Below are 107,384 nucleotides of genomic sequence, written 5' to 3' on the forward strand. Positions count from 1 at the left end.
AGCGGGGACAGACCCGGCGATTCGGCGATTCTCTACGAGAATCGCCGAATCGCCGGGTCTGTCCCCTTTCGCCGAATCGCCGGGTCTGTCCCCTCCGTCAGACCGCGGTCCAGCCGCCGTCGACGAGGAGGGTGTGGCCGGTGACGTAGCTCGAGGCGTCGGAGGCGAGGAAGAGGAGCGGGCCGACGAGCTCCTCGAGGCGGCCCGGGCGGCCCATCGGGGTGCGCGAGCGCACCCACTTGAGGGCGCGCTCGTCGCCGAACATGCGCTCCGTCATCTCGGTGGGGAACCAGGCCGGTGCGAGGGCGTTCACGCGCACGCCGCGCCGCGCCCACTGCGCCGCCAGCTCGCGCGTCAGGTTCACCACCCCGCCCTTCGACGCCGCGTAGCTCCCTTGCGGGATCTGCCCGACGCCGACGACGCCGAGGATCGACGCCACGTTCACGATCGAGCCGCGGCCCGCCGCGAGCATCTCGCGCCCGAAGCGCTGCGCGCAGCGGAAGCTGCCGACGAGGTTCACCTCGAGCGTCGCCCGGAAGGCCTCGACGGGCTCCTGCTCGGCCGGCAGCGGGTCGCCCAGCCCCGCGTTGTTGACGAGCACCTGGACCGGCCCGAGCCGCGCCGCCACCTCGCTGGCCAGGCGCTCGACCGACTCGTCGCAGGCGACGTCGCAGGCGAAGGCGTGCGCCTCCGCGCCGGCGGCGCGCAGCCGCGCGGCGAGCTCCTCGAGGCGGTCCGTCCGCCGGGCCGCCAGCGCGACGCGCGCCCCCGCGGCGGCCAGCCCCTCGGCGAGCGCGACACCGATCCCCGACGAGGCGCCCGTCACGACCGCGACGCGCCCGTCGAGGCGGAACGCCCGGGTCGGATCCGCTCCCACACCCGTCACGGGTCGAGCGGCGCCAGCCGCCGGTAGGCGGCGTCGTGGTAGACCAGCGGCTCGCGTTCGGGATCGAACTCCGCCGCCTCCACCTGGCCGACGTAGATCACGTGGTCGCCGGCGTCGTGGGCGGCGACGGTGCGGCAGTCGAGGACCGCCACGGTGCCGGGCAGCCACGGTGCGCCGCTCGGCCCGGTGCGGCAGGCGAGACCCTCGAAGCGCAGCTCCTCGTTGCCGGAGAGCGCAAACTGGGCCGAGAGCGCGAACTGGTCCGCCGCGAGCACGTTGACGGCGAAGACGCCGGCCCGGGCGACCACGGGCAGGGTCAGCGCCTGCTTGTCGGCGCAGAACAGCACGAGCGGGGGCTCGAGCGACACCGCGCTGAAGGAGGACACGGTCATCCCCGCCACGTGCTCGCCGGCCCGCGTGGTCACGACGGTGACCCCGCTCGCCCAGCGGCGCAGCAGCGTCCGGAACTGCTGCGGGTCGACCGGCAAGCCCCTAGGCCGCCTTCTCCATCGCCTCGGTGTAGCGGCCGTAGCGCGCTTCGCTGTTGAGGCGGGCCCGCTTGGCGAAGGCCTTCTGGCCCTCGGCGAGATTCTCCTGTTTCCCGCCCCAGGCCTTCAGCGCCGGCGCCTGCAGCGCTCGGCCGTACGAGAAGGAGAGCTGCCACGGGAAGCCGCCGATCCGGTTCATCTCGTTGAGATGCGCGGTGGCGAGCTCGTCGCTCTGGCCGCCCGAGAGGAATACGATCCCCGGCACGGCGGCCGGCACGACGCGCCGGAAGCAGCGGATCGTGCGCTCCGCCACCTCGCGCACGGAAGCCTGCGGCTTCGCCGCGTAGCCCGACAGCACCATGTTCGGCTTGAGCAGGATCTGCTCGAGCGGGACGCGGTGGCCGTAGAGGGCGTCGAAGACGAAGTGGAGCGTCCGCTCGGTCGCCGCGTCCGAGCGCGCGATCGAATGGTCGCCGTCCATCAGGATCTCGGGCTCCACGATCGGGACCAGGCCTTCCTCGACGCACAGCGCGGCGAAGCGCGCGAGCGCGTCGGCGTTGGCGACGAGGCAGGCGTCGCTCGGCTTGCCCTCGGCGATCTCGATCACCGCGCGCCACTTCGTGAAGCGCGCGCCCAGGCCCCGGTAGTCGACCAGCCGCTGGCGCAGCCCGTCGAGCCCCTCGGTGATCTTCTCGTCGGCGCTGAAGGGCAGCTTCTGGGTGCCCTTGTCGACCTTGATCCCCGGGATGATGCCGCGCTTCTCGAGCAGCTTCGGCAGCGGCGTGCCGTCGGAGGCCTTCTGGCGGATCGTCTCGTCGTAGAGGATCACGCCGCTGATGTGCTGCTCGCAGCCCGGGGTGGTGAAGAGCATCTCCCGGTAGTCGCGCCGGTTCTCCTCCGTCGACTCGACCCGGATCGAGTCGAAGCGCTTCTTGATCGTGCCCGTGCTCTCGTCGGCGGCGAGGATGCCCTTGCCGGGGGCGACCAGGGCCTGGGCGGTGGCTTCGAGCTCGTGACCTTCGGGGTGGCTCATCGGGTCCTCCGGGATGCGTCTCGCGGTAGGTGGCGGAAAGGGGCGAGAAGGTATCGCCCGCCGCCGGCGCCGTCATGGCGCCTCGCCCCGCAGTCGGATGCACGACGGGGGCGAGGCTCACGCCTCACCCCCGTCGGATCCGATCGGCTCCGCACCGCTTCGCCCGCGGCCGGGGCCTCCTGCCTCGGCTAGGGCTCCACCTTGCAGGCGGCGTTCTCGAGGATGTCCGGGTCGGGCTTGCCCGTCGCGTCGTCCATGAAGTCCGGCTGGTCCACCTTGTTGGCGAACTTGCCGTCCTTGTTCTCGGGATCGACGAGCCAGTACGCGATCACGGGCCGGTTGGTCTCGAGGTCGGTGAGCTGGGCCTTGCGGCCGTCCTTCGTGGCCACCGTGCCGGCCTTGTCCAGCACCGTTGCGGCCTGCTTCACCCGGAACTCGATCTCCTTCTTCGAGCTCCGGTCCTTGATCACCATCTTCGGTTCCGCGAGCGAGATCAGGCAGCCCTCGGTCTTCTTGCGCCCGCCTTGCGCCGAAGCGTCGTACGAGGCGAGGCCGACCACCGCCAGGGCCAGGACGGGGGCGAGCCAGCGCCGGGCATGCGAACGCCGAACGATGAGCGACATCCAGCAATCCTCCGTGGAGACGTCCGATTGCCGGCCCATCCCCGGCCGGCGGCCGCGATCCTACACGCTCTCGGACGCCGGTGGAAAGGGGCGATTCGGCGGTGACCCGTCGGGATCGACCCGCGCGAGCACGAGATCCATCACGTTGGTGCCGGTCGGACCCGTCCGGACCACGCCCCCGTCGGCGAGGAAGAAGGAATGGGAGTCGTGACGTGCCAGGGCGGCCTGCGCGTCGTGGCCCGCGGCCCGCGCCCGCGCTGTGGTCGTGCCGTCCACGCAGGCGCCCGCCGCGTCGGTCGGGCCGTCGCTGCCGTCGGTGCCGGCCGCGAGCAGGGTGACACCCTCGCAGCCCGCAAGCTCGAGCGCAGCGGCCAGGGCGAGCTCCTGGCTCCGGCCCCCGCGTCCGGCCGGCTCGCTCGCCGGGAGCGTGACGGTGGTCTCGCCGCCCGCGAGCAGCAGCGTCGGGGCGCGCGGGCGCAGGGAGGCTGCGAGCGCGGCGAGCCGGCGTCCCGCTTCGCGCGCTTCGCCGCGCAGCGCCTCCGGCAGCGGAACCACGGCGAGGCCGCGCTGCCGCGCGGCGGTGGTGGCGGCGGCGAGCGCCGTCGCGTTGCCCGCCAGCAGCGTCGTGCGCACGCGCTCGAAGCCCCCGGCACCGGGCTTCGGCGACTCGGGCCGCTCGCCGCGCACGCCGGCCTCGAGGTGCGCGCGAACGGCGGGCGGCAGCGCGGCCGCGAGCCCGCGTCCCGCGAGCACCGCGAGCGCGTCGGCGAAGCGCGTCGGGTCGGGCGAACACGGGCCCGAGCCGATCACGTCGAGGTGATCGCCCGGCACGTCCGAGATCGCGAGCACCTCGATGCGGCCCGCACGCGTGGCGCACGCGAGGCGGCCACCCGCCACCTCGACCAGGTGCTTGCGCACCGCGTTCACCTCGTCGATCGCCGCGCCCGACCCGAGCAGCACGCGGGTCACGGCGGCGAGGTCGGCGAGCGTGAGGCCGGGCAGCGGGCAGGCCAGCAGCGCCGAGGCGCCGCCCGAGAGCAGCACGACGAGCACGTCCTCGGGCTCGGTCGCCGCGGCCAGTGCGAGGAGCTCGTGCGCCGCGCTCTCGCTGCGCGCGTCGGGAACCGGGTGGCCCGCCTCGCGCACCGTCCAGCGCGCCGGCGGGAGCGCGCCGGCGGCACGCGCCGTCTCCGCGTGCCCGTCGCGGGTGACGAGCCAGCCGCGCGCGATCCGGGCCCCCGCAACCGCCTCGAGGCCCGCCGCCATCGCAGCTGCCGCCTTGCCCGCGGCCGCCACCACGAGTCGCGCGGGCTCCGGCACGCGCCGGCCGGCGATCGCCAGCGCGCCGTCCTGCTCGCACACCGCGTCGCGCACCAGGCGCTCGCCATGGACCGCGCCGAGCGCGGCGCGCAGCAGCGCCTCGAGCTCGGCGCGCGCGGCAGCGCTCACGGGGCGGGCGGAGCGCCGGGGGCGGTATCCGGGGGGTCTGGCGCGGCCGGTGGCCCGGGCCGCTCCCGGCCCGGCTCGGCGGAGCTCCCTGGGACCGGCGTCGCCGGCCCCTCGGGCTCCGGGGCCGCGAAGCCCTCCGGCACCCGCGCGTCGGGCCGGGTGCCCGGTCGCGGGACCAGCCGGATCTCGATCCGCCGGTTCTCTGCGCGCGCCTCGGGCGAATCACCGGGGACCAGCGGGTGGAACTCGCCGAGCGACACCGCAGCGAGTCGCTCCGGCGGCACGCCCGCCGCCGCCAGAGCGCGCACCACGCGGACCGCGCGGGCGGCGGCCAGGTCCCAGTTGGTCGGGTAGCGCGCGGCGAGCGCGCCCCGGATCGCGACGTCGTCGGTGTGGCCCTCCACGCGCACCTGGTAGTCCAGGTCCGCGAGCTGGGCACCGAGCCGGGCCAGCACCTGCTCGCCCTCGGGCGTGAGCTCCGCGGAGCCGGAGGCGAAGAGCGTCGCGGCGGGCAGCCGCGTGCGCAGGCCCTCGCGCAGGCGGTCGATCTGGATGCGCGCCGCGGCCAGGTCGGCCTCGAGGTCGCGTACCAGCCCCTCGTAGGTGGGCTGGAGCTCGTCGTAGCCGCGCGCCTTGGGACCCAGCTCGCGCTGCTGCTGCTCGAGGCGCTGGCGGGCCTCGTCGCGCTCCGCCCGCAGCGTGTCGTTCTCGGTGTAGAGCCGCTCGCGCTCGGCGTCCGCGCTCTCGCGCTCGGCCGCGAGGCGCTGGTTCAGCTCCGACACCGCCTGCTCGTGGGTCGCCGTGCTGACGCAGCCCGCGCCGAGGGCCGCCAGCGCAGCGAGGCCGACGGCAAAGCCCCTCATGCGCCGGCGGGCGCGAGGGTCTCTGCGAGCGCCTCGTCGATGGTGCCCACGTAGACCAGCTCGAGGCCCTCGAGCAGGTGCTTCGCGATCTCCTCGACGTCGCGCCGGTTGCGCTCCGGCAGGACCACGCGGCGGATCCCGGCGCGCTTGGCCGCCAGCACCTTCTCCTTGATGCCGCCCACCGGCAGCACCTTGCCGCGCAGGGTGATCTCACCGGTCATCGCGACGTCGTGGAGCGCGGTGCGGCCGGTCAGCAGCGAGGCGAGCGCCGTTACCATGGCGACACCCGCCGAGGGCCCGTCCTTCGGCACGGCCCCCGCTGGCACGTGGACGTGGATGTCGGAGCTCTCGAAGGTCGCGGGCTCGATGCCGAGATGCCCCGCCTGCGTGCGCAGCCACGAGCGGGCCGCCTCGACGGACTCGCGCATCACGTCGCCGAGCGAGCCGGTCAGCGCGAGCCGGCCCTGCCCCGGCATGCGCGTGGCCTCGATGAACAGGATGTCGCCGCCGGCCGGGGTCCAGGCCAGCCCCACGGCCACGCCCGGCCGGCCCGCCCGCTCCGCCAGCTCCGGCTCGAACTTCACCGGCCCGAGCAGGCCCGCGACGTCGCCGGGCGCAACCCGGATGGCGGCGGTCTCGCCCTCCTCGGCGATCCGCCGCGCCACCTTCCGGCACAGCGACGCGATCTCGCGCTCGAGGTTGCGCACGCCCGCCTCGCGCGTGTAGGAGCGGATCAGCACGCGCAGCGTCTCGTCGGGGATCTCGACCGCGTGTCCCTCGATGCCGTTCGCCTTGCGCTGGCGCGGCAGCAGGTAACGGCGCGCGATCTCGACCTTGTCCTCCTCGGTGTAGCCGGGGAGCTCGATCACCTCCATGCGGTCCGCGAGCGCGGCGGGGACCGGATCCATCCAGTTGGCGGTCGCGATGAAGAGCACCTGCGAGAGGTCGAAGGGGACCTCCAGGTAGTGGTCGCTGAAGGTCGCGTTCTGCTCGGGGTCGAGCACCTCGAGCAGCGCCGAGGACGGGTCGCCGCGGAAGTCCTGTCCGACCTTGTCGATCTCGTCGAGCAGGAACACCGGGTTGCGGGTCTTCGCCTTGCGCAGGCCCTGGACGATGCGGCCGGGAAGCGCGCCCACGTAGGTGCGGCGGTGGCCGCGGATCTCGGCCTCGTCGCGCACGCCGCCGAGCGAGATGCGCACGAACTCGCGGCCGAGCGCACGCGCGATCGAGCGCCCGAGCGAGGTCTTGCCCGTGCCGGGCGGGCCCGCGAAGCAGAGGATCGGGCCCTTCAGGTCGCGCTTGAGCGAGAGCACGGCGATGTACTCGAGGATGCGGTCCTTCACCTTCTCGAGGTCGTAGTGGTCCTCGTCGAGGATGCGCTGCGCCTCGCCGACGTCGAGCCGGTCCTCGGAGAGCTTCGACCAGGGCAGGTCCGCCATCCACTCGAGATAGGTGCGGATCACGCCGTGCTCCGCCGACGCCGCCGGCGTGTTGGTGAGCCGGTCGAGCTCGCGGGTCGCCTGCTTGAAGGCCTCCTCGGGCATCCCCGCGGCCTCGATGCGCTCGCGCAGGCGCTCGAGGTCGGCGCCCTCGTCGGGCGCCTCGCCGAGCTCCTTGCGGATCGCGTCGAGCTGCTGGCGCAGCATGTACTCGCGCTGCGTCTTGCCCATCTCGGTCTGGACCTTCTCGCGGATCTCGGTCTCGATCGTCTGGGCCTGCCGCGAGCGGGCCAGCTCGGTGAGGACGAGCCGCAGGCGCTCGCCCAGGTGGGCGCGCTCGAGCACCGCCTGCTTCTGCGCCACTTCGAGCTCGAGGTTCGAGGCCACCAGGTCGGCGAGCCGGCCCGGATGGTCGATGCTCGACGCCAGCACCTGGAGCTCGTCGGAGAGCCGCGGGCTCTCGGCGACGAGCTGCCCGAACTGCTGGGCCAGGTTTCGCTGGAGCGCCGTCAGCTCCACCGACGTGGGGTCGCCGGCCTCCTCGACGCGCACGACGCGCGCCCGCAGGAACGGATCGCGCGCGACGAACTCCTCGATCCGTGCCCGTGCGACGCCCTGCACCAGGAGCCGGTACGAGTCGTCCGGGAACTTCAGCATCTTCACGATGCGCAGGACGGTCGCCACCCGGTATACGTCGTCGGGCCCCGGGCTGCCCTCCACCGGGCGGCGCACGGCGGGCGCGATCAGCAGGCGCTCGGGCGTCACCAGGACGTGGTCGATCAGGCGCTTCGAACGCGCGGTGTTGACGAGCAGCGGGGAGAGCAGGAACGGGAAGAGCACGGTGTTCTTGAGCGGCAGCACGGGGAGCGTGTCGGGCAGCGACGTGAGGGCGCCCTCCTCGCCGCCCTCGGCGCCGACCCCGACCGGCACGGAGCTGGACGCCGCCACCGGGGCCTCCGGCTCGTCGCCTCCCGCTTCGCCCGTCCGCCAGTTCGCGATCGCGCTCAGGATGGGTTCTCCACGTCGATCCGCCGCCGGCTGGCGGAGCGCTTGGGCAGGGTCACGCGCAGGAAGCCGTCCTCGATCTGTGCCGAGACGCGCTCGCGGTCGAAGGGGATCGCGATCCGCAGCGCTCGCTCGAAGGGTCCGAAGGCGACCTCCATCTGGTGCACGCGCTGGGCGTCGGCGTCGACGCGCGGCTCGCGCCGGCCGCGGATCCGCAGCACGTCGCCGTCCACCGAGACCTGCACCTCCGCGGACGTGACGCCGGCCAGCTCGAGCCGGACCACGATCGCCCGTTCGGTCTCGTAGACGTCGGCGGGCGGCTGCCAGCGGTCGCGACCCAGCCGCTCGGCGACGGGCCGCAGCCACTCGCCGAACAGCCCCTCACCGAACGGATCCCGTTCTCGCCGCGCTGCCACGTCTCTTGCGATGCTCCGCGCCGCCCGCCTAGTTCGGGCGCTCGCCACCCTTCTCTTCGGTGTACTCGGCGTCGATCACGTCGCCGTCTCCCGAGCCGCCGCCGCCGCCGGCCGGAGCGGACGCGGGACCCGCGGCGCCGGCGCCATCGCCCGCGGTCTGGGCACGGTAGAGCAGCTCCGCGACGCCGTGCATCTCCTTCTCGACGCGCTGCCGGGCCGCGTCCATGCGGGCGGCGTCGTTGCTCTCGAGGTCCTTGCGCGCCTCCGCGAGCACACCCTCCGCGCGCACGCGCTCCGCTTCCGGCAGCTTGTCGCGGTTCTCGGCAAGGGTCTTGTCCGCCTGGTAGAGCAGCGAGTCGAGCTGGTTGTGCTTCTCGACCTGCTCGCGGCGCGCGTGATCCTCGCTCGCGTGCGCCTCGGCGTCCTTGACCATGCGGTCGATCTCGTCCTTCTGGAGGCCGCCCGACCCCTCGATGCGGATCGACTGCTCCTTGCCGCTCGCCTTGTCCTTGGCGCCGACCGCGAGGATACCGTTGGCGTCGATGTCGAAGGTGACCTCGATCTGCGGCATGCCGCGCGGCGCCGGCGGGATCCCGTCGAGGATGAAGCGCCCGAGCTCGCGGTTGTAGGCCGCCATCTCGCGCTCGCCCTGGAGCACCCGGATCTCGACCTGCGGCTGGTTGTCGGCGGCCGTCGAGAAGGTCTGGCTGCGCTTGGTCGGGATCGTGGTGTTCTTCTCGATCAGCTTGGTCATGACGCCGCCCAGCGTCTCGATGCCGAGCGAGAGCGGGGTCACGTCGAGGAGCAGCACGTCGCGCACCTCGCCGGCCAGCACGCCGCCCTGGATGGCGGCGCCGACGGCGACCACCTCGTCGGGGTTCACGCCCTTGTGCGGCTCCTTGCCGAAGAACTCCTTCACCTTCTGCTGCACGAGCGGCATGCGGGTCGAGCCGCCCACCAGCACCACCTCGTCGATCTCGGACGCCTTCAGGCCGGCGTCCTGGAGCGCGATGCGGCACGGCTCGAGCGAGCGCTCGACCAGGTCGCCGACCAGCTGCTCGAGCTTCGCCCGGGTCAGCTTCAGGTTCAGGTGCTTCGGGCCGTTCTGGTCCGCGGTGATGAAAGGCAGGTTCACGTCGGTCTGCTGCGCGGTCGAGAGCTCGATCTTCGCCTTCTCGGCCGCCTCGCGCAGGCGCTGCATCGCCATCGGGTCCTTCGAGAGGTCGATGCCCTGGTCCTTCTTGAACTCGCCGCTCAGGTACTCGATCACCCGCTGGTCCAGGTTGTCGCCACCCAGATGGGTGTCGCCATTGGTGGACTTCACCTCGACCACGTTCTCGCCCACCTCGAGGATCGAGATGTCGAAGGTCCCGCCACCGAAGTCGTAGACGGCGATCTTCTCGTCCTTCTGCTTGTCGAGGCCGTAGGCGAGCGCCGCGGCGGTCGGCTCGTTGATGATCCGGCGCACCCGCAGGCCGGCGATCTCGCCGGCGTCCTTCGTGGCCTGGCGCTGGGCGTCGTTGAAGTAGGCCGGCACCGTGATGACGGCGTCCGTCACCGTCTGCCCCAGGTAGGCCTCCGCCGAGGTCTTCAGCTTCTGGAGGATCCGCGCGGAGATCTCCTGGGGCGAGTACGCCTTGCCGTCGATCCGGATCGCGGCGCGGCCGTCGGGACCCTCGGCGACCTCGTAGGGCACGAGGCGGATCTCCTCCGGTACCTCCGCCTTGCGGCGGCCCATGAAGCGCTTGATCGAGTAGATCGTCCGGGTCGGGTTGGTCACCGCCTGGCGCTTGGCGGCGGCGCCAACCAGCCGCTCGTCGTCGCCGAACGCCACCACGGAGGGAGTCGTGCGGCCCCCTTCTTCGTTCGGGATCACGACCGGGCTGCCGGCTTCCATCACGGCGACGACGGAGTTCGTCGTGCCGAGATCGATGCCGATGACCTTGCCGGAGCCGCCGGCGGAAGACCCAGGGGACGCCATTACGCACACCTCCAACGGCCTCGTCGCGAGGGACGGGGGAAAAGCGGCTGCGAACCTTGGGCCGGCGCTCGCCCCTGTCAAACGGGATGCGCGCGGAGGCCATCGCCGATCCGCCCCTCCCCGCTGGGACAAGGGATCCGGGCGGGGGTCCGCGTCGCAGCCGCGGTGGTCTCATCAAGCCCGCGATTTCGCGGGCATTCCGTGAGGAACCACCGCGGGGGAAGCGGGTTATACTGCGCGGGCTTCCGGGGGGTCCGATCGGGCCGATGAGCCGGTTTTCGCCATGAACCGAGTCGTCGTCTGGGCGCTGAACGGGGCGCTCTTCGTCCTGTGCTGCCTCCTCACGGCCAGCCTCGTGAACGGCTGGGTGGGCGAGTGGCTCTCCGCGACCCCGGCCGGTCCGCCGCCCGCGCTGGCGGCACCGGCGGCGGCGCGCCGCGATTGGAGCGACCGCAAGACCATTCTCGACCGCAACCTCTTCCAGGTCTCCACCCTGCTGCCGGACGAGCCCGTCGCGGCCGAGCCGATCGGCGAGGACGAGGAGCTCGCCGCCACCCGGCTCCCCCTGAAGCTGCTCGGCACGGTGGCCTCGAACGACCCGAAGGCTGCGTGGGCGGCGGTCGAGGAGACCACCAAGCGCGAGCGGCTGGTGGTCCGCCCCCAGGATCGGCTGCTCGACAAGGCCACCGTCGTGCGGATCGAGCGCCGGCGGATCGTGCTCGAGAACGAGGGCAGGCGCGAGGAGCTGGCCCTCGACGAGGAGTCGGCCGGGGCCGGACCCCTGGTCCGGGCGCGCGCAGCGGCCCGGGAGGTTCCCGCGGTCGCCGACCTGCGCGACCGGATCCAGCAGACCGGCGACAGCAGCTTCCAGGTGCAGCGCGGCCAGGTCGAGGAAGCCATGCGCAACCCGGCCGAGCTGTTCTCGCAGGCCCGCATCCTGCCCAAGTACGAGAACGGGCAGATGACGGGCGTCCAGCTCAACTCGATCCAGCCCGGAAGCCTCTTCGAGGAGATCGGGATCCGCGACGGCGACGTGATCACGGAGGTGAACGGGATCGTCGTCTCGAGCCCGCAGGACAGCGCCGCCTTGCTGCGCGAGCTGACCGAGTCCAACGTCTTCGAGGTCAGCGTGCAGGGCGCCGACGGGCAGCCGCGCACGCTCAGCTACACGGTGCAGCCGTGACGGCCGCTGGGGGGAGTGCGACCTGATGCCCGGTTTCCACCGACGCGGCCCGGCGGCCGTGCTGCTCGCCGCGCTCCTGGCCGGCGGGGCCGCCGGCGCCCAGCCGAGCGATCCCGGCGCCCCCCTGGACGCGGCGGGCGACCGGACGGAGCTCACGCCCGAGGGCCTCGTCAACCTGGACTTCCAGGACGTCGAGATCGCCACCGTGATCGACACGATCGCGCGTCTCACGGGGCGCAACTTCGTGTACGACGACCGGGTGCGCGGGCGCGTCACCATCATCTCGCCGACGCCGATCCCGGTCGACCAGGCCTACACGGTCTTCGAGTCGGTGCTGCAGGTGAAGGGCTTCACGACCGTGGAGGCACCCGGCGGCGTCGTGAAGGTGATCCCGATCCGCGACGCCAAGGAGACCAGCGTCGACACCCGCGCCGGGCTGCAGGCGCCGGAGACCGACCGCTTCGTCACGCGCCTGATCCCGCTGCGCTACATCGACGCCGAGGCGATCGCCAACACGCTGAAGCCGCTGGTCTCGAAGGAAGCGGCGCTGATCGCCTACCCGGCCACCAATACGATCATCCTCACCGACTCGGCGGCCAACATCAACCGCATCCTGGAGATCCTCCAGGCGATCGACGTCGAGACCTACAAGGAGGAGCTGGCGATGATCCGCGTGCAGTACGCGGACGCCCAGGCCCTGGCCGAGCAGCTCTCCGAGGTGTTCGGCGGCGAGGTCTCCGCGGCGAGCAGCGCCCCGGGAGTGCCGGGCCGGATCCAGCCGCGGGTGCGGCGGACGCCGGTCCAGGCGCAGCAGCCCGAGGCCGGCGGCGGCGCGCAACGCGACCACGTCCGCATCATCACCGACGCCCGCACCAACGCGCTGATCATCCTGGCCGCCCGCTCCACCCTCGACGAGATGCGCGCCCTGATCCGCCGGCTCGACGTGCCGGTCGAGGGCCAGGGCCGGATCCAGGTCTACTACCTGAAGCACGCCAACGCCGAGGAGCTGGCGGACACCCTCAACAGCCTGCTCGGCGGCGGCACGACGGGCGGGGGCGCCGCCACCAACGTCGCAGCGGCTGCGGTCGGCATCCAGCCCCAGGCCCTGCGCGCGGTCTCCGAGATCGCGAACCTGGTGAGCAGCGTCACGGCCGACATCGGCACCAACGCGCTGGTGATCCAGGCCAGTCCGGAAGGCTTCGAGGCGCTGCGCAAGGTGATCGAGAAGCTCGACATCGAGCGCCCGCAGGTGCTGGTCGAGGCGCTGATCATGGAGGTCGGCGTCAACGACTCGAAGGACCTGGGGCTGAGCTGGGTCCTGCAGTTCGGAGGCCCCGACACCGCCTACACCATCACCCAGGCCGTCGATGCCATGACCGGCGGGCTGCTCGCGAATCCGGGTCGGAACCCGAAGGGCGACACCAACCCGCCGCCGATCGGGCCGAACAATGCCTTCACCGCTTCGGTCGCGATCGTAGACGGCGACAACTTCATCCAGGCGGTGCTCAACGCCACCGCCAGCGACGGCAACGTCAACATCATCTCGGCGCCCCACATCCTCACCTCCGACAACGAGGAGGCCGAGATCCTGGTCGGCGACAACATCCCGATCATCACCAACCGCGTGCAGTCGGCGCAGGGCATCACGACCGACCAGCCGGACTCGAGCCTTGCCACCTCGGTGAACGTCGAGCGCCAGGACATCGGCGTGACCCTGCGCGTCACGCCCCAGATCACCGAGGGCGAGAGCCTGCGCCTCGAGATCTTCCAGGAGATCACCGACATCAACCCGGCGATCCAGTCGGGGGTCGGCGACGTCAACCAGGTGGGGCCGGCGCTCTCGAACCGCCGGATCGAGAACGTGGTGGTGGCCGCCGATGGCAGCACGGTCGTGATCGGCGGCCTCGTGCGGGACAACTACAGCGACACCCAGAACAAGGTCCCCTGGCTCGGTGACATCCCCGTGCTCGGCTGGCTGTTCAAGAACCAGTCCTCGGATCTCCTCAAGACCAACCTGCTGGTCTTCATCACGCCGCACATCATCCGCAGCCCCGACGACCTCGAGAAGGCGTCGATCGGCAAGCGCGAGGAGTTCCGCAAGCGCTCCGAGCGGGCGCTCGGCCACGAGCTCGAGGAGCGCGAGGAGGTCCCGCTCGACGAGCCGATCGGGATCCTCGGCGAGATGGGGGACACCGAGGCCGGACCGGCCTCCGCGACGATCGGGATCCTCGAGGAGCGCTACCCGCTCGAGCGCATGCGCGAGATCGAGCGCAGCCAGGCCCAGGCACGCGAGGCGGAGAAGGCGGCGGCCGCGGGCCGCGCCCGCGGCGCCCGCTACCTGGTGCTCGCGGGCAGCTACGCCGACCCGAACGACGCCCGCGGCACCCTGATGGAGCTGATCGACGCGGGCTTCGACGGCTCGCTCGTGTCGAGCGGCCCCGCCGGCCGGGTCCGCTACGAGCTGCGCCTCGGACCCTACCAGGAGCTGGATCGGGCCGAACGCGCGGCCACCACGCTGCAGCGGGCCTACGGCCTGGCGGCGCAGATCGTGCTCGAGCGCCCGGAGGCTGCGCCGTGAGCGCGGCACTCGGCCCCGGCCCCGACGCCCTCTCGCTCGAGGCGCTGCTGCGGCGCACGACGGGCATCTCCCCGGAGCAGCTCGCGGCGGCCCGCGCGCGCGCCGAGGAGAGCGACCGCCGGCTGCTCGACGTGCTGCTCGAGGAGCGCATGGTCGATCCCGAGCGCGCGCTCGCCGCGATCGCCGAGGACGTCGGCCTGGCGGTGCGGCCCGCCATCGACGTGGCCGCCTGCGACCCGACGCTCGTCGACCGCGTGCCGATCGGCTTCGCCAAGCAGCACGCCATCCTGCCCCTCGGGCGCGGTCCCGACGGCACCGTGCGGGTGGCCGTCGCCGACCCCTTCGAGGCCGACTCGCTCGACGACCTGCGCCTGCTCTTCGAAGGCGTGGAAGTCGCGGCCGAGCTGGCCCCGCGGCGGGCGATCCTCGACGCCATCAACCAGGTCTACGACCGCGGTCCCGCCTCCGCCGAGGCGCTCGCCCTCGACGCCTCCGAGGACCTCTACGCGATCGCCGACGAGATCAGCCACGAGCCCCAGGACCTGCTCGACTCGGCCGACGACGCGCCGATCATCCGGCTCGTGAACTCGCTGCTCCAGCACGCCGTCAAGGAGCGCGCGAGCGACGTCCACCTCGAGCCCTTCGAGCGCGAGATCCGCGTGCGCTTCCGGATCGACGACATCCTCTACGAGCCGGTGCGCCCCCTGCCCCGCAGCCTGCAGGCCCCGATCGTCTCGCGCATCAAGATCATGGGCGGGCTCAACATCGCCGAGAAGCGCCTGCCCCAGGACGGCCGGATCCGGCTCAAGATCGCCGGCCGCGACTACGACGTGCGCCTCTCGACGCTGCCCGTGGCGCACGGTGAGCGGGTGGTGATGCGGCTCCTGCCGCGCACCAGCGAGATGCTGAACCTCGAGGCGCTCGGCTTCGACGAGGACCACCTGGCGGCGTGGCAGAAGCTGATCACGCGGCCCAACGGGATCATGCTCGTCACGGGGCCCACGGGCAGCGGCAAGACCACGACGCTCTACGGCGCTCTCTCGCGCATCAACACCCTCGACGTGAACATCATCACCGTCGAGGACCCGGTGGAGATCCAGCTGCCGGGGATCGGCCAGATCGAGGTGAACGCCAAGATCGGGCTCAGCTTCGCGAGCGGCCTGCGCTCGATCCTGCGCCAGGACCCCGACGTGGTGCTGGTCGGCGAGATCCGCGACCTCGAGACCGCCGAGATCGCGATCCAGGCCTCGCTCACCGGCCACCTGGTGTTCTCGACGCTCCACACCAACGACGCGCCGAGCGCGATCACCCGGCTCGTCGACATGGGGGTCGAGCGCTTCCTGGTGGCCTCCTCGCTGGTGGCGGTGCTGGCGCAGCGGCTCGTGCGCGTGCTGTGCACGGCCTGCCGCGAGCCCTACGAGCCGACGCCCGAGGAGCTGGCCGAGCTCGGCGTGCGCCCGCCGCCCCGCCCCATCACGGTGTACCGCCCGCAGTCCTGCGAGCGCTGCAACTTCACCGGCTACCGGGGGCGTCTCGGCATCTTCGAGCTGATGCTGATCGACGACCCGATCCGCGAGCTGATCGCGCAGAACGTCGACGCCAAGCGCATCAAGCGCCAGGCGGTCGCCAGCGGCATGCGCACCCTGCGCGTCGACGGCGCCCGCAAGGTCCTGCGCGGCATCACCTCGATCGCCGAAGTCCTCCGCGCCACCGAAGAGGAAACGGTCGTCGCCGAGGTCTAGACGCGCGGAGGCGACGGCGGGCGTCCGGCGCGGACGGCACGTCGAAGCGTCCGGAGACGCAGACAGGGCCGATCCAGCCGAGCGGCCACCCGAGGGCCAGGCGAAGCCCGCCCCCGCGGCGGCAGACAGCGAGCGGAGTCCACCAGGACGGAGTTCCCGAGCACGTGCCCGTTTTCGCGTACAAGGGCGTCACAGAGGGCGGTCGCGCCACGCGCGGCTTCGTCGACGCGGAGAGCGCGCGGGCCGCGCGCGCCAAGCTCAAGCGCGACGGCGTGTTCCTGACCGAGCTTGCCGAGAGCGCCGCCCCCGCTGCGGCCGCGGACGCCAGCACCCCCGCCGGTGCGCGTCCCGGGGTCTCCTTCTCGCTGGCGCGGCTGCGGCGCATCTCCGCGCTCGACCTCGCGCTGGCCACCCGCCAGCTCTCGACCCTGGTCGGCGCCGGCGTCCCGCTCGTGCAGGCCCTGTCGGCGCTCACCGAGCAGGTCGAGAACATGCGCCTCAAGGGCGTGATCGCGCGCGTGCGCGACCGCGTCAACGAGGGCTCGACGCTCGCCGACGCGATGGCCCAGGCGGGGCCCTTCGAGGACCTCTACGTCGGCATGGTCCGGGCCGGCGAGGCGGGTGGCGCGCTCGAGCAGGTGCTCGACCGGCTCGCCGACTACCTCGAGAGCCAGGTGCGGCTGCGCAACAAGGTCACCTCGATCCTGATCTACCCAACCGTGATGCTCGGCTTCGCGCTGGTGGTGGTGGCGGTCCTGGTCACCGTCGTCCTGCCGCAGATCACCGAGCTGCTGGCGAGCCTGGACCGGCCGCTGCCCTGGTTCACCAAGGCCATCATCTCGGGCTCGCACCTCGCGCGCACGTGGTGGTGGGCGATCGCCTTGCTGCTGATCGGCGGCGTGGCCGCCTTTCGTGCGGTGGCGCGCACCACGCGCGGCCGCGCGCAGCTCGACACGATCAAGCTGCGCCTGCCGGTCGTGGGCCGCACCGTCCGGCTCGTCGCGATCTCGCGCTTCACGCGCACGCTCTCGACGCTGCTCGCGGGCGGCATCCCGATCGTGCGCGCGCTCGACATCTCGAAGCACGTCGCCAACAACGTCGTGCTCGGCGCGGCGATCGACGCGGCCCGCGAGAGCGTGACCGAAGGCCAGTCGCTGGCCAGCCCGCTGCGCGCGAGCGGCGAGTTCCCGCCCGTCGTCGTGCACATGGTCGAGGTCGGCGAGCGGTCGGGCGAGCTCGAGGCGATGCTCGAGAAGGTCGCCCAGACCTACGAGGAGCAGGTGGAGACGTCGGTGTCCCGGCTCACCGCGCTGCTCGAGCCGCTGCTGATCCTGCTGATGGTCGGCATCGTGATCGTGATCATCGCCGCGACGCTCGTGCCGCTGCTCGACGTCACGTCGTCGCTCGGAACCTAGGAGGAAGGACATGGAACCCACGCGCCGCCGCGAGGACGGCTTCACCCTGATCGAGATCATGGCCGTGGTGCTGATCATCGGCCTGCTCGGCGGGATCGTCGGCGCCGCCATCTTCGGCCGCATCGACCAGGCCCGCGTGACCACGGCCCGCACCCAGATCAAGCAGATCGAAGCCGCGCTCGACTTCTATCGCATGGACAACGGCAAGTACCCGACCACCGACCAGGGCCTCGACGCGCTCGTGCACGCCCCGACCATCGAGCCGATCCCGAAGAACTACCGTCCCGAGGGCTACCTGTCGGGCGGCAAGGTGCCGACGGATCCCTGGGACAACCCCTACAAGTACCTCGCACCGGGCCAGAACAACGCCTACTCCTTCGACCTGTGGAGCGACGGCGCCGACGGCGCGCCGGGCGGCACGGGCACCGACGCCGACGTCGGCAACTGGGCCGAGGAAGGCCAGGGGTGAGGCCGGCCGCGCCGCGCGCCCGGCTCGCCGGCTTCACGCTGATCGAGCTGCTCGCCGTGCTGGCGATGTTCGCGCTGATCGCGGGGCTGATCCTGCCGCGCTTCTCGATCGGCGGGGAGCGCGAGGTGCGGCGCGAGGCGGAGGCGCTCGGCGAGGCGGTCGAGCTGGCGCGCCAGCGCGCGATCATGACTGCGCGCCCGCACGAGCTGGTGATCGACGTCGGGCGCGGCCTGCACTGGGTCGAGTGGGCGCCCCCTCCCCCGCCCGAGACCGAGGCCGTGGCGGCGCGTGCGGAGGAGCGTGCGGCCGGCTCGCGCAAGGTCGACATGACCCCGCCCGCGGCCGCCTCCGGCGAGCTCGTCTTCGAGCCGGTGCCGGGCGCCTTCGGCCGTGCCCACGTGCTCGGCGAGGACGTGGTGTTCGTGGCGGCCGCCTTTCCCGACACCACCTTCGACAGCGGCCTCGTCACGATCGCCTTCGACCCCGACGGCGCGGCCGATCCGGTGATCGTGTCGCTCGCCGAGCCCGGAGGCGCCCATCGCTTCGAGGTCGAGGTGCAGGCGCTGGCCGACGCCGTCGTGGTGGTCGATGCGACCCCCTGAGCGCACACGGGGCTTCACCCTGCTCGAGGTGATGGCGGCCTTCGCGCTGCTCGCGATCGCCTACACGACCCTCGGCGGCGCCGGCGCCCAGAGCCTCCAGAAGGAAGGCGAGGCCGCCCGCCGCCTCGACGCGTCGCTGCTCGCCGATCGCGTGCTCGAGGGGCTCGAGGCGGCCTTCGAGCAGGGCGCGGCGCCCCCGCTCGGGGAGGAGGAGCGCACCGAGGGGCTGTACACCGTCGCGATCCGGGTGGCGCCCTGGGAGCCCGTGATCGCGGAGCGCGAGCGCCCGCTCGCGGTCGAGCGCAGCGAGCGGCGCGAGCGCCGGCCGGGCGAGTCGATCCGCGACGACGAGGGCGCGTCGCTCGGGCCGAGCCTGCTCCACGGCGAGCGCGGCCAGCCCGGTCCCCTGCGCCGGGTGGACGTGGTGGTGAGCTGGGACGAGGGCTGGAGCCAGGCCCGGGTCGTGCGCACCACCTTCGGGCTCGACCCCGAGGCGGCGGCGGCCTCGCTGGAGGCGCTCGGCGCTGCTGCCGGCGCCGGGGCCGGCCAGGGCGGTCCGCCCGGCACCGACGCCTCCGGGCTCGGCGGCCGCATCGGGCGCGGCGGCGCCGATCGGAGGGCGCGATGAGCGTGCGCCGCCGCACCGGTGGCTTCACGCTGCTCGAGGTGATCGCGGTGGTCCTGCTCACCGGAATCCTGATCACCTTCACGACCAACTTCTACCTGGATCTCTCGGCCCAGAGCCGGGCGGCCGTCGAGCGGGCGCGCACCACCCGGCGCGCCGTGGTGCTGCTCGACCGGGTGGCCCGCGACCTCGGCTCCGCGATGCTCGTGAAGAAGCCCGCCGAGCGCGATCCCCTCGAGCACCCCTGGCTGTTCCTGGCCGAGGCCGACGACCCCGACCAGGGCGCCGGGCGCCTCAAGTTCTCGAGCCACGGCCATCGCCCGCGCAGCCCGCAGGCGGCCGAGTCCGACGTCGAGATGGTGGCCTGGATGCTGGCGCCGGGCCCGAGCGGGCGCGACTTCGAGCTGCGTCGCTGGAGCTCGCCCCACCTGCCGCCCGGCCGCGAGCTCGCCTTCCCCCCGCTCGAGGACGGCGACCCGGTGGCAGACGGGATCGCCGGTTTCGGCGTGTTCCTGATCGGCGAGGACGGCGAGCGGGTGGCGCGCTGGGACTCCTCCGCGATGACCGGCTCGAGCGAGCTCCCGCTCGCCGCCGAGATCCAGGTCTCGTTCTTCGCCGACGAGGAGAGCGACCTCGTCGCCGGCCCCTACGTGCGGCGCGTGTCCCTGCCCTTGCGCCCGCTCGACCTCGAGGCCCAGCTCGAGGCTGCCGGCGCGGGTGGACCTGGCAGCGTCGACACGGACGGCGACGGCGTCCCCGACGCGGAGGAGGACGAGGACGGCGACGGGATTCCCGACGGCGAGGACGACGACGCGAGCGGCGGCGACAGCGAGGGCACCAAGACCGCCCGTGCGTGTCTCCAGGCGAACCCGGGCCTGCAGGCCCTGCTGGACGGCCTCGACCCGGCGACGCAGGCGAGCGCGGCGAGCATGCTCGACCTGCCGATGAGCGACGTGGCCCCCATCCTCCAGGGCCTCGGCTTCCAGGTACCGCCGGAGTGCCTGTGAGCGCCCGCACCCGTCGCCGCACCTCCGGCGTCGTGCTCGTGCTGGTGCTCTTCTACGTGCTCCTCCTCGCGACCACGATCGCGACCCTCCAGCGCCGCGTCGCGATCGACGCCGGGATCGCCGTGAACCGCGACCGCGCCGCTGCCGCCGAGGCGCTGGCGCGCGGCGGCGTGCGCCTCGCGGAGACGCTCCTGCTCGAGGACCTGCGCCTCGACGCGGGCGAGCCGGCGCCCGACAGCCTGTGGGACGTGTGGGCGCGCGCCGGGCTCGAGCCGGTCTTCGTCGACGACGAGGGCGACCAGGCGCTGCGCGTCGAGATCGAGGACGCAGCCGCGCGGCTCGACCTGAACGCCCTGGCCGGCGCGGGCGGAATCGGTCTCGGGGAAGCTGGAGCCGAAGAGAAGGACGGTGCCGGGCGCGACCAGGCGCCCGCGCCGGCCGACACCCGGGAGGATCGCCCCCGCCCGCGCTCCGGGCTGGGGGGCGGCGCCAGCGGGATCGAGACGCGCCGGCTCTTCCTCGCGGGCTTCCTGACCCGGGTGATCGAGACCCTTCCCGAACGCCCGGCGCAGGCGGCCTACGATCCCGAGCAGCTCGCCGCGAACCTGCTCGACTGGGTGGACGAGGACGAGGTGCGCCAGGACGGCGGGCCCGAGGACGAGCCCTACCAGCAGCGCGAGCCGCCCTACCGCGCCCCCAACCGGCCGCTGCTCTCGCTCGACGAGCTGCGCCTGGTCGAGGGCTTCGACGGCACGCTGGTCGAGGCGCTGCGGCCCTACGCGACGGTGTACCCGCTGGCCGGCGGCGGCGGACTCAACCTCAACACGGCGCCGTCCTGGGTGCTGGCGCAGCTCACGCGCGGCTCGGACGTCTCCGGCATGCGGCCGGTCGAGGAGGAGGACGTGCGCCGGGTGCTCGACGCCCGCGACGAGGGCCTCGTGTGCAGCGCCACCGGCGAGGGCGCGGCGTGCACCCCGGTGCTCGAGCTCTTCGACGGCGAGACCATCAGCCCCCCGATGCTCGACCGCTCGAGCGTCTTCCTGGTGCGGGCCACGGCGCGCGTCGTCGACGTCGAGCGCCGGATCGAGGCCGTGATCGACCGCCGCGATCCCCAGGCGCTCCTGCGGCTGTCCTGGCGCGTCGAGTGAGGTATCCATCTTCCATGCTGGGACGGACCCTCGGCATCGACGTCGGCAGCCAGTCCATCAAGGTCGTGGAGCTGCGCCAGACCCTGCGCGGGATCGAGCTCGTGCGCGTGCAGTCGATCCCGGTCCCGCCGCCCGCCCCGCCCGACGCACCCCACGCACCCCACGCACCCGACGCGCCCGCCGCGATCGCCGGACCCGCCGCGGCCGCCGGGCCGCACGACTCCGCGGCGGCCCCGGAGCCCGCGTCCGGAGGCGAGCCGGCCGCCGCTCCGGCGCCCTTCCCGCCCGAGGTCGCGACCGCCCTGCGCGAGTGGGCCGCGGGCGAGTCGCTGACGGGCCCGCGCATCGTGTGCGCGATCCCGGGCGACCGCGTCGCGCGCCGGCGCATGGTGCTGCCCTTCCGCGACCGCAAGCGGATCGCCCAGGCGGTGCCCTTCGAGGTCGAGAGCGAGACCCCCTTCGACCTCGACGACGTGTTCGTCGACTGGGAGCTCGTCGGAGGCAGCGGCGCGAGCGCCGAGGTGGTCGCGACGGTCGTGCCGCGGGCCGAGGTCTCGCTGCGTCTCTCGGCGCTGCGCGACGCCGGGATCGCGCCGCGCGTGCTCGAGGTGGAGGGCCTCGCGCTCGCGAACCTGGCCGAGTGGATCGAGCTGCCGGGCACGCGCCTGCTCCTCGACCTGGGACACCGCCAGACGACGCTGTGCCTCACCGTCGGCGGTGCGCCCCGCTACGCGCGCACCCTCCCGATCGGCGGGCGCCACCTGACCGAGGCGCTGGCGGCCGACCTCGGCGTCCCGCTCGACGAAGCGGAGCGGCGCAAGCAGCGCGACGGCGTGATCGGCGGCGCGAGCCCGGCGGCGGCGCGCGTGCTCGAGCGGCTCGCGCGCGACCTCGTGCGCACGCTCGGCGGTCTCGAGCCCGTGCTCGGCGCGAGCGCCGACAAGGCGATCGACGGCATCGTGCTGCTCGGCGGCGGCGCGCGGCTCCAGCGCCTCGACACCTGGCTCGCCGAGCGCACCGGGATCCCGGCCGCACGGCTCGCGGTGGCGCCGGGCACGCCGGCCGGCGCGCTGCTCGCCGCCGGCGACCCGCTGCGGCTCGGGCCGGCGCTGGCGCTCGCGCTCCGCGGCACGCTCAAGGCGCGCACGCGCACGAACCTGATGCAGAAGGAGTTCGCGCCGCGCCTCGACCTCGGCCGCTGGAGCCGCGAGCTGCGCCCGACCGCCTTCTGGGCCGGGCTCGCGCTGCTGCTCGCGATCGTCGCCGGCGCCAACCAGATCGCCCTCGAGTCGCGCCGGGCCGGCCAGCTCGAGGCCGAGCTGGCCGGGATCTGGCAGCAGGCCGCCCCCGGCCGGCCGGTGCCGGCCGACGTCTCGCGCGCGCTCCTCGACACGTTGCGCCAGACCCAGCAGCGCGCCGAGCTGCTCGGCATCTACGGCGGCAACCTCTCGGCGCTCGACCTGCTCGGCGAGATCTCGAAGCTGGTGCCGGCGAACCTCGCCGTGATCTTCGAGGAGCTGTCGATCGACGGCCAGGTGGTGCGGATCCGCGGCCACACCGACAGCTTCGCCGCGGTGGACCAGCTCAAGGCCGCCCTCGCCGGCTTCCCGCACTTCTCGGACATCCGGGTCAGCGAGATCCAGGCCGACGCGACCCGCGGCGGCAACAACTTCAGCGTCACGATCAGCCTCGCCAAGGCGGGCGGGGCCCCCCCGTGACCCAGGAAGGCGTCTCCCCGTGACCGGCCTGCGCGAGCGCATCGCGGTGTGGATTGCGGGCCTGGCGCCGCGCGAGCGGCTGCTGCTCGGTGCCGCCGGCGCGATGCTGGCGGCCGCGATCGTCTGGCTCGCAGGGGTCCAGCCCCTGCTCGGCGCGGTGCAGGGTGCGGCGCTGCGGGTCGAGACGGCCGAGCGCAACCTCGAGGTGGCGCGCCGCGTGCAGGGCGAGCTGGCCGCGCTGCAGGCCAACCTGGCCTCGGTCGAGGCGCGCATCCGGCAGGGTCCGAAGGGCAACCTCTTCACGACCCTCGAGCAGCTCGCCGCCCAGTCCGCCGTCAAGGTGGAGTCAATGGAGCCCCAGGCGGCGCCGGCCAGCGACACCTATCGCGAGACCAAGGTGCAGGTGGCGCTCAAGCAGGTGACGCTCGCCCAGGTGGTGAACTTCCTGCACAAGATCGAGTCGGCGGAGCAGCCGCTCTCGGTGAAGAGCCTGCGCATCCGGACCCGCAGCGAGCAGAAGGGCGGCGCCAAGGTGGACCTGCTCGACGTGACCTTCACCGTCTCCTCCTTCGAGCCGACGACGTGAGCACCCCGGGCGCCGCCCCCTTTCCGCTGCTCCCGCGCGGGCGCGCCCGCCGGGTGCTCGCGATCGCGGCGGCCTACCTCGCGCTGACCCTCGGGTTCGTGATCGCCCGCTTCCCGGTGGACCGGCTGACCCCCCAGATCGCCGCGCTCGCGAGCGCCGCCACGGGCGCGCAGGTCGGGATCGGCGAGCTCGAGCTCGACCTGATCGCCCTGCTGCCGACGCTCCACGCGCGCGACGTCACGGTGACGACGGCCGGCGGCCAGCGGCTGCGCCTCGATCGCGTGCGCGCGCGCCCGGCCTGGTCGTTCTCGTGGCTGCGCGGAGACCCGGCCGCCGTGCTCTCGCTGCGCGCCGGTGCCGGGCGCGTCGACGGCGTGGTCCGGCTCGGCGGCGCGCCCGGCTTCGAGGGCGAGCTCGCCGACGTGGACCTGGCGCTCCTCCCGGCGGCGCTCTTCGGCGGGAGCGGCTTCGCGATCGACGGCAAGCTCGGCGGCACGGTCGACCTCCGGCTCGCCGAGGCGGGACCCGAGGGCACGCTCGCGCTCCGGGCCACGGACGGCTCGGTGTCGCTCCCGAACCTCCCGATCGGGGTGCCCTACCAGTCGATCGCGGCGCAGGCGACGCTCGGCGGCGACGAGCTCGCGCGCGTCGAGAAGCTCGTCGTCGACGGTCCGATGCTGGCCTTCGAGGCGAGCGGCACCGTGGGCCGCGGCCCGGCGCCGACGCTCGCGCCGCTCGCGCTGCGCGCCCACGTCGAGGTGCGCGAGCCGGCGCTGCGCGACCTCTTCGCCGGGAGCCCCGTCGCGCTCGGGCCCGACGGCAGCGCGGACCTCACGATCGGCGGCACGCTCGCGGCGCCCGATCTCGGCAGCGGGCGCCCCGCGCCGCGCCGGCCGTAGCCCGAGGGCCCGGCGGTGAGCGCCGAATCGCTCCAGAAGATCCTCCGGACCCTCGCCGACCCGACGCGGGTGCGGATCCTCTCGCTGCTCGAGCGCGAGGAGCTGGCCGTGCAGGAGCTGATGGAGGTGCTCGGGATGGCGCAGAGCCGGGTCTCGCGCCACCTCGGGATCCTGCGCGAGGCAGGGCTCCTGCGCGACCGCCGCGAGGGCACCTACGTCTTCTACCGCTTCGCGACGCCCGGCGACGGCGCCTGGCGCGACGCCTGGGCCCTCGCGCGCCGGGAGCTCTCGGGCGACCCGGCCGCGGAGCGCGACGCGGCGGCGCTCGCGCGCGTGCTCGAGGCGCGCGCGAGCCGCGCGCGCTCCTTCTTCGACGCGGTGGGGCCGGAGTGGGACGCGCTGCGCAAGGTCTTCCACGACGACGTGCTGCGCGCCCGTGCGCTCGCCCACCTCGCGCCGCCCGACTGGACCGTCGTGGACGTCGGCACCGGGACCGGGATCCTCGCGATCGAGCTCGCGCGGCTCGGGCTCGACGTGATCGCCGTAGACCACTCCCGGCGCATGCTCGACGCGGCGCGCGCGAAGCTTGCCGAGGAAGGCTTCACGCTCACGGGCGACGGCATCGCGGTGGGCGCGGAGGGAAGCGGCGCGGGGCGGGTCTCGCTCCGCGCCGGCGAGGCAGGCGCGCTGCCCCTCGGCGACGGCGAGGTGGACGCCGCCCTCGCCCACATGGTGCTCCACTACCTGCCGGCGCCAGCCGAGGCGCTGCGCGAGATGGCGCGGGTGGTGCGACCCGGCGGCGCGCTCGTGGTGGTCGACTTCGTCCGCCACGAGGCCGAGTGGATGCGCGAGGAGCTCGGCGTCCAGTGGCTCGGCTTCCCGCCCACCGAGGTGGCCGGCTGGCTGCACGAGATCGGCCTCGAGCGCATCCGGCTCGAAACCATCGCCGCCGGCTCCCCCACCCGCGAGCTCCCCGCGGCCTTCATCGCGGCAGCAAGGCGGCCGAAGGCCGCCGCGCAGTGAGCCGAAGGCGAACGAAGGTCATCCGGCAAGGCGGCCGAAGGCCGCCGCGCAGTGAGCCGGAGGCGAACGAAGCCCATCAGGTGGCGGCCGAAGGCCGCCGCGCAGTGAGCCGAAGGCGAACGAAGCCCATCCGGTGGCGGCCGAAGGCCGCCGCGCAGTGAGCCGGAGGCGAACGAAGCCCATCCGCATGGAGATCCCCCGGATCGAGGCCGTCGTCTTCGACGCGGCCGGCACCCTGATCCGGCCGGCCGAGCCGGTCGGCGAGACCTATGCCCGGGTCGCGCGCGCGCACGGGGTCGCGATCCCGGCCTGGCGGCTCGACGACGCGTTCCGCCGGGTGCTGGCCGCGGCCCCGCCGATGGTCTTCCCGGGCCTCCCGCCCGAGCAGGTGGCCGGGCGCGAGCGCGCCTGGTGGCGGGACCTGGTGCGCGCCGTCTTCCGGGCTGCGGACCAGATGCAGCGCTTCGGGGACTTCGAGGCCTGCTTCGCGGCGCTCTTCGCCCACTACGCCGAGCCGGCCGCCTGGCGTCCCCTCCCGGGCGCACGCGCGGCGCTCGACGCCCTCCGCGGCGAGGGGCGGCGCCTCGCCGTGGCCTCGAACTTCGACGGGCGCCTGCCCCGACTGCTCGCCGGCCTCGGCCTCGACGAGGGCCTCGAGGCCGTCCTCCTGCCCTCGGCGCTCGGTGCCGCGAAGCCGGATCCCGCCTTCTTCGCCGCGGTCGCGGCGCGCCTCGGGGTCGCGCCCGCCGCCGCCGCCTACGTCGGCGACGACCCCGAGCAGGACGTGGCCGCCGCCCGGCGCGCCGGCTTCCGGGCGATCGACGCGAGCGCGCTTGCTACCCTCGCCGCGCTTCCCGGACACCTCCACGCCCTCGAGGACCCTCCGCTCCGATGAGCGACCCGCACGCCCCGCGCCCGAAGCCAGCGCCCGCCGGCGCCGACGTGGCCTCCTTCTTCCACGAGCGCTTCGGCGTCGACGAGCACGCGCTCGGGCGCGTGCTCGGGAGCGCGCTCGAGCGCCGCGCCGACGGCGCCGACCTCTTCTTCGAGTACAGCACCCAGGACTCGGTGGCCCTCGAAGAGGGCATCGTGAAGAGCGGCAACCGCCACGTCGAGCAGGGCGTCGGCGTGCGGGTCGTGGCCGGCGAGCGCCAGGGCTACGCGCACTCGGACGAGATCACCGTCGAGAGCCTCGAGCTCGCGGCGGCGACGGCGCGGGCCATCTCGGAGACCGGCGGCACGAGCGCGCCGGTCGCGCTCCACCCGGCCGCGGGCTCCCGCGACCTGTATCCGGTCGCGACCGCTCCCACGGACGTGCCCGTCGCCGACAAGGTGCGCCTGCTCGGGGAGATCGACCGCTACGCCCGCGCGCGCGATCCCCGGATCGTGCAGGTGATGGCGAGCGTGGTCGCGGAGCAGCGGCGCGTGCTGGTGGTGAGCCATGACGGCGCGAGCGCCGGCGACCTGCGCCCGCTCGTGCGGCTCAACGTCCAGGTGATCGCGCAGGATCCGGGCGGGCGGCGGCGCGAGGTGGGCTACCACGGGATGGGCGGCCGCTACGAGCTCGAGCGCCTGCTCGATCCGGGGGCGTGGCAGCCGCTCGCCGACGAGGCGGTGCGCATCGCGCTGCTCAACCTCACCGCCGTCCCCTGCCCCGCCGGCACCATGGACGTGGTGCTCGGCCCGGGCTGGCCGGGGATCCTGCTCCACGAGGCGATCGGGCACGGGCTCGAGGGCGACTTCAACCGCAAGAAGACCAGCGCCTTCGCCGACCGTCTGGGCCAGCGCGTCGCGGCGCCCGGCGTCACCGTGGTGGACGACGGCACGCTTCCGGGCCGGCGCGGCTCGCTGAACGTCGACGACGAGGGAACGCCCAGCCAGCGCACCGTGCTGATCGAGGACGGCGTCCTGGTCGGCTACCTCCAGGACCGGCTCAACGCGCGCCTCATGGGCATGGCGCCCACCGGCAACGGCCGCCGCGAGAGCTACGCGCACCTGCCGATGCCGCGCATGACCAACACCTTCATGCTCGCCGGCCACGACGACCCGGAGGAGATCGTGCGCTCGGTGTCGCGCGGCCTCTACGCGGTGTCGTTCGGGGGCGGCCAGGTCGACATCACGAGCGGCAAGTTCGTGTTCAGCGCGAGCGAGGCCTACCGGATCGAGGACGGCCGGATCGGCGCGCCGGTGAAGGGCGCCACCCTGATCGGCAACGGCCCCGACGTCCTGACCCGCGTCTCCCGCGTCGGCCACGACCTGGCGCTCGACCAGGGTGTCGGCACCTGCGGCAAGGACGGCCAGTCGGTGCCGGTCGGGGTCGGCTTGCCGACGGTGCGCGTGGACGGGCTCACGGTCGGAGGCACGGAAGCGTGACGGCCGCCCTGCCGGCCGAGGAGGCCGTCGCGCGCGCCGTGCGCCGGGCGCTCGACGCCGGCGCCCACGCGGCGGACGCCGCGCTCGCCGAGAGCGACTCCTTCGAGGCGCGCGTGCGCGCGCGCGAGATCGACTTCGTGAAGCAGGCGCGCGAGCGCGTGCTCGGGATCCGCGCCTTCGTGGCCGGAGCGGGCGGGCTGCGCACGGCGCTCACCTCCACGAGCGACCTCTCGCCCGACACGATCGACCGGATGGCCCGGGAGACGGTCGCGCTGGCCCGCGCCACCGCGCCGGATCCCGCCGCCGGGCTGCCCGACGGCGGCTTCGCCGGGGATCGGCCGGAGCTCGCGCTCCTGGCGCCCGAGGACCGCCACGTCTCGGTGGAGGCACGCGTCGAGGAGGCGCGCCGCGCCGAGGCCGCGGCCCGGGCGCTCGACCCCCGGATCGTGAACTCGGAGGGCAGCCAGGTCGCGAGCGGCTTCCGGCGCACGGCCTATGCGAACAGCGCGGGCTTCGCCGGGAGCTACGAGTCGGCGAGCCACTCGCTCTTCTGCGAGCCCGTGGCGCGCCAGGGCGAGGCGATGCAGCGCGACTACTGGATGACGGCAGCCCGCCGGCTCGGCGCCCTCGAGGACGCCGGCGCGGTGGGACGCCGCGCCGCCGAGCGCGCGCTGCGCCGGCTCGGCGCGCGCCCGGTCGCGACCTGCGAGGTACCGGTGATCTTCGAGCCGATGGTCGCGCGGAGCCTCCTCGGCCAGCTCGCCGGCTGCGTCGCGGGCAGCGCGGTGTATCGGGACGCGACCTTCCTGAAGGACCGCATGGGCGAGCCGATCGCGAGCGAGCTCGTGACCGTGATCGACGACGGGCGCCTGCCGGGCGGACTCGGCTCGCGGCCCTTCGACGGCGAGGGGCTGCCGACCCGGCGCAACGTGCTGGTCGAGGGGGGGCGGCTGCGAAGCTGGCTCCTCGACGGCTACAGCGCCCGCAAGCTCGGCCTGCGCAGCACCGGCAACGCGGTGCGCGGGGCTGCGGGCGCGCCGGGCCCGGGGCCCACCAACCTGTGGCTCGAGCCCGGCAAGCTGCCGCCCGAGGAGATCGTCCGCCGCACGGGCCGCGGCCTGCTCGTCACCGAGCTCATCGGGATGGGCTTCAACCCGGTCACCGGCGACTACTCGCGGGGCGCCGCGGGCCTGTGGATCGAGGACGGCCGGCCCGTGCACGCGGTCGAGGAGGTCACGATCGCGGGCCACCTCGGGGACATGCTGGCGGCGATCGACCTGGTCGGGAGCGACCTCGTCTGGCTCGGCGCCATCGCCGCTCCCACCCTGCGGGTGGCGCGCATGACCGTCGCGGGACGATGAGCGCGCCGAACACCATGATCGGGCTCACCCTGCCCGAGGTCGACGTGTGGTCGGAGCGGGTCACGGTCGCGCTCGGGCGCAACCCGAGCCTCTTCACCGGCCCGGGCACCAACACCTACCTGGTCGGGACCGGACGCGCGCGGCTGCTGCTCGATCCCGGCCAGGGGGTCCACGGCTACCTCGAAGTGCTCGAGCGGGCGATGGCGCAGGCCGGCTGCGAGGCGATCCAGGAGATCGTCCTCACCCACGGACACGTGGACCACATCGGAGGCGTGGCCCAGGTGCTCGAGCGCTTCGGCCCGCTGCGGGTGTCGAAGCTCCCCTGGCCCGCCTTCGACCGCGCCTGCCCGGCCCCCCTGACGCCGATCGGCGACGGGTCGGTGCTGCGTACGGAGGGCGCCACCCTGCGCGCCGTACACACGCCGGGCCACGCGCCCGACCACCTCTGCTTCGTGCTCGAGGAGGAGCGCGCGCTCTTCTCCGGCGACAACGTGCTGGGCGTCGGCACCACCGTGATCCCGGACGACACGGGCGACCTCCTCGACTACCTGGCGTCCCTCGAGCGCCTGCTCGCGGAGGCGCCCGGCCGGATCTATCCCGCGCACGGCCCCTGCATCGAGGACGGCCCGGCGAAGCTGCGCCAGTACATCGCGCACCGCGGCGAGCGCGAGCGGCAGATCCTGGCCGCGCTCGGCCAGGGGCCGGCAGCGATCGCGACGCTGGTCGCGCGGGTCTACACCGACGTGCCCGTGGCGCTCCACGCGGTGGCGGCGCAGTCGGTGGCCGCGCACCTGCGCAAGCTCGAGCGCGAGGGGCGCGCGCGGCGCCACGACGACGCTCCGGCCCGCGAGGCCACCTGGAGCCTGCCCGGCGAGGCCGGAGGGCTGGCCCGACGATCCGGGGGGCCCACCCGATGATCCGGAGGGCCCGCCCGATGATCCGGAGGGCCCGCCCGGGGATCCGGAGGGCGGCCCGATGATCCGGCCGGCTCTGCGGCGGTGAGCCATCCGCTCCTCGTGCAGCTCGCGAGCGGCGACCCGGGCGATCGCGCGGCCGCCTGCCGCGCGATCGCGGGCGACCCGGCCGGCGCGCTCCTGGCGGAGCCCCTGATCGGCGCGCTCGGGGACCCGGAGCGCGGCGTCGCGCGGGCGGCGGGCGAGGCGCTCGTCGCGCTCGCCCGGCGCTCGGAGGGCGTGCTCCCGCTGCTGCGCGCGGCGCTCCGTCGCGGCGGAGCTCCCCGCGTGCCCGCTGCCCTCGCCCTGGCGCGCCTCGAGCCGCCCGACCCGGGGCTGCTGCCGGCGCTGGTCGACGGGCTCGGCGCGCGCGAGGGCGACGTGCGCTGGTCGGCGGCGCGCGTCCTCGTCGACATGGGGCGGCTCCACCCGCAGCTCGTCGGCGTCCTGATCGGCCTCGTGCGCAGCGCCGAGGACCCGGCCGCGCGCCGGATGGCCGCGTTCGCGCTGCGCGAGCTCGCACCGGATCATCCCGAGACCGCGCGCGCGCTGCTCGCTGCGACCGGCGACGACGACCCGCACGTGCGCCGTGCCGCGGTGACGGCGCTGGCGGGTCTCCTCGACCCGCCTCCCGAGGTGGGCGCGCGGCTCGACGCGCTGCGCGCCGACCCCGACCCGACGCTCGCGCGCCTGGCCACGCTCGCGTTCGAACGGATGCAGGATCGCAGGGAGGCGCGGTGATGAGCGATCGGCGCGGGGTGATCGTGACGGGAGGCACGGGCGCCCTCGGCCAGGCGGTGGTGGAGGCCTTCCTGGGCGCCGGCGACCGCGTCTGGGTGCCCTGGGTCCGGGCGCCCGAGGCGGAGCGGATGCGCGAGCGCTTCGCACGAGCGCTCGCCGGGGACCGGCTCGTGCTCCTCGAGGCCGACGTCGCCGACGAGGAGGGCGCGGGCGCACTGATCGCGCGGGCCGGCGCGCCGGCGGTCGTGGTCAACGGGGTGGGTGGCTTCGCGGCCGGCCTCCACCACGAGACTCCACTCGAAGTCTGGGACCGTATGTACCGGATGAACGTACGGACGGCCGCGGTCGTGACGCGCGCCGCCCTGCCCGGCCTCCTGGCCCGGGGCCAGGGTGCGATCGTGAACGTCGCGGCCCAGGCGGCGCTCGACGCGCCCGGCGGGATGGGCGCCTACGTCGCCTCCAAGGCTGCGCTCGCCGCGTGGACGCGCGCCCTCGCGCACGAGCTGCCGGCGGCGGTGCGCGTGAACGCGGTGCTGCCCACCACGATCGACACCCCGGCCAACCGCGCCGCCATGCCGGACGCCGACGTCTCGAGGTGGACGCGCCCGGAGCGGATCGCGGCGGTGATCGCCTGGCTCGCGAGCGACGCCGCCTCGGCGGTGCGCGGCGCGCTGGTGCCCGTGTGAGGGGCAGCGGCACGCCCCGAGCGAGGCTCGGCGCCCCCGCGCCCCTCGCCGCCGCCACGCTCGGGCCGATCCTCGCCGCGCTGGCGCTCGGCGCCGCCGCCGCGGCGCGCGCCGGCGAGGAGAGCCCGCTCTCGCCCCAGCTCGACATCGTGGTGCTCGCGCGCGAGGTGCTCGCGGTCTCCCCGGGCGGCGGCAACCCCCTCGGCGAACGGCTCGAGCGCGGCGAGCGCGTCCTCTACGCGAAGCAGCGCGGGCGCGTCGGCGTCGCCGTCACCGACCGCCGGCTCCTGGCCGTCACCGCGAGCTCGGGATCCTGGCAGCAGGCGCGCTACCGCAGCGGCGAGGCGCCGCCGGCCGACGTCGCGCTCGGCGACCGCGTGGCGCTGGTCGTGACGCCGCTGCGCGCAATCGGCTTCGACGGCAAGACCGGCAACCTGGTCGAGGCGAGCCTGGGGCCCCAGGAGCGCGTGCTCGACAGCGCCGTGGGACAGAACGTGGCCGCCCTGGTCAGCGACCGGCGCGCGCTCGGCGTCTCGGCGCAGCACGGCGGCTTCTTCGAGACGCGCATGCGTCTCGGGGAGGCGATCGTCGCCCTGCGCGCGCAGGCCGACACCGTGACGCTCCAGACCTCCGCGCGCCTGCTCGTCTTCGACGGCCCGAGCGGCTCCTGGGAGGAGCGGCGCCTCCCGATCCGCTGAGCCCCGCCGGCGCCGGCCGCGCGCCTCAGGGGCCGGTCTGGGCGCGGGCGTCCAGGAGCGCCTCGAGCTCGGCCCGCGGGAGGACGGCGCGCTCGAGGCAGATCTCGCGGATGGTGCGGCCGCTGCGGGCGGCCTCCTTCGCGATCTCCGCTGCGCGGTCGTAGCCGATCCGGGGCGCCAGGACGGTCGCCATCGCGAGGCTGCGCTCGACCCACTCGGCGGCGCGCTCGCGCTCGGCCTCGATGCCCTCGACGCAGCGCTCGGCGAAGAGCCGGCTCACCGCCGCCAGCAGGCGGATCGACTCGAGGAGGTTGCGGGCGAGGAGCGGGATCATCGTGTTCAGCTCGAGCTGGCCGGCAAGCCCGCCGAGCGCCACCGCCGCGTCGTTGCCGACCACCTGCGCCGCCACCTGGATCACCGACTCGCAGAGCACCGGGTTCACCTTGCCCGGCATGATCGAGGAGCCGGGCTGCACGGCCGGCAGGCGCAGCTCGCCGAGGCCGCAGCGCGGGCCCGAGGCGAGCAGGCGCAGGTCGTTCGCGATCTTGAAGAGCGCCACCGCCGCGCCGCGCAGCGCGCCGCTCGCGGCCACCGCGGCGTCGCGCGCCCCCTGCGCCTCGAAGTGGTCCTCCGCCTCGCGGAACGCGAGCCCGGTGTCGGCCGCGAGGCGCGCGATCGCGCGCTCGGCGAAGCCGGGCGGGCAGTTGATGCCGGTCCCCACCGCCGTGCCGCCCAGCGGCAGCTCCGCGAGCTCCTCGCCGGCCGCCGCGATCCGCGCCGCCGCCCGCTCCACCTGCCGCGCCCAGCCGCCGAACTCCTGCCCGAGCCGCACCGGGGTCGCGTCCATCCCGTGGGTCCGGCCGACCTTCACGACGTCGTCGAGCTCGTGCGCCTTCGCGCGCAGCGCCGCCGCGAGGCGCGCGAGCGCCGGCAGCAGGTCCTCGGCGATCGCGACGCGCGCGGCCACGTGCAGCGCGGTCGGGATCACGTCGTTCGAGGACTGGCTCGCGTTCACGTGGTCGTTCGGGTGGACCGGCGGCGCCGTCTCGGTGAGGAGCTGGCGGGCGCGCGTCGCGATCACCTCGTTGGCGTTCATGTTGGTCGAGGTGCCCGAGCCCGTCTGGAAGACGTCGACGACGAACTGCGCGTCCCAGCGGCCCGCCGCCACCTCGCGCGCGGCCGCCTCGATGGCGTGCGCGTGGGCGGCGTCGAGGACGCCGAGCGCACCGTTCGCCTCCGCCGCCGCGGCCTTCACGAGCCCGAGCGCCGCCACGAAGCGGCGCGGGAAGCGCTCCCCGCTCACCGGGAAGTTCAGGACCGCGCGCTGGGTGGAGGCGCCCCACAGCGCGTCGGCCGGGACCTCCATCGGTCCCATCGAGTCGTGTTCGATGCGGGTTCCCCGGACCATGGCGCTCCTTCCGTGGGCAAGGCTTGCGGGCGAGCTTGCCCGCGGCCGAGCAGGCTTCGCAACCGGCGGCCCCGCTCAGCGGCGGCGGAGGGGACGAAGGGGCCCGAGCTGCGGCGGGGGAACCTCCGCGGGCGTAGCGGCGAGCGCCGGGAAGAGCAGGCGCACGGTGGTCCCGCGGCCGGGCGCGCTCTCCACGACGAGGCCGCCGCCCTGGGCGCCGACCAGGCCCGCCACCTCGGCGAGCCCGAGGCCGCGCTCGGGCGACTTGGTGCTGAAGAAGGGGTCGAAGACCTGCGAGCGGGTGGCGGCGTCCATGCCGCAGCCGTCGTCACTCACCTCGAGCGCGACGCCGGGGCCCGCCCGCAGCGCGCCGGGCGGCTGCAGCGAGGCGAGCTGCGCCTCGTCGACGTCGAGCACGCGGGTGCGGACCTTCACGGTGCCGCCGCGCGGCGCGAGCGCGTCGGAGGCGTTGTGCACGAGCAGCGCGACGACGCGGCGCAGTTGGATCGCGTTCACGCGGGCGGGCGGCAGCCCCATCGGCAGGTCGAGGCTCAGCGAGACCCTGGGCTCGAGCCCCGCTTCGAGCCCCTGCGACAGCCCCATGACGAGCGCCGAGAGATTCGTGCTCGCCCCGACCGCGGGCCGGCGCCCGACGTAGCCGAGGAGCTGCTCGGTGAGGGCCGCCATCTGCAGACCCACGCGGCGCACCGGACCCGGCTCGAGCCGTTCCGTCCCGAGGCTCCGGCGCCGGGCCTCGTGGGGCGCCGGGCGCGCCTTCGGATCCGGCCGGCGCGCGCGGCGGGGGGTGCGGGCCAGGCTCTCGTCGACCTGGTCGAGCAGCTCGGTGGAGAGCCGGCTCAGGCGGTCGGCGACGCCCGCGGCGAGCCGCACCATGCCCTCGCGCCGGCGTGCCTCCTGCACCTGCTCCTCGAGGCGCCAGCGCTCCGCCTCGGCGCGCCGGCGCTCGCTCACGTCGCGCCCGACGAGCTGGATCGCCGGCTCGCCCTGGAACGACACCGCGGCGCCCGCGATCTCCACGTCGAGCACGCTGCCGTCGGGGCGCAGGATCTTCTCCTCGAGCAGGAGGGCCGGCCCCCCCGTCTCGAGCATCTTGCGCACGCGCTCGGCCACCACGGCGTGATAGTCGGGGTGCACGAAGTCGATCATCCGGCGGCCGAGGAGCTCCTCGGACGAGCTGGCGCCGAGCATCGCGACGGCGGCAGGATTCACGAAGCGGATGCACCCGCCCGCGTGCACCACGATCGGCTCGGGGCACGCCTCGACGAGCCGGCGGTAGCGCTCCTCGCTCTCGGCGAGCGCGGCGGCGGGCTCGGGGGCGGGCCGCAGCGCGACGCACCAGGCGGGGGCGCCCGCGCCCGCCGCGGGCGCGGCCTCGAGGCTGAGCCCGTCGATCACGAGCCGGAACGGGGCGCCCGCGGCGAGCGAGGCAGCGAAGCGCTCGCGGGCCGGGGCGTCGAGCCCGGGGAGCGCGGACGCGAGCGGGCGCGCGAGGAGCGCAGCGGGCGCGCGGCCGGACAACGCCTCGACGGCGCCGCTGCACCAGACCACGACGCCCTGCGCGTCGCAGCCGAGGAGCGCGAAGGAGCCCTCGGGCGGGCTGGGCATGAGGCGACCTCCACGGACGCGAGGGGAACGACGCGGGATCGCGATCACGGCGCGGGCGGGAGCTGCGAGCGGGCGAGCGGCAGGAGGACCCGAGGGTATCACCGCCGCGAAGCCGTCCGCTATCGTGCAGCCGTCCACACGAGGAACGCATGACCGCCTTCTCGCACCAGCCGCTCTTCGAGCTCCCGCACGACGACGAGGCGACGCCCTGGCGCCGGCTCACCGGCGACTTCGTCGGCCGCGCACGCTTCGAGGGCCACGAGCTGCTCACCGTCGCACCCGAGGGGCTCACGCTGCTCGCCGCCCAGGCGATCCGGGACGTCTCGCACCTGTTCCGGCCGGCGCACCTCGCCCAGGTGCGGGCGATCCTCGACGACCCGGAGGCCAGCGACAACGACCGCTTCGTCGCGCTCCAGATGCTGAAGAACGCCAACGTCGCGGCCGGCATGATCCTGCCCTCGTGCCAGGACACCGGCACCGCGATCGTGCTGGGCAAGAAGGGCCAGCGCGTCTGGACCACCGGTGACGACGAGGCCGCGCTCGCCCGTGGCATCCACGACACCTACACCACGACGAGCCTGCGCTACTCGCAGATGGCGCCGACCTCGATGTACGAAGAGGTCAACACGCGCACCAACCTGCCCGCCCAGATCGAGCTCTACGCCACCGAGGGCGACGAGTACCACTTCCTGTTCGTCACCAAGGGCGGCGGCTCCGCGAACAAGAGCCTGCTGTTCCAGGAGACGCGCGCGATCCTGAACCCCACCGCGCTGCTGCGCTTCCTCGAGGAGAAGATCCGCGGGCTCGGCACCGCGGCGTGTCCCCCCTACCATCTGGCGATCGTGATCGGCGGTACCTCCGCCGAGCTCACGCTCAAGACCGTGAAGCTCGCCTCGTGCCGCTACTACGACGCGCTCCCCACCAGCGGCAACGCAGCGGGCCGGGCGTTCCGCGACCTCGAGCTCGAGCAGCAGGTGCTGGCGCTCTCGCGCCGGCTCGGGATCGGCGCCCAGTTCGGGGGCAAGTACTTCTGCCACGACGTGCGCGTGATCCGGCTGCCGCGCCACGGCGCCTCGCTGCCGGTCGGGATCGGCGTCTCCTGCTCGGCCGACCGCCAGGCGCTCGCCAGGATCACGCACGAGGGCGTGTTCCTCGAGCAGCTCGAGACCAACCCGGCGCGCTTCCTGCCCGACGTGAGTGCGGGCGAGCTCCCGGGCGAGGTCGTGCGCATCGACCTCGACCAGCCGATGGCGGAGATCCGCCGCACGCTCTCCCGCCACCCGATCAAGACCCGGCTCGCGCTGAGCGGCACGATCGTGGTGGCGCGCGACATCGCGCACGCGAAGCTCAAGGAGCGCCTCGACCGCGGCGAGGAGCTGCCCGCCTACGTCCGCGACCACGTCGTCTACTACGCGGGGCCGGCCAAGACGCCGGAAGGCTACGCCTCGGGCTCCTTCGGGCCGACCACCGCGGGGCGCATGGACTCCTACGTCGACCTGTTCATGGAGCACGGCGGCAGCTTCGTGACGCTCGCCAAGGGCAACCGCTCGCGGCAGGTCACCGAGGCGTGCCGCAAGCACGGCGGCTTCTACCTGGGCTCGATCGGGGGCCCGGCCGCGGTGCTGGCGGTCGAGTCGATCAAGAAGGTCGAGGTCCTCGACTACCCCGAGCTCGGCATGGAAGCGGTCTGGAAGATCGAGGTCACCGACTTCCCGGCCTTCATCGTCGTCGACGACAAAGGCAACGACTTCTTCGCCCCGAACCGGTAGGGAACGGGGACAGACCCGGCGATCCGGCGATTCCCGGAGCTGAGCGCCGGCCACCAGCCGGTCGAATCGCCGGATCGCCGGGTCTGTCCCCGCCTCTTGCCGCGGGGTTACTGGATGCGGGTGCGGCCGGCGAAGCCGTCGTCGTAGCCGTGGAAGTGGTCGAGGGCGGTTTCGGGCCAGCGCCAGCAGTAGTACCCGGAGCCGTTGTCGAAGTCGACGAGCCAGACGCCCTTCGCCTCCGCGCCGAGCGCTTCGATCTCGCGCGCCCAGCGCGAGACCACGCCCTGGATGCGCTCGTCGATCGCGCGTCGCCCCTCCGCGCCGGCCTGCTCGCGCTCCCGGATCAGTCCGTCCGCCTGGACGACGGCGCGCTCGGTCCGAGCCCGCACGTCGGCCAGCACCGCCCGCGCCCCCTCCAGGCTCCAGCGCCGCTCCCCCGCCTGCTCCATCGCCGCGCCGTCCTCCGTGCGCCGAGCGTAGCCGCCGGCGCGGCCGGCGGCGCCGGTTGACGCCCGCGCGGGCGCCCGTTTCCCTTCGGGCGCGATGGAGACACCCCGCACCACCCGCCCGCGGAACGGGCCGCTGATCCTCGGCAGCGGCTCGCCGCGCCGGCGCGAGCTCCTGGGCCGCGCCGGGATCCGCTTCGAGGTGCAGCCCGCGGACATCGACGAGCGCGCGCGCCCGGGCGAGGCCCCGCGCGCGCTCGCGTCGCGGCTCGCGCGGGAGAAGGCGTCAGCCGTCGCGCGGCGGGTGGGTCCGGCGCCGGCGCGCCTCGTGCTCGGCGCCGACACGATCGTGGTCGTGGACGGCGCGATGCTCGGCAAGCCCGAGGACCCCGGCGACGCGGAGCGCCTCCTCGCCCGGCTGGTCGGGCGCGCGCACCAGGTGCTGACCGCCGTCGCGCTCGTCGAGAGCGCGGCGCTCACCGCCTGGAGCGCGCTCGTCGAGAGCCGCGTCTGGATGCGACCGGCCGGCGCCGCCGAGATCCGGCGTTACGTCGCGACCGGTGAGCCGCTCGACAAGGCCGGCGCCTACGCCGTGCAGGGCGAGGGCCGCCGCTTCATCGAGCGCATCGAGGGCAGCGAGACCAACGTGATCGGGCTGCCGATCGAGGAGACGCTCGCGCTGCTGCGCGAGGCCGGACACGATGGCCTCGCCTGAGCCCGAGCGCGACGAAGCGCCGGCGCTCGCCGCGCGGCTCGCCGCCCTGCGCGCGCGCATCGCCGCCGCCGCGGGCCGCGCCGGGCGCGACCCCGCCGCGGTGCGGGTGATCGGCGCGAGCAAGCGGCAGCCGGCCGCCCGGGTCGCGGCGGCGGCCCGGGCGGGGCTTCGCGACCTGGGCGAGAACTACGTTCAGGAAGCCTCGGCCAAGATCGCGAAGGTGCGGGAGATTCTCGGCGATGAAACCGCGGGCGCCCTGCGCTGGCACGGGATCGGCCACCTCCAGCGCAACAAGGCCCGGGAGGCGCTCGCCGCCTTCTCCTGCCTCCACACGCTCGACAGCCCCCGGCTGGCCGCCGAGCTCGAGCGCCAGGCCGCGGCGGCCGGGCGCGTGCTGCCCGTGCTCGTGCAGGTCAACGTCTCGCGCGAGCCGCAGAAGAGCGGCGCCCTGGAGGCGGAGCTCCCCGCCCTGCTCGCCGGGCTGGCGGCGCACCCGCACCTGCGCGTCACGGGCCTCATGGCGATGCCCGCTCCCACCGACGATCCCGAGGCCGCCCGCCCCGCCTTCGCCCGCCTGCGCGCGCTGCGCGACGAGCTGCGCGACGCTCCGGGTGGCGCGCAGCTCGTGGAGCTGTCGATGGGCATGTCGCACGACTTCGAGGTCGCCGTCGAGGAGGGGGCGACCTGGGTGCGGATCGGGACGGAGCTGTTCGGCCCGCGGCCGGCGTGACGGGAGGACGGGTGATGGGTGCGCTCGACGGACTGCGGATCGGCGCGATCGGCGCCGGCGCGATGGGCGAGGCGCTGCTCGGCGGCCTCGCGGCCGCCGGGGTGCCGGCCGCGAGGCTGCGCGCGACCGACCCCGACGCCGCCCGCCGCGACGCGCTCGCGCGCGGCCTCGGCATCACGACCGGTACCGACAACGGCGCCCTCGTGCGCGAGAGCGACGTCGTGCTGCTCGCCGTGAAGCCGGGCCTCGTCCCGCGCGTGCTCGGCGCGCTGCGCAAGGAGCCGGGCGCGGACCTCGCGCGGCCGCTCTGGGTCTCGATCGCCGCCGGCGTCTCGCTCGCGAAGCTCGCGGCCGAGCTTCCGGCCGGCACGCGCATCGTGCGCGCGATGCCCAACACGCCCGCGCTCGTGCGCGCGGGCGCCACCGCGTTCGCCGCCAACGCCGCCGCGACCTCCGCCGACCGCGCCGTCGCGCAGGCGCTCTTCGAGAGCGTCGGCGTCGTCTGGGAGGCACCCGACGAGGGCCTGCTCGACGCGGTGACCGGGCTCTCGGGGAGCGGCCCGGCCTACGTCTTCGTCTTCCTCGAGGCACTCGCCGACGCCGGCGTGCGCGCCGGCCTCCCGCGCGAGGCCGCGCACCGGCTGGCCTGCCAGACCGTGCTCGGCGCGGCGCGGCTCGCGCTCGAGAGCGGCCTGCATCCCGGGCAACTGAAGGACCGGGTCACCTCTCCCGGCGGCACCACGATCGCGGGCCTCGCCCGGCTCGAGGCCGGCGGCCTGCGCGCCGCGGTCCACGACGCCGTGGAGGCCGCCACCCGCCGCTCCCGTGAGCTCGGCGGCTGACGGGTCCCCCCCGCGTGCGGCTAAAGATCGCGCGCGGTTGGGCCGATCGCTTGCCGCAGGCCGAGAGGCTGGAGGGACCCGTGCGCCTGACCCCGCTCGACATCCAGAACCATCACTTCGCCCAGCGCCTGCGCGGCCTCGACCCCGAGGAGGTACAGGCCTTCCACCGGCTGGTGGCGGAGGACTTCGAGGACCTGATCCGCGAGGGCGAGCGGCTGCGCGAGCGGATCCGCGAGCTCGAGGCGCGCGTCGAGGAGATGGGAAGCCGCGAGGAGCTCCTGCGCCAGACGCTGCTCACCGCCCAGTCGGTGAGCGAGGACCTGCGCCGCACCGCCGCGAAGGAGGCCGAGGTGGTGCTCGCCGAGGCCGAGGTGCGGGCCGAGAAGCTGCTCGACGCCGCCCACCGGCGCGTCGCCAAGCTGGCCGAGGACATCCGCGAGATGCGCACGCTGCGCACCCGCCTCGGTGCCTCCGTGCGCGCCGCGATCGAGACCCACGTGGCGATCCTCGACGGCCTCGTCGAGGAGCTGCCCGACGACCCGATCCTCGACGGCAAGGTCGCGTTCCTGGCCCAGGCCACGAAGGCGCCGGGGCGCCGCAGCGGAGGCCCGGGCGGCGCGGCGGGGCCGGCCTCGGGGGCCCAGGAGGCTTGAGCGGCACGGGCGCAGACCTCGATCTGCGCCGGCTCGCCCGCGAAGCGCTGCCGCCCTCGGGCGGCGTCTCGTTCTGGATCCACGTGACCCCGCGCGCCGCGCGCGAGCGCGTCGGCGGCCTGCACGGCGGGGCGCTGCGCCTGGCGGTCCGGGAGCCGCCCGTGGAGGGAGCGGCCAACGACGCCTGCGCCCGCGCCCTCGCACGCGCGCTCGGCGTCGGGCGTGCGGCGGTCGGGCTCGACCCCTGCGCGAAGGGCCGGCGCAAGCGGGTGCGGGTGGCCGGCGACCCGGCCGCGCTCGAGGAGCGCCTGCGGGCACTCGCCGGGTTGGCGGGCACCGGGCCGGTGGGTTAGATCCCCGGCGCCCTGGATCCGCGGAGACGCCATGCCGATCTACGAGTACCTGTGCGAGAAGTGCGGCCACGAGTTCGAGCGCGAGCAGCGCATCACCGAGGACCCGGTGAAGACCTGCCCGAAGTGCCGCGCCCGCAAGGTCCGGCGCCTGATCTCGCGGACCGGCTTCGTGCTCAAGGGCGGCGGCTGGTACTCGGACCTCTACTCGAGCGCCAAGCCCGGCGCGAAGGAGGGCGAGGGCGCGGCGGCCGACGCGAAGGCCGACGCCAAGCCCGAGGCGAAGCCCGACGCCAAGGCGGACGCCAAGCCGGGGTCGAAGCCCTCGGGTGGCAAGAAGGGCGGCGGCAAGAAGGGCGCGAAGAGCGCCGCTTAGAAGACCCCCGGCGCTCGGTTATCCTGCGCGCCCGTGACGTCCTCCCGCTCCGCGGCCGCCACCGTCGTGGTGGACGGCATGGCGCTCGCCCGAGAGCTTCGCGCCGAGCTCGCGGCCGAGGTCGCGGCCCTGGTCGCGGCCGGCCACCGGCCGCCGTGTCTCGCCGTCGTCCTGGTCGGCGACGACCCGGCGAGCCTCTCCTACATCCGGGGCAAGCGGCGCGCGTGCGAGCGGGCGGGGATGGCGTCGCGCGAGCACGACCTGCCGGCGGGCGCGAGCGAGGCCGACGTGCTCGGCGTCGTCGCGGCGCTCAACCGCGACCCGGAGGTCGACGGCATCCTGGTGCAGCTCCCGCTGCCGAAGCCGCTGCGCGCCACCGCCGTCACCGAGGCGCTCGACCCCGACAAGGACGTGGACGGCCTGCACACCCGCAACGCCGGCCGGCTCCTGGCGGGCCTGCCCGGCCTGCGGCCCTGCACCCCGCTCGGGATCCTCGAGGTGCTCGACCGCCACGCGGTCCCGCTCGCCGGCGCGCGCGCGGTGGTGGTCGGGCGCAGCGCGCTGGTCGGGAAGCCCGTGGCGCTGCTCCTGCTCGAGCGACACGCGACGGTGACGCTCTGCCACTCGCGCACGCGCGACCTCGCCGCGCTGTGCCGCGAGGCCGACGTGCTGGTCGCCTGCGCCGGCAGCCCCCAGCTCGTGAAGGGCGACTGGATCCGCCCCGGTGCGGCCGTGATCGACATCGGCGTGAACGTCGGCGCCAACGGCGTGCAGGTAGGGGACGTGGACTTCGACGCGGCGCTCGGGGTCGCGCGCCTGCTCACGCCGTCGCGCGGCGGCGTCGGCCCGCTCACGATCACGATGCTGCTGCGCAACACCCTGGCGGCCTTCCGGGCGCGCACCGGCCCCGGCGCCGCGCCTTGAGCCTGCTCCGGACCCCGCTCTTCGAGCTCCACCGCCGGCTCGGCGCGCGGCTCGTGCCCTTCGCCGGCTTCGAGATGCCGGTGCAGTACGCGGGCATCCTCGCCGAGCACGCCGCGGTGCGCAGCGCCGCGGGCCTCTTCGACGTGTCGCACATGGGGCAGCTCCACCTGCGCGGGCCGGGAGCCGTGGCGGCGCTGGAGCGGCTCGTGAGCTGCCCGGTGGCGTCCCTGAAGCCGGGGCGCGTGCGCTACGGCCTGCTCTGCAACGAGGCGGGCGGGATCGTCGACGACGTCACCGTCTACCGCCTCGCCGGCGACGCCTTCATGCTGTGCGTGAACGCCGCCAACGTCGAGAAGGACTGGCGCTGGGTCGTGCGCCACGCGGGCGACGGGGTCAGCGCGGCGGACCGCAGCGCCGAGACCGCGCTCCTCGCGCTCCAGGGCCCCGCTGCAGCGGCCGTGCTGGCGCCCCTCTGCGACGTCGAGCCCGCCGGCGTCCGGCGCTTCGCCTTCGTCGAGGGGCGCGTCGCCGGCCGGCCGGCCCTCGTCTCGCGGACCGGCTACACCGGCTCCGACGGCTTCGAGCTCTACCTCGACGCCGGCGCCGGCGAAACGGTGTTCGAGGCGCTGCTCGAGGCGGGGCGCCCGCACGGGCTCGTGCCCGCCGGGCTCGGCGCCCGCGACACGCTGCGCCTCGAGGCCGCCCTGCCCCTCTACGGCCACGAGCTCGACGACACGACCTCGCCCCTCGAGGCCGGCCTCGAGCGCTTCGTGAAGCGCGGCGCGGGCGGCTTCCTCGGCGCCGAGGCGATCGAGCGGCGCGCCGCGGCCGGCCATCCGCGCGCGCTGGCCGGCTTCGTGCTCGACGGACGCGGCGTGGCGCGCGCCGGGCACGCGATCCTCCACGAGGGCCGTCCGGTGGGCCGCGTGACCTCCGGAGCGCCCTCTCCCACCCTCGGAAAACCGATCGGGCTCGGCTACGTTCCGCCCGCACTCGCCACCCCCGGAACGCTCGTCGAGATCGGGATCCGGGACCGCGGCGTGCCGGCGCGCATCGTGCGCACGCCGTTCCTCTCGAGCTGACAGGGGGGCCCCGTGGCCGACTACGAGATCCCCGCCGATCTCCGCTACACGCGCGAGGACGAGTGGGCGCGCGTGGAAGGCGAGCGCGTCACGATCGGCGTCACCGACTACGCGCAGCAGCAGCTCGGCGACATCGTGAACGTGGAGCTGCCGGCGGTGGGCACCGCGGTCGAACGCGGTGAGCCCTTCGGCGTGATCGAATCGGTGAAGGCCGTGAGCGACCTCTACGCGCCGGTGACGGGCGAGGTGGTGGAGGCGAACGCGGACCTCGCCAACCACCCCGAGCACGTGAACGAGGACTGCTACGGCGACGGCTGGATGCTCTCCATCCGGGTCGCCGACGCGGCGGAGATCGAGACCCTGATCTCCGCCGCCGAGTACCGCCGGCACGTCGAGGACCGCAGCACCGAGTGACCGGCGACCTCCCCCGCTACGTCCCGCACACGCCCGACGACGTCCGCGAGATGCTCGCCACGATCGGCGTGCCCGGGCTCGACGCCCTCTTCGCCTGCGTGCCGGAGAAGCTCCGGCTCGGCCGCGCGCTCGACCTGCCGCGGGCGGCGAGCGAGCAGGAGGTGGCAGGCGAGCTGGCCGCGCTGGCGGCGCGCAACGCCAGCGCCGAGACCCATCCGTGGTTCCTGGGCGCGGGCATCTACGCCCACTACGTGCCGGCCGCCGTCCACGCGCTCGCCTCGCGCGCGGAGTTCTACACCGCGTACACCCCCTACCAGCCCGAGATCAGCCAGGGCACGCTCCAGACCATCTTCGAGTGGCAGACGATGATCTGCGCGCTGAGCGGTCTCGACGTCGCGAACGCGTCGCTCTACGACGGCGCCTCGGCGGCCGCCGAGGCGGTCCTGCTCGCGCTGCGCGCGACGCGGCGCTCGCGCGTGGTCGTGGCCCACGGCCTGCACCCGCACTACGGCGAGGTCCTGAAGAGCTACCTGCGCGCGCTCGACACCCGCCTCGAGTGGCTGCCGTGCGCCCCCGACGGCCGCAGCGTACCCGTCGCGCCGGCGCTCGACGGCGACACCGCCTGCGTGGTCGTGCAGAGCCCGAGCTTCCTCGGCCCCGTCCAGGACCTGCGCGCGGCGGCCGAGGCCGCGCACGCATGCGGCGCCCTGCTGGTCGTGGTCGTGACCGAGCCGCTCTCGCTCGCGATGCTGCGCGCGCCGGGCGAGCTCGGCGCGGACGTCGTCTGCGGGGAGGCCCAGAGCTTCGGCGTGCCGGCGAGCTTCGGCGGCCCGGCGCTCGGCTTCCTGGCCACCCGCGAGCGCTTCCTGCGCCAGCTTCCGGGCCGGCTGTGCGGCGAGACGGTCGACAGCCGCGGCCGGCGCGGCTTCGTGCTGACCCTCGCCACGCGCGAGCAGCACATCCGGCGCGAGAAGGCGACCTCGAACATCTGCACCAACCAGGGCCTGTGCCTGCTCTACGCGACGATCTACCTGTCGCTGCTCGGCCGCCGCGGCCTGCGCAAGCTCGCGCGCCTCAACTACGCGAAGGCCGAGTACCTGAAGAGCCGCGTGCGCGCGACGCGCGGCCTCACGCTGCCGCTCGCGGCGCCGGGCTTCCACGAGGTCGTGGTCGGCGTGCCCGACACCGGCGCGGCCGCCCTCGCGCGCGCGCTCGAGGCCGGCATCGTGGGCGGGCTCGACCTCGCCCCCTACGAGCCCGGGCTCGGCCCGGCCCTGCTCGTGTGCACGACCGAGCTCGCGACCCGCGCGTCGATCGACCGGCTCGTCGAGAGGCTCGCCGCGTGAGCACGCCGGAGGACCGGGGCGCGCGCGAGCGCGACGGGGACGGTGCCGGCCCGGAGGCCGTAGGGAATGCGACGCGCGGCCTCGCCTGGGAAGAGCCGCTGCTCTTCGAGCGCAGCCGCCCGGGGCGCACCGGCTACTCGCTTCCCGACCCCGACGTGCCCGACGCCGACCCCGCCGCCGCCTTCGACGCCGAGCAGCTGCGCGACGACCTGCCCGGCCTCCCGGAGCTCTCCGAGGTGGAGGTGGTGCGGCACTTCACGCGCCTCTCGACCTGGAACGCCGCCGTGGACCTGGGCCTCTACCCGCTCGGCTCGTGCACGATGAAGTACAACCCGAAGATCAACGAGGCGCTCGCGCGCCTGCCGGGCTTCGCGGCCGCGCACCCGCTCCAGCCGCCCGCGCTGGCCCAGGGCTTCCTCGAGCTGTGCTGGCGCCTCGAGCGCGCCCTCGCCGAGGTCTCGGGGATGGACCGTGTGACGCTCCAGCCGGCCGCCGGCGCGCAGGGCGAGCTGGCCGGGATCATGATGATCCGCGCCTACCACGAGCAGCGCGGCGAGCGGCGCTCGCTCGTGCTCGTGCCCGACTCCGCGCACGGCACCAACCCCGCCAGCGCGGCGCTCAACGACTACCGCGTGGTGTCGATCCCGAGCGGCCGGGACGGGATCCTCCACCCCGACGCCGTGGCGGCCGCCATGACCCCCGAGGTCGCCGCGCTGATGATCACGAACCCCAACACGCTCGGGCTCTTCGAGACCCACATCGCCGAGATCTGCGAGATCGTGCACGCGCGCGGCGGGCTCGTCTACGGCGACGGCGCCAACCTGAACGCGCTGCTCGGGATCGCGCGGCCGGGCGACCTCGGCATCGACGTGATGCACTTCAACCTCCACAAGACCTTCTCGACGCCCCACGGCGGGGGCGGGCCGGGCGCGGGGCCGGTCGGGGTCAAGAACCTGCTGGCACCCTACCTGCCGGTGCCCGTCGTGCGGAGGCTCGAGGGCAGCGAAGGCACGGGCTTCACGCTCGACTACCAGTTCCCCCGCTCGATCGGGCGCCTGCACGCGCACTTCGGGAACGCCGCCATGTTCGTGCGCGCCTGGGCCTACCTGCGCTCGCTCGGACCCGATGGCCTCCGGCGCTGCGCGGAGATGGCGGTGCTCAACGCCAACTACCTGCTGGCGCGCCTGCGCGGCGAGTGGCACGTCCCGATCGACCGGCCCGTGATGCACGAGTGCGTCCTCTCGGACCAGGCGCTCAAGGCCACCGGCGTCACCACCCTCGACGTCGCCAAGCGCCTGATCGACTACGGCTACCACCCGCCGACGGTCTACTTCCCGCTGATCGTGGCCGGCGCGCTCATGATCGAGCCCACCGAGAGCGAGCCGCGCGAGGGGCTCGACCAGTTCGTGGCGGCGCTCTCCGCGATCGCCGCCGAGGCGCGCAGCGACCCCGATCGCGTGCGCACCGCGCCGCACCGCACCCGCCACGGCCGGCTCGACGAGACGCGCGCTGCGCGCAGGCCCGTGCTCCGATGGCAGCCCGAACGCCCCGCCGGCTCCTAGGCACCGCCCTGCTCGCGCTCGCCGTCGCGGCGAGCGGCTGCGCGCGCGGCGCCGACGGCGAGCGCCGCATGACGCTGCCGGGCCAGCTCGCGCCCGTCGAGAGCGACCGCGAGAGCGGCTTCGCCTTCGACCGGGAGCTCCAGAAGCAGATCCCGCTGATCCACGACCTCGAGGTGCTCGAGTTCGTCGACCGCCTCGGCCAGCGCCTGGTCGACCACCTCGGCGACCAGCCCTTCGACTACCGCTTCCGCGTGCTGCCGAACCCGCAGCTCAACGCCTTCGCCGTCCCGGGCGGCTACATCTACCTGCATAGCGGCACGATCCTCGAGGCGGGTAGCGTCGAGGAGCTGGCGGGCGTGGTGGCGCACGAGCTCGGCCACGTGAAGGGCCGCCACTCGGCGCGCATGGCCAAGGACACCGCGATCCCGAGCCTGCTCGCGACGGTGGCGGGGCTCGCGGCCTCGGCGGCGGCGGGCGACCCCACGCCGATGCTCGCCGCCCAGGCCGCGAACGTGGCGATCCAGCTCCAGTACTCGCGCGTCTACGAGGACGAGGCCGATCGCATGGCCGTCGACTTCCTGTCCCGCTCGGGCATGCGCAGCGAGGGCCTCGTGCGCTTCTTCGAGCGCATCCAGGTCGAGCAGCGCAAGCTCCCGCCCGGCCAGGTGCCGCCGTACCTCTACTCGCACCCGCAGGTCGAGAACCGGATCGACGTGGTGCGCGACACCGCCCAGGGCGTGCAGCCGGGCGCTCCGCCGCCGTCCGCGCTCGAGCGCGACTTCCGCGCCGTCCAGCAGCGGCTCGCCTGGCTGGTGCGCAACCGGCGTGCCGCGATGCCCGCCGATCCGCACTTCGATCGCGCGGCCGCCGCGCCCGCGCTCGCCGAAGCCGGCCGCCTCGCCGGGGCCGGCCGCAGCGACGAGGCGCTCGCGGCCCTCGACGCGGCGGAGCGCGCCCATCCGCAGGACCCGCGGATCCCCTACCGGCGCGCCGAGCTGCTCGAGGCGCAGGGGCGGCTCGGCGACGCGATCGCGGCCTATCGCCGCGCGGTGTACCTCGATCCCAACCAGGCGGCGACGCTCCTCGCGCTCGGCCGCGCCCACCGCAGCGCGGGCCAGCGCCGCGAGGCGCTCTTCTTCCTCGAGCAGGCGAGCTTCCGCGCCGGCCCGACCGGACGCGCGCGCGCCCAGATCGACGGCGAGATCGAGCGGCTGGTCTTTCCGGTGCTGCTCGACTCCGGCTTCGCTACCGGCCCTGCCGCGGGGGACGAGGCCACGGCCTTCGCCACGCACGACACGGTGCTACCGGCCGGCGCGCGCCGGCTCGCCTGGTGGGGACGCCTCGGGCCCCACTGGCGCGGCCGCGCCAGCTACTTCCGCGTGCGCTGGCGCGCGGGGGACGGCGAGCCCGGCGCGGCCGAAGGCCCGGGCCGCGAGAGCGGCCACCTGCTCGCCCGCCGCTCGCTTGGCGACGGCGAGGCCGCGCGCGCGTGGACCCTCGAGCTCCTCTACGGCGACGAGGTCGTCCACCGCGAGACGATCGCGCCGGCGGGCGGCGCGCCGGCTGGGAGCGCGCCGGCCGGCGACGAGCCGGTTGGGGGCGTGCCGGCCGGGGGGGCGCTGGGGGGTCCGCCGGCTCGGGGCGAACCTCGCGGCCCGGAACCTCCCCTGCGTGCCCTTCAGGCCGACGCCCCGGGATCGCGCTCGTCGAGGCGCTTGCGCGCCACCTCCGCCCAGGCGCCGGCCGGCGCGCACTGGAGGTAGCGGCGCCAGTGCTCGCGCGCGCGCCGGCGCAGCGCGAGCCGCTCGTAGAGCAGCGCCACCGCGAGATGCGTCTCGGCACGCGTCGGGTCGGTCCGCAGCGCGACGCGGTAGTGCGCGAGCGCCGCCTCCAGGCGCTCCTCCTCCTCGTCGAGGTTCGCGAGGTTCAGGTGCGCCTCGACGTGCGCCTCGTCGCAGGCGAGCGCGCGCTCGTAGCACCCGCGCGCCTCGCCGCGCCGGTCCTGCTGGTGGTGCAGCGCGCCGAGGTTGCAGTGCGCGTCGGCGAAGCCCGGATCGGCCTCGATCGCGCGCCGGTAGGCCTCGATCGCCTCGGCGAAGGTTTCGGGCCGCGAGTCGAGCCGGCAACCGCGCTCGAACCACTCGAGGGCGCTCTCGGAGTCCGCGGGCGCCGTCGCGCCGGGGCCCGGTGCGCCCTCGGGCGAGGGCGGCACGAGCGGCGCCACGTCCTCGGCGCGCGCCGGGGCGAGCGCGAAATCGATCACGCGCTGGCCGTCGGGCTCGTAGAGCGCGTCGCCGTGACGCACGACGACCCGGTCCGAGCCGTCGAGCCAGACCCGCAGGCGCGTGACGGGCTCGTCGAGCTCGGGGATGCGCTCGCGCACCGCCTCGACGGTGCGCCGGATCCGGCGCAGCGGCACCCCGTGGTCGAGCAGGACGAGGATCGCCTTCACGCACACGAGGTCGCGGAACCCGTAGGCCGGCCGCTCGCCCTCCCGCGCGCTCGGCCGCACGAGTTCGTTGCGCTCCCAGGAGCGCAGGCGCGCCGCGGAGATCCCGAGGATGCGCGCCGCCTCGCCTTGCGTGTACGCGGTCACGGTGCGCAGTGTACGACGCGCCGCGCGCTCCGCCGCAGGAAATCCACGGGGCGGAGCCGGGGCCCGAAGCTGGCTACCATGGCCTCGAGGGCACCCACACGGGAGGAACCCATGGCCGACGACCCGATCGTGGTGATCAGCTTCAAGGACATCGAGGCGGACGACGACGTGCGCGAGCGGATCGACACGCGCTGCCGCGCCCTGCGTGCGGCCTTTCCCGAGGCGGCACGTTTCGAGATGACGCTCGCGCCGGACGGTGCGGGGCACACGGCCCACCTCCGGATCGGCGGGCGCGACACCCACCTCGACGCGCACGGCGCCGCGATCGAGCTCGAGCTCGCGGCGGAGCAGGCGCTCGACAAGGCCCAGAGCCAGCTCCGGACGGTCCACGACAAGCGCATCTTCACGCGCCGGCGCGAGGCGCGAAAGGCAAGCCCCAAGGGCTGACGCGACCTTCAGCCCAGGATCAGGTGCAGCTTCACCGCCAGCAGCAGGTTGCCCTGGAGCCGCACCCGGCGGCGCAGGAACGCCTCCGGCGCCGAGAGCTCGCCCCGGTTGAGGGCGCGCCAGGTCGCGACGTCGGTGCGCACGCGCAGATCGGCATCGGCGAGCGGGCCGACGCACCCCGAGACGGTCCCGTCGGCGAGGCGCACGCCGTAGCAACCGCCGCCCTCCCCCTCCAGCTCGAACTCGATCTCGACCGGCTTCGGACCCAGGCGCTCGCGCCGCGAGGGGTCGGCCGCGATCGCGGCCGGCACCCAGCGGACGAAGAACTCCTCGGGCGCGATGTCCTCGGGCGGCCTGGCGCGCTCGGTCAAGGGTCCTCCGGAACGGCGGCGCCAGAGCCTAGAACCCATCTCGTGAACCCGCTCCCGTCGCCGGCCACGCGCCTCCGGCCCGAGGCTCCTCGCGGATCGGCTCTAGGCGAGCTCACCGCGCAGCGCGGCGCCGGTCAGCGACTCGCGCACGGCCGCCACCGCCGCCGGCGCTCCCTCGGCCACGATCCGCCCCCCGCCGGGGCCGCCCTCGGGGCCGAGGTCGATCACCCAGTCGGCGCGGCGGATCACGTCGAGGTTGTGCTCGACGAGCACCACGCTGGATCCCGTGGCGAGCAGCTCGTCGAGGCAGGCGAGCAGCACCTCGACGTCGGCGGCGTGCAGGCCGGTGGTGGGCTCGTCGAGCACGTAGAGCGCGCGCGGGCGGCCCTCGGCCAGGGCCTGCGCGATGCGCAGGCGCTGCACCTCGCCGCCGGAGAGCGTCGAGAGCGGCTGGCCGAGCGTCAGGTAGCCGAGCCCGACGCGCACCAGCGGCGCCAGGCGCTGCGCCACCTGCGGCTCGTCGGCGAAGGCCGCGCTCGCCTCGTCGAGCGTCATCCCGAGCACGTCCACGATCGAGCGGCCCGCGAGCCGCACCGCCAGCGCCTCCGGCCGGTAGCGGCGGCCCTCGCAGCGCTCGCAGGGCACGCGCAGGTCCTCGAGGAACTGCATGTCCACGACGACCTCGCCCGCCCCCTCGCAGGCCTCGCAGCGCCCGCCCGGGACGTTGAAGGAGAACCAGCCGGCGCTGGCGCCGAGCGCGCGCGCCTCGCGCGTCGCGGCGAAGCGCCGGCGGATCGCGTCGAAGGCCTTCGAGACGGTGGCCGGGTTCGAGCGCGGGCTGCGCGCGAGCGGCGCCGCGCCCACCAGCACGACGCCGCCGATCGCGTCGGCCCCCTCGATGCGCGTGCAGGGCCCGCGCTCGGGGTCGCGGGTGAGGTGGCCCACCAGCACGCTGCGCACCAGGCTCGACTTGCCCGCGCCCGAGACGCCCGTCACGCACACGAGCTGGCCGAGCGGCACGTCGACGCTCACGTCGCGCAGGTTGTGGGCGCGCGCGCCGACGATCCGCAGCCGCCCACTCGCGCGCCGCCGCGGGCGCGGCCGCTGCGCGAAGTCGCCGCGCAGGACGCGGCCGGTCAGCGACTCGCGATGCGCGCGCACGTCGGCAACACTTCCCTCGGCGACCAGGCTCCCGCCGAGGCGCCCGGCGCCGGGGCCGAGGTCGATCACGTGGTCGGCGGCGGCGATGATCTCGGGCGCGTGCTCGACGAGCACCACCGTGTTGCCCTGGTCGCGGATCCGGCGCAGGACTGCGAGCAGGCGCGCGACGTCGCGCGCGTGGAGGCCGACCGAGGGCTCGTCGAGGACGTAGAGCGAGGCCGTGAGCGTGCCGCCGAGCGCCGCGGCGAGCTGGATGCGCTGCGCCTCGCCGCCCGAGAGCGTGCGGGTCTGGCGGTCGAGCGCGAGGTAGCCGAGCCCGACCTCCTGCGCCGTCCCGACCCGCGCGCGCAGCGCGTCCACGATCCGACCCCCGCGCGCCGCGTCGCCCGGCGCGAGCGCGAGCGTCGCGAGCCAGCGGTGCAGCTCGGCGATCGTCATGCGCGAGGCGGCCGGCAGGTCGCGGCCGTCCACGAACACCTGGCGCGCCTCCGGGCGCAGGCGCGCGCCCCCGCAGTCGGGGCAGGGGTCGAAGCGCCGGTAGCGCGCGATCAGGACCCGGGCCTGCACCTTGTAGCGCTTGCCCTCGAGCCACTCGAAGAAGCCGCGCACGCCGTACCAGTCGCCCCCGCGCGCCTCGTCGCCCTCGACGACGAGCGCCCGCTGCGCGGCGTCGAGCTCGCGCCACGGCTTCGCGACGGGCAGCCGCAACCTCTTGCAGGCGCGCAGCAGGTCCCGCTGGGAGCTGCGCATCTTGGGGGTCTGGAAGGGAGCGATCGCGCCCCCGGCGAGCGAGAGCGACTCGTCCGGGACCACGCGCGCGAGGTCGAGCGCCTGCACGCGGCCGAAGCCCTGGCAGCGCGGGCAGGCGCCGAGAGGGCTGTTGAAGGAGAACAGGGCCGGCTCGGGCGGCGGGAAGCGCCGGCCGCAGCCGTCGCAGGCGAAGCCCTCGCGATAGCGCGCGCGCTCGCCGTCCTCGAAGGCCACCACGAGCTCGCCGTCGCCGCGCGCGAAGCCGCTCGCCACGGCCTCGACCAGGCGCGCGCGCTCCGCGGGCGCCGGCGCCAGCCGGTCGATCAGGAGCAGCGCCTCCGCGCGCAGCGCGTTCAGCTCGCGGGGCGCGAGCGGCTCGAGCTCGACCACGCGCCCCGACGCGTCGAGCAGGCGGCTCCAGCCGTCCCGCAGGAGGCGCTCGCGCAGCGCCGTGGCCGACTCCCGCTTGCCGCTCCCGAGCGCCGTCCCGAGCGAGGCGCGCCGGCCGGCGGCGCGCGCGAGGATCCGATCCGCCACCGCTTCGGCCGTGCCCGGCGCTGCGGGCAGGTCGCAGTGCGGGCAGCGCGTCTGCCCGGTCTTCGCCCAGAGCAGGCGCAGGAGGTCGAGGATCTCGGTCGCGGTGCCGACCGTCGAGCGGGCGTTGGTCACGCGGTTGCGCTGCTCGATCGCGATCGCCGGCGGCAGGTGCGAGATCGCGCCCACCTCGGGGCGCGGGAGGCGCTCGAGGAACTGGCGGGCGTAGGTCGAGAGCGACGCGACGTAGCGGCGCTGGCCCTCGGCGTAGAGCGTGTCGAAGGCCAGCGTCGACTTCCCGGAGCCCGAGACGCCGGTCACGACGCTGAGGCGCTGCAGCGGGAACGAGCAGGTCACGCCGCGCAGGTTGTGCGAGCGGGCGTCCTCGACGTGGATCGCAGCCGCCGGTGCTGCCGGTACACCAGCGGGGGAGCGCCGGGCGGGCCGGCTCGGGGCGGCCACGCCGGCGGTCAGTCGTGCGGGTCCGGCTCGTCCACCACCAGCGTCACCGTGATGTGGTCGCCCGACTCGCTCTGCACCAGGTGCACGAGCTGCATGGCGAGGCGGCCGGAGAGCAGCTTGTTCAGCGACTCCTCGATCTCCTTCGCCAGCCCGCGCACCACGAAGGCCCGTAGCGCCATGCTCTCCTCCGGTCCGGGCCGTCAGCCCGTCTTCCGATCCGCGAGCCGTTGCGCCTGCGCGGCGAAGCGCTCCTTGCCCGCCGCCCGCGCGGCCGCCGCGGTCTCGCGCCAGCCCTCGCTCGTCGGCTCCTCGCCCGCCGCGCGGCACAGCTCGCGGACCAGGAAGGCGTCGCCGGCCTGGCTCGCCTGCTCGGCGAGCGCGAGAAGGCGGTCGCGCGCCCCGGCCTGGAGCAGGAAGGCGATCGCCTCCCAGATCCGCTCCTCGGCGAGGTAGGCCTCGGCGAGCTTCAGGGCCGCTGCGGGCGCGAGCTCGCGCTCGACCAGGTGCCGCCGCTCGAGCGGGTTCGGGATCGCCGACTTCGCCATCGCCTCCGCCTCCTCAGGTCCGCGGCACGCGCGGGTCCACGGTCAGGGCCCAGGCCTGGATGCCGCCGGCCATGTTCCAGGCATCGGCGAAGCCGCGCTCCTGGAGGAGCTTCACCGCCTTCGCGCTGCGGGCGCCGGAGCGGCAGTGGACGACCACCCGGGCCTGCCTCCAGTCGGCGAGCTCGCCGAGCCGCGCCGCGAGCTCGCCGAGCGGCACGAGCCGGGCGCCCTCGATCCGGGCCGCGTCCCACTCCTCCTGCTCGCGCACGTCGAGCAGCAGGAACGGCTCGCCGCGCGCCTGCATGGCCGCGACGTCCACGGCGCTCTTCTCGCGCACCGCCGGCTCGCCGGCGCCGTGCGGGACGCCACAGAAGCCCTCGTAGTCGATCAGCGCGGTGACGGTCGGCTGCTCCCCGCAGATCGGACAGGCGGGGTCCTTGCGCAGGCGGAACTCCTGGAAGCTCATCTCGAGCGCGTCGTACTGGAGCAGGCGGCCGATCAAGGGGGTGCCGAGGCCGGTCAGGAGCTTGATCGTCTCGGTGGCCTGGACCAGCGCGACGATCCCGGGCAGCACGCCGAGCACCCCGCCCTCGGCGCACGACGGCACGGTGCCGGGCGGCGGGGGCTCGGGGTACAGGCAGCGGTAGCAGGGGCCGCGCCGGGCGTCGAAGACGGTCGCCTGGCCCTCGAAACGGAAGATCGAGCCGTGCACGTTCGGCTTGCCGAGCAGCACGCAGGCGTCGTTCGCGAGGTAGCGGGTCGGGAAGTTGTCGGTCCCGTCGACGACCACGTCGTAGTCGGCAAGGAGCGCGAGCGCGTTGTCGCTCGCGAGGCGGGTCTGGTGCACCTCGACCTTCACGTCGGGGTTGAGCGCCAGGATCCGCTCGCGCGCCACCTCGGCCTTCGGGCGCCCGAGGTCGCGGGTGCCGAAGAGCACCTGGCGCTGGAGGTTCGAGGCGTCGACGACGTCGAAGTCGACGATCCCGAGCGCGCCGACCCCCGCGGCGGCCAGATACTGCGCGAGCGGGCAGCCGAGCCCCCCCGCCCCGATCAGGAGCACGCGGGAGGCGAGCAGGGTCTGCTGCGCCTCGGCGCCGAACTCGGGGAGCGCCAGGTGGCGCTTGTAGCGCTCGTACTGGTCGGCGCGGAACGGGGGCTGCGCGCGTCCGGTGCCCACCCCGGCAGGCTACCCGACGAGTCGGGAGCGGACGAGGGGCGCGCCGCACCCTCCGGGCCGTCGGGCGCACGAACGAGCGGGCCCCCCGCGCGTGCCGCGCGGAGGGCCCGGAACGAACCCGAGCGCCGGGACCTACTCCTCGTCGGTCCCCGCCTCTTCCTTCGCCGGGATGACGGTGACCGTGTAGGCCTTGCGCGGCTTGTCCACGAACTTCCAGCCGACCGTGGCCCAGTCGCCCTTCTTCACGTCCGCCCAGGAGGTCTTGAGGCCGTCGACCTTGGTCTCGTCCAACTTGTTGAACGACACCTTGTCGCCCTGGCGGTTGTCGATGATGATCTTCTTCTCGCTGATCGAATCCACCTTGCCGGTGAACTCGCGCATCTGGGCGGAAGCGGACGCCACACCCACCAGCGAGAGCGCGAACGCGAGCAACGCGGTCCCGAAGACCTTGCGAGCGACGTGAGTCATCTGTCTCCACTCCTCTGTCGTACAGCGCCGCACGCGGCGGCGGCTACGTGCGCGACGGCGATTTCGACGGACCCTCGAGCGCCCTATTCGGGCGCTCCGGCCCGCCGGGGATGCCCGCCCAACACGATGGTGCCGGAGGTGGGACTCGAACCCACACGGCCAACGAGGGCCGGGGCCTTTTGAGGGCCCTGCGTATACCGATTCCGCCACTCCGGCCGGCGGGGCGGCCGAACATACCACCGGGGCCCAGGCCGGGCACCGAGCGGCGCCCGCGCGCGGCCCGCCGGGCGCCGCTTCCCCGCGCCGGTTCTCTTGCTAGGGAGGGGGGTGGGCGATAGCTTGCGCCGCTCTCCGTCGCGGAGACCCGCTGGGGCTGTAGCTCAGTTGGGAGAGCGCTTGAATGGCATTCAAGAGGTCGGGGGTTCGACTCCCCCCAGCTCCACCAGCGGATTCCAGAAGCGAAGCAAGCAGATACGGGAAGGGCGGCCCGCTCGCCGGAGCCGCCCTCCTGCTTCCTGGCTGCCGGTCGGGTGCGCGCTCCTGGCTGCGAGGGGTGCGAGCCGCCGATCCGCCCCTGCCACCTGTCGCCCGGCTCTCCCACCTAGAAGTCATGACGGTCATCTGCGCGTGGTGCCAGCGGCAGATCTCGCGGCTTTCCCCGCAGGCGGCGGACCGGGCGCGTCCCCACGCGCCGGCGAGCCACGGGATGTGTCCGAGCTGCCTCCAGAAGCAGATCGCGCAGGTGGCCGCCATCCGCACGCGCGCGGCGTAGGCTCCGCGCCGCCCGCCCTTCCCGCCGGACACCGAGGTCCGGCGCGGCGCCGGGCTCGCCGCGCCTTCAGCGCAGATCGGGCGGCGTCTGGCGCTCCATCACGTGGCCGGCGCCGAGCACGAGCAGCGAGCGCGGCAGCAGGCGCATGCCGGCGTTGCCGCGCAGCCAGTGCGACCAGCGGGTCGACACCGAAGGCTGGCGGCCGAGGCGCTCGAGCGCGATCGCGGCCACCTCCTCGGGCGCCTGGCCCCGGTGCGGGAGCTCGCCCGCCACCTGCTGGAACTCGGTGTCGGTGCTGCCGGGCTCGACGACCAGCACGTCGACGCCGGTCCCGCGCAGCTCCGCCCACAGCGCCTCGCCGACGAAGCCGCCGAAGGCCTTGGTGGCGGCGTAGACCGCGTGCAGCGGGAGCGGCTGGCGGGCCGCCTGCGAGCCGGTGAAGACGACCGCGCCGCGCCCGCGCGCGAGCAGCCGCGGGAGCAGCGCGCGCGTGAGCAGCACCGGGGCCGTGCAGTTGAGCTCGACCATCTCGCGCAGGCGCGCGCCGTCGAGCTTGTCGAAGCGCCCCGCGGCGCCGGCGCCCGCGTTGTTGACGAGGATCGCGAGCTCGAGGTCGGCGACCGCGTCGGCGAGGCGGCTGGCGCCGTCGAGCGCGGCGAGGTCGAGCGCGACCACGCGGGTCGCGACACCCTCTGCCTCGAGCTCCTTCGCGAGCGCGTGCAGCCGGTCCGCGCGGCGGGCGGTCAGGACCACCGACATCCCCTCGCGCGCCAGGGCGCGCGCGAAGGCGGTCCCGATGCCGGCCGAGGCGCCGGTCACGAGCGCCCACTCGCCGTAGCGCGCGCGCAGCGAGGGCCGCGGCCCGCGGAAGCGCTCGCGCGCGCGCCAGAGGGCGATCGTGAGGGCGGCGAAGACCGTGAAGGAGATCGCCCCGAAGAGCGCGGCCCGCGCCAGGCCGCCGCCGAGCTCGTCGCGGTAGAGCAGCGGCCAGACGAGCATCGCGACGGCCACCTGGGCGGCGTAGACCGCCGCCCACGGCCACATCCAGGGCCGCATGTGCCAGAAGCCGTAGGCTCCCGCCGCGTAGATCGCGAGGTGGAGCGGCTCGGTCGCCTTCGCCCAGCCCCCGTGCAGGCGGACGCCGAACCAGACCTCCTCGTCGAGGGCGAGCGGCTTGGCGAGGAAGTCCCAGGGCACGTACACGAACGCCATGTACGCGCAGAAGAGCAGGAGCGCGTTCATCCACACCGGGCGGCGGCCGAAGGCTTCGCGGAGCCAGTCCGACATCGGAGGGAGGCTACCTCCGGGAGGGACGCTACGCTGCGCCGCCATGCCGGGGCGGGTGGACGTCGTCGTCGAGGGCGCGATCGGGTGGCTCGTCTTCGACCATCCCGAGCGGCGCAACGCGGTCTCGGCCGCGATGTGGCGCGCGATCCCGGCGCTGGCCGCGCGCCTCGACGCGGAGCCCGCCGTCCGCGTGGTCGTGCTGCGCGGCGCCGGCGAGGAGGCCTTCGTCTCGGGCGCCGACATCTCCGAGTTCGAGCGCACCCGCACGGGCGCGCGCGCCGCGCAGGCCTACGAGGACGTCGGCATCGCCGCCTTCGCGGCGATCGCGGGGATGGCGAAGCCGGTGCTCGCGATGATCCACGGCTGGTGCATCGGCGGCGGCATGGCGCTCGCGCTGTCGGCGGACCTCCGCTACGCGGCCGACGACGCGATCCTCGCGATCCCCGCCGCGCGGCTCGGGCTCGGCTACCACGTGAGCGGCCTCGAGGCCCTGGTGCGGCTCGTGGGCCCCTCGACCGCGAAGGAGGTGCTGTTCACTGCGCAGCGCTTCCCGGCACCCGAGGCGCTCGCGCGCGGGCTCGTGAACGAGGTGCTGCCCAAGGCGGCGCTCGAAGCGCGCGTGCGGGCTGTCGCCGCGGCGATCGCCGACAACGCGCCGCTCACGCTGCGCAGCGCCAAGCGCGTGATCGGCGAGCTCGGCCGCGACCCCGCCGCGCGCGACAGCGACGCGATGCGCCGCTCGATCCTCGCCTGCTTCGAGAGCGAGGACTACCGCGAAGGGGTGCGCGCCTTCCTCGCGAAGCGCAAGCCGGCCTTCACGGGCCGCTGAGTGGCGCCGGCCGCCGGCGCCGCCCTGCCCTCGCTGCGGCGCCGCGGCCTCGCGCACGGCGCCTACTGGTTCCTGGCGATGACGACGGCCGGGGTCATGCTGCCCTACTTCGCGCTCTACCTGCGCGAGGACGCGGGCCTCTCGGGCACCCAGGTCGGCGCCGTCTTCGCGACGATGCCGCTGGTCGGGATGGCGACCCAGCCGCTCTGGGGCACCGTCGCCGACCGCACGGGCCTGCGCGCGCGCGTGCTCGTGGTGCTGTGCCTCGGCTCCGCCGCCGGCTTCCTCGCGATCGGCGCGGCCCGGGCCTTCCCGGCCCTGCTCGCCGCCACGGCCGCCTGCGCGCTCTTCGCGCGCGCGCTGATCCCGATGTCGCTCTCGGTCAGCATCCCGGCCTTCGCGGACCACGCGCACGCCTTCGGCTTCGTGCGCGCGCTCGGGACCATCGGCTTCGGCGCAGCGATGTTCGGGCTGCCCGCGCTGCTCAGCCGCGGCGCGGCGCCGCCCGATCTCGCGCGGCTCTTCCCGGCAGCGGCCGCGCTGGCCGTCGCGACCGGGCTCGCCGCCCTCGCGCTCCCGGGCGGGGGCGTGCTCGCGCTGCGCTCGCAGCCCGGCGAGTGGCGCGGCCTCGCGCGCAACCGCCCGTTCCGGCGCCTGCTCGTGCTCTGCGCGGGCGCCTTCCTGTTCCAGAACGGGCCGATCGAGCTCTTCCCGGTGCTGGTGCGCGCCCGCGGCGGGGACCTCGAGTCGATCCGCACCTTCTGGCTGTGGATGCTCGTGCCGGAGGTCGTGCTGGTGGCGCTGCTCGGGACGGCCCTCGCGCGCTTCTCGCCGCGCTCGCTGCTCGCCCTCGGGCTCGCCGCCGGCGGCCTGCGCTGGCTCGGCACCGCCGCCCTGGGATCGCTCGCCTGGCTCGGCCCGCTCCAGGCGCTCCACGCGGTGGTCGTGCTCGGCCTGATGATCGGCGCCCCGCTCTACCTCGACGCCGCGGTGCCCCCGCAGCTGCGCTCCACGGCGCAGGCCGGCTTCGCGGTGGTGTCGGTCGGGATCGGCGGCACCGCCTCGAGCCTGCTCTCGGGCTGGCTCCTCGACGCCGGGGGGCCGGCGGCGCCGTGCTGGGTGGGGGGCGCGGGCTCGCTGCTCCTCGCGCTCGCCGCGCCGCGCTGGCTGCCCCGCGCCGCCCGGTGCTAAGCCCAGGGGCATGGCGACCCTCGAGTTCTTCTTCGACTGCTCGAGCCCGTGGACCTACCTGGCCTTCGACCGGATCGAGGCGCTGGCGCAGGAGACCGGCGCCACCCTGGTCTGGAAGCCGATCCTCGTCGGAGGCGTCTTCAACGCGGTGAACCCGAGCGTCTACGAGACGCGCGCGAAGCCGGTGCCGGCCAAGGCGCGCTACTACGGGAAGGACCTGGGCGACTGGGTGCGCCGCTCGGGCCTGCGCATCGGGACGCCGAAGCCCTTCCCGGTGAACAGCGTGAAGGCGATGCGCGGCGCCTTCTTCGCGCTCGACGCCGGGTGCATCGCGCCCTACGCCCGCGCCGTCTTCGAGGCCTACTGGGGCGAGCTGCGCGACATCTCGCAGGACGAGGTGCTGGCCGACGTGGTGGCGCGCGTCGGCCTCGACCGCGACGCCTACTTCGCGGCGATCGCCGCACCGGCGCTGAAGGAGCGCCTGCGCGCCACGACCGACGAGCTGGTCGCGCGCGGGGGCTTCGGCTCGCCCACCCTGTTCGTGGACGGCGACGACATGTACTTCGGCAACGACCGGCTCGTGCTGGTGCGCGAGGCGCTGCTCGCGAAAGGGGGCGCCCCCGCAGGATCTCGCTAGCCTCGGCGCCATGGAGGCCAGGCGCGCGCGACTGCGCCGGGGTCGTCGCGACGACGCCGGGAGCGACGGCGCCGGGAGTGACGGCGCCGCGAGCGACGAGCGGGGCGCCGGCGCCGCGCCGCTGCGCAAGCCCGAGTGGCTGCGCGTGCGCCTGGTCGACTCGCCGGGCCTGCGCGAGACACGCGAGCTGGTACGCGCGCAGCGGCTGCACACGGTCTGCGAGGAGGCCGCCTGCCCGAACCTCGGCGAGTGCTGGTCGCAGCGCCACGCGACGGTGATGATCCTGGGCAGCACCTGCACGCGCGCCTGCACCTTCTGCAACGTGCGGAGCGGACGCCCCGACCCCGTCGATCCCGGCGAGCCCGCGCGCGTCGCCGCCGCGGTCGCGAAGCTCGCCTTCCGACACGTCGTCGTGACGTCCGTCGACCGCGACGACCTTCCCGACGGCGGCGCCGCCCACTTCGTGGCCGTGCTCGAGGCGATCCGCGCCGCGGCGCCCGGCGTGACGGTGGAGCTCCTGACCCCCGACTTCCGGCACAAGCCCGGCGCGATCGAGACGGTGGCGGCGGCCCGCCCCGACGTCCTCAACCACAACCTCGAGACGGTCCCGCGCCGGTACCGGGCCGTGCGGCCCGGCGCGAGCTACGCGCACTCGCTCGGGCTCCTGCGCCGCGTGAAGGAGGTGGCGCCCGGCGTCTTCACCAAGTCCGGGCTCATGGTCGGGCTCGGTGAGGAGCCCGCGGAGGTGGACGCGGTGCTCGACGACCTGCGCGCCCACGACGTCGACTTCGTGACCATCGGGCAGTACCTGCGTCCGACCCTCGCCCACATCCCGGTGGCCCGCTGGGTCGAGCCGGGCGAGTTCGAGGCCCTCGCCGCGCGCGCCCGGGCACGGGGCTTCCTGATGGTCTCGGCCTCCCCGCTCACGCGATCGTCGTATCACGCCGATGCGGACTTCGCGCAGCTCCGACTCGCCAGGGAGGCCCGGCTCGCGAGCGCCTGAGTCGAAACGCCCCCAGATCCAAGACCCGAGGTTCGCCATGACCGACCAGACCCCCGATCCGGATCCCCAGGAGACCCGGGAGTGGCTCGAGTCCCTGGACGGCGTGCTGCGCAACGCGGGGCCCGAGCGCGCCCACTACCTGATCGAGCGCCTGGTCGACCAGGCCCGCCGCTCGGGCATCCACCTCCCCTACCGCGCCACGACGGCCTACCTGAACACGATCGGGCCGAACGACGAGCCGGCCATGCCCGGCGAGCCCGGGCTCGAGCACCGGATCCGGGCGCTGGTGCGCTGGAACGCGCTCGCGATGGTGGTGCAGGCCAACCAGGAGTCGTCCGGGATCGGCGGGCACATCGCGAGCTTCGCGTCCGCGGCCACGCTCTACGACGTCGGCTTCAACCACTTCTTCCGCGCGCCGGGCGAGGGCGCCGGCGGCGACCTGCTCTACATCCAGGGCCACTCCGCACCCGGCATCTACGCGCGCGCCTTCCTCGAGGGCCGGCTCGGCGAGGAGCAGCTCGACCACTTCCGGCGCGAGGTCGGCGGCAAGGGCCTCTCCTCGTACCCGCACCCCTGGCTGATGCCGGACTTCTGGCAGTTCCCGACCGTGTCGATGGGCATCGGGCCGATCCTCGGCATCTACCAGGCGCGCTTCATGAAGTACCTGCACGCCCGCGGCATCGCCGACACCAGCGGCCGCAAGGTCTGGGTGTTCTGCGGCGACGGCGAGATGGACGAGCCCGAGTCGCTGGGCGCGATCGGCCTCGCCGCGCGCGAGAAGCTCGACAACCTGATCTTCGTCGTGAACTGCAACCTGCAGCGCCTCGACGGGCCGGTGCGCGGCAACGGCAAGATCATCCAGGAGCTCGAGGGCAGCTTCCGCGGCGCCGGCTGGAACGTGATCAAGGTGATCTGGGGCGGGCGCTGGGACCCGCTGCTCGCGAAGGACCGCAAGGGGCTCCTCCTCCAGCGCATGGAGGAGACCGTCGACGGCGACTACCAGAACTACAAAGTGCGCGGTGGAGCCTACACGCGCGAGCACTTCTTCGGGAAGAGCCCGGAGCTCCTCGCGATGGTCGCGCACATGACCGACGACGAGGTCTGGCAGCTCGACCGCGGCGGCCACGACCCGGTGAAGGTCCACGCCGCCTACGCGCGTGCCGTCGCGCACGTGGGCCAGCCCACCGTGATCCTCGCCAAGACCGTGAAGGGCTACGGGATGGGCGAGTCCGGCGAAGGCATGAACATCAGCCACCAGCAGAAGAAGATGGGCGAGACGAGCCTGCGCGCCTTCCGGGACCGCTACCGGATCCCGATCCCGGACGACAAGCTCTCCGCAGCGCCCTTCTACAAGCCCCCCGCCGACGCACCCGAGCTTCGCTACATGCACGAGCGCCGCCAGGCGCTCGGCGGCTATCTCCCGGCGCGCAGCGCCGCTGCGCCTCCCCTCGAGATCCCGCCGCTCGCGATCTTCGACAAGCTCCTCGAGGGCTCGGGCGAGCGGGAGTACTCGACCACGATGGCCTTCGTGCGGGTGCTCGCCGCGCTGCTGCGCGACAAGAAGCTGGCCCGCTACGTGGTCCCGATCGTACCCGACGAGGCGCGCACCTTCGGCATGGAGGGCCTCTTCCGCCAGCTCGGTATCTACGCCGCCGAGGGCCAGAAGTACGAGCCGGTCGACTCCGACCAGGTGATGTACTACCGGGAGGACGAGAGGGGCCAGATCCTCCAGGAGGGCATCACCGAGGCCGGCTCGATCTCGTCGTGGATCGCGGCGGCCACGAGCTACGCCACCCACGGCGTGCCGATGATCCCCTTCTTCGCCTTCTACTCGATGTTCGGCATCCAGCGCGTCGGGGACCTGTTCTGGGCCGCCGGCGACTCGCGCGCGCGCGGCTTCCTGGTCGCCGGCACGGCGGGGCGCACGACCCTCAACGGCGAGGGTCTCCAGCACCAGGACGGGCACAGCCAGCTCTGGGTCTCCTCGATCCCGAACTGCGTCGCCTGGGATCCGGCCTTCGCCTACGAGCTGGCGGTGATCGTGCACCACGGCCTCGAGCGGATGCTGAAGCGCCAGGACGACGTGTTCTTCTACCTGACGGTGATGAACGAGAACTACGCGCACCCCGCGATGCCCGAGGGCTCGCGGGAGGGGATCCTGCGCGGGATGTACCGGGTGCGCGAGGGCGCGGGAACCCCGGCGCGCGCGCAGCTCCTCGGCAGCGGCTCGATCCTGCGCGAGGTGCTGGCCGCCGCCGACCTGCTGCGCGACGAGTGGGGGGTCGGGGCGGACGTGTGGAGCGTCACGAGCTTCAACGAGCTGCGCCGCGACGGGCTCGCGGCGGAGCGCTGGAACCTGCTCCATCCCGACGAGCCGCCGCGCCGGCCGTACGTGAGCGAGCAGCTCGAGGGGCGGCCGGGGCCGGTGATCGCGGCCACCGACTGGGTGAAGGCCTACGCCGACCAGATCCGGCCCTTCGTGCGCGCGCCCTACCAGGTGCTCGGCACGGACGGCTTCGGGCGCTCGGACTCGCGCGAGGCGCTGCGCCACCACTTCGAGGTGAGCCGGCACTTCGTGGTGCTCGCCGCCCTGCGCGCGCTGGCCGACGCCGGGGCCGTCGCGCGCGGCACCGTGCGCCAGGCGATCGAGCGCTACAAGATCGATCCCGACAAGCCGCCGCCGGCGACGAGCTAGCGAGGGCCCCGTGGCGAGCGAAACCGAGGTCAAGCTCCCCAACATCGGCGACTTCGAGGAGGTCGAGGTCATCGAGCTGCTCGTGAAGCCGGGCGACCGGATCGAGGTCGAGCAGGCCCTGCTCGTGCTCGAGAGCGACAAGGCCACCATGGAGATCCCCTCGCCCGTGGCCGGCGTCCTCGCAAGGCTCCTGGTCGGGGTCGGCGACAAGATCAGCGAAGGCCGGCCGATCGCGCGGATCGAGGTCGAGGGGGAGGGAGCGACGCCGGGCGAAGCGGGCGCTCGGGCCGCGCAGGCCGCGCCTGCCGGGGCCGCCCAGCCCGCCGGGTCTGCGCGGCCGGACGAGGCCGAGAAGCCGGTGGCCCCGGCGCCCGCCGCGAGGACGGCGACGCCGAGCCTCGAGCCCGAAGCCGACGAAGGGGCGGCGCCCACCCCCGCCGACCTCGCGCCCTACGCGACGGCCGGCGCTGCGATCCGGGCCCACGCGAGCCCCTCCGTGCGCCGCCTCGCCCGCGAGCTCGGCGTCGAGCTCGACCTCGTCCCCGGCAGCGGGCCCAAGGGCCGGATCCGGCCCGAGGACGTGCAGGGCTACGTGAAGGCGCTCGTCTCGCAGCGCGGCGCCGCCGCGGTGCCGATCGCCGGCGTCCACGTGGCGGCGCCCGTCGAGGTGGACTTCGCGAAGTGGGGCCCGGTTGCGAGCGAGCCCCTGAACCGCGTGCGCCGCGTGGCCGCCGCGAACCTGCACCGGAGCTGGGTCACCGTCCCCCACGTCACCCAGCACGACGAGGCCGACGTCACCGAGCTCGAGGCGTTCCGCGAGGAGCACCGCGCCGAGGCCGGAACGCGGGGCGTGAAGCTCACCTTCCTGCCTTTCGTCGTGAAGGCCGCCGTGAAGGCCCTCCAGGAGCTCCCACACTTCAACGCGTCGCTCGACCACACGGGCGAGCACCTGGTGGTGAAGCGCTACTACCACATCGGGGTCGCGGTCGACACCGAGCACGGGCTGGTCGTGCCGGTGGTTCGCGACGCCGACCGCAAGGGGCTCTACGAGCTGGCCGCCGAGCTCCAGGACCTCTCGGCCCGCGCGCGCGAGCGCCGGCTCCGCCCCGAGCACCTCCAGGGCGGCTCGTTCAGCATCTCGAGCCTGGGCGGGATCGGCGGGAGCTTCTTCACGCCGATCGTGAACCACCCGGAGGTGGCGATCCTGGGCGTCTCGCGCACCCAGTGGCGGCCGGTCTGGCAGGGCGGCGCCTTCGTGCCCCGCCGCGTGCTCCCGCTCTCGCTCTCCTACGACCACCGCGTGATCGACGGCGCCGACGCCGCCCGCTTCACCACCCGCCTCGCCGCCCTGCTCGGCGATCTGCGCCGCGTGCTCCTCTAGTGTCCACCGGCGCCGACCTGCGCAGCGACGTCCTGGTCCTGGGCTCCGGCCCCGGAGGCTACACCGCTGCGTTCCGGGCGGCGGACCTCGGGCGATCGGTCGTGCTCGTGGAGCGCCACGCGACGCTCGGCGGGGTCTGCCTGAACGTCGGCTGCATCCCTTCGAAGGCGCTCCTGCACGTGGCCGAGGGGATGGCCGTCGCCGAGGCGCTCGCCGAGGCGGGCGTCGCCTTCGGCGCGCCGAAGCTCGATCTCGCCCGGCTGCGTGCCCACAAGGACGCGGTGGTCGCGAAGCTCACCGGCGGGCTCGCGCAGATGGCGAAGCAGCGCGGCGTCACCGTCGTCACCGGCGTCGGGAGCTTCACGGGCCCGAAGCAGCTCGCCGTGGCGACGGGCGACGGCGCGCTCACGATCGCCTTCGAGCACGCGATCGTCGCGGCCGGCTCGCGCGGGGTCGCGCTGCCCGGGCTGCCCGACGACCCGCGCATCCTCGACTCCACCGCTGCGCTCGCGCTCGCCGACGTGCCGGCGCGGCTGCTCGTGATCGGGGGCGGCATCATCGGGCTCGAGCTCGCGACGGTCTACGCGGCGCTCGGCAGCGCCGTCACCGTGGTCGAGCTGGAGGGGCGCCTCCTGGCCGGCCCCGACCCCGAGCTCGTGCGCCCGCTCGAGCGGCGCATCCGCGGGCGCTGGTCCGCGATCCACCTCGGGACGCGGGTGGCGGCGATCGAGCCGCGCGCCGACGGGCTCGAGGTGCGCTTCGCGGGCGAGCCGGCGCCGGCCCCGGCCTGCTTCGACCGCGTGCTGGTGGCGGTCGGGCGGCGGCCGAACGGCGACCGCATCGGCGCGGAGGCCGCCGGGCTGCGCGTCGACGCGCGCGGCTTCGTGCCGGTCGACGAGCAGCTCCGCACCAACGTCCCCCACATCCGCGCGATCGGCGACGTCGCCCGCGCGCCGTTGCTCGCCCACAAGGCCAGCCACGAGGGAAAGGTGGCGGCCGAGGGGATCGCGGGCCTGCCCTCGGCCTTCGACACGGCGGTGATCCCGTCGGTCGCCTACACCGATCCCGAGGTGGCGTGGGTGGGGCTCGGCGAGGCGGAGGCGAAGGCGCGCGGGGTCGAGGTGGACGTGGCGCGCTTCCCGTGGCAGGCGAGCGGCCGCGCGCTCGGGATCGGCCGCAGCGAGGGGCTCACCAAGCTGGTCTTCGCACGCGACACGAAGCGCCTGGTCGGCGCCGGCATCGTCGGTCCGCACGCGGGCGAGCTGATCTCCGAGTGCGCGCTGGCGATCGAGATGGGCGCCGACGCCGAGGACGTGGCCCTCACCGTGCACCCCCATCCAACGCTCTCGGAGACCGTCGCGTTCGCGGCCGAGGTGGCGGCCGGCACCGTCACCGACCTGTACGTGCCGCGGCGCCGGCGTTGAGACCGGGGCGCGGACTCACTCCGAGTTGAAGCCGCCGTTGTTGCTCGAGAAGCTGCTCGGGCCGAAGGTGCTGTTCGAGCGATTCGTGCCGAGGCTCGAGGCGGTCCCGAGACCGCTCGATCGCGCCGAGGCCGACGAGGACTCCTCGCTCCCCCGGCGGCCCCGGCGGCTGCGGCCCTGATCGCGGGTCGAGCGGCGGTCGGCGAGGCGCTCGCGGGAGCGCGCGGCGAGGCTGCTCCTGGCCCGCGCCCGCGCACCGCCGCGCAGCATCGCCCCCCGGCCCGCCACCGAGCTCCCGCTCGTCGTCGCGACACCCGACTGGAGGCGCCCACTCGCCCAGGCGCGCTGGAGCCAGACACGGGTCGCGGTGCCGAGCGGGATCGTGTCGCCCTCGGCCGGCCGCTGGCGCCAGTTGACGTCCTGGTTGAGCTGGCGCGTGCGATCGGCGACCTCGGCGGGGGGCGGCTCCTTGCCGGGCGTGCAGACGTCGCAGGCGGCGGGGGGCAGCTCCAGGACCGGCCGTTCGCCGCTCCCGGCGCGGGCGGGCTCGACCGGCAGCGCGCTCGCGAGGGCCAGCGCGAGAACGGCCCGGGCGCAGCCGCGCACGCGCGCGGCGCGCCCCACGCGTGCCGGGGTCGTCGCCGACGGGAGCTCGTGGGGCATCGCCATCCCCTCCGCAGCGGGCCACCGTACGCGAGCCGGCCGCCGCGCGCCAACCGGCCCGGCCGGCTGGCCGGCACCGGCGCCGGCAGCTACCTGATCGCCTCCCACCGCCGGACGAGGGCCCATGGACGCGCTCCTGACCACCGAGAACCTGGTTGCGCTGCTCACGCTCACGAGCCTCGAGATCGTGCTCGGGATCGACAACATCGTCTTCATCTCGATCCTGACCGCGAAGCTCCCCGCCCACCAGCAGTCCGGCGCGCGCCGCGTGGGCCTCCTGCTCGCGATGGGCATGCGGATCGGGCTCCTCCTGGCCCTCACCTGGATGATGAAGCTCACCCGGGTCCTGTTCACGGCCTTCGAGCACGAGTTCACGGGCCGCGACCTGATCCTGCTCGTCGGCGGCTTCTTCCTCGTCGCGAAGGCCACCTGGGAGATCCACGACAAGCTCGAGGGCGGCCCCCACGAGGAGAGCGGGGTGCGCCGGCACGCCGCGTACGGGTCGATCCTGCTCCAGATCATGCTGCTCGACGTCGTCTTCTCGCTCGACTCCGTGATCACTGCCGTCGGCATGGCGCGCAGCATCGAGGTGATGATCGCGGCGGTGGTCCTCGCGGTGCTCGCCATGATGGTCTTCGCGAATCCGATCGCCCGCTTCATCGAGGCCCATCCCACCATGAAGATGCTGGCGCTCTCCTTCCTGCTGCTGATCGGGGTGATCCTGATCGCCGACGGCACGGGCCAGCACGTCGGGAAGGGCTACGTCTACTCGGCGATGGCGTTCTCGCTCTTCGTCGAGATCCTGAACCTCCGCGTGCGCCACGTGAGCGGGCCGCCGGTGGAGCTGCACCGGCGCTACGCCGCCGGGGACTAGAACCCCTCGCACGGACCCGCCCCCGACCCGGGCGTCGCCCCGGCGACAGCCGGGCGAAGGGGCGTTGGGTTCGCCGGCGGGCCATGGCAGAATGCGCCGAGGAGGGCTGCCATGCAGGAACGGCTTCGACGACGCGGGATGGCGACGGCTGCAGCGCTGGCTGCGCCGGTCGCGGCGCTCCTGATCGGGATGGGGGACGCGGCAGCAGCCGAGCCCTCGGGCCACGAGCTCTTCCTCGAGTACTGCGCGAGCTGTCACGGGAGCGACGCCAAGGGCGGCGGCCCGATGGCCTCCGAGCTGAAGCAGGCACCTGCCGACCTGACGCGGCTCGGCGAGCGCTTCGGCAGCCCGCTCGCGAAGGCGAAGCTCGTCGCGGTGATCGACGGCCGGGACATGGTGCGATCGCACGGCAGCTCCGCGATGCCGGTGTGGGGCAAGCGCCTGCTCCGGGACGTCCCCCCCGGCGCCGGCACCGAGGTCCACAAGCGCGGCTCGATCCAGGCGATCGTCGACTGGCTCGACACCGTGCAGGGCCGGTAGCGAGGAAGCGGTATCGTCCCGCGCCGATGGCGGAAGCGCGCGGGCTGACGAGCGCGGAGGCGGCCGAGGCGCTGCGCCGCCATGGGGAGAACGCCCTGCCCCGTGCGCGGCCGCCGCGCCCGTGGCTGCGCTTCGCGCGCCAGTTCCGCAGCCCGCTGATCTACCTGCTGCTCGCCGCCCTCGCCCTCGACCTCCTGCTCTGGCTCGAGGACGGCGGCGAAGGCTGGCCGGTCGAGAGCATCGCGATCGCGGCGGTGCTGCTGCTCAACGCGGCGCTCGGCGCCTTCCAGGAGCACCGCTCCGAGCAGGCGCTCGCACAGCTCGCGGTCCTCGCAGCGCCCTTCGCCTGGGTGGTGCGCGACGGCCGGCCGGTCCGCGTGCCGGGACGCACCCTCGTGCCGGGCGACCTGGTCCGGCTCGCGGCCGGCGAGCGGGTGCCGGCCGACGGCGTGCTGGTCGAGGAGCACGGCCTGCTCGTAGACGAGTCGCTGCTCACCGGCGAGTCGCTGCCGGCCGAGAAGGAGCCCGGCGACGAGGTGGCGAGCGGGACGCTCGCCGTGCGCGGCGGCGGCCTGCTCACGGTACGCCACACCGGGGCGCGCAGCACGATGGGCCGCCTCGCGACGATGCTCGGCGGGATCGAGACCGAGCCCACGCCGCTCGAGCGGCGCCTCGACGCACTGGGGCGCCGGATCACGCTGGTGATCGGGGGCCTCGCGCTCGCGCTCGCAGCGGCCGGGGTCGCCGCCGAGGGGATCGGACGCTTCGACCAGGTGTTCCTCTTCGCGGTGGCCCTCGCCGTGGCGGCCGTACCGGAGGGGATGCCCGCCGTCGTCACGCTGACGCTCGCCTTCGGGGTGAAGCGGATGGCGCGGCGCCGCGCGGTCGTGCGCCGGCTGTCCGCGGTGGAGGCGCTCGGGTCCGTCACCGTGATCGCCACCGACAAGACCGGCACGCTCACGGAGAGCCGCATGGGGGTCCAGGCCGTCGAGAGCAACGACCCCGAGCAGGCCCAGCTCGCGATGGCGCTCGCCAACGACGCCGCCCCCGGCACGGGTGCAGGCGACCCGCTCGAGCTCGGGCTCGTGCGCCACCTCCTCGAGCAGGGCGTGGACGTGGAGGGGCTGCGTGCGACGCATCCCCGCGTCGGTGAGCGCCCCTTCGACAGCGCCTGGAAGTTCATGCGCGTGACGGTGGCCGGGCCGGGCGGGCGGCGCAGCTACTGCAAGGGCGCACCCGAGGTGCTGCTGGCACGCTCGTCGCTCGAGGCGGGCGAGCGCGAGCGCTGGGAGCGGCGCGCCGCCGAGGCGGCGCAGGAAGGCCACCGCGTGCTCGCCCTCGCCTGCGGCGCCGGCGACGCCGAGGCCGGCCTGCGCTTCCTCGGCCTGGTGCTGCTCTGGGACCCGCCGCGGCCGGAGGTGGCGGGCGCCATCGCGCAGGCGCGCAGCGCGGGGATCCGCATCGTGCTCGTGACGGGCGACCATCCCGGGACCGCGCAGGCCGTGGCGCGTGCGATCGGCCTCGTGGAGGACGGCCGCGTCCTGACCGGGCCCGAGGTCGAGGCCATGGACGCCGCCACCCTGCGCGCCGCCGTGGGCCGCACGAGCGTCTTCGCGCGGATGGCCCCCGAGCACAAGCTGCGCCTCGTCGAGGCGCTCGAGGCGGCGGGCGAGATCGTGGCGGTGACGGGCGACGGGATCAACGACGCGCCGGCCCTCAAGCGCTCGGCGGTCGGCGTCGCGATGGGGCAGCGCGGCAGCGACGTGGCGCGCGAGGTCGCCGACATCGTCCTGCTCGACGACGACTTCGCGACGATCGTCGACGCGATCGAGGAAGGCCGCAACATCTACGAGAACATCCAGGCCTTCCTCCGCTTCACCTTCTCCACCAACGTGGCGCTCGTGTTCCTGGTGGTCGCGGGCGCCGTCGGCTCCTGGGTCCTCGGCCTGCGCGACCCCGGCGGCGCGCTCCTCTTGCCGCTCAGCGCGCTGCAGATCCTGTGGATCAACTTCCTCGGCGACGGGCCGCCGGCGCTCGCGCTGGCCGTCGGCCGCAGCCCCGACGTGATGCGGCGCCCGCCCCGCCCGCCGGCCAGCCCGCTGCTCGACCGCGCCTCCACCCGCTTCGTCTGGTCGAGCGGCCTCGCGAAGGGCGGGCTCGGCGTGGCGCTGCTCCTCGCGCTGCCTCCCCTCGGCTACACGCTCCTCGCGGTCCAGACCGTGACCTTCCTCGCCCAGTCGCTCGCGAAGCTCGCCTACGCCTATCCCGCGCGGCGCGTGCGCCACGCCGCGCTCACGAATCCCGCGCTCCACGCCGCGGTGGCGGCCGGCGTCGCGATCCAGGCCGCGGTCATCGCGCTGCCGGCCGGGCGCACGCTCCTGCACCTGGCACCGCTCGACGCCCACGCCCTCGCCGTGGTCGCCGGCTTCGTCGGCCTGAGCTGGGCGATCGCCGAGCTGGCGATCCCGCGCGCCCGCGCCCGGCGCTAGCTGGCTGAGCGTCCCGGTACTCCCAGGTGCCGGCGGCTCGTCGTGGCACGCGACCCAGGCTTCGGAACCGCCTCCGGGCCGGCCCTCGTCCGGCGGCTCGAGGACGGTGGGCGCCGCGCTGGGCACGGCGGGACCGACGGCGACGGGGTGGGTCGTGAGCCCGTCCCCGAGCAGCGCAGGAGCAGCCGCGAGCAACGGCACCCGGACCGGCCGACCCCTGGCCGGACGATTCTCCGGCCCAGATGCGCCCCGGCGGAGTAGAGTCGCTCGCGCACGCGGCGGCACGCGCCGTGCAGTCCGTTCCGGGGCGAGGAGCGGACGCGAGCCGGGAGCGCATCCGCCCGGAACGGTGTAGCGAGATGTCACATCGTCGGGCAGAAGAACCCACGCCGCGCTGGCTCGCCCGGGCGGAGCTGCCGCGGCTCGTCGCGGCGCTGCGCGCGCACGGCCATCGCGTGCTCGGCCCCGTCGTGCACGAGGGGAGCCTCCGCTTCGACGACCTCCCGGCGAGCGGCGAGCTGCCCGGCGGCTGGCGTGACGAGCAGGGTCCGGGGCGCTACCGCGTGAGCCGCCGCGCCGGCGAGGAGGAGGTGTTCGGGGTCGTGAACGGGGCGGGCTCGATCAAGCCCTTCGTCTTCGCCCCGCGCGAGCCCCTGCTCCAGATCGAGATGGACGCGCGCGCCGGCCCCGGCCGCCCCTTCCGCGCCGAGCCGATCCGCCCCGACGCCGAGCGGATCGCGCTCCTCGGCGTGCGCGCCTGCGACCTCGCTGCGCTCGCCGTCCAGGACCGGATCTTCCTGCGCGACCGCTTCCCCGACCCGAGCTACGCGGCGCGCCGCGGCCGGCTCTTCCTGGTCGCGGTGGGCTGCACGCGCGCCGCCCCGACCTGCTTCTGCGCCTCGATGGACACGGGGCCCCGGCCGCACGCCGGCTTCGACCTGGCCCTGACGGAGCTCGGCTCCGGCGGGCCCGGCGGCACGGCGGGGTTCGTGGCGCGCGCCGGGAGCGAAGCGGGCGCCGCGCTCCTCGCCGCGCTCGCGCTCGACGCCGCGCCCGCCGAGGCGCTGGCCGGAGAGGAGGCCGGCTACCAGGCGTGCGCGGCCGGCATGCAGCGCGCGCTGCCGCGCGAGCGGCTGCCCGGCCTGCTCTACGACCACCTCGAGCACCCGCGCTGGGACGAGGTGGCCGAGCGCTGCCTCTCGTGCGCCAACTGCACCCTGGTCTGCCCCACCTGCTTCTGCCACGACGTCCGCGACGAGCCGGCCCTCGATCTCCAGGGCTCCGTGCGCGTGCGCCAGTGGAGCTCCTGCTTCGACGTCGAGCACGCGCAGGTCCACGGCCTCAACTTCCGCCCCCACATCCGGGAGCGCTACCGCCAGTGGCTGGTGCACAAGCTGGCGAGCTGGATCGACCAGTTCGGCAGCTCGGGCTGTGTCGGCTGCGGGCGCTGCATCACCTGGTGCCCGGTCGGGATCGACCTGACCGAGGAGGTCGCCGCGATCGCCGCGACGAGCCCGCCGTGAGCGCCGGCCCGTCGAGCGCGGGGCCGCCCGGCGCCATCCGCCCCGTCTCGCCGCTGCTCCCGGAGCCCGCCGAGATCGTCGAGAAGCGCTCCTTCGGCGCCGACCTGCACGCGTTCCGGCTGCGCCTCCTCGACCCGGCGGCACGGCCGCGCTTCGACTTCCAGCCCGGGCAGTTCAACATGGTGTACGTGCCCGGCGTCGGCGAGGTGGCGATCTCGATCTCCTCCGATCCCGACGACGCCGATCTCGAGCACACGATCCGGATCGTCGGCCGCACCACCGCCGTGATCGAGCGGCTCGGCCCCGGCGACGTGCTCGGGCTGCGCGGGCCCTACGGCAACGGCTGGCCGCTCCAGGAGGCCCGCTTCAAGGACGTCCTGGTCGTGACCGGCGGGCTCGGCTGCGCGCCGGTCTCGGGCGCGATCGACTACATGTTCCGGCGCCGTGCGAGCTACGGGCACATCACGGTGCTGCACGGCGTGAAGAAGCCCGCCGATCTCGTACACGCGTCACGCTTCGAGGCCTGGCGGCGCCAGCCCGACACCACCGTGGTGCTGACGACCGACCAGCCCGACCGGGTCTGGCGCGACCGCACCGGGGTCGTGACCGAGCACTTCGAGGAGGTGGAGCTCGACCCCTCGCGGACCGTCGTGCTGATCTGCGGCCCCGAGGTGATGATGCGCTATGCGATCCGGATCCTGCGCCGCCGCGGGGTCTCGGACGATCGCATCTTCGTGTCGCTCGAGCGCAACATGCACTGTGCGGTGGGCTGGTGCGGGCACTGCCAGCTCGGCCCCGAGTTCGTGTGCAAGGACGGCCCGATCTTCCCGGTGAGGCGGCTCGGCCGCTTCTTCGGCGTGCACGGGCTGTGACGGCCCCGGCCCCCGCCCCGGCCCGGCCGCGGCTCGCGGTCTTCAAGTTCGCGTCCTGCGACGGCTGCCAGCTCTCGATCCTGAACCTCGAGGAGGAGCTGCTCGCGCTCGCCGAGCGCGTCGAGATCGCGCACTTCCTCGAGGCCTCGAGCCGCGTCGTCCCGGGACCCTGGGACGTGGCGCTCGTCGAGGGCAGCATCACGACCCCGCACGACGCCGAGCGGATCCGGGCGATCCGCGCGCAGAGCCGGCTCCTCGTGACGATCGGGGCCTGCGCGACGAGCGGCGGCATCCAGGCGCTGCGCAACCTCGCGGAGCTCGAGGAGTGGAAGGCGCACGTCTACCCCCGGCCCGAGTGGATCGCGGCGCTCCCCACCTCGACGCCGATCGCCGAGCACGTGGCGGTCGACCACGAGCTCCAGGGCTGTCCGATCGACCGCGGACAGCTCCTGCGCGTGCTCGTGCGCCTGCTCCTCGGCACCCGCCCGGACCTGCCCCTCGCGAGCGTCTGCCTGGAGTGCAAGCGGCGCGGCCAGCCCTGCGTCCTGGTCACGCGCGGCGTGCCGTGCCTGGGTCCGGTGACGCGTGCCGGCTGCGGCGCGATCTGCCCGGGCCTCGGCCGGGACTGCTACGGCTGCTTCGGCCCCGCCGCCGACCCGAACCCGGCCTCGCTGCTGCGCGCCTTCGAGGCCGCCGGCCTCGCGCGGCGCGACGCCGTGCGGCGCCTGCGCCACATCAACGGCTGGCGGCGCGAGTTCCGCTCGCTCGCCGACGCGCTCGAGCGCAAGGACGGGCCCCATGACTGAGCGCCGGCGCATCGAGGTGGGGGCCCTGGCGCGGGTGGAGGGCGAGGGCGCCCTCCACCTCACGGTGGAGGACGGCCGGGTCACCGACCTGCGGCTCGAGATCTACGAGCCGCCGCGCTTCTTCGAGGCCTTCGCGCGCGGGCGCCGCGCCGACGAGCTGCCCGACCTCATGGCGCGCATCTGCGGGATCTGCCCGGTCGCCTACCAGATGAGCGCGGTCCACGCGATCGAGGCGGCCTGGGGCGTGACGCCGGCGCCGGCCGTGCGGGCCCTGCGCCGGCTCTACTACGCCGGCGAGTGGCTCGAGAGCCATCTCCTCCACATGATGTTCCTGGCGGCGCCCGACCTCCTGGGCCTCGACGACGCGATCGCGATCGCGCGCATCCACCGCGGCGAGGTCGAGCGCGCGCTGCGCCTGCGCAAGCTCGGCAACCGGATCCTGATCCTGCTCGGCGGCCGCTCGGTGAATCCGGTCGGGGTCCGTATCGGGGGGTTCCACCGCATGCCGGCGGCCGGCGAGCTGCGCGAGCTCGGCGAGGCGCTGCGCCCGGCGCGCGGCGAGGCCGAGGCCCTGCTGCGCTGGTTCAGCGCCCTCCCGGCGCGGAGCCGGCCGCAGGAGATCGAGCTGGTGGCGCTCCGCCATCCCGGCGAGTACCCGATGAACGAAGGCCGCGTCGTCTCCTCGCGCGGGATCGACGCCGCGCCCGCCGACTTCGACCGGGTCTTCGAGGAGCTCCAGGTCCCGCACTCGACGGCGCTGCACGCGCGCGTGCGCGCGACCGGGACGCCCTACCTGGTCGGGCCGCTGGCGCGCCTGTGCCTGAACGCCGATCACCTGCTGCCCGCGGCGGCGGCGGCCTTCGAAGGGCTCGCCGCGCGCTTCGCGCGGCCCGATCCGGCGGCCTCGGTCCTCGCGCGCGGGATCGAGGTGATCCAGGCGATCGACGAGGCGCTCGCCGTGATCGACGCGGGGCCGGCTCCGGGCGAGGAGGCGGCGGCCGCGTGCGCCCCGCGCGCCGGCGTGGGGCACGCCGTCACCGAGGCGCCGCGCGGCATCCTCTACGTCGGCCTCGAGACGGACGCGCAGGGCGACGTGCGCCGGCTCCGGATCGTCCCGCCGACGGCACAGAACCAGGCCCAGATCGAGGCCGACCTGCGCGCGCTGGCCCCGCGCCTGCTCGCCACGGGCGAGGACGAGGGCCGGCGCCTGGCGGAGGCCGCGATCCGCGACTACGACCCCTGCATCTCGTGCGCGACCCACTTCCTGACCGTGACGATCGACCGGAGGGAGCCATGCGCGTCCACGTGATCGGCGTCGGCACGCGGCGCGGCGACGACGTCGCGGGCCTCGCGGTCGCCGAGGCGCTGGCGGCCCGCCCGCTCCCGAGCGGGATCGAGGTGCACCTGTGCGAGCGCCCGATCCCGGACCTGCTCGACGCGCTCGAGGGCGCCGAGGCGGCGGTGATCGTGGACGCCTCGCGCACGGGGGCGGCGCCCGGCTCGCTGCGCCGCATCGCGCGCGGCGCGCTCGCGCGCACCTGGCCGGCCTCCTCGCACGGGCTCGGGGTGGCGCAGGCGCTCTCGCTCGCCGCCGCGCTCGGCCGCGCCCCCGCACGCATCGAGGTGCTCGCCATCGAGGCGGGCACCCGCGACCGCGCGACGCTCTCGCCCGCGGTCGCCGGTGCGCTCGGGGCGGCGGCGGAGCACGCGCTCGCGATCGCGCGCGAGATCCTGGGGCCGTCCGCGGAGGGCCCGCACGATGCATGAGGCGAAGCTCTGCCTCTCGCTGCTCGCCCTCGCGGAGCGCTCCGCGGCCGAAGCGGGCGCCGCGCGCATCCTGGCCGTCGAGCTCGCCGTGGGCGAGTGGTCGGGGTGCGTCCCCGAGGCGCTCGCGGCCGCGTTCCCGATCTGTGCGCAGGGGACGAAGGCGGCGGGCGCGGCGCTGCGCATCGAGCGCGTGCCCGGCGTCGATCTCGTGCTCCGCGCGCTGGAGGTGTCCTGATGTGCGGCGTGTGCGGCTGCGGCGAGGCCGATCCGGCGCCGGTGCAGGTGGTCCCCGCCCACGATCACGGCGGCGCGCCGCGCCGGGTCGCCGTCGAGCGCTCGCTCCTCGCGCACAACGCGGCGGCCGCCGAGCGGCTGCGCCAGGAGCTGGCCGCGCAGGGGATCGACGTGATCGGGCTCGTGGGCGCGCCCGGCGCGGGCAAGACGGCGCTGCTCGAGGCGACCTTCCGGGCGCTCGGGCCGGAGGCCGCGGCGCGCGAGGCCGTCGTGGAGGGCGACTGCGCCACCGACCACGACGCGCGCCGGGTGGCGGCCCTCGGCGCGCGCGCGGCACAGGTCACGACCGGAGCGGCCTGCCACCTCGACGCGCACCTGGTCGGGCACGCGCTCGCCGCGCTCGACCTCCAAGGCGTGGCACGCGTGTGGATCGAGAACGTCGGCAACCTCGTCTGCCCGGCCGGCTTCCCGTGCGGCGAGCGCCGCCGGGTCGTGCTCGTCTCGACGCCCGAGGGCGACGACAAGCCCGCGAAGTACCCGGGCCTCTTCGCGACGGCGGACCTGCTCGTGGTGACCAAGGCGGACCTGCTCCCGCACGTCGACTTCGACGTCGAGCGCTGCGCCGCCGCGGCGCGCCGGATCCAGCCCGGCATCCGACATCTCGTCGTGTCGGCACGCACGGGCGCCGGCATCCCCGGGTGGCTGGCCTGGGTACGCGAGGGAGGAGCCTGAGCGATGTGCCTCGCCGTCCCGGGCCGGATCGAGAGCGTCTTCGAGGAGGCGGGCCTGCGGATGGCGCGCGTCGACTTCGGCGGCGTGCGCCAGCGCGTCTGCCTCGAGACCCTGCCCGGGGCCGCCGCGGGCGCCTGGGTGCTCGTGCACGCGGGCATGGCGCTCCAGACGCTCGACGCGGAGGCCGCCGCCGCGAGCCTGCGCCTGCTCGCCGAGGCCGCCCGCGCGGGGGAGGCGGGCTCGTGAGGCTCGTCGACGAGTACCGCGACCCGGCGCTCGCGCACGCGCTGGCCACGGCGGTCGTGCGCCGCGCCACGCGCCGCTGGACCGTGATGGAGGTGTGCGGCGGCCAGACCCACGCGATCGTCGAGCACGGCCTCGACCAGCTCGTGGCACCCGCCGTCGAGCTGCTCCACGGCCCGGGCTGCCCCGTCTGCGTGACGCCGCTCGAGACGCTCGACCGTGCCGCCTCGATCGCCGAGGAGGCCGGCGCCATCGTGTGCAGCTTCGGCGACATGCTCCGCGTGCCGGGCTCGCGCGGGGACCTCTTCGCCGCGCGCGCACGGGGGGGCGACGTGCGCGTCGTGGCGACCCCGCTCGACGCCGCCCGGCTCGCCGAGCGCATCGCGCCGCAGCCGGTGGTCTTCCTGGCGGTGGGCTTCGAGACCACGGCGCCCGCGGCGGCGGCCGCCGCGCGCTGGGCGCTCGCGCGGGGTCTCGCCAACTTCTTCCTGCTCGTCGCGCACGTGCGCGTGCCGCCCGCGCTCGAGGCGATCGCGGCGGCGCCCGACGCCCGCGTCCATGCCTTCCTCGCCGCCGGCCACGTGTGCACGGTGATGGGCACCGCCGAGTACGAGTCGATCGCCGCTCGCCATCGCGTGCCGATCGTGGCGACCGGCTTCGAGCCGGTCGACATCCTCGAGGGACTGGCCCTCGCCGTGGCCCAGCTCGAGGACGGCGCGGCGCGGGTCGAGAACCAGTACCGGCGCGCGGTGCGCCCGGAGGGCAACCCCGCGGCGCGCGCGCTCGTCGACGAGGTCTTCGCGGTCGCCGACCGGCCCTGGCGCGGGATCGGCCTGGTGCCGCGCGGCGGGCTCGTGCTGCGCGACCGCTACCGCGCGCTCGATGCCGAGCAGGCCTTCCCGGCGTGCGCGGCGCGGGAGCCGGCGCGCGAGCCCGAGGCCTGCCGCGCGGCCGACGTCCTGCGCGGCGCGCTGCGCCCCCCCGCGTGCCCCGCGTTCGGGCGCGGCTGCACGCCCGAGCATCCGCTCGGCGCGCCGATGGTCTCGCCCGAGGGCGCCTGTGCCGCCTACTTCCGCTGGCGCGGCGCGGAGGAGGCCCCGTGAGTCCGCTCGAAGCATCGGGCGCGCGCGCCCTGGAGCATCCGCCATGAACGACCGACCCGACCTCACCGGCCTGCTCGCGCCGAGCTGCCCGGCGCCGGCGGCCGAGACCGGGCGCGTGACGCTGCCGCACGGGGCCGGCGCCGGCGCGAGCGCGCGCCTGTTCGAGACCCTGCTCTGGCCGCGCCTCGCGAACGACCTGCTCGCCCCGCGCCACGACGGCGCGGTGCTCGGGGCGGCCGGCGGGCGGCTCGCCTTCACGACCGACGGCTTCGTCGTGTCGCCCCTCGTGTTCCCGGGCGGCGACATCGGCTCGCTCGCGGTGCACGGCACGCTCAACGATCTCGCGATGTGCGGCGCGCGCCCGCTCGCGCTCTCCTGCGCGCTGATCCTCGAGGAGGGGCTCCCGCTCGCGACGCTCGCGGGCGTCGTCGACTCGCTCGCCCGCGCGGCCGCCGATGCGGGCGTGCCGGTGGCGACCGGCGACACCAAGGTCGTGGAGCGCGGCAAGGGCGACGGCCTGTTCGTCACGACCGCCGCGGTGGGCCTCGTGCCGGGCGCCCGCGAGCTCGGGCCCGGGCGGGTGCGCGAGGGCGACGCGGTGCTGGCCTCGGGGCCGATCGGCTGCCACGGCGCCGCCGTGCTCTCGGTCCGCGAGGGCCTCCACTTCGAGTCCGAGATCATGAGTGATTCCGCATGGATCGGGCCGATGGTCGAGGCCCTGCTCGAAGCCGTGCCCGGGACCCGCTGCCTGCGCGACCCCACCCGCGGCGGGCTCGGCGCGGTGCTCCACGAGATCGCGCGCGGCGCCGGCGCCGAGCTCGAGATCGACGAGGCCGCCGTGCCGGTGGACGCGCCGGTGCGCGCGGCCTGCGAGCTGCTCGGTCTCGACCCGCTCTTCCTGGCGAGCGAGGGCCGCTGCGTGGCCTTCGTCGCCGAGGCCGACGCCGAGCGCGCGCTCGCGGCGCTGCGCAGCCACCCGCTCGGGCGCGGCGCGGCGCGCATCGGCCGCGTGCGCGCGGGCGCGCCGCGCGTGGTCGTGCGCACGCGCATGGGTGCCCGCCGGCTGCTCGTGCTGCCCGAAGGCGAGCCGCTGCCGCGGATCTGCTGATGGCGCGCGTGCGCCGCGAGCTGCGCGTGCGCGGCGCGGTGCAGGGCGTGGGCTTCCGCCCCTGGGCCGCCCGGCGCGCGCGGGAGCTCGGGCTCGGCGGCGCCGCGCGCAACGGTGCCGACGGCTTCGCGGTCGCGATCGAGGGCAGCGAGGAGGCCGTCGATCGCTTCGTGGCCGCGCTCGCGAGCGCGCCGCCACCGGGCGCGCACATCGAGGCGATCGAGATGGCCGAGGTGGCCCCGCGCGGCGAGGTGGCGTTCGCGATCGTCGAGAGCCGGGCCGGCGCGCCCGCCGCCGCCCCGCGCGTACCGCTCGACGTCGCGATCTGCAGCGACTGCCTGCGCGAGCTCTTCGACCCGCGCGCGCGCCGCCATCGCTACGCCTTCACCCACTGCGCGAGCTGCGGGCCGCGCGCGGCGGTGCTCGCGGCGCTGCCCTGGGACCGCGAGCGCAGCGCGCTCGCGCCCTTCCCTCCCTGCGCCGACTGCCACGCCGAGTACCACGATCCGGCCGACCGCCGCCACCACGCGGAGTCGATCGCCTGCCCCGCCTGCGGCCCGCGGCTGTGCGCCTTCGAGCCGGGCGGCGGCGCGCTCGCGGGCGACGCGCTCGAGCACGCCGCCCGGGCGCTGCACGCGGGCGCCGTGGTCGCCCTCAAGGGCTACGGCGGCTACCACCTCGCCGTCGACGCGACCCGCGACGACGCCGTCCGCACCCTGCGCCGCCGCAAGGACCGCCCCGCCAAGCCCTTCGCCCTGCTCGCCCCCGACCTCGCCACCGCGGAGCGGATCGTCCGGCTCGGCGCCGCCGAGCGGGAGCTCCTCGCGGGCCCCGCGCGCGCGGTGGTCGTCGCGCCGCGCCGCCCGCGCGGGCCCCACGCGCTCGGCCTCGCGGAGGCGCTCGCACCCGGGATCGCCGACCTCGGCGTGCTGCTCCCGGTGGCGCCCGCGCACCACCTGCTCCTCTTCGCGCCGGGGACCACGCCCGAGCGGGACGCTCCGCGCTTTCCGGCGCTCGTGCTCACCTCGGCCAACCTCGGCGGCGAGCCGATCCTCCACCGCGACGACGAGGCGCGCGCCCGGCTCGCCGGCCTCGCCGACCTCGTCGTCGGCCACGACCGCGCGGTGCTGCGGCCGAACGACGACCCGGTGTATCGCAGCGCCCCTGCGGGCCCGATCCCGATCCGCCTCTCGCGCGCGAGCGCACCGCTCGTGCTCGCGCTGCCGGGCGGGCTCCGAGCGCGCGAGCCGGTCGTCGCCCTGGGAGGCGAGCTCAAGTGCGCGCCCGCCCTCGCCTGCGGCGGCGAGCTGCTGCTCGGCGAGCACGTGGGGGACCTCGCGGGCGCCGCCGCCTTCGACGCGGCGCGCGACCGCGCAGCCGGCCTCGCGCGGCTCGCGGGCGTCGCGCCCGCCCTCGCCACCCACGACCTCCACCCCGACGGCGCGGGCGCGGCGCTCGCCGCACAGCTCGCTCCCCGCACCGCCTCCGTCCAGCACCACCACGCGCACGCGGCGGCCTGCCTGGTCGAGCACGGCCGGGCCGGGCCCGCCCTTGCGCTCGCGCTCGACGGTCTCGGCTACGGGCTCGACGGCACGCTCTGGGGCGGCGAGCTCCTCGAGGTCGAGCTCGCGCGCTGCGAGCGGCTCGCCCACCTCGAGCCCGTCCCGCTCGCGGGCGGTGACGCCGCCGCGCGCGAGCCGTGGCGCATGGCCGCCGTCTGGCTGCGCCGCGCCTTCCCGGAAGGCGCCCCGCGCCTCCCCTGGCACGCGCGGCGCGACCCGGCCCGGCTCGCCGCGCTCGAGACGATCGCCGCGCGGGGGATCGCCAGCCCCCCCACCTCCTCGTGCGGGCGGCTCTTCGACGCGCTGGCCTCGCTCCTCGACCTGGTCGACGAGGCGAGCCACGAAGCCGAGGCCGCGCTCGCGCTCGAGTCCGCGGCCGAGGCGGCCGAGCCGGCCACCCTCCCGGGCGCGCTCGGCGCAGGCTCGCGATCCGGTGTCGCCCCGGGCGTGGTGATCGAGGTGGCCCCGCTCGTGCGCGCCCTCACGATCGCACGCGCCCGCGGCGCGGCGGTCCCCGGGCTGGCCGCGGCCTTCCACGAGGAGCTGGCCGCGACGCTGGCCGCGGCGGCGGCCGGCTGGGCGCGCGCGCGCCGCCTCACGGCGGTCGTGCTGACCGGCGGCTGCTTCCAGAACCGCCGGCTCCTCGAGGCCGTGCGCACGCGGCTCCTCGCGGCCGGGCTCGAGCCGCTCCTCCACCGCCGCCTCCCGCCCGGCGACGGCGGCCTCGCGGTCGGCCAGCTCGCGGTCGCGGTGGCGCGGGAGGCGGCCGGTGGCTCCGCCGCCGCTCAGCTCGGGAAGCGGCTCGAGTAGGAGCGGAGCGTGCGCAGGTAGTTGCCGCGCTCGTAGGCGGTGGGGTCGGCCACCGCGTGCCGGCTCATGCTCCCGCGGAGCTGGCGCACCGACTCGTAGTCGCGCTCGCCGAGCCATGCCAGCAGGCCGCGCTCGAGCTCGCGCAGGTGCCCGGGCCCGTGCAGGAGCAGGGCCGAGGCGAGCATCGCCACGTCCGCGCCGGCGAGCAGCACCTTCGCCACGTCCTCGACGCCGTGGACGCCGCTCGTGGCCGCGAGCGATGCCGCGAGCTGCCCGCGCAGGATCGCGATCCAGCGCAGCGGGAGGCGCAGCTCCTCGGAGCTCGAGAGCGAGAGCCGCGGGACGGGCTCGAGCGTCTCGAGGTCGAGGTCGGGCTGGTAGAAGCGGTTGAAGAGCACGAGGCCGCGCGCGCCGGCGGCGACCAGCTCGCGCGCCGCGTGGGCGAGGGCCGTGTAGTAGGGCCCGATCTTGACGGAGAGCGGGATGCGCACCGCCTCCGCCACCGTGCGCACGAGCTCCTGCTGGCGCGCCTCGACCGCCTGGGCGGTGAGCGCGGGGTCCGCCGCCACCAGGTAGAGGTTCAGCTCGATCGCGTCGGCGCCGGCCTGCTCGACCCGGCGCGCGTACTCGGTCCAGCCGCCGAGCGACACGCCGTTGAGGCTCGCGATCACGGGGACCCCGAGCACCTGCTTGGCCCGGGCCACCAGCTCGAGGTAGCGCTCCGGCCCGGTGTCGTAGTCCGCCAGCTCCGGGAAGTAGCTCGGCGCCTCCGCGAAGGCCTCGGCGCCCGTCTCGAGCAGGCGGTGGATCTCGAGCGCCTCGAACTCGATCTCCTCCTCGAAGAGCGAGGGCAGCACGACGGCCGACGCCCCGGCGTCCTCGAGGCGGCGCAGGTCGTCGAGGTCGCCCGTGAGCGGCGACGAGGAGGCGACCAGCGGCGTCCGCAGCGCCAGGCCCAGGTACTCCGTGCGCAGGTCGGCCATCGCCTCTACTCCTCGTGCTCGTGCGGCAGGGTGCGCTCGACCCGGCTGAGCTGCTCGTAGAGCCGCCAGCGTTCGTCCGCGTCGGCCTGCGCGAGCGCCAGCAGGTGGCGCGCGCGCTGCGGGTCGCTGCGCTGGAGCACGGCGAAGCGCGCCTCGCCGGCGGCGAACTCCGCGATCGGCAGCGTCGGGGCGCGGCTGTCGAGCTGGAAGGGGCGCTGGTGGGGTCCGGGGCCCGGGTGGTAGCGGTAGAGCGGCCAGAAGCCGCTGCGCACGGCGTCGCGCTGGCGGCTCATCGAGCGGGTCATGTCGATGCCGTGCGCGATGCAGGTGCTGTAGGCGATCAGGAGCGAGGGGCCCGGCCAGGCCTCCGCTTCGAGGAAGGCCTTGACGCACTGGGCGTCGTCGGCGCCCATCGCCACCTGGGCCACGTACACGTTGCCGTAGCTGCTCGCGAGCAGGCCCAGGTCCTTGCGGGCCACCGCGCGGCCTGCCGAGGCGAACTTCGCGACCGCCCCGCGCGGCGTGGCCTTCGAGGCCTGCCCGCCCGTGTTGGAGTAGACCTGGGTGTCGAGCACCAGCACGTTCACGTCACGGCCCGAGGCGAGCAGGTGGTCGAGCCCGCCGGTGCCGATGTCGTAGGCCCAGCCGTCGCCTCCCACCACCCACACGCTCTTGCGCACGAGATCGTCGGCGAGCGAGAGGAGCCTCTGCGCGGCCGCCGACTCCGGGCCCGCGATCCCGCCGAGCGCCACCCGCAGCGCCGCCACGCGCTCGCGCTGTGCCGCGATCGAGGCCTCGTCCGCCTGCCCGGCCGCCAGGATCCCGCGCGCCAGCTCCTCGCCGATGCGCGGGGCGAGCCGCGTGAGCAGCATGCGGGCCTCGTCGCGGTGTCGTTCGAGCGCGAGCAGCATGCCGAGGCCGAACTCCGCGTCGTCCTCGAAGAGCGAGTTCGCCCAGGCGGGCCCGCGGCCCGCGCGGTTCACCGTCCAGGGCGTCGTCGGGAGGTTCCCGCCGTAGATCGACGAGCAGCCGGTGGCGTTGGCCACCAGGATGCGGTCGCCGAAGAGCTGCGAGAGCAGCTTGAGGTACGGGGTCTCGCCGCAACCGGCGCACGCGCCGGAGAACTCGAAGAGCGGCGGGAGGCACTGGCTGTGCTTCACCGTGGCCGCGGAGAAGCCGGCCGGATCGGGGTCGGAGAGGCCCAGGAAGAACTCGAAGCGGGGCCGCTCGCGGTCGCGGTGCGCGGCGGCCGGTGCCATGCGGATCGCCTTGCGCTTGACCTCCGTCTTGCTGCGTGCCGGGCACACGTCCACGCACACGCCGCAGCCGGTGCAGTCGTCCGGTGCCACCTGGATCGTGAGCAGCCGATCCGGGAGCTCGCGCGAGCGGAAGGGCTTCGAGGGGAAGCCCGGGGGCGCGCCCGCGAGCTCCGCCTCCGGGTACGCCTTCATGCGGATCGCGGCGTGCGGGCACACCAGCGCGCACTTGCCGCAGTCGATGCACAGCGCGGGGTCCCAGATCGGGATCTCCTGCGCGATCGCGCGCTTCTCGTAGCGGGCGCTCCCGGTCGGGAAGGTGCCGTCGGCGGGCAGCGCGCTCACGGGCAGCCGGTCGCCCTCTCCCGCGAGCAGGCGCGCCGTCACGCGCTGGAGGAAGGCGGGGGCCTCGGGGGGGACCAGGGGCGCGCGGCGACGCGTGGCGCTCGCCGCCGCGGGCACCGCCACCCGGCGCAGCGCGGCGAGCGAGCCGTCCACGGCCGCCAGGTTGCGCTCGACCACCGCCGGCCCGCGCTTCGCGTAGGCCCGGCGCACCGACTCGCGGATCGCCGCGATCGCCTGCTCGCGCGGCAGCACGCCGGCGAGCGCGAAGAAGCAGGGCTGCATCACGGTGTTGATGCGATTGGCCATGCCGACCTCGCGCGCCACCCGGTGCGCGTCGATCACCCACAGCGAGAGCCGCTTGCGGAGGATCTCCTCCTGGACCTCCCGCAGCAGGTGCTCCCACACCGCCTCGGGGCCGTACGGGCTGTCGAGCAGGAGCGTCGCGCCGGGCGCCGCACACCCGAGCACGTCGACCCGCTCGAGCAGCCCGAACTGGTGGCAGGCCACGAAGTCGGCCTCGTCGATCCGGTAGGACGCTTCGATCGGGCGCGTCCCGAAGCGCAGGTGCGAGACGGTGATGGCACCCGACTTCTTGGAGTCGTAGACGAAGGTGCCCTGGGCGAAGAGGCCCGCCTGCTCGCCGAGGATGCGGACCGTGCTCTTGGTGGCGCCCACGGTGCCGTCGCTGCCGAGCCCGAAGAAGACCGCGCTCACACCCTGGTGCGGAACGCGGAAGTCGCTCGCGACCGGCAGGCTCCGGTGCGTCACGTCGTCCACGATCCCGAGCGTGAAGCCGTTGCGGGGTGCCTCTCGCGCGAGCTCGTCGAGGGCGGCCTTCGCCATCGCGGGCGTGAACTCCTTCGAGGCGAGCCCGTAACGGCCGCCGATCACGCGCGGCATCCGCGCGGCGCGGCCGCCGCCCTGCGCGCAGAGGGCCGCCACGACGTCCTGGTAGAGGGGCTCGCCCGGCGCGCCCGGCTCCTTGCTGCGGTCGAGGACGGCGAGCGCGCGCACGCTCGCCGGGAGCGCCGCGCACAGCGCGCGCCCGGGAAACGGGCGATAGAGGCGCACGACCAGCAGCCCCACCCGCTCGCCGCGCTCGCACAGGGCGGCAACCGCCTGGCGCGCCGCGCCGGCGCCCGAACCCATCAGGACGAGCACGCGCTCCGCATCCGGGGCGCCGGCGTAGTCCACGAGCCCATAGCGGCGGCCGGTCCGGGCGCCGAGCGCGTCCATCCTCCCCTGTACGATCTCCGGCAGCGCGTCGTAGAAGGGGTTCGCCGCCTCGCGGGCCTGGAAGAAGACGTCGGGGTTCTGCGCCGAGCCGCGCAGGACCGGCCGGTCCGGCGTCAGGCGGCGCGCCCGGTGCGCGAGCACGTCCGCCTCCGCCACCAGCGCGCGCAGGTCGTCGTCGGCGAGCAGCTCGATCCGGCTCATCTCGTGCGAGGTGCGGAAGCCGTCGAAGAAGTGCAGGAACGGGATCCGGCTACGCAGCGAGGCCGCGTGCGCGACGAGCGCCAGGTCGTGCGCCTCCTGGACACTCGCGCTCGCGAGCATCGCGAAGCCGGTCGCGCGCGCCGCCATCACGTCGCTGTGGTCCCCGAAGATCGACAGCGCGTGCGTCGCGATCGCGCGGGCCGCCACGTGGATCACCGCCGGGCACAGCTCGCCGGCGATCTTGTACATGTTCGGCAGCATGAGCAGAAGGCCCTGCGAAGCCGTGAAGGTCGTGGCGAGCGCGCCGCGCTGCACCGCGCCGTGCAGCGCGCCGGCCGCGCCGCCCTCGCTCTGCATCGCGATCACCTCGGGCACGACGCCCCAGAGGTTCGTGCGCCCCTCGCTGCTCCAGGCGTCGCACAGCTCGCCCATCGGGGAGGCGGGCGTGATCGGGTAGATCGCGAGCACCTCGCTGAGCGCGTGCGCGACCCGTGCCGCCGCCTCGTTGCCGTCGATGCATGCCCGGGCCATGCGACGCTCCTCAGCCGGGGTGGGCGGCGTCCTTCCGGACGCGGCGTGCGGTGCGCCCGGGCGGCGCCGCGGCCACGCCCCCGGCCCCTTCCCGCTCGGCGAGCGCACGCAGCTCGCGCAGCTCGTGGGCCACCGCCTCGACCAGGTCGTGGAGGTCGGGCACCCGCTCCCAGTCCGCCGTGAAGCCCCACGAGAGCGTGCGCCCGTAGCTGAAGAGCGCGATCCCGATCCCGAGCGTGCCCACCAGCGGCACCAGCGGGTGCGCCTCGAGCAGGCGCGCGCCGAGGAGGTACAGAGGCTGGCGCGGCCCCGGCACGTTGGTGACGACGAGGTGGAAGGGAGCGCCCTCCTCGAGCAGGCGTGCGCCGAGCGCGATCGGCGTCGCGCCCAGCCACTCGAGGGCCTGCGTGAGGGTCTCCGCGCCGAGCGACTCGTGGCGTTCCTTGAGCCGCCCCGTCTCCTCGCGCACCCGCTCGAGACGCGTGCGGCGATCGCGCTCGGCGAGCGGCAGGGTCACCACCCAGGCCGCCACCCGGTTGCCGAGGGCGCCGCGCTCGCTCGCCGCGCGCGTGCTCACGGGCGCCATCACCCGGAGCTCGACGCCCTCGAGGTCGATCCGCCGCACCTCGCCCAGGTAGCGGCGCAGCGCGCCCGCGACGATCGCGAGGGCGACGTCGTTCACGGTGCCGCCGAAGGCCGCGCGCACGCATCCGATCTCGTCGAGCGAGGTGGCGAGCCAGTCGACGCGCCGGTGCGGGCCGACCGGCTGGTTGAAGGGAAGGGGCGCGGCCCGCGAGGCCCCCGCCGCCAGCGCCCGGCCCGTCGCCCGCGCGCGCTCGAGGAGCGCCCTGCGAGCGCCGTCCTCGTCGCCGGCCAGCCGGCGCAGCGCCCCCGCGAGCGCGAAGGGCGCGCGCCCGAGGCGGACCAGCTCGGCGGTCGCGTACTCGCGCGCCGTCGGCCCGCGACGCGGCCGGAAGACGGCCGCCGGCGCGACCTCGGCGACCGGCTCGGGCGTCATCAGCACGCGCATCAGCTCGGCACCCGAGACGCCGTCGACCATGGCGTGGTGGACCTTGTGGACGAGCGCCACGCGGTCGCCCTCGAGGCCCTCCACGATCCACAGCTCCCAGAGCGGCTTGTGCAGGTCGAGACGCTGCTCGAAGATGCGCGCGCAGCTGCGCTTGAGCAGGCGCTCGTCGCCGGGCCGCGGCAGGCGGCTGTGGCGGACGTGATAGCGGAGGTTGAAGCGCGCGTCGTCGACCCAGATCGGATGGCCGCCGAGCGGTGCGGGCTCGACGCGCTGCCGGTAGCGGGGCAGCCGGTGCAGCCGCGACGCCACGTAGGCGAGGATCCGCTCGACGTCGATCGCGCCGTCCGCGCCACGCAGCGGTGCCGCCTCGTGGATCTGCACCGCGCCGACGTGCATCGGGGTGTCGGGCCCCTCCTGGATCAGGAAGGCCCGGTCGAGTTCGCGCAGGCGCTGGTAGGCGTAGTCGCTCATCGCGCCGCCGCCGCGAGCTTCGCGATGGCCTCGAGCTCCTCCCGGACGAAGGCGACGAGCTCGTGCAGGTCGGGTACGGCGTCCCAGTCGGCAGCGAAGCCCCAGAACAGGGCGCCGTCGTAGCTGAAGAGCGCGATCCCGAGCGCCTGGTTCGAGAACAGCGGCACCAGCGGGTAGATCGCCTCGAGGCGCGCGCCGAGCAGCTCGAGCGGAACCTGCGGGCCCGGAACGTTCGTCACGATCAGGTTGAAGGCGCGCGCCCGGGCGGCAAGCCGCGAGAGGCCCGGCATGAGGCCCGCCAGCAGCGCGTCGCTCAGCCCCTCGAGCAGCTCGCCGCCCGCGGCGAGGTCGGAGGCCTTGACCCGCTCCGTCTCCGCGACCACGCGCCGGAAGCGCTCCGCGCGCTCCGGCTCGTCGACCGGCAGGCGCGCCGCGAGCGACACCACGCGGTTGCCGAGCTGCGCGCGCTGGTCCCTCCGGCGTACGCTCATCGGCACCATCGCGCGGAAGTCGAGCGCGTCGACGGCGAGCCCACGGCGGCGCAGGAAGCGGCGCATCGCTCCCGCCACGACGGCGAGCACCACGTCGTTGACGGTGCCGCCGAGCCGCTCCCGCGCCTCCCTCACGGTCGCGAGGTCCGTGCGCAGCCAGTCGAAGCGGCGATAGGGTCCGATGTCGTCGTTGAGCGGCGTGCTCGAGGCGGAGCTGGCGCCGGCCTGGAGCAGGTGGGCCACGGCCGCGAGCGACGTGCGCGCCTCCTCGGCCGCGTGCAGCGGCTCCCGCAGCCACCGCACTCCCGCGGACGCCGCGCGAGCCGGCAGCGCGAAGCGCCGGCCTAGCTCGTCGCGCAGGAGCTCGAGCCCGCTCGGCGCCGGGCGGGGGATCCAGCGCGGCGGCGCCGCCGCCCCTGGCCCCGCCGGGGTCATGAAGGCCGCGAGCAGCCCGGCCCCCGCGATCCCGTCCACCATGCAGTGGTGGATCTTGGAGATCACCGCAAAGCGGCCGCCCGTGAGCCCCTCGACGAGCCACAGCTCCCAGAGCGGGCGGTGACGGTCGAGCTTCTGCGAGAAGATCCGTCCGGCGAGGCGCTTGAGCTGGCGCTCGCTCCCCGGCTCCGGGAGTGCGGTGTGGCGCAGGTGGTAGTCGAGGCGGAAGCTCGGGTCGTCCACCCACACCGGATGGCGGAAGCCGGGGATCTCGGCGAGGCGCTGGCGGAAGCGGGGGTGGCGGTGGAGCGCCGGCTCGGCGAGCGCGCGGATCCGCTCGATGTCGAGCCCGGCGGCGGGCTCCCCGAGCGCGTCGCCCGCAACGATCGCGACGCAGCCGACGTGCATGTGCACGCTCGGCGACTCGACCTCGAGGAAGGTCGCGTCGAGGGCCGAGAGGCGCTCGTAGTGGGAATACGCCATCGGACCCTCCGCTGCCCCCCTGCCCTTCGCGAACTTGCGAGAGTCGTGCCCGGCGCCGGGCACGCGAAGGGCGCTCGCGCCCGCCAGCATGTGACGACACGCCCCAGCCATGGGGCCTGCGGGCGCGTAGCATCGAGGCAGACGGGGGACGATCCCCGAAGCGCGCGTGGCGCTCCGCGGCTTTCCTGCACATTCTCGCGTCGGCACGGCACTTGCGTCGGAATCGATCGCCCATCCGGAGGGAGGCATCGATGACGGCCAGGAAGAGCAGCAGAACGAGCAAGCCCCGGGCCCGCGCAGCCGGGCGGCGGAACGTGATGCGGACGATCGCGCGCGTCGAGCGCGAGCTGCCGCCGACGCTGGCGCAGTTCTCGCGGCGGATGCGCCGCGGGCTCGGCGATCTCGAGCACCGCATCGAGCAGGCGGCCGCGCCGGCGCGGCGCGAGATCGCACGGGCCCTGCGCGAGGCGAGCCACGCGCTCGGGCGCTTCGAGACCGAGGGCGCGCGGGCCTGGCGCAGCCTGACCCACGAGGCGCGCCGCGACGCGATCGCGGCGCTGCGCCGGCTCGAGCGCACGCTCGAGGAGGGCGGGCGGCGCAAGGCGGCAGCGCCTCGCCGCCAGCGCGCCGGCGCCCGCGCTGGCGCGCGAAGGAGCGCGAGCGACGCCTGAGGGCGGCGCGGCCGGCCGGGGCCACCTCGCGCGCCCGGCGCGCCGAGGGCTCTCGCCGGCCGTCCCGCCGCACACCGGGGAGAGCGGGATGGGCTTCGTCCGGCCCTTCGACAGCCTGACGCTCGACGACATTCCGCTGGTCGGCGGCAAGAACGCGTCGTTCGGCGAGATGATCCGCTCCCTGGCGCCGCACGGGGTGCGCGTCCCGGACGGCTTCGCGCTCACCGCCGACGCCTATCGGGCGCTGCTCGAGGCGCCCGGCGTGCGCGCCGCCCTGCGCGCCGCCCTGCGCTCGGTCGTGCCCGGCGACGTCGAGTCCTTGCGCGACGCCGGCGCCCGCTGCCGCCAGGCGCTGCACGAAGCGCCCTGGCCCCCGCAGCTCCAGGCGGAGCTCGCACAGGCCTACGCGCGCCTGTCCGCGAGCTACGGCCAGGCGGCCACCGACGTGGCGGTGCGCTCGAGCGCCACCGCCGAAGACCTGCCGACGGCCAGCTTCGCCGGCCAGCAGGAGACCTATCTCGCCGTCCACGGGCTGCCGGCGCTGCTCGAAGCCTGCCGGCGCTGCTTCGCCTCGCTCTTCACCGATCGCGCGATCTCGTACCGCGCCGAGCGCGGCTTCGATCACGAGAAGGTGGCTCTCTCGATCGGCGTCCAGAAGATGATCCGATCCGACCAGGGGGCCTCGGGCGTGCTCTTCACGCTCGACACCGAGAGCGGCTTCGACCGGGTCGTCCTGATCACGGCGATCTACGGGCTCGGCGAGAACATCGTCCAGGGCGTCTCCAACCCGGACGAGTACCTGGTCTTCAAGCCCACCCTCGCGGAGATCTCCCGGCGTCTCGGCTCCAAGGAGCTCGCCATGGTCTACGACGAGGGGGGCAGCAAGGCCACCCGCAACGTCGCGGTACCCGAGGCGCTCCGCCGCCAGTTCGTGCTGAGCCGGGCCGAGACCGTCGAGCTCGCGCGCCAGGCGATCGCGATCGAGCGCCACTACAGCGAGCGCGCCGGCGAGCGGCGGCCGATGGACATCGAGTGGGCGAAGGACGGGCGGAGCGGCGAGCTCTTCATCGTGCAGGCGCGGCCCGAGACCGCCCACGCCCGACGCGATGCGGCCCGCATCGTCACGTACCGGCTGCTCGAGCAGGGCCCCGTGCGCGTGCGCGGCCGGGCGGTCGGCACCCAGATCGGTGCCGGCCCGGTGGTGCGCCTCGACCACGCCTCGCAGATGCATCGCTTCCGGCCGGGCTCGGTGCTCGTCACCGCGATGACCGACCCGGACTGGGAGCCGATCCTGAAGCAGGCGGCGGCGATCGTCACCGACCGTGGCGGGCGCACCTGCCACGCCGCGATCGTGAGCCGCGAGCTCGGCATCCCCTGCGTCGTCGGCAGCGGGAACGCGACCGCGGTGCTCGCCGAGGGCGAGCCCGTGACGGTCTCCTGCGCCGAGGGCGAGACGGGGCTCGTGCGCGCGGGGATCCTGCGCTTCGAGCGCCACGAGCTCGATGCGCACGAGATCCCCCGGACCCGCACCGGGATCCTGATCAACGTCGGCAACCCCGACCAGGCCTTCGGCCTCTCCTTCCTGCCCGTCGACGGCGTCGGCCTCGCCCGCGAGGAGTTCATCATCGCGAACGCGATCGGGATCCATCCGCTCGCGCTGCTCCACCCCGACCGCCTCGACGACGAGACCCGCCGCCAGATCGACGAGCGCACGCGCGGCTACCCGGACGGCGCCAGCTTCTTCGTCGACAAGCTCGCCGAGGGGGTCGCCCGGATCGCCGCCGCCTTCCATCCGCGGCCCGTGATCGTCCGGCTCTCCGACTTCAAGACCAACGAGTACGCGGGCCTGCTCGGCGGCGCCCCCTTCGAGCCCCGCGAGGAGAACCCGATGATCGGCTTCCGCGGCGCGTCGCGCTACGCGCACGAGGCCTACCGCGACGGCTTCGCGCTCGAGTGCCGCGCCCTGCGCCGGGTGCGCGAGGAGATGGGTCTCGAGAACGTCGTCCTCATGATCCCCTTCTGCCGGACGGTCGAGGAGGCCCAGCGCGTCCAGGAGGAGATGGCCAAGCACGGCCTGCGCCGCGGCGAGCACGGCCTCGAGCTCTACGCCATGTGCGAGATCCCCTCGAACGTGCTCCTGATCGAGGACTTCGCCCGGCACTTCGACGGCTTCTCGATCGGCTCCAACGACCTGACCCAGCTCGTGCTCGGCGTCGACCGCGACTCCGAGATCCTGGGCCCCGTGTTCGACGAGCGGAACCCGGCCGTGCTCGAGGCGCTCGCCATGGCCATCGCGGGCGCCCACCGCGCCAGGCGGAAGATCGGCATCTGCGGTCAGGCCCCGAGCGACCACCCCGAGGTCGCCGAGTTCCTGGTGCGTGCCGGCATCGACAGCCTGTCGCTCTCGAGCGACGTCGCGGTGGCGACGCGCCTGCGGGTGGCGGAGCTCGAGGGCCGCCTCGCTGCGGGCCCGTAGGGAGAGGAATCCGTGCGGCGGCCGCTCCTTCGCCCCTTCGTCCTCGTGACCCTGCTCCTCGCCGCCGCACCCGCCGCGGCGCAACGGGCGATCGAGTGGTCTGCACCGCTCCCCTTCACCGGCGGCCAGGGCCAGACGCACGGTGACCTCGTCGCGCACGCCGGTGGCGTCACCGCCTTCTACTCGCGCCCCGACCTCGGCGGCCTGCGCCTGTTCCTCTACCGCTGGGGCACGGACGGCGCGCTGCTCCTTGCGCGCGAGGTCGGCGACCCGGCCGAGATCTACTACGAGCCGGGCGCCTGCTGGGACGGCGCGCGCTACGCCGTCGCGGCGTCCTCCTACACGCGCGGGCACTTCCTCGTCCTCGACGCCGCCGGCGACGCGCTCCTGCCGACGATGGCGCTCCCGGGGATTCCCTTCGGCGGGCGCACGGCGGCCTTCCGGGTCCGCTGCACGCCGCTCGGCTACGCCGTCTTCGCGCTGCTGCTCGAGCCGGAGTTCGAGGGCTCTCCCTACTACTACACCCGCCTCCACTACTGGCTGCTCGACGCGACCGGTGCGGCGGCGGTGGAGCGCGACCTCGGCATCCTGCTCTCGCCGATCTCCTACCCGGGGTTCGAGGGCCTCGAGAAGGAGTACTACGACGTCGCCTGGACCGGAAACGGCTTCCTCGTCGCGTACAGCGCGGAGTGCGGCGCGCCGGCCTCCTTCCAGGCCTGCTATCGCGTCGTCGACGCCGCGGGCGAGACCGTGCGCGCCGAGGCGCCGCTCACGACCGTGCCGACCCAGGGCCCGCACCTCGCCAGCCACGGTGCCGTCGTGGGCGCGGCGACGCTGCTCGAGGTTCCGTTCCCGAGCCCCTCGAACACCCCGTACGCGCGCTTCTTCGACGCCGACGGGACGCCGCGCGGGCCCGAGCAGCCGTACTCCGACCCCGCCCTCTTCCCGCTCGGCTACGCCCCGGCGCTGGTATCGACCCGGGACGGCTTCCTTGCGGCCTACGTACAACCGAATCCGTTCACGCTCGCCTACGAGGTGATGCTCGCGCCCTTCACGCCGCTCGGCGCGCAGCTCGGCTACGGTGCCGCCGTTGCCGACCCGGCGAATCTCGTGCCGGACACCGTCAACCTCGGCATCGACTTCCAGCTCGCGGCCCAGGGCACCCGCCTCTACGGGAAGGGCCAGGCGGGCATCGTCCAGGTGGCTCCGATCGTCTTCGGCATCCCCGAGCCGGGGGTGAACGCGCTCGCCGCCACCGCGTTCCTCGCGCTCGCGGCAGCGGCGCGCCGCGGTATCGTGCGGCCGTGGACAAGCAGGCGCTCGTAGCCCAGCTCCGCGCCCGGCTCGCCGAGGCGCTCGCCGTGAGCGAGCGCGCGCACGAGGCGGCAGCCGAGGAGGCGCGCCACGGCGCGACGGCGGCCGAGAAGCGCGACGACGCGCGTGTGGCCCTCGAGTGGTCGCATCTCGCGCGCGGGCAGGCGCGCAGGGTGGCACAGCTCCGCGCGGACCTCGCGGCCCTCGACGGCTTCGCGCCGGGGTCGCTCGCGCCGGGCTCGGCGGCGGCGCTCGGCGCCGTCGTAGAGGTCGAGCACGAGGAAGGCGGGCTCACCTTCTTCCTCGCGCCGGCGGGCGCGGGCGAGGAGCTGAGCGGACCGGGCGGCGACGGCTTCCTCACCGTCGCGACGCCCGCCTCGCCGCTCGGGCGCGCGGTGCTCGGGCGGCGGGTCGGCGACGTGGTCGAGGCCCGGATCGGCGGCGAGCGGCGGGAGTGGACGATCGCCTGGGTGGCCTGAGGTCCCGCCGGTCCGGGCAGGCGGCCGGGAACCCGAATCCGGCACCCACGGGTGTACCGTCGAGCACGACCCAAGGCTCACGGGCTCCTCCCTCGCCGGGGCTCACCATCCCGTTGCGAGCTGCGGCCAGCGGGCGGCTTCGTGCGGACTCGCGAAGCCGCTCGCAACGCAGCGGCCGAGCGGAGTACACTGCCCGCTGGAAGCCCCGCCCATGAGCGCGCGCTTCGATCTCGGGATCGCGAACGGAATCCGGGTGGACGGGACGGGTGCGGCACCCAGCGCGGGCGAGCGCACGATCACGCACCGCCGCATCGCCGCGCCCGGCTCCGGTGGCCGAGGGAACGGTGATCCGCGAAGGCGGCTGCCACGCAGCCGGTGCGAGGGGAACGCTGCCAGGGCGCATGCTGCGCGGCTGCGGATGCGGGCCGGCGGCCTCGTCTTCGTCTTGCTCTGCGCGGCGCCCGCGGCGGCCGAGGTCGTCTACTTCGAGGATTTCGAGGATCAGGCTCACGACCTCGCGCTCGGTGGCGGTGCGGGCCACACGATCGGCGGCGGCGTCGCGACCCAGAGCTACGGCGTCGAGCCCGACGGCGGCGGCTACGACCTCGAGATGCGCCTCGACCTGCTGTCGCTCGCGAGTGACGAGGGCAGCGGCGGCTCCTATGTCTGGCCCGGCGCGCGCATCGACGTGCCGGCGCTCTCCGACGACGCCTTCTCGATCTCCGCCGAGCTCACGATCGACGAGGCGTTCGCGGGAGGCGCCGACCAGAGCCTCTCCGTCGGTCTCGTGGCGCGCTGCTCGTACCTCTTCGACCCCGACCACTGCGCCGGCCTCGACTCCAACCTGTTGTCGCTCCACTATCGGCTCAGCTACGCGATCGCGGGCAGCGGCTCGTTCATCGGCGCCGGGGCGCCGCTCGAGGCGGGCCAGCTGCGACTCGTCGAACGCAACGGCGACGGTCAGGTCGACGTGACGGTGCCAGGCATCGCGCCTCCGCTCGGCGCGCCGTTCGAGATGCGACTCGAAGGGACGGTCGTACCGGGCGGGCTCGCGATCGTCGGACGCATGCGCAACGGGGCCTCCGAAGCGGTCGTCGAGGGTTTCGATCCGACGCCGCTCACCGGCCCTGGCTTCGGCATCCGCACCGGCGGCTCCGTCGAAGGCCTCGGCGGCGCGGACGTGACCGGCGCCCTCGACGTGGACGTCGACGACGTCACGATCGCGCCCGAGCCCGACTCGCCGGCGATGGCGCTCGCCGCGCTGCTCGCGCTCGTCGCCGGCGGCCTCCGCTCGGGCAGGAGCTCCCCGCGACCCAGCCCGTGATCGTCGCCGACTCCCGCGCCAGCGGGCCGCCCGGCGCCCACGTCGTTCCCTTCGGCTCGAGGGCGCGCCTCCGGGCGCCCGACCGCAACGGCGCGCTCGTCTCCGAACCCGAGGACCTCAGACCCGACCCGCTGCCCTCCTTGTGGCAACCACGTGCACGGTCGCGCCGCTCCTCCCGAGCGCCTCGGCCAGCGCGAGCGCGAGCGCGAAGGGCGCGCTGACCGCGAAGGCCAGCAGCAGCAGGCAGCGCGTGGCCCGGCCGAAGGGCGGCGCCTCGCGCCGCGACCGCTGGTGCAGAACGATGTAGAGCCCGTTGCGAGGCAGGCCGCGGATCTTGTTCAGCGCGCTCTGGATCCAGCCGAACGGGTTCTGGCGCAGCGAGAAGTGGTGCGACGCGCCGACCTCGAAGCCGAGATCGCCGAGCAGGCGCCGCAGCGCCCGCAGCGGGAAGTGGTGGAGATGGCGCGGCAGGTCGAGGTGGAACCAGTCGGCCCCGCTCCAGCGCGCCTGCCAGCTCTCGAAGTTCGGTATCGCCACGATCAGGCGTCCTCCCGGCCGGAGCACGCGGTGCGCCTCCATCAGGGTCGCGCGCGGATCCGGCAGGTGCTCGAGCACGTGCCAGAGGATCACCTCGTCGAAGAACGCGTCCGGATAGCCGGCCGTCCGCAGGTCCGGCGCGATGCGGATCTCGGCGCGCGGGTGGGCGCCACGCGTCGCCGCGGCGCTCAGCTCGACGCCGTGGACCTCGAGGCCGCGCTCGGCGAGCGGACCGAGCACGACGCCGCGCCCGCATCCGACGTCGAGCACGCGCGCGCCCGACGGGAGCCCCCGCGAGAGGAAGCCGATGTGACGCGCACCGACGAGACGCACCAGGCGCTCGACCGGAGCCTGGAACTTCGCGCCGGGCTCCCCGTAGTACTCGTCGGGGTAGATGACGCGGATCTCCTGCGCGCCGAGCATCGGATGGAAACGCCCGAGGCCACAGCCTTCACACACGACCAGCGGCGCCGCCACACCTTCGACGGCAAAGCGCGGTCGCACGCGCTCCCCGCTGCACACGGGACAGGGGTCGGTCTCGAGCACCGGCCCACCGAGGCTGCGGATCTCGCGCGCATAGAGCCCCGCGGCGGCATCCGGTTCGCGGGGGGTCTGCTGCGCCATGCAAGCGACCGATCGTGGGGGGCGCCGGCGGATTGGTCAAGGGAGCGAGCGGCGGGGCGTCGCCCGGCCGCGATGGCACCCTCCTGGGCGCCGCCGCGCCTCGTCTGCCGTGGCGGGCGCCTCGAGGTGGGGCTGCCACGAAGTCGAGCGGGATCCGCGTGTCGGGTGTTCGCGGGCGACGCGCCGCCGGGCGAGTCGTGAAGCAAGCCGACCGGACCCGTGGGGGCCGTCGTGCGTGTCGCCGCCGTCCTGGGCCTCGCCACGGGGAGCGCGCTCGCGTTCGCTGCCCTTGCCAACGAACCAGAGCAGCCGGCACGCGATGTCTCGAAGCTCGACGTGTGCAAGATCCTCGAGCCCGCGGAGGTGACCGCGGCGGCGGGCGGCAGGCTCGTCACCGAGCCCGGCTGCAACGGCAAGGCCTGCCGGTACGTGATCGCGGTCGCGCGCCACACGGAGAGCCACACGGAGAGCCATCTCGCGAGCATGTACGCCGCCGCACTCGTCGAGTGCCGTGCTCGCCGCGCAAAGCTCCGAGGAGAAGGGTGGCGAGGTCGCGGCCCGGTGGAACAAGGCCTGGATCGGGCCGCACGCCTCCGCCGGCGGCTTCACGCTCGTGGCGGTCCGCCGCGGCGACGTCGCCTTCGACGTGCCGGGCGACCGCCGCGACGTCGTGCAGGCGCTCGCGCCGCGCCTGGCCGCGTCGCGGTGCTGCCGGGCCGGGGCGCTGGGCAGCGCGGGACCCAGGCGTGGCCCCGGACACGGCAGGGCCGGCACCGAAACGAAGCCTCCGTGCTTCGGCCCGCGCAAAGCGAATTCGGTGTCGCGCTTCTCCGGATGGAGTACGATGCGTGCCGGGAGCGACGCCGTTCGTTTCTCCGGTCGAAGAACGAGCCGCGTGCACCGATCCGGAGCTGCACGGATGTCCGCACGGCTCGGCTTCTCACCTCGGCTCGTGCTCGCCCTGTCCCTCGTGTTGGCCGCCCCCGCACGTGCCGCAGCTCCCGGCCGCGGCGACCTCCTGCTCACGACCGGGTCCGGCATCACGTCGCGCATCCTGATCGTGCGCGCTGCGAGCGGCGCCCTCGAGGAGCTCACGCCGCAGGTCGGACCGAGCCTGCTCGGCCGGCCGGAAGGCATCACCGTCGGTCCCGACGGCTCGATCTATGTCGCCGACTCCGTGATCGAGCGCCTGCTGCGCATCGATCCCGACACCGGCGAGCAGTCCGTCCTCGGTTCGAGCGACATCTTGGGCGGCGGTGCTCCGGTCGTCGTGCCTCGCGCCCGGTGGCTCGATCACGCGCTGAGCCCGATCCTCGGATTCGACGAGCTCCACGTCACGAGCACCCTCTCGCTGTGGAGGGCCACTCGCAACCCGATCACCGGCTGGAGCGGGGGCCCGGAGACGGATCTTCCTGACGAGATCGACAACTTCTTCGACATCGCGGTGGACGACCGGAGCATCGGCGAGCGACCGGTCTATCTGGCGTACGCGATGGGGATAGCCGTGTATGCACCGCCGGCACCCTGCTGCGGCTCCCTCTTCACGCCGCCGCTCCTCACGGACGAAGGTGCGCCCGCGTACCACGCCTCGACGAGCGTCGACCTCCTCGACCCAACGGAGGACGGTCGCATCGTCGTCTCGCAGCCTCGTTCTCACCCGGAGCGGCTCCTCGTGGACGCAGTCGCCGCTCGGGTCGACACTCGCGCTCAGTGCGTGGTTTGGCGGCATGGCGCACTTCGCGCCCGAGCCGGCGGCCGCTCCGGCCATTGCCGCCGCGGCACTCGCGGCGCTCGCGCTCCGCCGCCGGAGTTGAACCCCGGGCCGGGTTTGGCACCCGTGGGGCCTCTGGTCGTTGCACGATGTCGTGTCGGGGAACCTCGCCTCCTTCATCCCGGTCCGGGCCGGGCGGCGACGGCTGCCTCACCGTCGCGACGCCCACCCCGCCGCTAGGGCGCAAGAAGCGCAGGCCAGCCGGATCAGCACCTCGGGGCACGTGGCGTACCGCGTGCCTCCCCGTCGTCCCCGTGGATCCTCATGCTCTCCCGGTTGCCGCCCGCCGCCTTCCTGTGGCGCCACCCCCCACCCCGGCGCCGTCCCGGGTCGATCGGACGCGCCGGCCGAGGCTCGAAGTCGGCTGCACGTCACCGCCACCCGGATTCCCACGCTCATCCCACACGCGGACGTTTCTTGGGCTCGTAGGATCGAAGCTGCAGGAGGCAGATGCCTGCCCCGTGGGGGGTCGATCGGAAGCGAGCGCTCGTTGCGGGATCGCTGGATGACCACCGCACCGAGCCTCGCCTCCGGAAGACCGGGCGATGAACGCGGATGTCGGAGCACGAAGGAGTCGAACGACCCTGCCGTCCCTGATCGGCGTCGGCCTGCTGGCGGCGACGCTCACGGCGCCAAGCTGCCTGCCGCGCGTCGAGCAGACGGAGGTGCCCGGCCTCTCGGCGAAGGTGCAGGTGCACACCGATGCGTTCGGCGTCCCGCACATCAAGGCCCTGTCCCTCGCCGACGCCTTCCGCGCCCAGGGCTACCTGCACGCGCGCGATCGCTTCTTCCAGATGGACTGGAACCGGCGGCAGGCCGCAGGCCGACTGGCCGAGCTCGGCGGCTGGCTCTCCCACCTCGCAAGCGACGGAAGGATCCGACTGCTCGGGCTGCGAGCCGCAGCGCAGCGGTCCCACGATGCGCTGGAGCCTGCCGAGCGGGAGCTGCTCGACGCCTATGCCGCGGGGGTGAATGCGTGGCTGACCACCCACCCCCTGCCGCCCGAGTACGCGGTCCTGGAGGTCTCGGTCGTCGAGCCCTGGACGGGGCTCGATTCCCTCCTGCTCGGCAAGGCGCTCGTCGCGAGCCTCAACGGACCCCGCCTCTGGGAGATCGGCGAAACGGCGGCCTTCCAGGACTACGTCGACGTGCTCGGCGAGGAGGCGGCTCGGCTCGTCTACCCGAACGAGCTGGGACGCTTCGCGCCCTGGGTTCCTCGCGCGACGGTGCCCGATGCCCGGGGCATTCCCCTCGCGAGCCTGCGCCGGCTGGCGCCCCTCGCACGGGGACCGGGCTCGAGCCTCGCACTGGCGCACCGGGTCCGCTCCCGAGCCGCGGCGACGGGCTTCCTCGCAGACGCGCTGAGCCGCCCCGAAGAGCGCTGGGGCAGCAACGCCTGGGGCGTGGCGTCCGCTCACAGCGCGACCGGTGGGCCGCTGGTCGCGGGCGATCCGCATTTCGGCGGCTCCGCTCCGGCGGTCGGCTACGAAGTCCATCTCGTGGCGCGCAACGATGGACGGGGACGAGCGCTCAACGCGAGCGGCGGATCGGTGCCGGGGATCCCCGGAATCTTGTTGGGCGGGCAGACGTCCCGACTGGCGTGGGCGGTCACCCTGTTCGCGCCCGACATCTCGGACGTCTTCCGCGACCGGCTCGTCCGGGACGATCCGTCCTGCCCTGCGCGGCTGTGCATCGACTCGGCGGGAGAGCTCCATCCGGTCGAGGAGCGCTCCGAGGCCTACCGGCTCAACGTCGCCGGCGATGGGATTGCGGACAATGCGATCGACGCGACCCCGATCGTGAGGGCGCTCGCGCCGCAGGCGGTGGACGTGCTGCGCGTGCCCTTCCGGAGCTTCGGGCCGGTGGTCGAGGTCGCGGACCGCAGCGTCCTCGCCGGAGGGTCGGCGACGGAGACCACGGTGCTCACGCTCCAGTGGTCGGGTCTGCACGCGGACCGGGCGACGCGCTGGGCCCTCGACATCCTGCGCGCCCGGGACGTCTTCGAGTTCGAGCGGGCCGTCGCGTGGCTGACGTGGGCGGGGATCCACCACGTGGTCGCCGACGTGGGCGGGAACCTCGCCTACTACGCCGGCGGTGAGATCCCGCTGCGCGCGGACCTGGAGGCCAGCGCCCCGCTCGACGGCATGCCGCCCTGGTGGATCCGCGACGGCTCGGGCGCCGCCAACTGGGTGCCGGATCCCGCGCGCTCGCAGGGGCAGGCGCTGCCGTTCGCGGTGCTCCCGCGGGAGGAGATGCCGCGGATCGTGAATCCTCCCGCCGGCTTCGTGGTGAACTGCAACGAGGACCCCCTGGGCTTCGCCGTGGACAACGACCTCCTGAACCACCGGCGGCCCTCGAAGCCCGAGGCGATCCCCTACCTCGGCGATCTGGGCACGCGCGGGCTGCGCAACGGCCGAGTGACTCAGATGCTGCGCGAGAAGATCGACGTCGGGCACGAGCTTTCGCTCGACGACATGAAGCGCATCCAGGCGGACACCCGGGCGCTCCACGCGGAGATCCTGGTCCCCCATCTGCTCGCCGCCTTCGAGTCCGCGCAGCGGCCCGGCGCGCCGCAGCCGCTCGCGGGCTTCGCCGCGGACCCTCGCATCGCAGAGGCGATCGCTCGCCTGGCGGCGTGGGACTTCTCGCACCCGACCGGGATTCCCGAGGGCTACGACACGAGCGACGTCGGAGGGGTGCGGACACCGGAGGTGAGCGAGGCGGAGGCGGAGGCGAGCGTCGCCGCCACGCTCTACGAGGTCTGGGTCATCAAGCTCGTGAAGCAGCTCAGCGCCACCATCGAGTCGCTCGGCTTGATGCCCTACGTGCCCCTCCAGCTCCTCGTGTCGCTGCTTCCGCAGGAGCCGTTCACGGGGGTCGGCGCCTCGGGCGTCGACTACTTCCCGGAGCCCGCCGAGCTCGCGGAGGCCGGGGATCGGCGCGACGCGGTCTTCCTCGGCGTGCTGCGCGACACCCTCGACGCGCTGCCCGGCCCGGCCTACGCCGCGGCCTTCGCGGGCTCGACCGATCAGGACGACTACCGCTGGGGCAAGCTGCACCGGATCGTGCTGCCCCACCCGCTCGGCGGCTCGTCGTCGATTCCGCCGGCGGGCGGCTTCGTCGACCTCGCGCCGACGCTTCCGGGACTCGCTCGCGACGGGACCTGGGATTCCGTCAACGTCGCGGCGGGCCCGGGCCTGCCGGACGGCGCCAACGAGTGGCTCAGCACGGGGAACCTTCCTCTCGCGAGCTTCCGGCACGTGCATGCGCTGCTGCGCGCGCCGCGATCGGGATCGAGGGTGCGCGGATACGCCGCGCTTGCCGGGAGAGCGTCGGAGGATCCTGGGGATCCGCTCTACGCCTCGCAGCTCCCGCTGTGGCTCACCGTCGACTACCACCCCGTCCCGATGTCCCATCCCCAGGTCCGCGCGGCGGCGAAGCGGGTGGAGCTCTTCGTGCCGGCGCCGTGATCCCACGTGCGCAGCCGCCTCAGCCGCCGCCGAAGGCCGCGCGGGCGATGCCGGGGCGGGAGGCGGCGAGGAGGAGGTCGCCGCCGGTCTCGCTGAGGTCGCCGAGGCGGGCGGCGAGGGCGTCGGCGCGCAGCTGGGTCCTGGTCAGGTGCACGGCGTGTACCATCGCCGCATGCGAGGAGCCCGGACGCTCTGGCTGCCGTGGGCTGTGGCGTTCGCCACGGTCCTCGCGTTGCTGGCGCTGCCCGCCTTCCTCGCGCAGCGGGCGCAGCCGTGGTACGAGGCCCAGATCGCGGTGGCGCGCTTCACGCTGGCGATCCTCGCGCTCGTCGCCGCCGTCGGCACCTTCGCGCTGCGCGAGTCGCTCGTCCTGCGCGACGTGCGAGAGGGCCGGCTCGACCCGGCGACGCCGGCCGGGATGGCTCGGCTGCGGGTGCGCTTCCTCGCGCTCTGGGCGCTGTGCGCGGCGGTCGGCGCGCTCGGAGGCGTGCTCGCGTACGGCTCGGGCCAGCCCGCGCGTGGCTGGCCGTACCTGATCGGCGCCGCCGTCCTCCTCGTGCTGCACGCGCCCTGGGCGGGCTTCCTGCGCCGCGTTCGCGTGGGAGATGCGGGCGCCAGCTAGCGCCTGCGCGGCAGCGCGCTTCCCGACGCGAGCCCGGGGTCCAGCCGGCCCAGGCCGCGCCGGCCGGGCAGTCTCCACCCGGGGCCGGAGCGGCACGGGATCTGCAAAAGGCTCCATCCAAGGCCCCGCAGCGGCCCGGTCGCGTCGTCGCTGGGACGGAGGGCCACAGGCGGGACAGGAAGGGCCGCATGACCGAGTTCACGCCGGGATCCGCGCTCGCCGGAGGGGCCTTGATCGGCGCGGCGTCGGGGTGGCTGCTCCTCGCCGACGGTAGGATCGCCGGCGTGTCGGGCATCCTCGGCGGCGCGCTCGGGCCGGCCGCGGCCGGCGAGCGGCGCTGGCGGGTCGCGTTCCTGCTCGGCCTGCCGGCGGGCTTCCTGCTGCACGCCTGGGTCGCGGGCGCGCCGGCGCCGGTGCAGATCGAGTCGCCGCTGCTCGTGCTCGTGGCGGCGGGGCTGCTGGTCGGGTTCGGCACGCGGCTCGGAAGCGGCTGCACGAGCGGCCACGGGATCTGCGGCGTCGCGCGCGCGTCGCCGCGCTCGCTGGCCGCGACCGCGACGTTCCTGGCGTCCGGCTTCGCGACGGTGTTCGCGTGGCGGCACCTGCTGGGTGGCGGGTCGTGATCCGCGTCGCAGCCGCAGCGGCGGCCGGCGTCGTCTTCGGCGTCGGGCTCGCAATCTCGGAGATGGTGAACCCGGCCAAGGTTCTCGCCTTCCTCGACCTCGCCGGGCACTGGGATCCGAGCCTCGCGCTCGTGATGGGCGGAGGGCTCGTGGTCGCCGCGCCGGCCTTCGCGTGGGCGCGCCGGGCTTCGGCGCGCCCGCTGTTCGCGGACGGCTTCCAGATCCCCGAGCGGGGCGCGATCGATGGGCGCCTGCTCGGCGGCGCGGCGATCTTCGGTGTCGGATGGGGGCTCGGCGGGCTGTGCCCGGGGCCCGCGCTCGCCGGCCTCGCCGCGGGCGAGCCGCGCCTGTGGATCTTCGTCCTGGCCATGGCGGCCGGCGCCCTCGTGCACGACGGCTGGGTCGCCGCGCGGAGCCGACCGTGAGGCTCCAGCCCTTCCACGACCCGCGTACCGCGACGCTCAGCTACGTCGTCGCGGACGAGGAGAGCCGTGTCGCGCCGGTGATCGAAGCCGTCGCCGGCTTCGACCCGCGCACCGCCCGGCTCTCGCACGTGTCCTGCGAGGCGATGGCGCGCTGGATCGACGAGCAACGGCTCGCGGTGCCGTAGGTCCGCGACACCCAAGCCCAAGCCGGCCACCTCTCCGGCATGCCGTACCTCCGCGAGCGCTCCGGCGGGCGGGGCGCGATCGGATGGTCAGGTGCTCCCGTCCCGCGCGCTCTCCCCCGGTCCGCCGGGGGGATTGCATTGGTAGTGAGTGTTCACTATAAGTCCTCCCCGACGCAGGGAGAGGCGACGTGGCGCGGCGCGCGGGCGAAGAGGCGACCTCGCAGGCCCCGGAACGGGAGGGCCGAAGGCCCGGCGCGCCGCCCGACGCGCGGCTCCCGGGCGCCGGGAGCGGATCCTCGCGAGCGCCGGCTCCGTCTTCGCGACGACCCCGAGATCGGCCGCGCCGTGAGCGGGATCGGCCTTCTCCCTCGACCTCGTCCACATGCTCGGGATCGGCGGCGAGCCCGATCGCACGAAGCTCGAAGGCTGGGGCTCGCTCGACCTCGACCCGGTCGCGGGCCGTCCCGCGAGGGAGCGGACATGACGCAGGTTCTCCCCGGCGAAGCGGAGCAGAAGGAGATCGTTCGCCGCTGCTGGTACTCGCACGACGGCCACTGGTTCCAGAGCGCCGCCGCCGAGCTCGGCATGGAGATGGCGAACCAGCTCAACCGCCGCGCGCTCCGCGCGCAGGGCGCCAGCGAGGCGCGGCGGCTGCGCAAGGCGCTCGGCATGCGAGAGATCTGCGGGCTCGACGATTTCCTTCGCCTCTTCGATGCGCTCGCGAGCGTCCTCGTTCCTCCGCCGACAGCCGTCCGGCTCGAGCGGCCGGGAGATCGCTCCTACGCGATCCACGTCGATCGCTGCTTCGTCCACGAGAGCGTCGTCCGGGCGGGAAACCCCGAGTCGTACCAGTGCGCCGTCTTCGACCGCATCGCCGGCTGGCACGACGGCGCGGGGCTTCCGCTCGCCAGCGAGCCGCCGGGCCTTCGCTGCGCGAAGGCCATGGGCGGCGTGTGCCACCGAACCCTCCAGCTCCGATAGGATCGTCATGTCGCTTCGGGCATCGGAAGCGTTCGAGATCCCGCGCGGCACCCTCGCGCGCTTCGTCGCCGAGGAGGTGAGGCCGCCAGGGTGCCACCATCCTGGCAGTGGCTCCGTCTCGCTGCCGCCGCATGGACGTGGGTGCGCAGGCGCGGCAGGTAGCGCCCGCCGCCGCCAGGCGGTCCTGGCGCGGCGCGCGCCTGTCGATTTCGCGACACGCGCTCGCTCCCCACCGGCGCTCCTCCAGCATCCGAGAGCCCCACGAGCGGCGTCGCTCGGCCGGGCGGTAGACGAATGGTCGTCCCATGGAACGATTCGACCTGGTGTCACGAGGAGTGGAGCAGATGCGGATGAAGCATTGGCTGTCGAGTGCAGCGGTCGTGGGTCTGGTCGCGTCCAGTGCAGCCGGCGCGGCGACGATCACGGGTCTCTATTACGTCGCAGGCAGCGAGCTGCGCGCGGTCCCTTTCGACGGAACCGAGTTCACCTCGAGCGAAGCGGTCGTGCTCGAATCGCTGGATCCGAGCTGGAGCGGCCTCAGCTACGACGCCGCCGGCGGCGTTCTCTACTACGTCGCCGCCGGCGAGCTGCGGCGGGTGGATTTCGATGGCACCCAGTTCACGAGCTTGGGGACCACGCTCGAGACGCTGAGCCCGGGCTGGACGGGTTTCAGCTACGAGGTGGCCACGGACACGATCCACTACGTCGCGGATGGGTGGCTGCGGCGCGTCGGCTTCGACGGCGCGGACTTCACCGGCCTGGCCACCAACCTCCAGCTCCTCAGCCCGAGCTGGACCGGCTTCAGCTACGACGTGGCTGCCGGGATCGTCTACTACGCGACCGGCGCCGATCTGTGGCGGGTCGGCTTCGACGGGACGAGCTTCACCAGCCTCGCCACCCATCTCGAGACGCTCGACCCGAGCTGGTCCGGCCTCAGCCTGATCTTCGAGGGAGACCCGCAGCCGTTCCCGATCCCGGAGCCGGGAACGATCGCTCTGCTGGGCATCGGCGTCGCCAGCCTGATCCTCGTACGCGGCCGCCGGGCGCCCTGACGCGCGAGGCGCCGCGCGGCCGATCGCGCGGCGCCTCTGCAGGATGCAGCGAGTCGGGGGTGGGCCGCGCAGGCGGCGCGCCCCCGGCTTCTTCTTCTCTCGCACCGGCGGCTTGGTCGCGAGCGCGATAGATGCGCCAGATGCGATGGCCGCATGGGTTCGTTTCCCCATGCTGCGGAAGGCGAGGAAGCCATCGCCGGCACACGCGACGGCTGGAGCAGTGCCGGGCGTGTCGCTACGAGGCCTCGGCCACGGCTGGGACGATCTTCCACAAGACCCGGGTCCCGCTGCGGACCTGGTTCCTGGCGATCTTCTTCGTGGCACGTCACAAGAAGGGCATCTCGGCGCTGCAGCTGCAGCGCAACACGGGCCTCGGCAGCGATCAGACGGCCTGGACCCTCGTCCGCAAGATTCGCTCGGCGCTGAGCCATCGGCCCGGCTTCCGACTCACCGGTCGAGGCCGATGAGGCGTACGTGGGAGGCGCCGCATCAAGCGGGGTTCGCGGACGCGGCGCGCCGAACAAGACGGATCGCGGGCGTCGTCGAGCGACGAGAGCACTCGGCAGGCTCTGTCCGCTTGGCAGTCGTTCCTCGCGCACCCGCGAAGAGCTGTAGATCCCGAGCGTCGAGGCGATCCGCTCGCGGAGCGCGTCGACGTGAGCACGGCCGATCCCCCGCGGAGCTCCGCGAAGCTCGGCGGCGGGGACCTCGCTCATCCGGCTCGTCCTCCCGGTGGCCCGGCGGCGGGCGGCGCGGAGCTTGGCTTGGAGGCATGGCGCCCTTCGCGCCCGAGCCGGCCGGCGCGCCAGCCCTTGCCGCCGCGGCACTCGCGGTGCTCGCGCTCCGCCGCCGGAGTCGAACCCCGGGCTCCGCCAAGCCCGCTCTCCTTGTGGGCAACGACACACGGCAAGGAGGAGTTCGGCGAGATCGCCCACCACGAGGAGCAGCCTACCGCGATCGAGAGCGCGCTGGACGTCCTGAGCAGCGTGCCCCCTATCCTGGTCGTCGCTATTCTCGGGCGGGTTCGCGCGGCTCGGGAGCGACGATGTGCTCGGGCGCGTAGCTCCGCGGTAGAGCGCCTGGTCTACACCCAGGATTTCGGCGGTTCGATCCCGTCCGCGCCCACCGATTCGAGCGGCTGTACGTAGCAAGAGGGGGGTGGAGATGCGGAAGGGACTGCTGTTTTGTCTTGCGCTAGCGCTGCCGTGGAAGGCGGGCGCGTTCATCGTGGACGCTGACACCGTCGCGCTCTGGCATTTCGATCCCGGACAGGAGCTCATCGCCGCCGACAGCGGGCCGGGCGAGCTGGATCTGGCGCTCGACCGCTCGCCGGCGGACGGATCGGAGGGGAGCACGATTCCGGTCTTCACGACCGGATGCATCGGCGGTGCGCTGCGATTCCTGCACGGAACGTCCGAGGCCTACGGCGGCTATGGGGAAACCGCGAGCGGCTTCGCATTCGGCGCGAACGAGGTGTCGGTCGAGCTCTTGCTCCGAACCACGAGCACGACGTACGACCATCTGTTCGTCAGCCCGACTCGGTTCGTGGTCGTCCTCGATGGCGGAAAGGTCGGCTCCTTCGTGGGTGACGGGATGGGGTGGTCCAATACGGCCTCGTCGAACGTCTTGGTGAACGACGGCTCTTGGCACTACGTCGCCGTGACCTACGACGGGGCCGATCTGCGGGTCTTCGTCGACGGAGCACTGGCCGGCGAAACGTCGTACGTCGCGACCATCGGCCCGATGTCGTCGTTCTACGTCGGCGGACGGGCCAACAATTCCTTCTTCGCCGGCGACATCGACGAGGCTCGCCTCTCCTCGACCACGCGCGACCCCGCCGAGATTGCCGTCATCGCGGGCCTCGTCGCCGTGGAATGTCCCGAACCTACGAGCGCGCTCGCGGGAGCAGCCGCACTGGCCGTAGTCACGTTGCGGCGACGATATTCGCGCGGTTCCAGCTAGTGCCCTGTGTCGGAAGTTCGCCTGCATTCGATCGCGGCTACGGGCCGCTCGCAGCGTTGCGCTCCCTCCCCATGGCGACGGCCATGGCTCGGTCGCGCGCCTTGCGAGCGGCCCGTA

Annotated in this window: 97 protein-coding genes and 3 tRNA genes; 72 read left to right on the plus strand and 28 right to left on the minus strand. The window is 74.8% G+C overall.

Annotated elements, in window-relative coordinates:
- Positions 1-97: 97 nt before the first annotated feature.
- From OZ948_12965 to dnaK, 9 genes are all read right to left on the minus strand, one after another.
- Positions 98-886, minus strand: a complete 789-nt coding sequence (locus tag OZ948_12965) for an SDR family oxidoreductase (protein ID MEB2345639.1) — start codon at positions 884-886, stop codon at positions 98-100.
- Positions 883-1,374, minus strand: a complete 492-nt coding sequence (locus tag OZ948_12970) for a flavin reductase family protein (protein ID MEB2345640.1) — start codon at positions 1,372-1,374, stop codon at positions 883-885. The genes OZ948_12965 and OZ948_12970 overlap by 4 nt, the downstream gene beginning before the upstream one ends.
- Positions 1,375-1,378: 4 nt before the next feature.
- Complete coding sequence (locus OZ948_12975; protein ID MEB2345641.1) at positions 1,379-2,407, minus strand: fructose-bisphosphate aldolase class I; 1,029 nt, start codon at positions 2,405-2,407, stop codon at positions 1,379-1,381.
- A 188-nt stretch (positions 2,408-2,595) separates the two neighbouring features.
- Positions 2,596-3,030 (minus strand): hypothetical protein, encoded by a 435-nt coding sequence (locus OZ948_12980; protein ID MEB2345642.1) that lies wholly within the window; start codon positions 3,028-3,030, stop codon positions 2,596-2,598.
- Between the two features lie 60 nt (positions 3,031-3,090).
- Positions 3,091-4,479 carry a DUF4147 domain-containing protein gene (locus OZ948_12985; protein MEB2345643.1) on the minus strand — a complete coding sequence of 463 codons (1,389 nt, stop codon included), beginning with the start codon at positions 4,477-4,479 and terminating at the stop codon, positions 3,091-3,093.
- Positions 4,476-5,342, minus strand: a complete 867-nt coding sequence (locus OZ948_12990; protein ID MEB2345644.1) for an OmpA family protein — start codon at positions 5,340-5,342, stop codon at positions 4,476-4,478. Before OZ948_12990 ends, OZ948_12985 begins: the two co-directional genes overlap by 4 nt.
- Positions 5,339-7,729, minus strand: coding sequence for an endopeptidase La (lon, locus tag OZ948_12995; protein MEB2345645.1), 2,391 nt, complete (start codon positions 7,727-7,729; stop codon positions 5,339-5,341). The genes OZ948_12990 and lon overlap by 4 nt, the downstream gene beginning before the upstream one ends.
- A 56-nt stretch (positions 7,730-7,785) precedes the next feature.
- The gene (locus OZ948_13000) at positions 7,786-8,202 is read right to left on the minus strand and encodes an Hsp20/alpha crystallin family protein (GenBank protein ID MEB2345646.1); all 417 of its coding nucleotides are present in this window, start codon (positions 8,200-8,202) and stop codon (positions 7,786-7,788) included.
- 28 nt (positions 8,203-8,230) lie between these two features.
- Positions 8,231-10,183, minus strand: coding sequence for a molecular chaperone DnaK (dnaK, locus tag OZ948_13005; GenBank protein MEB2345647.1), 1,953 nt, complete (start codon positions 10,181-10,183; stop codon positions 8,231-8,233).
- Between the two features lie 283 nt (positions 10,184-10,466).
- On the opposite strand from dnaK, the gene OZ948_13010 reads away from it, so the two are divergent.
- The 20 genes from OZ948_13010 to OZ948_13105 all read left to right on the plus strand — a co-directional run bounded on the left by OZ948_13010 (position 10,467) and on the right by OZ948_13105 (position 31,990).
- Entirely contained in the window at positions 10,467-11,366 is a 900-nt protein-coding gene (locus tag OZ948_13010; protein MEB2345648.1) for a PDZ domain-containing protein, read from the plus strand.
- A 25-nt stretch (positions 11,367-11,391) separates the two neighbouring features.
- Entirely contained in the window at positions 11,392-13,944 is a 2,553-nt protein-coding gene (gspD, locus tag OZ948_13015; protein ID MEB2345649.1) for a type II secretion system secretin GspD, read from the plus strand.
- Complete coding sequence (gene gspE / locus OZ948_13020; GenBank protein MEB2345650.1) at positions 13,941-15,686, plus strand: type II secretion system ATPase GspE; 1,746 nt, start codon at positions 13,941-13,943, stop codon at positions 15,684-15,686. Before gspD ends, gspE begins: the two co-directional genes overlap by 4 nt.
- A 164-nt stretch (positions 15,687-15,850) precedes the next feature.
- Positions 15,851-17,101, plus strand: coding sequence for a type II secretion system inner membrane protein GspF (gene gspF, locus OZ948_13025; GenBank protein MEB2345651.1), 1,251 nt, complete (start codon positions 15,851-15,853; stop codon positions 17,099-17,101).
- A 10-nt stretch (positions 17,102-17,111) separates the two neighbouring features.
- Positions 17,112-17,570: a type II secretion system major pseudopilin GspG gene (gene gspG / locus OZ948_13030; GenBank protein ID MEB2345652.1), complete on the plus strand. Its 459-nt coding sequence runs from the start codon at positions 17,112-17,114 to the stop codon at positions 17,568-17,570.
- The gene (locus tag OZ948_13035; protein ID MEB2345653.1) at positions 17,567-18,172 is read left to right on the plus strand and encodes a prepilin-type N-terminal cleavage/methylation domain-containing protein; all 606 of its coding nucleotides are present in this window, start codon (positions 17,567-17,569) and stop codon (positions 18,170-18,172) included. Before gspG ends, OZ948_13035 begins: the two co-directional genes overlap by 4 nt.
- Positions 18,159-18,800 carry a type II secretion system protein gene (locus tag OZ948_13040; GenBank protein ID MEB2345654.1) on the plus strand — a complete coding sequence of 214 codons (642 nt, stop codon included), beginning with the start codon at positions 18,159-18,161 and terminating at the stop codon, positions 18,798-18,800. The genes OZ948_13035 and OZ948_13040 overlap by 14 nt, the downstream gene beginning before the upstream one ends.
- Positions 18,797-19,804 (plus strand): hypothetical protein, encoded by a 1,008-nt coding sequence (locus tag OZ948_13045; protein ID MEB2345655.1) that lies wholly within the window; start codon positions 18,797-18,799, stop codon positions 19,802-19,804. The genes OZ948_13040 and OZ948_13045 overlap by 4 nt, the downstream gene beginning before the upstream one ends.
- On the plus strand, positions 19,801-20,952 hold the full coding sequence (gene gspK / locus OZ948_13050; protein MEB2345656.1) for a type II secretion system minor pseudopilin GspK: 1,152 nt from the start codon (positions 19,801-19,803) through the stop codon (positions 20,950-20,952). Before OZ948_13045 ends, gspK begins: the two co-directional genes overlap by 4 nt.
- Before the next feature lie 14 nt (positions 20,953-20,966).
- Positions 20,967-22,670, plus strand: a complete 1,704-nt coding sequence (gspL, locus tag OZ948_13055; GenBank protein ID MEB2345657.1) for a type II secretion system protein GspL — start codon at positions 20,967-20,969, stop codon at positions 22,668-22,670.
- A 19-nt stretch (positions 22,671-22,689) separates the two neighbouring features.
- Positions 22,690-23,256 (plus strand): type II secretion system protein GspM, encoded by a 567-nt coding sequence (gene gspM / locus OZ948_13060; protein ID MEB2345658.1) that lies wholly within the window; start codon positions 22,690-22,692, stop codon positions 23,254-23,256.
- Positions 23,253-24,155, plus strand: a complete 903-nt coding sequence (gene gspN / locus OZ948_13065; protein MEB2345659.1) for a type II secretion system protein GspN — start codon at positions 23,253-23,255, stop codon at positions 24,153-24,155. Before gspM ends, gspN begins: the two co-directional genes overlap by 4 nt.
- A gap of 15 nt (positions 24,156-24,170) precedes the next feature.
- Entirely contained in the window at positions 24,171-25,178 is a 1,008-nt protein-coding gene (locus OZ948_13070; GenBank protein ID MEB2345660.1) for a metalloregulator ArsR/SmtB family transcription factor, read from the plus strand.
- 187 nt (positions 25,179-25,365) lie between these two features.
- Positions 25,366-26,073 (plus strand): HAD-IA family hydrolase, encoded by a 708-nt coding sequence (locus OZ948_13075; GenBank protein MEB2345661.1) that lies wholly within the window; start codon positions 25,366-25,368, stop codon positions 26,071-26,073.
- Positions 26,070-27,551: a metalloprotease TldD gene (tldD, locus tag OZ948_13080; protein MEB2345662.1), complete on the plus strand. Its 1,482-nt coding sequence runs from the start codon at positions 26,070-26,072 to the stop codon at positions 27,549-27,551. Before OZ948_13075 ends, tldD begins: the two co-directional genes overlap by 4 nt.
- Positions 27,548-28,912, plus strand: a complete 1,365-nt coding sequence (locus OZ948_13085; protein ID MEB2345663.1) for a metallopeptidase TldD-related protein — start codon at positions 27,548-27,550, stop codon at positions 28,910-28,912. Before tldD ends, OZ948_13085 begins: the two co-directional genes overlap by 4 nt.
- Positions 28,909-29,829, plus strand: a complete 921-nt coding sequence (locus OZ948_13090) for a beta-lactamase-like protein 2 (GenBank protein ID MEB2345664.1) — start codon at positions 28,909-28,911, stop codon at positions 29,827-29,829. The genes OZ948_13085 and OZ948_13090 overlap by 4 nt, the downstream gene beginning before the upstream one ends.
- An 81-nt stretch (positions 29,830-29,910) precedes the next feature.
- Entirely contained in the window at positions 29,911-30,606 is a 696-nt protein-coding gene (locus OZ948_13095) for a HEAT repeat domain-containing protein (protein ID MEB2345665.1), read from the plus strand.
- On the plus strand, positions 30,606-31,292 hold the full coding sequence (locus OZ948_13100) for an SDR family NAD(P)-dependent oxidoreductase (protein ID MEB2345666.1): 687 nt from the start codon (positions 30,606-30,608) through the stop codon (positions 31,290-31,292). Before OZ948_13095 ends, OZ948_13100 begins: the two co-directional genes overlap by 1 nt.
- Complete coding sequence (locus OZ948_13105) at positions 31,289-31,990, plus strand: hypothetical protein (GenBank protein ID MEB2345667.1); 702 nt, start codon at positions 31,289-31,291, stop codon at positions 31,988-31,990. Before OZ948_13100 ends, OZ948_13105 begins: the two co-directional genes overlap by 4 nt.
- 25 nt (positions 31,991-32,015) lie before the next feature.
- On the opposite strand, the gene OZ948_13110 is transcribed toward OZ948_13105, so the two are convergent.
- Complete coding sequence (locus OZ948_13110; GenBank protein MEB2345668.1) at positions 32,016-33,398, minus strand: class II fumarate hydratase; 1,383 nt, start codon at positions 33,396-33,398, stop codon at positions 32,016-32,018.
- Positions 33,399-33,473: 75 nt separating this feature from the next.
- The gene (locus OZ948_13115) at positions 33,474-35,024 is read right to left on the minus strand and encodes a PAS domain S-box protein (GenBank protein ID MEB2345669.1); all 1,551 of its coding nucleotides are present in this window, start codon (positions 35,022-35,024) and stop codon (positions 33,474-33,476) included.
- Between the two features lie 149 nt (positions 35,025-35,173).
- Here OZ948_13115 and OZ948_13120 point away from each other — a divergent pair, with 149 nt between their 5' ends.
- Positions 35,174-36,793 carry a fumarate hydratase gene (locus OZ948_13120; GenBank protein MEB2345670.1) on the plus strand — a complete coding sequence of 540 codons (1,620 nt, stop codon included), beginning with the start codon at positions 35,174-35,176 and terminating at the stop codon, positions 36,791-36,793.
- 107 nt (positions 36,794-36,900) lie between these two features.
- Here OZ948_13120 and OZ948_13125 read toward each other — a convergent pair whose 3' ends face one another.
- Positions 36,901-37,242: a DUF2203 family protein gene (locus OZ948_13125; protein ID MEB2345671.1), complete on the minus strand. Its 342-nt coding sequence runs from the start codon at positions 37,240-37,242 to the stop codon at positions 36,901-36,903.
- A gap of 94 nt (positions 37,243-37,336) precedes the next feature.
- Here OZ948_13125 and OZ948_13130 point away from each other — a divergent pair, with 94 nt between their 5' ends.
- From OZ948_13130 to OZ948_13185, 12 genes are all read left to right on the plus strand, one after another.
- Positions 37,337-37,954: a Maf family protein gene (locus tag OZ948_13130; GenBank protein MEB2345672.1), complete on the plus strand. Its 618-nt coding sequence runs from the start codon at positions 37,337-37,339 to the stop codon at positions 37,952-37,954.
- Positions 37,941-38,684 carry a YggS family pyridoxal phosphate-dependent enzyme gene (locus OZ948_13135; GenBank protein ID MEB2345673.1) on the plus strand — a complete coding sequence of 248 codons (744 nt, stop codon included), beginning with the start codon at positions 37,941-37,943 and terminating at the stop codon, positions 38,682-38,684. Before OZ948_13130 ends, OZ948_13135 begins: the two co-directional genes overlap by 14 nt.
- A 14-nt stretch (positions 38,685-38,698) precedes the next feature.
- Positions 38,699-39,526, plus strand: a complete 828-nt coding sequence (proC, locus tag OZ948_13140; GenBank protein MEB2345674.1) for a pyrroline-5-carboxylate reductase — start codon at positions 38,699-38,701, stop codon at positions 39,524-39,526.
- An 80-nt stretch (positions 39,527-39,606) separates the two neighbouring features.
- Positions 39,607-40,179 (plus strand): DivIVA domain-containing protein, encoded by a 573-nt coding sequence (locus tag OZ948_13145; protein ID MEB2345675.1) that lies wholly within the window; start codon positions 39,607-39,609, stop codon positions 40,177-40,179.
- Positions 40,176-40,532, plus strand: a complete 357-nt coding sequence (locus OZ948_13150; GenBank protein MEB2345676.1) for a DUF167 domain-containing protein — start codon at positions 40,176-40,178, stop codon at positions 40,530-40,532. Before OZ948_13145 ends, OZ948_13150 begins: the two co-directional genes overlap by 4 nt.
- A gap of 31 nt (positions 40,533-40,563) precedes the next feature.
- The gene (locus OZ948_13155) at positions 40,564-40,905 is read left to right on the plus strand and encodes a zinc ribbon domain-containing protein (protein MEB2345677.1); all 342 of its coding nucleotides are present in this window, start codon (positions 40,564-40,566) and stop codon (positions 40,903-40,905) included.
- A gap of 78 nt (positions 40,906-40,983) precedes the next feature.
- Complete coding sequence (locus tag OZ948_13160) at positions 40,984-41,829, plus strand: bifunctional 5,10-methylenetetrahydrofolate dehydrogenase/5,10-methenyltetrahydrofolate cyclohydrolase (protein MEB2345678.1); 846 nt, start codon at positions 40,984-40,986, stop codon at positions 41,827-41,829.
- A complete protein-coding gene (gene gcvT / locus OZ948_13165; GenBank protein ID MEB2345679.1) occupies positions 41,826-42,911 on the plus strand; it encodes a glycine cleavage system aminomethyltransferase GcvT in 1,086 nt (361 codons plus the stop codon). Before OZ948_13160 ends, gcvT begins: the two co-directional genes overlap by 4 nt.
- A 12-nt stretch (positions 42,912-42,923) precedes the next feature.
- Positions 42,924-43,325: a glycine cleavage system protein GcvH gene (gene gcvH, locus OZ948_13170; GenBank protein MEB2345680.1), complete on the plus strand. Its 402-nt coding sequence runs from the start codon at positions 42,924-42,926 to the stop codon at positions 43,323-43,325.
- On the plus strand, positions 43,322-44,671 hold the full coding sequence (gcvPA, locus tag OZ948_13175) for an aminomethyl-transferring glycine dehydrogenase subunit GcvPA (GenBank protein MEB2345681.1): 1,350 nt from the start codon (positions 43,322-43,324) through the stop codon (positions 44,669-44,671). The genes gcvH and gcvPA overlap by 4 nt, the downstream gene beginning before the upstream one ends.
- A gap of 98 nt (positions 44,672-44,769) precedes the next feature.
- Positions 44,770-46,233, plus strand: a complete 1,464-nt coding sequence (gene gcvPB / locus OZ948_13180) for an aminomethyl-transferring glycine dehydrogenase subunit GcvPB (protein MEB2345682.1) — start codon at positions 44,770-44,772, stop codon at positions 46,231-46,233.
- Positions 46,203-47,996, plus strand: coding sequence for a M48 family metalloprotease (locus tag OZ948_13185; protein MEB2345683.1), 1,794 nt, complete (start codon positions 46,203-46,205; stop codon positions 47,994-47,996). Before gcvPB ends, OZ948_13185 begins: the two co-directional genes overlap by 31 nt.
- Here OZ948_13185 and OZ948_13190 read toward each other — a convergent pair.
- Positions 47,912-48,829, minus strand: coding sequence for a tetratricopeptide repeat protein (locus OZ948_13190; GenBank protein ID MEB2345684.1), 918 nt, complete (start codon positions 48,827-48,829; stop codon positions 47,912-47,914). The genes OZ948_13185 and OZ948_13190 overlap by 85 nt on opposite strands.
- A 111-nt stretch (positions 48,830-48,940) precedes the next feature.
- On the opposite strand from OZ948_13190, the gene OZ948_13195 reads away from it, so the two are divergent.
- Complete coding sequence (locus OZ948_13195; protein ID MEB2345685.1) at positions 48,941-49,276, plus strand: HPF/RaiA family ribosome-associated protein; 336 nt, start codon at positions 48,941-48,943, stop codon at positions 49,274-49,276.
- A gap of 8 nt (positions 49,277-49,284) precedes the next feature.
- Here OZ948_13195 and OZ948_13200 read toward each other — a convergent pair whose 3' ends face one another.
- The 7 genes from OZ948_13200 to OZ948_13230 form a co-directional block, all read right to left on the minus strand.
- Positions 49,285-49,647, minus strand: coding sequence for an SCP2 sterol-binding domain-containing protein (locus OZ948_13200; GenBank protein MEB2345686.1), 363 nt, complete (start codon positions 49,645-49,647; stop codon positions 49,285-49,287).
- 102 nt (positions 49,648-49,749) lie between these two features.
- On the minus strand, positions 49,750-52,554 hold the full coding sequence (gene uvrA / locus OZ948_13205; GenBank protein MEB2345687.1) for an excinuclease ABC subunit UvrA: 2,805 nt from the start codon (positions 52,552-52,554) through the stop codon (positions 49,750-49,752).
- 8 nt (positions 52,555-52,562) lie between these two features.
- Positions 52,563-52,733, minus strand: a complete 171-nt coding sequence (locus tag OZ948_13210; protein ID MEB2345688.1) for a hypothetical protein — start codon at positions 52,731-52,733, stop codon at positions 52,563-52,565.
- 21 nt (positions 52,734-52,754) lie between these two features.
- Positions 52,755-53,099, minus strand: a complete 345-nt coding sequence (locus tag OZ948_13215; protein MEB2345689.1) for a hypothetical protein — start codon at positions 53,097-53,099, stop codon at positions 52,755-52,757.
- A 13-nt stretch (positions 53,100-53,112) separates the two neighbouring features.
- Positions 53,113-54,276: a molybdopterin-synthase adenylyltransferase MoeB gene (gene moeB, locus OZ948_13220; GenBank protein ID MEB2345690.1), complete on the minus strand. Its 1,164-nt coding sequence runs from the start codon at positions 54,274-54,276 to the stop codon at positions 53,113-53,115.
- A gap of 132 nt (positions 54,277-54,408) precedes the next feature.
- Positions 54,409-54,744 carry a hypothetical protein gene (locus OZ948_13225; protein ID MEB2345691.1) on the minus strand — a complete coding sequence of 112 codons (336 nt, stop codon included), beginning with the start codon at positions 54,742-54,744 and terminating at the stop codon, positions 54,409-54,411.
- 127 nt (positions 54,745-54,871) lie between these two features.
- A tRNA-Leu gene (locus OZ948_13230) sits at positions 54,872-54,960 on the minus strand.
- A 153-nt stretch (positions 54,961-55,113) separates the two neighbouring features.
- Between OZ948_13230 and OZ948_13235 the strand changes: the two genes are divergently transcribed.
- Both OZ948_13235 and OZ948_13240 read left to right on the plus strand, forming a co-directional pair.
- A tRNA-Ala gene (locus OZ948_13235) sits at positions 55,114-55,189 on the plus strand.
- Between the two features lie 165 nt (positions 55,190-55,354).
- Complete coding sequence (locus tag OZ948_13240) at positions 55,355-55,516, plus strand: hypothetical protein (protein ID MEB2345692.1); 162 nt, start codon at positions 55,355-55,357, stop codon at positions 55,514-55,516.
- Between the two features lie 66 nt (positions 55,517-55,582).
- Here OZ948_13240 and OZ948_13245 read toward each other — a convergent pair whose 3' ends face one another.
- Positions 55,583-56,803, minus strand: coding sequence for an SDR family NAD(P)-dependent oxidoreductase (locus tag OZ948_13245; GenBank protein ID MEB2345693.1), 1,221 nt, complete (start codon positions 56,801-56,803; stop codon positions 55,583-55,585).
- A 43-nt stretch (positions 56,804-56,846) separates the two neighbouring features.
- Between OZ948_13245 and OZ948_13250 the strand changes: the two genes are divergently transcribed.
- From OZ948_13250 to lpdA, 7 genes are read left to right on the plus strand one after another with little or no spacing between them, the layout of a single operon-like run.
- Entirely contained in the window at positions 56,847-57,632 is a 786-nt protein-coding gene (locus OZ948_13250; GenBank protein ID MEB2345694.1) for an enoyl-CoA hydratase, read from the plus strand.
- A complete protein-coding gene (locus OZ948_13255) occupies positions 57,633-58,823 on the plus strand; it encodes an MFS transporter (GenBank protein MEB2345695.1) in 1,191 nt (396 codons plus the stop codon).
- A 10-nt stretch (positions 58,824-58,833) separates the two neighbouring features.
- Positions 58,834-59,460: a 2-hydroxychromene-2-carboxylate isomerase gene (locus OZ948_13260; protein MEB2345696.1), complete on the plus strand. Its 627-nt coding sequence runs from the start codon at positions 58,834-58,836 to the stop codon at positions 59,458-59,460.
- 10 nt (positions 59,461-59,470) lie between these two features.
- Positions 59,471-60,463, plus strand: coding sequence for a lipoyl synthase (gene lipA, locus OZ948_13265; protein MEB2345697.1), 993 nt, complete (start codon positions 59,471-59,473; stop codon positions 60,461-60,463).
- Positions 60,464-60,500: 37 nt separating this feature from the next.
- Positions 60,501-63,158 (plus strand): pyruvate dehydrogenase (acetyl-transferring), homodimeric type, encoded by a 2,658-nt coding sequence (gene aceE / locus OZ948_13270; protein MEB2345698.1) that lies wholly within the window; start codon positions 60,501-60,503, stop codon positions 63,156-63,158.
- A gap of 10 nt (positions 63,159-63,168) precedes the next feature.
- Positions 63,169-64,539 carry a dihydrolipoyllysine-residue acetyltransferase gene (locus OZ948_13275; protein MEB2345699.1) on the plus strand — a complete coding sequence of 457 codons (1,371 nt, stop codon included), beginning with the start codon at positions 63,169-63,171 and terminating at the stop codon, positions 64,537-64,539.
- Positions 64,539-65,963 (plus strand): dihydrolipoyl dehydrogenase, encoded by a 1,425-nt coding sequence (gene lpdA, locus OZ948_13280; GenBank protein MEB2345700.1) that lies wholly within the window; start codon positions 64,539-64,541, stop codon positions 65,961-65,963. Before OZ948_13275 ends, lpdA begins: the two co-directional genes overlap by 1 nt.
- Positions 65,964-65,978: 15 nt before the next feature.
- Here lpdA and OZ948_13285 read toward each other — a convergent pair whose 3' ends face one another.
- Positions 65,979-66,626 (minus strand): hypothetical protein, encoded by a 648-nt coding sequence (locus OZ948_13285; protein MEB2345701.1) that lies wholly within the window; start codon positions 66,624-66,626, stop codon positions 65,979-65,981.
- A 124-nt stretch (positions 66,627-66,750) separates the two neighbouring features.
- On the opposite strand from OZ948_13285, the gene OZ948_13290 reads away from it, so the two are divergent.
- From OZ948_13290 to hypF, 14 genes are all read left to right on the plus strand, one after another.
- Positions 66,751-67,500: a TerC family protein gene (locus OZ948_13290; GenBank protein MEB2345702.1), complete on the plus strand. Its 750-nt coding sequence runs from the start codon at positions 66,751-66,753 to the stop codon at positions 67,498-67,500.
- Between the two features lie 138 nt (positions 67,501-67,638).
- Positions 67,639-68,040 (plus strand): cytochrome c, encoded by a 402-nt coding sequence (locus OZ948_13295; protein MEB2345703.1) that lies wholly within the window; start codon positions 67,639-67,641, stop codon positions 68,038-68,040.
- 26 nt (positions 68,041-68,066) lie between these two features.
- On the plus strand, positions 68,067-70,529 hold the full coding sequence (locus OZ948_13300; GenBank protein MEB2345704.1) for a cation-transporting P-type ATPase: 2,463 nt from the start codon (positions 68,067-68,069) through the stop codon (positions 70,527-70,529).
- A gap of 359 nt (positions 70,530-70,888) precedes the next feature.
- Complete coding sequence (locus tag OZ948_13305) at positions 70,889-72,052, plus strand: 4Fe-4S dicluster domain-containing protein (GenBank protein MEB2345705.1); 1,164 nt, start codon at positions 70,889-70,891, stop codon at positions 72,050-72,052.
- Complete coding sequence (locus tag OZ948_13310) at positions 72,049-72,924, plus strand: FAD/NAD(P)-binding protein (GenBank protein MEB2345706.1); 876 nt, start codon at positions 72,049-72,051, stop codon at positions 72,922-72,924. Before OZ948_13305 ends, OZ948_13310 begins: the two co-directional genes overlap by 4 nt.
- Positions 72,921-73,730: an oxidoreductase gene (locus tag OZ948_13315; protein ID MEB2345707.1), complete on the plus strand. Its 810-nt coding sequence runs from the start codon at positions 72,921-72,923 to the stop codon at positions 73,728-73,730. Before OZ948_13310 ends, OZ948_13315 begins: the two co-directional genes overlap by 4 nt.
- Positions 73,723-75,039 (plus strand): nickel-dependent hydrogenase large subunit, encoded by a 1,317-nt coding sequence (locus OZ948_13320; GenBank protein ID MEB2345708.1) that lies wholly within the window; start codon positions 73,723-73,725, stop codon positions 75,037-75,039. The genes OZ948_13315 and OZ948_13320 overlap by 8 nt, the downstream gene beginning before the upstream one ends.
- Positions 75,024-75,497: a hydrogenase maturation protease gene (locus OZ948_13325; protein ID MEB2345709.1), complete on the plus strand. Its 474-nt coding sequence runs from the start codon at positions 75,024-75,026 to the stop codon at positions 75,495-75,497. Before OZ948_13320 ends, OZ948_13325 begins: the two co-directional genes overlap by 16 nt.
- On the plus strand, positions 75,490-75,732 hold the full coding sequence (locus OZ948_13330; GenBank protein ID MEB2345710.1) for a hydrogenase maturation nickel metallochaperone HypA: 243 nt from the start codon (positions 75,490-75,492) through the stop codon (positions 75,730-75,732). Before OZ948_13325 ends, OZ948_13330 begins: the two co-directional genes overlap by 8 nt.
- On the plus strand, positions 75,732-76,463 hold the full coding sequence (hypB, locus tag OZ948_13335) for a hydrogenase nickel incorporation protein HypB (GenBank protein ID MEB2345711.1): 732 nt from the start codon (positions 75,732-75,734) through the stop codon (positions 76,461-76,463). The genes OZ948_13330 and hypB overlap by 1 nt, the downstream gene beginning before the upstream one ends.
- Positions 76,464-76,466: 3 nt before the next feature.
- Positions 76,467-76,709: a HypC/HybG/HupF family hydrogenase formation chaperone gene (locus OZ948_13340; protein ID MEB2345712.1), complete on the plus strand. Its 243-nt coding sequence runs from the start codon at positions 76,467-76,469 to the stop codon at positions 76,707-76,709.
- Complete coding sequence (hypD, locus tag OZ948_13345) at positions 76,706-77,809, plus strand: hydrogenase formation protein HypD (GenBank protein ID MEB2345713.1); 1,104 nt, start codon at positions 76,706-76,708, stop codon at positions 77,807-77,809. The genes OZ948_13340 and hypD overlap by 4 nt, the downstream gene beginning before the upstream one ends.
- 43 nt (positions 77,810-77,852) lie before the next feature.
- Positions 77,853-78,917, plus strand: coding sequence for a hydrogenase expression/formation protein HypE (gene hypE, locus OZ948_13350; GenBank protein ID MEB2345714.1), 1,065 nt, complete (start codon positions 77,853-77,855; stop codon positions 78,915-78,917).
- Positions 78,917-81,289: a carbamoyltransferase HypF gene (hypF, locus tag OZ948_13355; protein ID MEB2345715.1), complete on the plus strand. Its 2,373-nt coding sequence runs from the start codon at positions 78,917-78,919 to the stop codon at positions 81,287-81,289. Before hypE ends, hypF begins: the two co-directional genes overlap by 1 nt.
- Here the strand turns inward: hypF and OZ948_13360 are convergent.
- From OZ948_13360 to OZ948_13375, 4 genes are read right to left on the minus strand one after another with little or no spacing between them, the layout of a single operon-like run.
- On the minus strand, positions 81,265-82,272 hold the full coding sequence (locus OZ948_13360) for a dihydroorotate dehydrogenase-like protein (GenBank protein MEB2345716.1): 1,008 nt from the start codon (positions 82,270-82,272) through the stop codon (positions 81,265-81,267). The genes hypF and OZ948_13360 overlap by 25 nt on opposite strands.
- A gap of 5 nt (positions 82,273-82,277) precedes the next feature.
- A complete protein-coding gene (gene nifJ, locus OZ948_13365; GenBank protein MEB2345717.1) occupies positions 82,278-85,841 on the minus strand; it encodes a pyruvate:ferredoxin (flavodoxin) oxidoreductase in 3,564 nt (1,187 codons plus the stop codon).
- A gap of 10 nt (positions 85,842-85,851) precedes the next feature.
- Positions 85,852-87,342: a wax ester/triacylglycerol synthase family O-acyltransferase gene (locus tag OZ948_13370; GenBank protein ID MEB2345718.1), complete on the minus strand. Its 1,491-nt coding sequence runs from the start codon at positions 87,340-87,342 to the stop codon at positions 85,852-85,854.
- The gene (locus OZ948_13375; GenBank protein MEB2345719.1) at positions 87,339-88,751 is read right to left on the minus strand and encodes a wax ester/triacylglycerol synthase family O-acyltransferase; all 1,413 of its coding nucleotides are present in this window, start codon (positions 88,749-88,751) and stop codon (positions 87,339-87,341) included. Before OZ948_13375 ends, OZ948_13370 begins: the two co-directional genes overlap by 4 nt.
- 317 nt (positions 88,752-89,068) lie before the next feature.
- On the opposite strand from OZ948_13375, the gene OZ948_13380 reads away from it, so the two are divergent.
- The 5 genes from OZ948_13380 to OZ948_13400 all read left to right on the plus strand — a co-directional run bounded on the left by OZ948_13380 (position 89,069) and on the right by OZ948_13400 (position 95,015).
- Positions 89,069-89,422 carry a hypothetical protein gene (locus OZ948_13380; GenBank protein MEB2345720.1) on the plus strand — a complete coding sequence of 118 codons (354 nt, stop codon included), beginning with the start codon at positions 89,069-89,071 and terminating at the stop codon, positions 89,420-89,422.
- Between the two features lie 88 nt (positions 89,423-89,510).
- A complete protein-coding gene (ppsA, locus tag OZ948_13385) occupies positions 89,511-91,898 on the plus strand; it encodes a phosphoenolpyruvate synthase (GenBank protein ID MEB2345721.1) in 2,388 nt (795 codons plus the stop codon).
- A gap of 12 nt (positions 91,899-91,910) precedes the next feature.
- On the plus strand, positions 91,911-93,224 hold the full coding sequence (locus OZ948_13390) for a hypothetical protein (GenBank protein ID MEB2345722.1): 1,314 nt from the start codon (positions 91,911-91,913) through the stop codon (positions 93,222-93,224).
- On the plus strand, positions 93,203-93,691 hold the full coding sequence (locus OZ948_13395) for a transcription elongation factor GreAB (protein ID MEB2345723.1): 489 nt from the start codon (positions 93,203-93,205) through the stop codon (positions 93,689-93,691). The genes OZ948_13390 and OZ948_13395 overlap by 22 nt, the downstream gene beginning before the upstream one ends.
- Positions 93,692-94,109: 418 nt before the next feature.
- Positions 94,110-95,015 carry a hypothetical protein gene (locus tag OZ948_13400; GenBank protein ID MEB2345724.1) on the plus strand — a complete coding sequence of 302 codons (906 nt, stop codon included), beginning with the start codon at positions 94,110-94,112 and terminating at the stop codon, positions 95,013-95,015.
- A 117-nt stretch (positions 95,016-95,132) separates the two neighbouring features.
- Here OZ948_13400 and OZ948_13405 read toward each other — a convergent pair whose 3' ends face one another.
- The gene (locus OZ948_13405) at positions 95,133-96,176 is read right to left on the minus strand and encodes a class I SAM-dependent methyltransferase (protein ID MEB2345725.1); all 1,044 of its coding nucleotides are present in this window, start codon (positions 96,174-96,176) and stop codon (positions 95,133-95,135) included.
- Positions 96,177-96,687: 511 nt separating this feature from the next.
- On the opposite strand from OZ948_13405, the gene OZ948_13410 reads away from it, so the two are divergent.
- The gene (locus tag OZ948_13410) at positions 96,688-98,127 is read left to right on the plus strand and encodes a hypothetical protein (protein ID MEB2345726.1); all 1,440 of its coding nucleotides are present in this window, start codon (positions 96,688-96,690) and stop codon (positions 98,125-98,127) included.
- A gap of 365 nt (positions 98,128-98,492) precedes the next feature.
- Positions 98,493-101,417: a penicillin acylase family protein gene (locus tag OZ948_13415; protein ID MEB2345727.1), complete on the plus strand. Its 2,925-nt coding sequence runs from the start codon at positions 98,493-98,495 to the stop codon at positions 101,415-101,417.
- A 19-nt stretch (positions 101,418-101,436) separates the two neighbouring features.
- Here the strand turns inward: OZ948_13415 and OZ948_13420 are convergent, their stop codons facing one another.
- Positions 101,437-101,571 (minus strand): hypothetical protein, encoded by a 135-nt coding sequence (locus tag OZ948_13420; protein ID MEB2345728.1) that lies wholly within the window; start codon positions 101,569-101,571, stop codon positions 101,437-101,439.
- Between the two features lie 18 nt (positions 101,572-101,589).
- On the opposite strand from OZ948_13420, the gene OZ948_13425 reads away from it, so the two are divergent.
- The 8 genes from OZ948_13425 to OZ948_13460 all read left to right on the plus strand — a co-directional run bounded on the left by OZ948_13425 (position 101,590) and on the right by OZ948_13460 (position 107,267).
- Positions 101,590-102,039: a hypothetical protein gene (locus tag OZ948_13425; GenBank protein MEB2345729.1), complete on the plus strand. Its 450-nt coding sequence runs from the start codon at positions 101,590-101,592 to the stop codon at positions 102,037-102,039.
- Between the two features lie 188 nt (positions 102,040-102,227).
- Positions 102,228-102,662 carry a YeeE/YedE thiosulfate transporter family protein gene (locus OZ948_13430; GenBank protein MEB2345730.1) on the plus strand — a complete coding sequence of 145 codons (435 nt, stop codon included), beginning with the start codon at positions 102,228-102,230 and terminating at the stop codon, positions 102,660-102,662.
- Entirely contained in the window at positions 102,662-103,087 is a 426-nt protein-coding gene (locus OZ948_13435) for a YeeE/YedE family protein (GenBank protein MEB2345731.1), read from the plus strand. The genes OZ948_13430 and OZ948_13435 overlap by 1 nt, the downstream gene beginning before the upstream one ends.
- Positions 103,084-103,272 carry a hypothetical protein gene (locus OZ948_13440; GenBank protein MEB2345732.1) on the plus strand — a complete coding sequence of 63 codons (189 nt, stop codon included), beginning with the start codon at positions 103,084-103,086 and terminating at the stop codon, positions 103,270-103,272. Before OZ948_13435 ends, OZ948_13440 begins: the two co-directional genes overlap by 4 nt.
- Positions 103,273-103,752: 480 nt before the next feature.
- Entirely contained in the window at positions 103,753-104,253 is a 501-nt protein-coding gene (locus OZ948_13445) for a DUF6125 family protein (protein ID MEB2345733.1), read from the plus strand.
- Positions 104,254-104,558: 305 nt separating this feature from the next.
- Entirely contained in the window at positions 104,559-105,305 is a 747-nt protein-coding gene (locus OZ948_13450) for a PEP-CTERM sorting domain-containing protein (protein MEB2345734.1), read from the plus strand.
- Between the two features lie 1,053 nt (positions 105,306-106,358).
- Positions 106,359-106,430: transfer RNA gene (locus OZ948_13455), tRNA-Val, on the plus strand.
- 39 nt (positions 106,431-106,469) lie between these two features.
- Positions 106,470-107,267: a LamG domain-containing protein gene (locus OZ948_13460; protein ID MEB2345735.1), complete on the plus strand. Its 798-nt coding sequence runs from the start codon at positions 106,470-106,472 to the stop codon at positions 107,265-107,267.
- Positions 107,268-107,384 lie beyond the last annotated feature (117 nt).

Source organism: Deltaproteobacteria bacterium, from assembly GCA_035063765.1.
Taxonomy (GTDB): Bacteria; Myxococcota_A; UBA9160; order UBA9160; family PR03; genus CAADGG01.

Coding starts and splice junctions, on each gene's coding strand:
- OZ948_12975 (MEB2345641.1), bottom strand. CDS start 2,407: ATGAGCCACCCCGAAGGTCACGAGCTCGAAGCCACCGCCCAGGCCCTG.
- OZ948_13320 (MEB2345708.1), top strand. CDS start 73,723: ATGACTGAGCGCCGGCGCATCGAGGTGGGGGCCCTGGCGCGGGTGGAG.
- lipA (MEB2345697.1), top strand. CDS start 59,471: ATGGAGGCCAGGCGCGCGCGACTGCGCCGGGGTCGTCGCGACGACGCC.
- OZ948_13330 (MEB2345710.1), top strand. CDS start 75,490: ATGCATGAGGCGAAGCTCTGCCTCTCGCTGCTCGCCCTCGCGGAGCGC.
- OZ948_13460 (MEB2345735.1), top strand. CDS start 106,470: ATGCGGAAGGGACTGCTGTTTTGTCTTGCGCTAGCGCTGCCGTGGAAG.
- hypB (MEB2345711.1), top strand. CDS start 75,732: ATGTGCGGCGTGTGCGGCTGCGGCGAGGCCGATCCGGCGCCGGTGCAG.
- OZ948_13010 (MEB2345648.1), top strand. CDS start 10,467: ATGAACCGAGTCGTCGTCTGGGCGCTGAACGGGGCGCTCTTCGTCCTG.
- OZ948_13290 (MEB2345702.1), top strand. CDS start 66,751: ATGGACGCGCTCCTGACCACCGAGAACCTGGTTGCGCTGCTCACGCTC.
- OZ948_13260 (MEB2345696.1), top strand. CDS start 58,834: ATGGCGACCCTCGAGTTCTTCTTCGACTGCTCGAGCCCGTGGACCTAC.
- dnaK (MEB2345647.1), bottom strand. CDS start 10,183: ATGGCGTCCCCTGGGTCTTCCGCCGGCGGCTCCGGCAAGGTCATCGGC.
- OZ948_13300 (MEB2345704.1), top strand. CDS start 68,067: ATGGCGGAAGCGCGCGGGCTGACGAGCGCGGAGGCGGCCGAGGCGCTG.
- OZ948_13450 (MEB2345734.1), top strand. CDS start 104,559: ATGGAACGATTCGACCTGGTGTCACGAGGAGTGGAGCAGATGCGGATG.
- OZ948_13425 (MEB2345729.1), top strand. CDS start 101,590: ATGCGAGGAGCCCGGACGCTCTGGCTGCCGTGGGCTGTGGCGTTCGCC.
- OZ948_13090 (MEB2345664.1), top strand. CDS start 28,909: ATGAGCGCGCCGAACACCATGATCGGGCTCACCCTGCCCGAGGTCGAC.
- OZ948_13375 (MEB2345719.1), bottom strand. CDS start 88,751: ATGGCGTATTCCCACTACGAGCGCCTCTCGGCCCTCGACGCGACCTTC.
- OZ948_13415 (MEB2345727.1), top strand. CDS start 98,493: ATGAACGCGGATGTCGGAGCACGAAGGAGTCGAACGACCCTGCCGTCC.
- OZ948_13115 (MEB2345669.1), bottom strand. CDS start 35,024: ATGCCCAGCCCGCCCGAGGGCTCCTTCGCGCTCCTCGGCTGCGACGCG.
- OZ948_13370 (MEB2345718.1), bottom strand. CDS start 87,342: ATGAGCGACTACGCCTACCAGCGCCTGCGCGAACTCGACCGGGCCTTC.
- gspG (MEB2345652.1), top strand. CDS start 17,112: ATGGAACCCACGCGCCGCCGCGAGGACGGCTTCACCCTGATCGAGATC.
- OZ948_13405 (MEB2345725.1), bottom strand. CDS start 96,176: ATGGCGCAGCAGACCCCCCGCGAACCGGATGCCGCCGCGGGGCTCTAT.
- OZ948_13325 (MEB2345709.1), top strand. CDS start 75,024: ATGCGCGTCCACGTGATCGGCGTCGGCACGCGGCGCGGCGACGACGTC.
- OZ948_13250 (MEB2345694.1), top strand. CDS start 56,847: ATGCCGGGGCGGGTGGACGTCGTCGTCGAGGGCGCGATCGGGTGGCTC.
- OZ948_13045 (MEB2345655.1), top strand. CDS start 18,797: ATGAGCGTGCGCCGCCGCACCGGTGGCTTCACGCTGCTCGAGGTGATC.
- proC (MEB2345674.1), top strand. CDS start 38,699: ATGGGTGCGCTCGACGGACTGCGGATCGGCGCGATCGGCGCCGGCGCG.
- OZ948_13215 (MEB2345689.1), bottom strand. CDS start 53,099: ATGGCGAAGTCGGCGATCCCGAACCCGCTCGAGCGGCGGCACCTGGTC.
- OZ948_13185 (MEB2345683.1), top strand. CDS start 46,203: ATGGCAGCCCGAACGCCCCGCCGGCTCCTAGGCACCGCCCTGCTCGCG.
- OZ948_13225 (MEB2345691.1), bottom strand. CDS start 54,744: ATGACTCACGTCGCTCGCAAGGTCTTCGGGACCGCGTTGCTCGCGTTC.
- OZ948_13195 (MEB2345685.1), top strand. CDS start 48,941: ATGGCCGACGACCCGATCGTGGTGATCAGCTTCAAGGACATCGAGGCG.
- OZ948_13160 (MEB2345678.1), top strand. CDS start 40,984: ATGGCGCTCGCCCGAGAGCTTCGCGCCGAGCTCGCGGCCGAGGTCGCG.
- OZ948_13100 (MEB2345666.1), top strand. CDS start 30,606: ATGAGCGATCGGCGCGGGGTGATCGTGACGGGAGGCACGGGCGCCCTC.
- OZ948_13135 (MEB2345673.1), top strand. CDS start 37,941: ATGGCCTCGCCTGAGCCCGAGCGCGACGAAGCGCCGGCGCTCGCCGCG.
- ppsA (MEB2345721.1), top strand. CDS start 89,511: ATGGGCTTCGTCCGGCCCTTCGACAGCCTGACGCTCGACGACATTCCG.
- OZ948_13155 (MEB2345677.1), top strand. CDS start 40,564: ATGCCGATCTACGAGTACCTGTGCGAGAAGTGCGGCCACGAGTTCGAG.
- OZ948_13110 (MEB2345668.1), bottom strand. CDS start 33,398: ATGGTCCGGGGAACCCGCATCGAACACGACTCGATGGGACCGATGGAG.
- OZ948_13295 (MEB2345703.1), top strand. CDS start 67,639: ATGGCGACGGCTGCAGCGCTGGCTGCGCCGGTCGCGGCGCTCCTGATC.
- OZ948_13285 (MEB2345701.1), bottom strand. CDS start 66,626: ATGCCCCACGAGCTCCCGTCGGCGACGACCCCGGCACGCGTGGGGCGC.
- hypF (MEB2345715.1), top strand. CDS start 78,917: ATGGCGCGCGTGCGCCGCGAGCTGCGCGTGCGCGGCGCGGTGCAGGGC.
- tldD (MEB2345662.1), top strand. CDS start 26,070: ATGAGCGACCCGCACGCCCCGCGCCCGAAGCCAGCGCCCGCCGGCGCC.
- gspL (MEB2345657.1), top strand. CDS start 20,967: ATGCTGGGACGGACCCTCGGCATCGACGTCGGCAGCCAGTCCATCAAG.
- OZ948_13075 (MEB2345661.1), top strand. CDS start 25,366: ATGGAGATCCCCCGGATCGAGGCCGTCGTCTTCGACGCGGCCGGCACC.
- nifJ (MEB2345717.1), bottom strand. CDS start 85,841: ATGGCCCGGGCATGCATCGACGGCAACGAGGCGGCGGCACGGGTCGCG.
- aceE (MEB2345698.1), top strand. CDS start 60,501: ATGACCGACCAGACCCCCGATCCGGATCCCCAGGAGACCCGGGAGTGG.
- OZ948_13130 (MEB2345672.1), top strand. CDS start 37,337: ATGGAGACACCCCGCACCACCCGCCCGCGGAACGGGCCGCTGATCCTC.
- OZ948_13380 (MEB2345720.1), top strand. CDS start 89,069: ATGCGGACGATCGCGCGCGTCGAGCGCGAGCTGCCGCCGACGCTGGCG.
- OZ948_13240 (MEB2345692.1), top strand. CDS start 55,355: ATGACGGTCATCTGCGCGTGGTGCCAGCGGCAGATCTCGCGGCTTTCC.
- hypE (MEB2345714.1), top strand. CDS start 77,853: ATGAACGACCGACCCGACCTCACCGGCCTGCTCGCGCCGAGCTGCCCG.
- OZ948_12980 (MEB2345642.1), bottom strand. CDS start 3,030: ATGTCGCTCATCGTTCGGCGTTCGCATGCCCGGCGCTGGCTCGCCCCC.
- OZ948_13210 (MEB2345688.1), bottom strand. CDS start 52,733: ATGGCGCTACGGGCCTTCGTGGTGCGCGGGCTGGCGAAGGAGATCGAG.
- OZ948_13445 (MEB2345733.1), top strand. CDS start 103,753: ATGACGCAGGTTCTCCCCGGCGAAGCGGAGCAGAAGGAGATCGTTCGC.
- OZ948_13360 (MEB2345716.1), bottom strand. CDS start 82,272: ATGGCCGACCTGCGCACGGAGTACCTGGGCCTGGCGCTGCGGACGCCG.
- OZ948_13305 (MEB2345705.1), top strand. CDS start 70,889: ATGTCACATCGTCGGGCAGAAGAACCCACGCCGCGCTGGCTCGCCCGG.
- OZ948_13430 (MEB2345730.1), top strand. CDS start 102,228: ATGACCGAGTTCACGCCGGGATCCGCGCTCGCCGGAGGGGCCTTGATC.
- OZ948_12990 (MEB2345644.1), bottom strand. CDS start 5,342: ATGAGGGGCTTTGCCGTCGGCCTCGCTGCGCTGGCGGCCCTCGGCGCG.
- OZ948_13340 (MEB2345712.1), top strand. CDS start 76,467: ATGTGCCTCGCCGTCCCGGGCCGGATCGAGAGCGTCTTCGAGGAGGCG.
- OZ948_13125 (MEB2345671.1), bottom strand. CDS start 37,242: ATGGAGCAGGCGGGGGAGCGGCGCTGGAGCCTGGAGGGGGCGCGGGCG.
- OZ948_13400 (MEB2345724.1), top strand. CDS start 94,110: ATGCGGGCCGGCGGCCTCGTCTTCGTCTTGCTCTGCGCGGCGCCCGCG.
- gspD (MEB2345649.1), top strand. CDS start 11,392: ATGCCCGGTTTCCACCGACGCGGCCCGGCGGCCGTGCTGCTCGCCGCG.
- OZ948_13245 (MEB2345693.1), bottom strand. CDS start 56,803: ATGTCGGACTGGCTCCGCGAAGCCTTCGGCCGCCGCCCGGTGTGGATG.
- OZ948_13040 (MEB2345654.1), top strand. CDS start 18,159: ATGCGACCCCCTGAGCGCACACGGGGCTTCACCCTGCTCGAGGTGATG.
- OZ948_13120 (MEB2345670.1), top strand. CDS start 35,174: ATGACCGCCTTCTCGCACCAGCCGCTCTTCGAGCTCCCGCACGACGAC.